Here is a 107,108-nt window from a genome sequence, read left to right on the forward strand (position 1 = left end):
AAGCCGCCGCCCACCCCCGTTCTGCGGATGGAAGCAGATGATGTGCGGCATAAGATGCGGCGGCGGGTAAAAGCAACAGTGAAACATATCGAACCTTGCCATTCGTCGGGACAATGTTCTTTTGCCGCCGGTCTATCAATGAACATGAAGAATAAAACGGAGTTGGGCCATGCAAGCCAGCCTCATCGATATCCTGAAATTTGAGCCGCAACACCTCGACGCCGCCGTCGAGCTTTCCCGCCAGGCCGGTTGGCCACACCGCCGGGAAGACTGGGCGCTCGTCCTTTCACTGAGCAAGGGTTTCGTCGCTATCGAAAACGGTCGCGTCGTCGGAACCGCAATGGCCACGCTTCTCGGAGACACCTGCGCCACCGTCAACATGGTGATCGTGGACGAGGCCATGCGCGGCCGTGGTCTCGGACGCAAGCTGATGCAGGCGGTCGTCGATGCTGCGGAAAATCGCGAGTGCCGTCTGACCGCCACCGCTGAAGGCCTCCCCCTCTATGAGAAGATGGGGTTCGTGGCATGCGGCGAGGTGCGTCAGCACCAGGGAATTCCTACGGCCGCCGATAAGCCCGCCAATGTGGCATGGGCAGAAACGATTGTACCGGCCGAGCTTGCCGCACTCGACGCGCAGGCATTCGGTGCGGATCGTACGGCACTCTTTACCGAGCTTGCGGATAGGGCACGGTTTGCGGTGGTTCAACAGCATGGCGCCATCATGGGCTTTGCAGGCCTTCGCGCCTTTGGCCGTGGTGAAGTCATCGGCCCGATTGTGGCGGAAACTGCTGAAATCGCAAAGGATTTGATTGCCTTCGTAGTTTCCGAGCGCCCCGGCGCATTCCTGCGCGTAGACACCACCACCGAGACGGGCCTCGGTCCCTGGCTTGCCGAATACGGTCTTGCCCATGTCGGTGGCGGCATCGCCATGCGCCGGCCGAAGGCGGAAACCTCTGCCGACAAAAAACTGAAAACATTCGCGTTGACCAGCCAGGCGCTGGGCTGAATCCGGAGAGACCCATGTTAAGCAATTCACTGATCGAGCTCGACCGCGCCCATCTGGTGCACCCTGTCTCTTCCTTCCGCGGCCATGAAAAGCTTGGCGTTCGCGTGCTGAAATCGGCAAAGGGTGCCACGATTACCGACATGACCGGCCACCAGCTGATCGACGGTTTTGCCGGCCTCTGGTGCGTCAATGCAGGCTATGGCCATGACAGCATCGTGGAAGCGGCGGCAAAGCAGATGCGTGAACTGCCCTATGCCACTGCCTATTTCGACATTGGCAGCGAACCCGCCATTCGCCTGGCCTCCGAACTCGCCGACCGCGCGCCAGGCGATCTCAACCACGTCTATTTCACGCTTGGCGGATCCGACGCGGTGGACAGCACCATCCGCTTCATCCGCTATTACTGGCACGCCAAAGGCCAGCCGCAGCGCGACCAGTTCATTTCCATCGAACAGGGTTATCACGGCTCCACCACCGCCGGTTCAGGCCTGACTGCGCTGCCCGCCTTCCATGCAGGTTTCGGCGTGCCTTACGACTGGCAGCACAAAATTCCGTCTCACTATGCCTATCGCAATCCGGTCGGCAGCGACCCCGCCGCCATCATCGCCTCTTCCCTGCAAATCCTGAAGGACAAGATCGAGGCTATCGGCCCGGAGCGGGTCGCCGCCTTTTATGCAGAGCCCATTCAGGGCTCCGGTGGCGTTCTGGTGCCGCCGCCTGGCTGGATCAAGGCCATGCGGGAACTCTGCCGTTCGTATGGCATTCTCTTCGTTGCCGACGAAGTTATTACCGGCTTCGGCCGCACGGGACCACTGTTTGCCTGTGCCGACGAAGATATCGTGCCGGACTTCATCACAGCCGCCAAGGGTCTGACTTCGGGCTATGTGCCGATGGGCGCCGTCTTCATGGCCGACCATGTTTATGATACAATAGCCGACTTCGCCGGCGATGCCGCGGTCGGGCACGGTTATACCTATTCCGCCCATCCCGTCAGTGCCGCCGTTGGTCTCGAAGTGCTGAAACTTTACGAGGGCGGGCTGCTGGAAAACGGCCGGCGCGCCGGTCAGCGGCTGATGGCCGGGCTGGAAGGATTGAGAAGCCATCCGCTGGTTGGCGATGTACGTGGCCGGGGCATGCTTGCCGCTATCGAACTCGTGACCGACAAAGAGAAGAAAACTCCGCTGCCGGCTGCAGCGGCCCCTGCACGCAAGGTTTTTGACCGCGCCTGGGAAAACGGCCTCATCGTGCGCGCCTTCGCCAACGGCATCCTCGGCTACGCGCCGCCGCTGTGTTGCACCGATGACGAGATCGACGCCATTATAGAGCGGACGCGGAAAACCCTCGACCAGACGCTCGAGGACCCGGCAGTGCGGGCCGCCATGGCGTGAGGCGAACAGTGGATGGCGTTGCGGCACCTTCTCGAAATGTCGCAACGCCGCACATATTCGCAATATTCTGCCGAAGACCCGATCCTTTTCGGAGAATCCGGCGCGCTGGAACTGCCAAACTATCAACAGAAAAAGCACTAAACGCCATAAAAAAGGGCGTCAGCAAGAATGGGAACGGGACAAGGATCCCGTCCGGGAACAGAATAAAATGCCGCAGCCTTCCCAAGGGCTCTGCGCGGCAAAGCGGAGACCGACATTGCCCAAGAAACTGAGCGACTTCAAATATATGAGCTTCGACGTGGTGGGAACTCTCATCGATTTCGAAGGTGGCTTGAAATCGACCCTGACCCAGATCGGCGCTGAAAACGGCGTTGAGGTCGACGGTGAAAAGGCGCTTAGCCTTTACCGCGCGGCGCGTTACTCCGACGCCACCGATCTGTTTCCGGACGATCTCGTCCGCGTCTACCTGATCATCGCTCCGGAACTCGGTTTGCCGGCGGAGCGCGCTCTGGGTGAGCGCCTGCGCGACGCAGCAAAAAACTGGAAAGGCTTTGAAGACAGTCGCGCCGCGATGGCCGAGCTTGCAAAGACGCATCGTCTCATTGCCATGACCAACGCCCAGCGCTGGGCCTTCGAGTATTTCTCGAAGGAACTCGGTAGTCCCTTTTACGCCGCTTTCACAGCGGATGATACCGCCACGGAAAAGCCGGATCCCGCATTCTTCGAGAAGGTTTTCGCCTTCGTTGAAAGCGAAGGCGCATCGAAGGACGACATTCTGCACGTTGCGCAGAGCCAGTACCACGATATCGGCATTTCACGGAAACTCGGGATGACCAATTGCTGGATAGAGCGCCGCCACGCCCAGAAGGGATATGGCGGCACCATCGAGCCGGAGAACTTTACCGAACCGGACTACCACTTCACCTCGATGGCCGGCCTTGCCGAGGCCACGAGACACTCGGGCCGCTGAAGCGCCTGTGGCATGACGCGCACTGGGGCGTGGATGCCGAAAATTACTGCAGATGCCATTTCAACAAATCATACAAAAGGGGAAGACCATGAGTGACAGGATTACAAATTGGACCCGCTCTGACGATGCCGCCGTTGAACAGGCTATCCGTCGCGGCGCGACGCGGCGAGAGCTGCTTCACATGCTGCTGGCCGGCGGCGTAGCAATTTCCGCCGGTTCGGCCATTCTCGGCCGCGCCTCGCAGGCTCTGGCGGCCACTCCCGTTTCCGGCGGCACGCTGAAGGCGGCCGGCTGGTCCTCCTCCACGGCCGACACGCTCGACCCCGCAAAAGCCTCGCTTTCGACGGATTACGTTCGTTGCTGCGCGCTCTATAACCGGCTGAGCTTCCTCGATGTTTCCGGCACGCCCCAGATGGAGCTGGCCGAATCCATCGAAACGAAGGACGCCAAGACCTGGACCGTGAAGCTGCGTTCCGGCGTCACCTTCCATGACGGCAAGGCACTGACCGCCGATGACGTGGTCTATTCGCTGAAGCGTCACCTTGACCCGGCCGTCGGTTCGAAGGTCGCCAAGATCGCCGCCCAGATGACCGGCTTCAAGGCGATCGACAAGAGCACCGTCGAGATCACGCTGGCAAACGCGAACGCAGACCTGCCGGCCATCCTGGCATTGCATCACTTCATGATCGTTGCCGATGGCGCGACCGATTTCTCCAAGGGGAACGGCACCGGTGCCTTCAAGCTGGAGAAATTCGAACCCGGCGTCCGCTCGATCATGTCGAAAAACACCAATTACTGGAAACAGGGTGGTCCGCACGTCGATAGCTTCGAATTCTTCGCGATTGCCGAAGACAATGCCCGCGTTAACGCCCTCATTTCGGGCGATATCCACCTCGCAGCGGCTATCAATCCGCGTTCGCTGCGCCTTCTCGACAAACAGGAAGGCATCGTTCTGTCCAAGGGAACGTCCGGCAACTACACCAACCTCAATATGCGGCTGGACCAGACGCCCGGCAACAATGCCGATTTCATCGCGGGCATGAAGTCGATCGTCAACCGCGAGCAGGTCGTCAAGGCGGCTCTGCGTGGCCTCGGTGAAGTCGGTAACGACCAGCCCGTGCCGCCCATGAGTCCCTACCACAATCCGGACCTCAAGCCGAAGGCCTTCGATCCTGATAAGGCGAAGTTCCACTTTGAAAAAGCGGGTCTTATCGGTCAGTCCATCCCCGTCATCACCTCGGATGCTGCAAACTCTGCCGTGGACATGGCGATGATCATCCAGGCGTCGGCCGCAGAAATCGGTGTGAAGCTGGATGTGCAGCGCGTTCCCTCGGACGGTTACTGGAGCAATTACTGGCTCAAGGCGCCTATTCACTTCGGCAATATCAACCCGCGCCCGACCCCGGATATTCTGTTCTCGCTGCTTTACGCCTCCGACGCGCCGTGGAACGAAAGCCAGTACAAGTCGCCGAAGTTCGACAAGATGATGCTCGAAGCACGTGGCATGCTGGACATGGACAAGCGCAAGCAGATCTACTTCGAAATGGAAAAGATGATCGCCGACGAAGCCGGCACCATCATTCCCGCCTATATCACCAATGTCGACGCCATCACCTCCAAGCTGAAGGGTCTGGAAGCCAATCCGCTCGGCGGCATGATGGGTTACGCGTTTGCTGAATACGTCTGGCTCGAAGCCTGATAGACCAAGGGGCCGGGCGCCGATGCGCCCGGCAACCTTTCCGCCGGTGCGGGAAGCCTCCACAGCTGGAGCGACACTTTGAAAAACAAGCGGTTTTCGCCTGATATCTCGCTCCAGCCATATAATTTGGATCATGATGATTTCAGGTCGATCGGGCCTGAAATCATCATGATCCAGGCAGGTCGCAGGAGCATGTAAATGAACAGCCGGATACTCTCCCTTATCGCCAGGCGGCTGGTCGTCATGCTGACGACGCTGCTTATCGTATCGTTTATCGTCTTTTCCGCCACCAGCCTGCTGCCCGGCGACACGGCAACGATCCTTCTTGGCCAGTCGGCAACGCCGGAGGCCGTGGCTGGTCTGCGCACCGCCATGCATCTCGACGACCCGGCCCTTCTGCGTTTTGTCCGCTGGCTTTTTGGCCTGCTACACGGCGAACTCGGCACGTCCTACGCCAACAATATGGCGATCGCCGACCTCATAGGCCCACGTTTCGTCAACTCCATGAAGCTTGCCGGCATCACCACTGTTATCGCCGTGCCGCTGGCCCTGACGCTCGGCATCAGCTCCGCCATGCTGCGTGGAACGCTTTATGATCGCGCCGTCACCATCCTGACCATCGGTGTCATTTCCGTGCCGGAATTCATGATCGCGACGCTCGCGGTTCTGCTGTTCGCCGTATACCTGAAGTGGCTGCCGGCCCTGTCGCTGGTCAGCGAGGTGCATACCGTGTTCGATGTGCTGCGGGTTTACGCCATGCCGGTCATCACGCTCACCTTCGTCGTGTCGGCACAGATGATCCGCATGAGCCGCGCCGCCGTCATCGAGACGCTCGATACGCCCTATGTGGAAATGGCGCTCCTGAAGGGCGCTCCGCGCATGCGCATCGTCCTGCGCCACGCACTTCCCAATGCGCTTGGTCCCATCGTCAATGCGGTTGCTTTGTCGCTTTCCTATCTCGTCGGCGGCGTCATCATCGTCGAGACTATCTTCAATTATCCAGGCATCGCCAAGCTGATGGTTGATGGCGTCGCGACCCGTGATCTGCCACTGATCCAGAGCTGCGCAATGATTTTCTGCGTCGGTTATCTCCTCCTCATCACAACCGCCGATATCATCGCCATCATGTCCAATCCGAGGCTGCGCTGATGACCGACAATATCAAAACAACTTCGGGGACCTCGCGCTTGGGTTACAAAATCAATGTCGTCGGCGTTTTCGGCTTTCTCGTCATTTTTCTCTGGGCCATGGTTGCGATCTTTGCGCCCTATCTCATCCCGCATCCCGTCGGTGAAATCGTCGATCTGGATTATTTCGGTCCGATGACCTCCGATCTCTGGCTCGGCTCCGACTATCTCGGCCGCGACGTGTTTTCCCGCATTCTCATGGGCGCGCGTTTCACGGTCGGCATCTCGCTTGCCGCCGTAACGATCGCCTGCGTGTCGGGCGTCGTTCTCGGCATGAGCGCTGCCGTGGTCGGCGGCTGGTTCGATGCGGCCCTCAGCCGTTTTCTCGATGCGGTGAACTCCATTCCAAGCAAGCTTTTCGGACTTGTGGTTGTCGCTGCCGTTGGCTCCTCCATTCCTGTGCTGATCGTCACCCTGTCGGTTATCTATACGCCCGGCGCCTATCGCTTTGCCCGGGCGCTCGCCGTCAATGTCAATACCATGGATTTCGTCACCGTCGCCCGCGTGCGCGGCGAGAGCCTCTTGCACCTTATCAGCTCCGAAATCCTGCCCAACATCATCCGTCCCGTGCTGGCCGATCTCGGCGTGCGCTTTGTGTTCATCGTGCTGCTTCTGTCGGGCCTTTCCTTTCTCGGTCTTGGCCTGCAGCCGCCGAATGCAGACTGGGGTGCGCTGGTGCGTGAAAACATCGGCGGTCTGCCCTTTGCCGCGCCAGCCGTGATCTTTCCGTCGTTGGCGATTGCCAGCCTGTCGATCAGCGTCAATCTGCTGATCGACAATCTGCCGCAGAAAATCCGCGACAGGAGCGAATAATGACAAATCTTGTTGAAATCCGTGGACTTAAAGTCGAGGCGACCACCGATTCCGGCCGCCGCATCCAAATCATCAGGGGTGTAGACATCGATATCGCCGATGGCGAGATCGTCGCATTGATCGGCGAAAGCGGCTCCGGCAAGACCACCATTGCACTGACATTGATGGGATATGCCCGCCCAGGCTGCCGTATTTCCGGCGGCAGCGTCACGGTGGCAGGCCGCGATATGGTACAGCTTTCCGAAATGGAACGGGCGAAGATCCGCGGTACGAAAATCTCCTACGTCCCTCAAAGCGCCGCAGCCGCCTTCAATCCGGCGCAAAAGATCATCGACCAGGTCATAGAGGTCACCCGCATCCACGATCTGATGCCGCCGCAGGAGGCGCGCCAAAGAGCGGTGGAACTGTTCAAGGCATTGTCGCTGCCCAATCCCGAAACCATCGGCGACCGTTATCCGCACCAGGTTTCCGGCGGCCAGCTTCAGCGTCTCTCCGCCGCCATGGCGCTGATCGGCAACCCGGAACTGGTCATTTTCGACGAACCGACTACGGCACTCGACGTAACGACACAGATCGAGGTTCTCCGCGCCTTCAAATCAGCGATGCGCAAGGGCGGCATCGGCGGCGTTTATGTTTCGCACGATCTCGCAGTCGTCGCCCAGATTGCCGACCGGATCGTGGTGCTGAAAGGCGGCGAGATACAGGAAACCGGCACGACCACGGATATTCTCGAGAATGCACAGCATCCTTATACGCGGGAGTTGCTCACCGCTTTTAACGATAAGGTACGCACCGTAGCGCCGCTAAAACAAAGTGACGCGAAGCCGCTGCTGGATATCGAGAAGCTGATCGCCGGATATGGAACGAAAGGCGAAGACCATATGCCGCTGGTGCGTGCGGTCGATTCCGTCAGCCTTGCAGTCTATCCCGGACGCAATCTCGGCATCATCGGCGAATCCGGTTGCGGAAAATCGACGCTGGCGCGCGCCATTGCCGGCATTCTGCCCGCCGCCAGCGGGCATGTCATCTTCGAAGGTCGGCAGCTGGATGCCGATGCCCGCCAACGCACCAGCGATCAATTGCGCCGCATGCAGATCGTCTTCCAATATGCCGATACGGCGCTAAACCCGGCCAAATCCATCGAGGATATTCTCGGCCGGCCGCTGACCTTTTATCACGGCATGAGAGGCAAGGCGCGCGACACCCGGATCGACCAGTTGCTGGATATGGTGAAGCTGCCGCGCTCGGTTCGCCACCGCCATCCTTCCGGCCTGTCGGGCGGACAGAAGCAACGCGTCAACTTCGCCCGCGCGCTCGCAGCAGAACCATCGCTCATCATTTGCGATGAAATTACCTCGGCGCTTGATACGGTCGTCGCAGCCGCGATCATCGACCTGCTCGGCGAACTCCAGCGAGAGCTGAACCTCTCCTACATCTTCATCAGCCACGATCTCTCTGTGGTGGAAACCATCTGCGACGAAATCGTCGTGATGTATGGCGGGCAGAAAGTGGAGCATCTGGCAACGGAAGCGATCAAATCGCCGACCCATCCCTATTCGAAGCTCCTGTTCTCCTCGGTACCGAAGCTCGACCCGAAATGGCTCGACAATCTTCAGCAGGATGCAGAGTTGGTGCGGGCGTTTTCCAAGAGGTGACAACATCAGTTTCGTCATCCTCGGGCTCGTCCCCAGGATGACGTTGAGTACGAAGCGACGCGTCTCGACATTCTGGCGCCCCTGCAAAGGGACGTCTTCCACCTCAAAGCGGAAACAGGCTGGTCAGCGGCATATGCGATTTGATGATCGGAGATTTCAGCACAACGAAGCTGAAATATTTGTCGATACCGACATCCATGTCCGTCAGCCGCTCCATGATCGACTGATATTCGACGATGCCGGAGGTGACGAATTTCAGGAGGTAATCGTAACCGCCTGAAACGAGGTGGCATTCCACTACCTGATCGATCTTTTCTATAACGCCGAGAAAACGGGCGAAGTCGATCTGGCGGTGGTTCTTGAGCGTGATCTCGGTGAATACCGTCAGCGTCTGGCCGAGCTTGTTGATGTTGATCTGCGCCGAATAACCTTCGATATAGCCCTCGGCCTGAAGCTTCTTGACGCGCATCAGGCAGGGGCTTGGCGAGAGATTGACAAGCTCCGCCAGCTCGACATTGGTGATGCGACCATTTTTCTGGAGTTCGTAAAGGATCTTGATATCGATCCGGTCAAGTTTCATCACGTGCGGAACCCCTTTTATATTTTTTCGTGCACGCGGCATAAAATTCTGACGCGGCCATGGAAATCTTATCACATGAGCGTGCCCTGTCGACGCGGGGATGTTTTTTTCATCCAGCATAAAGAGTTGCAGACATGGCTACGAACAGCAGGAGATTCCGGCAATCGGCGCAGTCTGGCAGCGTTTACCCGGCGACCAAGGTAAATTAAGACGAATACAAGGAGCCCCACCATGCCTGCGCCGCTGCAACAGATCACGACATCACCGGAACTGCCGAAATCGGCGGACGCCGTCATTATCGGCGGCGGCATCGTCGGCGTGTTCGCAGCCTATTACCTCGCCCGGCGTGGCCTGAAAGTGGCTCTTGTCGAAAAAGGTCTTGTTGGCGCGGAGCAATCCAGCCGCAACTGGGGTTGGTGCCGGCAGCAGAACCGCGACGCCCGCGAATTGCCGATTTCAACGCAGAGCCTGGCGCTCTGGGAACGGTTTGCCGCAGAAAGCGGCGAAGACACCGGTTTCCGCCGCTGCGGATTGTTCTACCTGAGCGACAACGAAGCTGAAATTGCCGGCTGGGCGCGCTGGCGCGACTTTGCCATCACCGCAGGCGTGACGACGCATATGTTGAGCGCGGATGAGGCGAGCAACCGCGGACGCGCGACTGGGAAACGCTGGAAGGGTGGCGTCTTTTCGCCAACGGACGGCACCGCCGATCCCTCGATGGCGGCGCCGGCCGTCGCGCGTGCCCTCATGAAACTGGGCGGAACGGTGCACCAGAATTGCGCCGCGCGCGGTCTGGAGACGGAAGGTGGTCGCGTTAGCGCCGTCGTTACCGAAAAAGGCACGATCCGCACCAAAACCGCCATCATGTCCGGCGGCGCCTGGGCCTCGTCCTTCTGCCGCCAACTCGGAATTCGTTTTCCGCAAGCCGCTGTCCGCTCCTCAATCCTGTCCGTCACAGCAGGTGCGGAAGGACTGCCGGATGCGCTGCATACAAAAGCCGTTTCTGTAACACGCCGGAGCAACGGCGGTTACACGCTCGCCATCAGCGGCCTCGGTCGCATCGACCCGACCGCGCAGCAAATGCGGTTTGCACGCGAATTCGTTCCGATGTTCCTCAAGCGCTGGCGCAGCCTGCGACCGGGTGGATTGGAAGGGATTCGCGGTGGGCACGAAACGCTGAAACACTGGCGGCTCGATGCGCCGACGCCGATGGAACGGGTTCGTATTCTCGATCCGAAACCGAATGCCGCCGCCATACGTGAGACCCACAAAAGGGCGCTGGAACTTTTGCCCGCACTCCGCAAAACCCAGATATCCGCTGCCTGGGCCGGCTTCATCGACAGCACGCCGGATGGTGTGCCCGCCATCGGCGAGACCAGCGAATTGCCCGGCTTCATTCTCGCCGCCGGTTTCAGCGGCCACGGTTTCGGCATCGGCCCCGGCGCTGGCCACCTGATCGCCGATATCGTGACGGGTTCAACCCCGATCGTTGACCCCGCCCCGTATCATCCCAGCCGTTTCCTTGACTCGTCATGGGGCAAGGTCGCGGATTTCTGATTGTTCTGCGCAGGCCAACAGACGAATCAAAACAGCACCCGCAGGCATGACCTGCGGGTGCTGCCGTCCACCGCATTTATTCGACCGGTCAGCTTTTCGGCAGGCCGGGTGGGTTGGTTCTCGATTCCGGCAAGGCCTCTTCCGAAAGCTGCCAGCGTTCCAGTATCTTCGCGTAAGCGCCGCTCTTGATCAGATCGTTGGTGGCGAGCGTCAGCGCATCGGCCAGTCCCGAACCCTTGCGGGTGGTGATGGCGACATCCGAACGTTCCGGCCAGCCGGCGGAGAGTGTTCCGACACGCTTGATGGTCTTGTCACGCGCGGCGATGAAGACCAGCTGCGCATGCGGCTGGACGATCACATCCGCCCGCCCGGCAGAAAGCGCGACAAGCCGGGTGGCCTCGTCGTCATAATATTGCAGCTCGAGCGGTTTTAAACCGGCGGCTACATTCTCGTCATTCCATTTCAGCAGAATACGCTCCTGATTGGTGCCAGCGCCGACGATGATCTTCAGGCCCGCCGCATCCTTCGGCTCATTTATGGCGGTGATGCCGCTGTCGGACTTCACGAAAAAGCCGTGCAGGCCCTGACGATAGGTGGAGAAGTCGAACTTCTCCTTGCGCTGCTCGGTCACCCCGACATTGGAGATGACAGCATCGTATTTGCCGGAGGCAAGCCCCAGCGGCCAGTCGGCCCAGGCGACAGCAACCAGCTCAAGCTCAAGGCCGAGACTATCAGCCACCGCAAGCGCATAGTCCGGATCGGCACCCACCACGGTCTTGGCGTCCGTCGCATAGGTCGCGAGCGGTGGTCCGCCAGGTGCAACCGCGACCGTGAGTTTGCCCGGGGTGATGAACTTGAAATCTTTCGGGATGGCGGCAATCGCTGCGGGGTCTTTTTCTACCCTGATCCGGCCAGGCTGGTCTGGCGAAAGATCGAAGACATCAGTTGCGAAAGCCGACCCGAAAGCGGCGACAGAGAGAAAAACGCCGAACGTGACTGTGGCAAGACGAGAGGTGAGTGCCATTCTGGCTCCCCGATAAAATGAATTGCGGGACGGAGGTAGCGCGGACGGGAGGAGGCCCGCGCTACCGGCTGAGTGATGTCCCACCTTCAACTCAGCTTTGTGGAAACTCAGCTTTCTGGCAGCAAACCAGCACTCAGCTCTTGGGCAGACCGGGCGGATTGGTGCGGGATTCGGTGATGGCTTCCGAACCGAGGTTCCAGCGCGCGAGAGCCTTGCCGTAATTGCCGTTCTTGATCTGGGCGTTCAGTGCCGCCGTGATGGCTGCGGCAATTCCGGCATCCTTTTTGGAGGCAACGGCGATTTCCGCCGCTTCCGGCCAGCCGCCGGAGAAGGTACCAACGAGCTTGGTCTTCTTCTGGCTTGCTGCCTGGAAGGCTGACGTCGCGTTGGGGCCGAGATAGGCGTCCGCGCGGCCGGATTGCAGGGCGACATCGAGCACGGCCTGATCGTCGTAATATTGCACATCGGTGTCTGCCAGACCCTTGGCCTTGTTGTCCTTGATCCATTTCAGCAGGATCTGCTCCTGATTGGTGGCAGCGCCGACGATGACCTTCAACCCGGCAACATCCTCGGGCTTGCTGATGCTCGTCACCTTGCTGTTGCTGCCGACGTAAAAGCCGAGCAGGTCGTTGCGGTAGCTGGAGAAGTCGAACTTTTCCTTGCGGGCTTCAGTGACCGTGATGTTGGAGGTGACGGCATCATATTTGCCGGAGGTGAGACCCAGCGGCCAATCGGCCCAGGCGATGGGAACTAGCTGAAGTTCAAGGCCAAGACTGTCAGCAACCAGCTGCGCGATATCCGGCTCCACGCCAATAGGCGTTTTCGTATCGCTGGCATAATCGACCAGCGGCAGCCGGAAAGGCACGGTCGCGACCGTCAACTTTCCATCCGCGACGAACTTGTGGCCAGCGGGCAGAAGCTTGATCGCTTCTTCCACCTTCTCGGCGCGCACTCGCCCCTTCTGCTCCGGCGACAGGTCGATTTCCTGCGCATGCGCAGCCGGTATCAGCGCGGTGGTAGCGGTGAAAAGACCGCCTGCAAGGAACGACAATAATTTCGATGAAAAAGCCATGCGAGTGTTTCCTTTGTTGTTTTGATTAGAGAACTTTTGCGAGGAATTCGGCGGTGCGGGGATGTTCAGGGCTGTTGAACACCTGGTCCGGCGTGCCTGTTTCGATAATGCGGCCCTGTTCCATGAAGACGACCCTGTCGGAGACTTCACGGGCAAAACCGATTTCATGGGTAACGATGATGAGCGTGACGCCGGAGCGGGAAAGCTCCTTGATGACATCAAGCACTTCGTTGACGAGTTCAGGATCGAGCGCGGATGTCGGCTCATCGAACAGCAACACCTTCGGCCGCAACGCCAGCGCCCGGGCGATCGCCACGCGTTGCTGCTGACCGCCGGAGAGCTGACGGGGATAAGCGCCAGCTTTTTCGGCAAGGCCGACGCGAGCCAGAAGATCGCGCGCCTCGGTCTGCGCCTGCTCTTTCGATATGCCACGAACGGCGATGGGTGCTTCGATGATGTTTTCAAGCGCGGTCAGATGCGGGAACAGGTTGAAGCTCTGAAACACCATGCCCACTTCGGCGCGGCGCTTGAGGATTTCCCGTTCCTTCAGCTCATAAAGCGTATCGCCCTTTTGACGATAACCGACCAATTCACCGTCTATGGCGATAAAACCGTCATCGACACGCTCGAGATGGTTGATGGAGCGCAGCAATGTGGACTTGCCGGAGCCGGATTGGCCGAGAATGGTGGTGACACTGCCCGCCGGAATGGAAAGGCTGATATCATCAAGCACCTTCAGCGACCCGAAGGATTTCGAAACGCCATGAATATTGACCGACCCGCCACGATTTCCGAGCTGAAAGCTCACGGCACGGGCAGGCACCGAACGCTCGGGACTTGCGGCTGTCGTGGCCACCGTTTCCACGGCTTCAGGCAAGGGTTTGCGCGGCAGGAAGGTGCGGTAAATCGTGGCGAACAGTGACGGCGGCGGATTGCGCAGTGCACCGCGTGAAAAATGCCGCTCGATATGGTGCTGCACGATCGAAAGCGCCGTCAGTATCACTAGATACCAGACGGTCGCGACCATCAGCAGCGGGATCACTTCCAGATTGCGGCGATAGATGATCTGGATCGTGTAGAACAGCTCCGGCAGGGCAAGGATATAGACCTGCGAAGTCCCCTTGGCGAGGCCGATGATGTCGTTGAAGGCGGTGGGCAAGATGGAGCGCATCGCCTGCGGCAGAACGATGCGGGACGCCTGCCGCCGCCGGGGAAGGCCGAGTGCTGCGGCAGCCTCAAGCTGCCCCTGATCAACCGAGAGAATGCCGCCACGGACGATTTCGGATGCGAAGGCGGCCTGATTGAGCGTCAGCCCCAGAACGGCGGCCGCAAACGGCGTCATCAGCTGCGTGGTATTCCAGCTGAAGAAGTTGATGCCGGTATAGGGCACACCGATCGTCACGGTCTCATAGAGATAACCGAGGTTGTTGAGGATCAGCAAAAGCACGATCAGCGGAATGGATCGAAAAATCCAGATATAGGTCCAGGATACGGCAACCAGCAGCGGCGAGCGTGAAACGCGGGCAAGCGCCAGCAGCGTTCCCAGCGCGAAGCCGAGCACCGCACCGAGCGCGGTCAGCAGCAGCGTCCGTCCTAAGCCGATCAACACCGGTTCAGCGAAAAACCATTCCGCAAAGACATCCCAGCCCCAGCGCGGATTGCCGAAAACGGAATGCAGAACGGCCGCAATGATGAGTACGGAGAAGACTGTTCCCACGGTCCGCAAGGGGTAGCGGGCCGGCACGATGCGGAAATGGGAATACCCACCCTTGATCGGTTCACCCTTCTGCTCGCTCAATGCAACATGCGGAAAATCAGAGGCTATCGTCATCTGAAAAAGCCTTTCACGGGTGGGCCGGGGAAGAATGCGGCCGGGCCGCCGGTATCGACGCGCCTTCCGCAACGGAGGCGGAGGCGCTATCGGCAAGCCATTTTTCGAAAGGCAGCGACCTGATCGTTTCAGGATCGGCCGACGTATCGAACAACGCGCGATAACCGTTGGTGAGATATAGGCCGACCGCTTCCGGCTGGCGGAAGCCCGTGGTCAGATAGACACGGGCGTAACCCTGCCGGATCGCCTGCCGCTCCAGCTCCTGAAGCACTATTTTGGCAAGCCCCTGCCGACGGTGGGCCGAATGGGTCCAGACCCGCTTGAACTCGGCGGTTTCCTCGTCGTAGCGCATGAAGGCACCGCCGGCGATCGCCTTGCCGCCACGCAAGAGCAGCAGGAAATTGCCCGACGGCGGGCTGAAAGCCTCCGGCGGATATTTGTTAAGTTCCGCCTTGGCGCCTTCTGCGTTGAAATATGTGCCGTAGCGGCTGTCATATTCGAACAGCAACTCCTCCAGAAGCGGAGTTGCGAGCGGATCCTTGACCGATGTGTAGAGAAAACTGTCGCTCATCTCATTGTCCTAAACTCGTTGCATCAGGAGAGGTATGCTTCGGCCAGGCGCACCCAGAAGCGTGCCGCAGGCGCAATGATCGCATCGTTGAAATCGTAGTGAGGGCTGTGCAGCGGCGCGCTGTCGCCATTGCCGACGAAGAGATAGGAGCCCGGCCGCTCCAGAAGCATGAAGGCGAAATCCTCGCTCGCCGTACGCGGCTGAAAGCCTTCTGCAACCTGTTCGGCTGGAAAATGCCGTTTGGCGACGTCGCGGGCAAAAGCTGTCTGCCTGATGTGATTGATGACGGGGGGGAAGCCACTCGAGTAGGTGACATCGGCGCTTGCGCCGAAGCTTTCCGCCTGTGCTTTGGCAAGGGCGGGAAGCCGCTCCTCCAGTCTGTCGCGCACGGCGGGCGAAAAGGCCCGCGCGGTAATCTGCAGTTCGACACTCTCGGGAATGACGTTGGAAGCAGTTCCGCCATGGATGGAGCCTACCGTCAGCACCGCCATGTCTCGCGGGTCGACATTGCGCGAGACGATGCTCTGCAAGGCGGTGACGAAGCTTGCCGAGGCAAGAACCGGATCAACCGTTTCATGCGGCGCCGCCCCGTGCCCGCCCTTGCCGATGATCCGAACCTTCGCCTTGTCGACGGAGGCCATGGCAGGCCCTTCGACAAAGCCGAATTGTCCGGTTTCGACACCCGGCCAGTTGTGCAGCCCGAACACGGCATCGACGGGAAACCGCTCGAAAAGCCTGTCCTTTATCATCGCTCTAGCACCCGCACCGATTTCCTCGGCGGGTTGGAAAATCAGCGTCAGCGTGCCGGAAAAACTCGATGTTTCAGCTAGATAACGGGCAGCGGCGAGCAGGATAGTCGTGTGACCGTCATGACCGCAGGCATGCATCACACCCTGTGTCTGGCTGGCATAGGCAAGACCGGTTTCCTCGACGATGGGCAGGGCGTCGATATCGGCGCGGATACCCAGACGCTTGTCACCATGACCACGTTTCAAGGTGGCGACGACGCCATGGCCCCCGACACCCTCGGTCACCTCATATCCGAAGGAGAGGAGATAACGGGCAACGAGCGCCGCCGTGCGCTTTTCCCCAAGCGAAAGCTCCGGATGTCGGTGAAGATCGTGCCGGATGGCGATGCTTTCCTCGATGAAGGCAAGGATTCCCCGTTCGGCGTCGTCCTGCGGACGCGCGCCGTCAATGCGGATATTCATGGTTCTGGTCTCCTGCGCTGCGCTTTACCCGCACAGCACCTTGAAATTCTCTCCGGGCGGCAATGGCTGCCGCCCGACCCCGCTTTTATGCGATCGCCTTGCTGGAACCGCTTTCAGCGTGGGAATAGATGCTCTCCTTGAAAGGCAGGCCGAGATGCTCACGCAGCGTTCTGCCTTCCAGATGCGGTTCGAAATATCCGCGCCGTTGCAGCACCGGTATGACGAGGCGGATGAAATCATCCAGCCCTTCGGCAATCACCGGGAAGCCCAGAATGAAACCGTCGGCCGCATCGTGCTCAACCCAGCGGATGATCTCGTCCGCCACCTTGTCCGGAGTTCCGATGAAACCTTCGCGCGGGGTCGCCGCCTCCAGCGCCGCTTCGCGCAACGTCTGGCTCTTTTCCTTCGCACGGCGCTTGATGCGGTCGGTCGTCGAACGGAAGCTATTCTTGCCGATCTCGCCAAGTTCGGGGAAAGGCTCATCCAGCGGATAGACACTGAAGTCGTGGTGGTCGAAGAAACGGCCGAGATAGGCGAGCGCATCCTCGATGGTGATGAGGTTGCGGATGATGTTGTATTTCGCTTCCGCCTCCTCCTGCGTCTCGCCCACAATCGGCCCGATGCCAGGGAAAATCTTCACGTCGGCAGCGGACCTGCCCTGCGCGACAGCACTCTGCTTCACGCGCTTGAGGAATGTCTGGTTTTCCTCGAGCGATGCAGAATTAGTAAAAACGGCGTCGGCATGTTTGCCCGCAAGCCCGATACCGGCATCCGAAGAACCCGCCTGGAAAATCACCGGCTGTCCCTGCGGCGAACGCTGGATGTTCAGCGGACCTTCCACCTGGAAGAAGCGACCCTTGTGGCCGAGCGTGTGGAGTTTTTGCCTGTCGAAGAACTGTCCCGTCTCGCGGTTACGCACGAAGGCATCGTCGTCCCAGCTGTCCCACAGGCCCTTGATCACCTCCAGATATTCATCGGCGATCTCGTAGCGCAGCGCATGTTCGGGATGGTTGCGGCTGTAGTTTTTCGCCGTACCTTCGAGTGGCGTCGTCACTGCATTCCAGCCGGCCCTGCCACCGCTCAGAAGATCGAGCGAGGCGAACTGGCGCGCGATGGTGAAGGGGTCGCTGTAGGAGGTCGAAACCGTGCCGGCAAGACCGATCTTCGAGGTGACGGAGGCCAGCGCCGAAAGGATGGTCAAAGGCTCGAACCGGTTGAGGAAATGCGGAATGGACTTGTCGTTGATGTAAAGCCCGTCGGCAACGAAGGCGAAGGCGATGCCGGCGGCTTCTGCCTTCAGCGCGTTCTTCCTGAAGAAATCGAAGTTGACGCTGGCATCAACAGGGCTTTTCGGGTGCCGCCAGGCGTTCATGTGCCCGCCGGGGCCCTGGAGCATGATGCCGAAACGGATTGTCTTTTTCGTCATGTCATTTCCTCCTGAGGACAAGTTCACGCGGCCCTGGAAAGGCGGTGTGTGGCCAGCAATTCGATCGAGGCGAGCCTCTGATCGGCCCCCACATGCGGCGGCTCCACGATGAATTCCTCGATACCGTGCTCATCGGAAAGCGCGCGCAGCGCCTTGTGAATATCGTCCGGCCCGCCATGCAGGACGTTGGGCTTACGCTCCTCGATGCGATAATCGGTATCGCCGGACTGGCGGGCGAATTCTTCCGCCTGTTCACGGCGGCCAAGGTTGAACGCCTTGCCGTCGCTGAGGAACACCCGGTAGATGCGCTGACCTTCCACCTGCCGCGCCGCATGGTCGGGATCACTGGCGGCAAAGACGGAGAGGGCAAGGATCGGCGCCCTGCCGCCGCTCTCCTCACGGAAAGCCGACAGGCTGCTGCGAAGAACCTCCGGATCACCATTGAGGTGGCCGGCAAAGACGAAATTCCATCCTCTGGAAGCTGCAAGCCTTGCGCTTTCCGGGCTGGCACCGAGCAGAAACCGTTCCACCGCAACCGGCGGCACCGGTGTTGCCTGCAACCCGGCCTGCGCATGCCCCTGCGGCGCGGCACCGGAGAGAAACGTGGTAAGTTCACCAAAAGCCGTTTCGAAATCCGGCTTGCGGGCGGGATCATAGGCCTGCTGTAGGGCAGACGTCGCAAGCGGCAGCCCGCCCGGTGTCTTGCCGACGCCGAGATCGACCCGACCGGGGGCGAGCGACGACAACACGTTGAAAACCTCGGCGACCTTGTAGGGGCTGTAATGCTGCAGCATCACGCCGCCCGAGCCGACGCGGATACGAGAGGTCTTCGCCAGAATCCATGCAACCAGCGCTTCCGGCGCGGAACCGGCAAGCTCCGGCGAATTGTGATGTTCTGCCACCCAGAATCGGCGATAGCCCAGTTCTTCGGCGCGTTTGGCGAGATTGATCGTGTCGCGGAACGCGCTTGCCGCGTTCTCACCCGTTGGAACAGGGCTCTTGTCCAGCAAACTGAGAGTATACATCATCACCTCGCACGTCTTTTGATGCATACTTTGTCTACTGATTTTATATAGTAATAAAGGACGTTCGTTCCACGTTGCGACGCGATCAGAGAAAATATTGTTTCCCGCTATGGTTTCGGCAGGCGTCTTTGGCAAAGCAATCCGAAACGATGAGGAAACAGGGCGAAAAACGATGGTGTAAAGCCGCTTTGTGCATCGAGCCGGGACGAAACGGACTTGCGCGGGAATTCGGTAAAAACTACTTAGTAAGTTGAGAACACCATAACCCGGCACTCAGAAGGTGCTGGCCCTCTTTGCGGATCATGCGATGTTGACCAAAAAAGGCAAATACGGACTGAAGGCTCTTGTCGATCTGGCGCGGTTGCCCCAGGGCGAGACCGCCTTTGTGACCGAGATTGCAACCCGCAACAATATTCCGAAAAAATTTCTGGATACTATTCTTCTGGAACTGCGCAACAGCGGCATTCTGCGTTCCAAGAAGGGACCGAATGGCGGTTATTCGTTGTCGAAAATGCCATCGGAAATCATGATCGGGCAGGTCATCCGCACGCTGGACGGGCCCTTGGCCCCCATCCGCTGTGCCAGCCGCACCGCTTTTGAAGCCTGCGACGACTGCGACGATCCCGAGACCTGTCAGGTCAGGGTTTCGATGACGGACGTGCGGGACGCCATTGCAACAATCCTGGACAATATGACGCTCGCACAATTCGTGGCAAAAGGCGGACAAGACGCGCAATTTATTCCGGCAGGCGAATAAGCGCCGTTTACTGCCGGCGCAGATCGTCTCCCAGGGTCGCAATCAGCCCGGATTCGCTTGCACCATCGATAAGGCCGAGACGGGCCATTAGAATTTCCAGCGTGATGGCATTGTTGCGGACAGAGCGAAAGGTCACGCTTTCCGCCCCCACCTGCGCCGCATCGATATTGGCCGCGAGGCGGGAAATCTGTGCCTTCAGCAATTCGATTGCGAGAAATATTTCGCCGATAAGGGGGCGCGCATCACCTTCCTCGGCCAATCTGTCAATCAGCAACGCTGAAAGCTCACGCTGTTTCTCACCCAGAGCCACGGCGGCCTTCAGAAGGGTGAAAACGGAGGCTGCCAGATTTCCAGCGCCCTGGGCAAGAAACGCGACCTGATCGGCGCGCAGCAGGCCGTCCCATGATGTATCCGGGCGATTGCGAAGAACAACGAGCACGGCCTGCCCTGCCGTGTTGACTGCCGGGACAACGATCCAGTCTGCATCTGAGGTAACAGATCGGGCAATGTCATCGGGCAGCCGCAAGCCATAGTCGTCGCCAGTCAACAGAACCGCCTGATCCACGCCGGCGTCAGATGAGGCAAGCGCAAAAGTCTCGCCAAGATCGAGGCGGGCGAAGAGGGTCTTGCGCTGCTCTTCGCTACCGGCGTTCCTGATGAATTCAAGCGCCGTGAAGTGTTCGGCAAGCGCATGCGCCGCCTCCGCATCCGCCGCGGAAATAATCGAGAGAGCTTGCGAGAGAACGTCGTTTGTGATGTCCGCCCCGCCCAGATCGTTTGGAACGGAGAGGGCGAGAAGGCCGGAACGGGCAATCCGCGCGTGGATTTGTGCGGCACTTTCCACCGCGCATTTTTCGGCAATCGTCCGGGCAACGGTCAGTACATCCCCATCCGCGCCGAGACGCGGGGACACGAAACGAATTCTTTCGCCGAGCGGCGTGACAGATCCCATGCTCAACTCCCTCAAAGAATGACCCAGTGAAAGCGCCGGAAAGGCCGGAGCTCAGTCCAGCGAATGATAACGGCCGTTTTGATAGACCAGCGAGTGACCCGACCCGATGCGGATCGCCTCCACCTTGCCGATGATGATGACGTGGCTGTGGCGCTCGATCGCCTCCTCGATGGTGCAATCGATCGCGGCGACGGCGTCCTCGAGGATGGGCGCGCCGCTCGCCAGACGGGTCCATTCCGCGCCGCGATAACGGTCCACACCTTTCAGACCGCCAACACCGGCAAACTGGTTGGCGATGAACTGATGGTTCGGGCCGATAATATTCACCGCCAGATGGCCGAAGCGCTGCACCACAGGCCATGTGGAGGAGGAGCGGTTGAGCGCAACCAGAATTCTTGGCGGATCGACCGACAGGGCTGTGGCGGATGTTACCGTAGCACCCGTGCGCGCATCACCCTCGCCCGCCGTAATGACGCTGACACCGCCGCCCAGCGTCCTGAGCGCCGCCTTAAGGCTATCGGCATCCGGCGCCTTGCCAGAGACGGGATCGCGGAGATTGATGAATTGTTGATCCTTGGCCGCATATTGCAATGTCATCGATCGCTCCTGAAAACAGCTTGTTGCTCAATAGTTAGCAGCGGCGGCGGGGCGTGAAATAGACATCGTTTTCCATAATACTTATATTCTATGGAAATAATGTTTTATATGCCGCTCTCCCGTGAACGCTCCGCCGAATGACGCCCATCGGAAAGGCTAACCGGAAGACAGGGCCGCCTGCCTTCCGGCGATTGATCACGAGCCGGATACCAGCTTGACGTTACCGCCGTGGCCGCCGCCGCCGAAAACCTGTTTCGTGCCGAAAGACGAACGGATCTGATTACGTGGCCCATCAAGCCCGATTTCCGGAAACAGCAATTCGGATAGACGGTAGGCTTCCTCCAGATGCGGATAGCCCGATGCGATGACGGTATCGATGCCCAGCGCCTGATACTCCCGCAGCCGCGCCGCAACTGTCTTCGGCGAACCCACCAGCGCGGTGCCGGCGCCGGAGCGGACAAGACCAATTCCCGCCCACAAGTTCGGAGAGACTTCAAGCTGGTCACGCCGGCCATTATGCAGCGCCCGCATCCTTGCCTGACCGACCGAATCCGACGCCTTTAAGAAGGCCTCCTGAGCGGAAGCGATGGTTTCGTCGGAAAGCTTGGAAATCAGTTTGTCCGCATCGGCCCAGGCCTCCTCATCGGTTTCGCGCACGATGAAATGCAGGCGAATGCCGAATGTCACTTCTCGCCCCTTTTTCGCTGCGGCGGCGCGAACCTTGGCGATTTTTTCCGCCACCTGTGCCGGCGGCTCACCCCAGGTCAGATATTTGTCGGTGATACCGGCCGAGAACTCGATCCCGGCATCGGAGGAGCCGCCGAAATAAAGCGGCGGACGCGGTTCCTGCACCGGTGGCAGGCCGAGCCTGGCACCCTGCGCCTTGATATATTTGCCGTCGAGATCTCCTTTGCCAGTTTCGATCAACGAATTGAACACCTGGAAGAACTCGTCAGCGTGGTCGTAACGCTCGTCGTGCGGCAGGAAGATGCCATCACCAGCCAGCTCCTGCGCGCTGCCGCCAACGACGATGTTGAGAAGCAGCCGACCATGGGAAACACGGTCCAGCGTGGAGGCCAGCCGCGCATAATAGGCCGGCGAGGCAACGCCCGGACGGATGGCGACGAGGAATTTCAGTTTCTCGGTATAGGCGGCGAGATTGGCCGCGAGGATGAAGGATTCCTCGCAGGCGACGCCGGTGGGAATAAGCACCCCGGAATAACCGAGCCGATCCGCAGCCTGCGCTATTTCCCGGAAATAGCCGGGATCGGCGGGACGCGACAGATCGTCGGAGCCAAGATAGCTGCCGTCGCCTGAGGTGGGTATGAACCACAGAAAATCGAGTGGTTTGTCAGCTGTGCTCATCGACAGGTCCTTTGCAATCCGCCCATCGGGCAATTCGGCTGGGTACTAAAAGGGTAGCCAATTCCCCGCAGCGTTTAAGAAATTTTGTTCCAATTTCCGTGCCGCAAGGAGAGTTTATCTCCGCTGGGAAATGGGTCTGGGAAGCGAAAACAAACCTTTCGCCTCCCTGTGTCAGAGGACCGGATAAAGTCCGAGCATCGCGAAATTCATTTCGTAAATCTCTTCCCGCTCAAGGTCGAGATCGCTCTTTTCCCGCTTGATACGACCGGAATGATCCAGCGGCTGGAGCCTGCCCTGATCATCCCCTCGCGGCCTACGCCTGGCCAGACCGAACAGATCGACAGTAAACGCATGAAGTCCCTGCGGCATGTGCGCCTCCTTTGGTCAATTCGCTCTATCCTCCGGCGAGCGCCCAGATTGGTCAATATTTTCCATAAAATTACTATTCTATAATTGGCGGATTGCCGGCAAACGTGGACTAAGGTTGCGGCAGCGGGAAAAATTCCGTTTCGAACCGCCAATAAAGGGGGCATCGCAATGGCACCGACACGACGGCCGCTCAAAGCACGGACTTGGGACGAAAAGACTATAGAGCGCCGGCATCACCCTGCAGCAGCGCACCGTGCAGAACGGGTGATCCGCGCTTCCTCGATCTGCTGGCCTTGATTTCGGACGCCGCTTTCAGGCGTGCGAAAAGAGCATAGCCCTCGGACCACCGGCCGAAACCGGCGGCAATATTGATGTGTCCAACGGAGCCGAGATTGACGATATCGCTTCCCCAGTCAGCAGCGGTGCGGGCTAACTCGTCCGGATTCATATAGGGGTCGTTCATGCTACCTACGACGAGACTGGGGAAGGTGAGCGGCGACCGAGGAAATGCGCCAAAGCGGACGATGCATGGATGCATTGCCTCCACTCTGTCGAGATGGGCGGGCGCCACCAGAAGCGCACCCCTGATTTTGCTGGCCACGGGTCGTGTCGCCATATTGGCGACAAGCAGGCAACCCAGGCTGTGGGCGACAATATAGGCGCTTTCGGTTGCGGCGAGCGCCGCTTCCAGACGCTCAAGCCAGTCTTCAAGAACCGGGCATTCCCAATTCTGCTGATCGACCAGCTGCGCCTCCGAATCTTCCAGCAGCCAGTGCCGCTGCCAATGCCCCTCATCCGAACCGTTGAGGCCGGGGACAATCAAGGTGGTACACATGCCTACTCCGTGGTTTGCGGGCGGGGTGTGCCAAGAATGGTGAATTTCGCAATTTTAGTCGACTATTGCCTTGCTCAGCTTTTCCGAACTCGAGAAAAATCGATCCATGCAATTCCGTTCTGGCAAAAAATACGTCCTCGGCAGCGGGCCTCAAAACTGCGCATGTGGAATCATTGCCTAAAATATTTTCCATAGAAAATATGTTCTAATCGAGCAAACCGCGCGGAAAGCTTTTCCTCTGCCGCATTCCAAAAGAAACGCCGCTGCTTGGCCGTGCCGCCGCCGGTTTGTCATTCTCGCACTATCGGAGACCTAAACCTCCCGAACCTCAAAATGGCAAATGCCGAGCCTCGGCAGGGCCATTCCACCGCGACATAAAGTGAAAATTCAGGCGGATAATGTGAGCAGCACGAGCGAATTTCTCTGGTACATCCCCAATGACGTCAAACCCGGACATCGGGGCGACGCCGTCAGCGAAAACCACAACAGCCTCGATACTTTAACTACCCATGCCAAGGCGCTGGAAAACCATGGCTGGAAGGGCGCGTTGATCGGCACCGGCTGGGGGCGTCCGGATACCTTTACGGTTGCGGCGTCGCTTACCGCGCGTACCACCACTTTCGAGCCACTGATCGCTATCCGCCCCGGCTACTGGAAGCCGGCCAATCTCGCATCGGCCGCCGCCACGCTCGATCAGCTTTCTGGTGGCCGGGTACGAATCAATGTCGTTTCCGGCCGGGACGAGCTTGCGGCCTATGGCGACGAAGAAGGCGATCAGGCGCAGCGTTATGCGCGCACGAAGGAGTTCATGCGGCTGGTGCGGCGGCTCTGGACTGAGGAAAACGTCACTTTCAATGGCGACCATTTCCGGGTCAAGAACTCCACCGTCTCGCCGCGTATCAGCGAGAGTGCCGGCCGGCCACATCCCAAACTTTATTTCGGCGGCGCGTCCGAGGCCGCCGAACAGGTTGCCGCAACTGAAGCCGATGTCCAGCTCTTCTGGGGCGAACCGCTCGCCGGCGTGCGCGAAAGGATCGAACGTCTCAGACATTTCAGTGAGACCCTCGGCCGTGACCTGCCGCCGCTGCAATTCGGTCTGCGGATCACCACGCTGGTGCGCGAAACCACGGCTGAGGCTTGGCGCGATGCGGAAGCAAAGGTGGCGGAGATGGCTGCGAACAATGGCGTGCGCTGGAACGATCATCTGCAAGGTGTCGCAGTCGGCCAGCGCCGCCTGCTGGATCTGCACACGCAGAGCGATGTGCTGGACGACAATCTTTATACCGCACCCGGCAAATTTGGCGGAGGCGGTGCCGCAACGACATGGCTCGTCGGTTCGGCGGAAGACGTCGCCGCGTCGCTGCGCAAATACCGCGCGCTTGGCATCACCCATTTCGTGCTTTCCGACACGCCCTATCTTCAGGAAATTGAACGGCAGGGCGACAAGCTGTTACCGCTACTGCGGGACTGATGCGGGCGGCGTTAACATGGGCGGCCTGCCGAACAAAGCCGCCCATGTCTTCTACGGTCAGCCGCCAACAGCCTTGATGCTCTGACGGCCGAGGATAGTTCGGATCATGTGGCTTTGCGGCGCATGCGCCCTTGCCGTTATGGCGTCGCGGTGATGCCGCTCGAGATTATAGTCCCGGCGAAGGCCGCGATTGCCGCCGAGCTCCAGCGCCAGATCCGTCACTGCTACCGCATTGTCGATCACCACATGACGAACGGCGAGCGCATCCGTGCCTACCCTCTCACCCGCATCGATATCACGCGCGACGGAGCGGAGCAGACGCCTGTTGGCCGCAAGAAGTACCTCGATCTCGCCCAGACCTTCCTGAATACGGGGAATGGATGACAGCGGCGCGCCGAGGCTTGCCGGAACATGGCCTGTCAGATGGCGCAAGAGGGCGTCACGCGCCGAAAGCGCGACACCATGATAGACGGAGGCCAGCAGCACGAAGAAATTGTAACCGTCCGCCTCATCCCGCCGCAACGGCTCGTCCGCCGGCTGTTCGGCAACGATATCGGCGAGCGGCACCCTCACATTCTCAAGCAGGAGATCATCGCTGGCGGTGGCATACATTCCGGTCGCTTCCCATGCCTTTTCCCGGCCGATGCCCGGCGCATCGAGCGGGACCAGAAGCTGGATCAGGCGCGGCACCTCTTCCGTCGTGACGGCAAGTACAATCGCCCATTTCAGACCCGGCAAGCCGGTGACGAAGCTCTTGCGGCCATTGACCACCCAGAAATCGCCCTCGATCCGCGCCGTCGTTTCCGGCAGTCCGCCATGGGCCGGGGAACCGATCCCCGGCTCTGCCTGCGCATTGTTCAGAAGCGCCCGCTCCCTGTTATTGGCTGCCAGCACTTTTGCCGCGAGATCTGCCGGCCACCTGCCGCGCCGGATGGCAGCATGAACGCTGTAATGCATGGCAAGGATGAGGGCGGTTGACGGATCACCCTTGGCAATGGCGGCGATGACGGCATGCGCGGTTTCCATGCCCTCCCCCCAGCCACCGTCCTTTTCAGCCGTCACGAGACCAAGCAGGCCAGACTTGAAAAGCGCCTCGAAATTACCGGCGGCGAATTCGCCGCTTTTGTCATACTCCGCCGCGGTCAGGCTGAAATCTTCGGCGAGCGCGGTTGCGATGGCGACGGGATTCAAGTGCTGCTCCGGGCTTGGAACGGCGGATAAAGCGCCGCTCATGCCACCGCCCTTTCACTGGCCGTGACAAAACGGTCATCGATCCACGCAGCGAGATCGAAGTCGTTTTCAAGGAAACCCCATTGATGCAGGAAATCCTTGTAATGGCCGACGGCGGCGACGAGGTCTGCATCGAGGCCAAGACCTAGATGGCGGTGGACATCCGGGCCGTTGGCGGCCAGAACCTGCTCTTCGGTCGCACCCGCCTCGCGCGCGATAAAACGGCGGGTCTCTTCCGGATGCTGCTCTGCCCAGAGCGAGGCTTTGGCAATGGCGGCAACCAGCCGCTCCACCAGATCGGGGCGCTCATCGGCAAGCCGACCGTCGACGGTCAGCACGCGGGGAGAGCCGGAGTTGATACGTATCTTCGGGTCGGGGTGAAAACCGAATTCCGCCACCTGCACGGCGCCGATCAGGTTCGCGGCGGCGATACCGGCAGTACCCTTGACGAAAATCGCATCGACCTCACCCCGCAACAGCGCGATGATCTCCTCACCGAAGGATTGTCGCCGCTTCAGGCCGAAAAGGGATGGTCCCTCCTGTGTCGCCAGCACGGAATCCTCGATCACGATATCCTTCAGCTCGATATCCTCGACCTTAAGGCCCTCCAGCGAAAGCGCCGAAACGATGCCCTTCAATGCTGTCGCTCGCATGAAATCGACAATCCCATCAGGTCTGCGCGGCACACCGAAACGGCGGCCGACGAGATCGGCAAGCGAGCGGATACCGGTTTCCGGAAGGGTGATGATCGCCTGGAACTCATCGGTCCAGGTAATGCCGATAAGACGCGTATTGCGCCCTTCCGAGCGGGCGCGGATAGGGGGCACATTACCGCCGTGGCGGAAGGACCATTCCAGCGTGTGGTTGAAGTGGCTCTGCCGCACAGAACGATCCGGTGAATCGATGATGGATTTCAGCGATATCCCCACATCCTCAAAGGTCTGCGCGAGATAACCGAGCTGCGCCGCAAGCCCCACGGGCGTGGGCACCGGGCAACGTGTGTACCAGATTTCAGAAAGTGTCGTGCTCATGGCTTTGGCCTCGATGAAAACGATGACACCAGAAAGCGATGCTGCGGTGCCCGTCGACGAAAGGGAGATGTCCCTGCCCGCCGCAAACGGCGGGCAGGGTCTGGCGAGACGATCAGGATGCCGCGATATGCGCGAAGGCCAGGCTGCCCGCGACGCCTTCTGCACCGATCGTGTGATCGGCAATGCGCTTGTTGAAGATGGTGATTTCAGGTGCCGCAACGATGTCGATGGCAGGAACGTCATCGACGAGGATCTGCTGTATTTCCTTCCATTGCGCGACGCGCTTGTCCGGATCGATCTCGACAGCGGCAGCTTCGAGCAGCGCATCCACCTTGGGGTTGCTGTAGGCGGCGCCATTGGAGAAGGGCACACCCCTCTTGAAGTTCTTGGACCAGTAGAGCCGCTGCACACCGACTGTCGGGTCGAAGAGATTGCTCATGCCCTCGTAGGCAAAGTCGAAATCACGATCCGTGTAGATGCGCTTCGTGTAGGTGGCGAAATCCTGCGTCCGCACCGTCACATCCACGCCGACCTTTGCCAGTGCCTGGCGAATGTAATCTGCGCCGCGCGGATAGGCTTCGGTGCTCGGCACATAGTCCAGATTGAGCTTGAAACGGATGCCATCCGCGCCGCGCTTGTATCCCGCCTCGTCCAGCAGCGCTTCGGCCGCCTTCAGATCGATCGGATAGGTCTTCAGATCCTCGACAAACCATTTCGTCAGCTTCGGATTGATCGGGCCGGTGATTGTCGCGCCATAGCCATAATTGACCGTGTTGAAAATGACTTTGCGGTCGATCACATGCGCGAAGGCACGGCGGACGCGGACGTCCTTGAACACGTCCTTCTCGAGGTTGAACTCCACGCGGCTGATAGAATTCGAATATTGATATCCATTCGTCTCGAAGCCGAGGCTCGGTAGCTCCTTCAGGCGGTCGAGATCGCTATAGGCGACAGGGGTGCTCGGTGCGAGATCGATCTCACCGGTTTCGATTGCGATGGCACGGGCCGACGCATCTGGAATGAAGCGAACAATCAGCTTGTCGAGATAGGGGCGCGGCGCATCCCAATAATCGGCATTACGCTCGAAAACGATATGACTGCCCCGCACCCACTCCTTGAACTTGAACGGACCGGTGCCGATGGGTGCGAGATTGACCGGATTTTCGGTCACTTTCGTACCCTCATAAAGATGTTTCGGCACGATGGGCGTTTCGGCGGCGGCAAGCGCCGTAATCAGATAGGGCGCAGGTTTGGAAAGAACCAGAACCGCCGTCAGCTCGTCCGGCGTCTCGACAGCAGTGAGGTTCAGGAAGGTATTGCGCCCGCGCGGATGCACTTCCTTGATGGTGTTGATGGAGAACGCCACATCGGCAGATGTGAAAGGCTTGCCGTCATGCCATTTTACACCGGGTCTCAGATTGAAGGTGTAACGCAGGCCATCGCCGCTGACATCCCATGATTTGGCCAGGAGCGGCTTGGGATTGAGGTCGAAATCATAGGTCAGCAGCCCTTCTGTGACCTTGGGCGATATATAGACGGAATTATAGGCTGTGTGTGCGATCGTCGTCAGCACCGGCGGCTCCGATGAGATGAGTAGGGTGGCTGTGCCACCGCTTGCCGGCTCCGCCGCGTTGAGCTTCAGCCCCGGCAACGACACCACGCCAAGAGCCACCGACGCCAGCAGAAGTCCGCGGCGCGTCGTCTGGTTGAAAACAGTCATGCGATACCTCTCCTTAATTGAACCGGCGAAAAACCGGCAAAACTGAACGGCCGCGCTTGGGAAGAAGTTTGTTCCGCAGACGAGAGTGAGATTGGCATGAAGCACCAACCATTCTCATAAATAGGAATTATCTTTTCTTTATGGCGCATTTTTCCGTAAATTTCAGAAAATAATTCTATTACTCTTTGACAAATTCCATAAAATTAGTCAACTAATACCAACGCCTTTACGGGCCGATTTCATGTTTTCAAGCGAATGGACTGGAGCCGATGTCGAATTCGAAACGGATTTTATCGCAGGCAAGGCGGGTGGCCATTCAGGCCGTCCCGACGGTTCTCGGTATCGTCATCCTGAACTTCTTCCTGCTGCAGCTGGCGCCTGGTGATGCGGCTGACGTGCTGGCCGCGGAAGCGGGTTCGGCGACCGTCGAGACCATGGCCGAAATTCGCTCACGCTTCGGGCTCGACCTGCCGGTCGTCCATCAGCTCGTGAACTATCTCGGCAATCTGGCCCAGTTCAGCCTTGGCTTTTCACCCCGCTACGGCATGCCGGTCGCCGATCTTATCGGCCAGCGATTGCCCGGCACGCTGGCGCTGATGGGAGCAGCACTTGGCATTGCGATTTTCGTCGGCGTTTTCCTCGGCTCCATCATGGCGCTCTTTTCCGGCAAGCTGCCGGACCGGATCATTTCGATTGGCTCGCTAATCTTTTATTCCGTGCCGGGATTCTGGATCGGCCTGATGCTTATCCTCACCTTCTCGGTCAAGCTCGGCTGGCTTCCGTCTGGCGGCGACAGCACCATCGGCAGCAGCCTCACCGGCCTCGACGCCCTTCTGGACAGGCTGCGCTACATCGTTCTCCCCGCCCTTTCGCTGGCGCTTTATTTTCTGGCGATTTATGCCCGCCTCACCCGCGCGGCGATGCTGGAAGTCAAATCCCAGGACTATGTGCGCACGGCACGGGCAAAAGGCGTTTCGCCTTTCCGGCTCACCACACGCCATATTCTGCGCAACGCGCTCATCCCGATCACCACCATGGCCGGCATGCATATTGGTGGCCTGCTGGGCGGTGCGGTCGTGGTCGAGACCGTCTTCAGCTGGCCAGGCCTTGGCCGTCTTGCTTTCGAGGCCGTCATGGCCCGCGATTTCAGCGTGCTGCTCGGCATTCTGCTTCTCTCTTCCCTTGTCGTCATCATTGTCAATGCCGCCGTGGACCTGTTGCAGGCATGGCTCGACCCCCGCATCGGAGAAAGCCGATGAATTCCTCCCAGACATCAGCAGTTCTCGACGCGGCCGAACTCAGTGCCGAAGAGAGCAATCCCAAACCTAAAAAACCTGAAGAAAAAGTCTGGCCCTATATCCATGCGCCGGACGCGCTTTCAGCCCGCTCCGTCTCCGTGCCGCGGCGCGGCTTGCGGCGGGAACTGAAGATTTTCCTGACCAATCCCAACGCCATCGTTGGGCTGCTGTTTCTTGCCACCGTCCTCATCGCCGCTGTCACGGCCCCGCTGATCTATCCGGGCGATCCGCTGGAAATGGTTGCCCGCCCCTTCCTCTGGCCCGGCCAGAATCCAGCCTATCCGCTCGGCACCGATTCCATGGGTCGTGATGTGCTGGCAGGCATCGTGCATGGCGCACGCATCTCGCTCACCGTCGGTGTCGTCGCCACCCTGATCGGGCTGACGATCGGCATAACAATAGGTGCTTTCGCCGGTTATTTCGGTGGCGTCATCGACGATATTCTCGTGAAGATCATCGAAATCTTCCAGACATTGCCGAACTTCGTGCTGCTGGTGGTGCTCGTCGCCATTGCCCAGCCTTCGGTCACCACGGTAACCTCGGCAATCGGCATCATTACCTGGCCACTTGTTGCGCGCCTGACCCGCGCCGAATTCCGCGCCATCCGCGAGAAGGACTATGTGCTTGCCGCACGAAGCCTCGGTTATGGCCATGCGCGTATCGTGTTTCAGGAAATTCTGCCCAACGCCCTGCCGCCGATCATCGTCACCTCCTCCGTCATGGTGGCGGGTGCGATCCTCATGGAAGCAGCCCTTTCCTTCATGGGACTTGGCGACCCCAACCGTGTTTCCTGGGGTTCGATGATCGGGTCGGGACGCGACGTCATTCGCACCGCCTGGTATCTGACCGCCCTTCCCGGCCTCGCCATCGTCTTCACCGTCATTTCGCTGAACCTCATCAGCGACGGTCTCAACGATGCGCTCAACCCCCGTTTTTCGGAGGAACGCCGATGAGCAAACTTATCGAAGTCCACGATCTTTCCGTCAGCTTCGGCTCAGCCCAACCGGTCAAGGGCGTCAGCTTCGATGTGGAGTCCGGCGAAATGCTTGCAATCGTCGGCGAAAGCGGCTCGGGAAAATCGCTGACTGCGCTCGGCCTGATCGGCCTGTTGCCGTCGCATGCAAAAACCGGCGGGCGTGTTCTGCTCGAAGGCCGCGATCTGCTGCCGCTTTCCGAGCGGCAGTGGCGCGGCATTCGCGGCCGCGATATCGGCATGATCTTTCAGGAACCGATGACATCGCTGAACCCGGTCCTGACGGTGGGCGAACAGATCGTCGAGGTGCTGCGCATCCATGAAAGGATCGACAGGCACCAGGCGCGCAAACGCGCCATCGAGCTTCTGGACCTCGTCAATATTCCCGACGCCCAGCGCCGCGTGGACGATTATCCGCACCAGCTTTCCGGCGGCATGCGCCAGCGCGTCATGATCGCCATCGGCGTTGCCTGCAATCCCAAACTACTGATCGCCGACGAGGCGACGACCGCGCTCGACGTGACGATACAGGCGCAGATCCTGCAGCTGCTCGACAATCTGCGCCGCGATCTCAACATGGCCGTCATCCTCATCACCCACGATCTTGGCATCGTGGCGCAATGGGCCGATCGGGTCATGGTCATGTATGCCGGCCGCAAGGTGGAAGAAGGATTACCTGAACCGGTTTTCTCCAATCCTTACCACCCCTATACGCGCGGCCTGCTGGCTGCCTCTCCGCGCGCCGAAGACGGCCAGCATTATCGCGACGGGCCACTCATCGAAATTCCGGGTTCAATCGTTTCCGCCACGGGGGAGCGCGGCTGCGCCTTCCGGCCACGCTGTCCGAGCGCCCGCGGTTTCTGCGGGCAGTTCGTACCGCCGCTGAGGCTCGTCTCGGAAGGCCGCTACGCCGCCTGCCCCTTCGTATCCCCCACATCCCAAGAGGTATCCGATGACGCTCTTGTCAGTGCATAGTCTTTCCACCCACTATTCGGGAGGACGCGGAACAGTCCGCGCCGTCGACGATGTGTCGCTCGACATCGAGGCGGGCGAGACCGTGGCGCTGGTGGGTGAATCAGGCTGCGGCAAATCCTCGCTCGGCAAGTCGCTGATGCGGCTGGTGGAGCCCACTTCCGGCAGGATCACCTTCAAGGGCGCCGATGTCACGGCGATGTCGTCGTCGCAGCTGCGCGGCATCCGCCGCCGCATCCAGATGATCTTTCAGGACCCATTCGCGTCGCTCAATCCGCGCCAGACGGTGCGAACCATCCTTACCGGGCCGTTGAAGGTGCACGGCATTGGCGACAGGGCGCAACAGCGGGAGATCGTCGAGGCGATCGTCGCGCAGGTGGGTCTGCCGCCTGATGCACTCGACCGCTATCCGCACGAGTTTTCCGGCGGCCAGCGCCAGCGCATCGGCATTGCCCGGGCGCTCGTTCTCGAGCCGGAACTGGTCGTCTGCGACGAGCCTGTCTCGGCGCTCGATCTTTCCATCCAGGCGCAGATCCTCAACCTTCTGGTGGAGATGAAGAAACGGCTTTCGTTGTCCTATCTCTTCGTATCCCACGACCTTTCGGTCGTACGCTATTTTTCCGATCGCGTTCTCGTCATGTATCTCGGCAAGATCGTGGAAAGCGCGCCGACCGCGGAGCTTTGGGCCTCGCCGAAACACCCCTATACCCGTGCGCTTCTCGCAGCCGTTCCCGATCCCGCGCGCCGCAAGCAGGCAGCGCCCATTTCCGGCGACCTGCCGAGCCCCCACAACCCGCCATCCGGCTGCCGGTTTCACACCCGCTGCCCGCTCGCCACCGATCTCTGTCGCGAAAAAGCGCCGGATTACACCCTTTTCGGCAAGAACCACGCCGTGGCTTGCCACCATGCCCAATAAACTGAAGGAGCAACCATAATGGTCGACTATCGCTATCTCGGACGCAGCGCGCTGAAAGTTTCACCGCTGAGCCTCGGCACGATGATGTTCGGAGGCCCGACGCCGGATGACGTGGCCTTCCGCATCATCGACAAGGCACGCGAGCAGGGCATCAACTTCATCGACACTGCCGATGTCTATCACGACGGCAAGTCGGAAGAAGTCGTTGGTCGCGGTATCAAGGCCAGTCGCGATCACTGGGTTCTGGCAACGAAATTCGTCAATTCCCACACCAAGGGTCCGAACCTTGGCGGCCATTCGCGCAAATGGGTGATCGAGACCGTCGAGAATTCGCTTCGCCGTCTCAACACCGACTACATCGATATCCTCTATTTCCACCGCGCCGTCTTCGACGCGCCGCTGGAAGAACCGGTACGCGCCATTGCCGATCTGATCCGTGCCGGCAAGCTGCGCTATTTCGGCGTTTCCAACTTCCGGGGCTGGCGCATTGCGGAAATTTCGCATTTGGCCGATCAGCTCGGCATCGACCGGCCTATCGCCAGCCAGCCGCTTTACAACATCGTCAACCGCACAGCCGAAGCCGAGCAGCTGCCCGCGGCACATAATTACGGGCTGGGCGTCGTTTCCTATTCGCCGCTGGCACGTGGCGTGCTGACCGGCAAATATCAGCCGGGTGAGCAGCCGGGCGCAGATACCCGTGTCGGCCGTGGCGACAAGCGGGTTCTGGAAACCGAATGGCGCCCCGAGTCGGTCGAAATCGCCCAGAAGGTTGCGGCGCACGCCGCATCAAAGGGTGTTTCGGCAGCGGATTTTGCGCTCGCCTGGGTGCTGAACAACAAGTTCGTCACCGCCGCGATCACCGGCCCGCGCACTGAAGACCATTGGGACGGTTACGTCCGCGCCCTCGATGTGAAGATCGATGCGGAAGACGAGGCGCTGGTCGACAGCCTTGTGACGACAGGCCATCCCTCGACACCCGGCTTCAACGATCCGAGCCATCCCGTCGAAGGCCGCGTGCCGCGCAATATCGAACCGGCTCCCCGCCCGGTCGTCAAGCCGCGCGCGGTCGCCTGATCGTCCAGAAGAAAATGCCTGCGGCGCGACCGTGCCGCAGGTCATCACATCCGCTCAGGGAAAATCCGCAATGTCCAATCCTAAAATACAGACCGCAACCACCGATAATTCCGGCGTGCCGAGCCGAGACGACATTCTGGCCCGCGCCAGGGACATTGCGGCTGTTGCCGCCAAGGATGCCGCTCGCCGTGAGCGTCAGCGGGAACTTCCCTTCGAAATCTTCGGCCTGATCAAAGAAGCCAGGATCGGCACGCTGCGCATCCCCGAGGCCAAAGGCGGGCCGGGAGGCTCGATTGCGGACTATATAGAAGTGCTGATGATCCTCGGGGAAGCCGACAGCAATATTCCGCACGCACTCCGCAGCCATTTCAATTTCACCGAAAACCTCGCTCTCACACCGATCGAGCTTGAGGATCGGCGGCACCTCGAAAATGTCCTCACCGGCAAGCTCTTTGCGGGCGCCAGCACGGAACAGGGGACCAAACGCCCCGGTGAAATCACCACGCGCCTCAGCGCCGATGGCGACCGTTATCGTCTGAACGGCCGCAAATGGTATGCGACCGGCACCGCCTTCGCAGATTTCGGCACCTTTAGCGCTGTCGGCGACGACGAACAGCCGATCGGCGTCCTCATTCCGCTTGATCGGCCCGGGATCACCATTCTCGACGACTGGGACAGCATGGGCCAGCGCATGACGGCAAGCGGCGGCGTTTTGCTTGAAAATGTCGAGGTGCTCCCGCATGAACTGACGACCCGCAAGCTCGGCAGCCAGATCGGGCGCCACAGCTCGGCCATGCGACAATTGCACCTCGCTGCCTCTGCCGCCGGTGCCGTTCAGGGTGCACTCAACGATGGCATCGCCTATGTTCTGCGCCAGGCGCGCACGACGCTCCACAGCAGCGCCGAAACCGCCAATCAGGACCCCTTTGTGCAAAAGATGCTCGGCGAGATCAGCGCCGGTGCCTTCGCCGTCAAGACGCTGATCCGCGAGGCGGCAAGAACGCTCGACAGGACCGCCGCCGCCTTTTCCAGCGGCGACGAAGAGGCGATAGAAGCGGCTTTGCTGGAAGGTTCTCTCGCCACCGCCCGTACCCAGATCATCGCATCGCAGCTTTCGCTGACGGTCGCCACCAACCTTTACGAACTCGGCGGCGGATCGGCGACGTCCAGCGAGCGGAATTTCGACCGCCACTGGCGCAACATCCGCACGGTCTACAACCACAATCCGCTTGCCCACAAGGCGCGTGTCATCGGCGACTACTATCTCAACGGCACCACGACGCACCTCAGGGAAGGCCGGGTGTTCTAGCGATGAAGGGAAAACGGCCATGAGAACGGAATTCATCCCTCCTTCGGTCGCAAGAGCGGCTTTCCGGTTGCCGACGCTTTCCCGGCTGCCGCCGCTGACGGCCCTGCGCGCATTTGTCGTGGCCGCGCGTCACGCCAGCTTCTCGCGGGCGGCGGAAGAACTGCATGTCTCGACTGCCGCAATCGGCCAGCAGGTGCGCATTCTGGAAACCCATCTCGGGCAAACACTCTTCAGCCGCCAGCGCGGCGAACTGGTGCTGACCGAGGCCGGCAGCACGCTTTACCCCGGCCTTGCGGACGCTTTCGAGACTATGATCGGCAGTCTTTCCGATCTCATGGCCTCCGGCGGCCGGCGGCAGATGAAGGTTCTGGCGGAAGGCTGTTTTGCGGCCCGATGGCTGGCACCACGGTTGGGAACCATCGTTCCAGCCCTTGGAGACGTAGAAATCTCGATTGAATCTCTCGAGGGCGATACCATCGACCTCACGCATTTCGATGCCGATTGCGCGATTGTCGCCACCCACGGACAAATCCCCGGTTTCATCCACGAACCGCTTTTTGCCGACGCCGTCAGTGCCGTCTGCACCCCGGATTTTGCCACCCGCCACCAGCTTGGTGGTGAACCCGAGCGGCTTCGGGATATCTCTTTTGCGATGTTACGCGGCAACGGCGCCGATGCTGCCTTCGAATGGGCAAATTGGCTGCGCGCCTGCCGCATTACGCCTCGGCTTTCAGCAACCGGACCGCGCTTTTCGCGTCAGACCGCGCTGATAGAGGCACTCTTGTCCAGCCACGGCATCGGCCTTGCGCGCCACTCGCTCATTTCCGAAGAGCTTCGAACCGGCCGTCTGATCGCACCTTTCGGCGCACCTCAGCCGACCGCCAGCCGGTATCATCTTCTGACCAGTCCTGACAGGCGGCGGCTGCCGGAAATCGCATCTCTACTCGCCTTGTTGCGCGAGGATACACGCTCACTCGAAGCCGCCGCCTGAACACGCCCGTCCCACATCAGGCGCGTTCCCTTTGCAACTCCCTGGTCGTATGGATGTTTTCCGGCCGGGGCAGGCCGTAATGATCACGCAGCGTGTCGCCCTCGTAGTCCTCGCGGAACAGCCCGCGCTGTTTGAGGATAGGCACGACCTCGTCGACGAAAATATCGAACCCGCCATTCAGCCATGGCGGCATGATGTTGAAGCCGTCGGCAGCACCTTCACGGAACCAGGTCTCTATCCAGTCTGCCACCTGTTCCGGCGTTCCCGAAATCACCTTGTGGCCGCGCCCGCCGGCAAGCCGGTGCAACAATTGCCGGATCGTCGGATTTTCCCGGTCGATGACATCGAGAACCAATTGATGCCGGCTGCTATCCGCCTGCGCGCGCGTCGCTTCCACCGCCTCCTTCGGCAACGGCTGATCGAGATCGGCCGATGAGAGATCAATGCCTGTAATGCGCTGCAACTGCCCAAGCGAAAAGGCCGGCTGGATGAGATCGTTGAAACTCGCCTCTAGCTTTCGCGCCTCCTCTTCGGTGGAGGCGATGAAGGGGCTGATCCCCGGCAGGATTTTCACATGGGCGGGATTGCGCCCCGTGGCCGCCACGCGCCTCTTTATGTCGGAATAAAAAGACCGCGCACTCTCCAGAGTTTGATGCGCGGTAAAGATTGCCTCGGCATAACGGGCAGCAAAGCCACGACCGTCCTCCGAAGAGCCGGCCTGCACATAGACCGGCCTGCCCTGCGGCGAGCGTGGCAGGTTAAGCGCGCCCCGCACCCGGTAGAACTCGCCCTCGTGATTGGCAGGATGGATGCGGTCGGTATCGGCGAAAAGACCGCTCTCCTTGTCGGCGACGATGGCATCGTCTTCCCAGCTGTCCCAGAGCTTCGTCACCACATCGACGAACTCAGTCGCCTGCCGGTAACGGTCGGCATGCGGCGGATGCTGCTGGAGATTGAAGTTTCCGGCCGCCGCATCGGCCGAGGTCGTCACGATGTTCCAGCCGACCCGGCCGCCGCTGATATGATCGACCGAGGCGAACAGCCGCGCTAGATTGTAAGGCTCGTAATAGGTGGTGGAGGCCGTCGCAATGAAGCCGATCTTTTCGGTGACGGCCGCCAAGGCCGCCAGCATGGTGATCGGTTCCAGCCGGTGCCGGGCGGCATAGCGGATATTGGCGTCCAGCACCGGCGCATCGGCAAAGAAAATGGCATCCAGCTTTGCCGCCTCGGCCTTGCGGGCGATATCCTGGTAGAGCCTTATATCCGTGACGCGCAGTGGCTCCGACTCGGGGTGGCGCCAGGCTGCTTCATGGTGCCCACCCGGATAGATGAACGCATTGAGGACCAGCTTCTCGGATTTTCTGCTCATGGCGATGAACCCTTTTCAACTTTGACGCGGCTTTAAACGAGAGGTGAGGATGCGCTTACGCCTCCTTCGTCACCCACGCTTTGGCGAGATTGCCGCTGAGCCCCTCCGCCCCTGTCGCGTAATCCTTGATGCGGACGCTGCCGACGACCGGCTGGATTGGCGAAACGAGATTGATGACGGGAAGATCCTTGGCGACGACGGCCTGAAACTCCTTGAAGAAGGCTGCGCGCTTTTCGATATCCGGCTCCACCGCGGCCGCTTCCAGCAGCCGGTCCACTTCCGGATTGGCGTAGTGGCTGGCGTTTGAGAACGGCAGGCCGATCTTGAAGTTCTTGCTCCAGTAGACACGCTGCACGCCGGCCGTCGGATCGAAGGTATTGGAGAGGGATTCGACTGAAAGGTCCCAGGCGCGATCGGTATAAACGACCTTCACATAGGTGCCGAAATCGAATTTCTGGATATCCGCCTCAATGCCGATCTTGGAAAGCGCCTGCGCTATGAAATCCGAATAGGTCTGCGGGTTGAACGGGTTGGTGGTGACCCTGAGCTTGAAGCGCTTGCCGCCATCCTTGCGCGGAAAGCCCGCCTCATCCAGCAGCTTTTCCGCCAGCGCGACGTCGAATTTGGCAAAACCGATATCCGGATTGTGGAACTTCGCAAGGCCGGGGCTGATCGGCGTGGGCGATGGCACGGCGTAACCGTAAAGCACGGTATCGATCAGCGCCGGAACGTCGATCGCGTGGGCAATAGCCTGCCTCACCTTCAATTCCTTGAGATATTCGTTCTCAAGATTAATGACGAGCTGGTTCTGCTGGCCGGCATAGGCGTAGATGCGGTCATCCACCTTCAGCGTCGGGATGGATTTCAGTCGTTCCAGATCGGCAAGCGCCACCGGGTTCGGGCCAATGTCGCCCTCTCCGGTTTCCAGCGCCGCCGCGCGAGCGCCCGCATCGTTGATGAGGCGGATGATGACACGCTCCAGATAGGGGCGCGGCGCATCCCAGTAGTCGGCATTTTTCTCCAGCAGGATATGGCTGCCGGGCACCCATTCCTTCAGGACGAAGGGACCGCTGCCGATGATCTGGGCGGGTTTTGGATTGTCAGTCGGCTTGAAGGTCTCGAAGATGTGCTTTGGCACAACAGGCGATTCCGACGAGGCGAGCGCGGTTATCAATCCCGGCGCCGGCTTGGAAAGCTTCACCTTCGCGACCAGCGGATCGGAAGTATCGACGCTTTCAACATGCGAGAAAGTCGCCCGGCCGCGCGGGTGGGCTTCCTTAAGCCGCAGGATCGAGAACTCCACATCTGCCGATGTCACCGGCTTGCCGTCATGGAACTTCGCATTCGGCTGCAGATGAAAGACATATTCCAGCCCGTCGGCGGAAACGCTCCATTCTTTGGCAAGGCTCGGCTTGGGCGAAAGTTCGTAATCGTACGTCAAAAGCCCGTCATAAATCTTCGATCCGATGAACTGCGGACCGCCCGCACTGGTATTGATTGCCACGAGCTGCGTAGGCTCGGGAAAATAGACGATCTTGAGCGTACCGCCCGAAACCGGCTCTTCAGCAGCAGCGAAAGAACCACCTGGAAGCGCCACGAAAGCGCCGGCGGCGAGTGCAATTTTATGAAACTGGCGTCTGGAAAAGGTCATGTCTGTCTCCGATAAAAATCCGATGTGCGGGGTGCGGCATCTCAGTGCAGTTGCGGGAACCCGTGACGCTCGGCGAGGATTTGCAAAATGCGTTTCGTGTCCTGAATGAAGTGCGTATCGCCTTTAGTCGTCGCATCGGCTGGTGCATCGCCGGTAAAGACGAAAAGCGGCAACGACTGGTTTTCCTCACCCACGACGGCGATGACCGCTTCGCGCGGACGTTGAAAACCGACCCGGTGGATATCGATCCCGGCGGCAAGGTCCGGAAAGGCGGCAAGCAGGCCTTCGATCTGGTTACAATGCGGGCAGACGAACCGGACACCGGGGTGCTTGGGGTCTTCAAAACCGGGGGCGATCAAAAAAAGCGTATCCTTGGCCATGGCATCCATCGTGTGCGGGTGAGATTTCATGGACACAGTGCAGGCAGAGAAATCAGAGGTCCAGAAAGCTATTCTTCCCGCAAAACGAAGAATTCCTTCGCCCTAAATTATTGAAGAAATTGATTTTTTTAGAGTTCCGATAATTGGCATCACCGTTCCTGCCGGCCTGTTCCAAAGGCAACGTTTTTCCCGAAAACGCCGTTATCCCGCGATAGTGAAAAAAGGCCGGAGGGCCGTTTTCAGCAATAAAAAACCCGGCAAAATTGCTGGGTTTTTTATTGCCATATGCAAAACGCTCACTCGTTCTTCCAGGCCGTCGACAGATCGCCATAGGCAATGTCGATGGTCGTCACGAGAGACTGCAGGCTGGTGTTGCGCAGAATGACGGTCGGCAGGGCGACGATAGAGAAATTCGGCAATTCGTCACCGGTGATTTTCTGGATATCGTGGAACTGCCCCGCCCGTTTCGTTTCATCCACTTCAATCGCAGCGGCGCGGAAAAGATCATCCACCCTCGGATTGTTGTAGTGGGCGGCATTGACGTATGGCGCGGGTTTCTTGATGCCATCGGACCAGTAGAGCCGCTGCACGCCCGCTGTCGGATCAAACAACCGGCTGATGCCGTTCACCGTCAGGTCAAAACCGCGCTCGGTATAGACGCGCTTGATGAAGGTGGCGAGATCGCCTTCGACGATATCTACCTTCACGCCGAGCTTGCCGAAGGACGAGCGTAGATATTCGGAGGTTTTGCGGAAAACGTCGGAGGGCAGGAAGGCCAGCCGCAGCGAAAAACGCGTACCATCCGCACCCCTCGGATACCCCGCCTTGTCCAGCAGTTCATTCGCTTTGGCCAGATCGAAGGGATAGGTAAAGGGCTTCTCGTCATTATAGGCGGTGAATACCGCCGGAATGTTCGAACCGGCGGGTTTCGCCGTGCCGAAAAAGATCGCGTCGTTGATGAAATTGCGGTCGATGGCATGTGCCAGCGCGTGCCGCACCTCCTTTTTCGCGAGGATCGGATTCTCCAGATTGAACTCGAATATGGCGGCGTTATTGAGATAGGAGTCGGTATAGACCTCCACCGAAAGCTTGGGATTTTGCCGCAAACGCTCCAGATCGCTGTAGGAGACATCGGCGGTATAATCCGCCTCGCCCGTTTCCACCGAGATGGTGGTGGAGGCCGCGTCAGCGACGAACCGCGCCACGAAGCCATCGAGATAGGGAAGATCGGCCTGCCAGTAGTTCGGGTTCTTCCTGAGCTTCACATAGCTGCCGCGTTTCCATTCCTCAAACACAAAGGGGCCAGTGCCAACGGGCGCGTTGCCGTTCGGACTCTCATTGTAGTTTTCCGAAGCATAGGCATGGGCCGGCAAAATGGGCGTTTCGCCACCGGTCAGCGCCCGCAGAAGATAAGGCGCAGGTTTGGAAAGCACCACTACCGCCGTCAGCGGATCGGGCGTTTCGATATCGGCAACATTGGCGAAAGTGATACGGCCGCGTGGGCCCACCTTCTTGAAGGCAAGCAGGGAAAATTTCACATCCTGTGCAGTGAAATCCTTGCCATCATGCCATTTGACGCCCTTGCGCAGCTTGAAGGTGTAGCGCAGCCCGTCGGCGGAGGTTTCCCAGCTTTCGGCGAGAACCGGATGCGGCTTGAACTCGCTGTCGAAGCGCACCAACCCTTCCAGGATCTTGGTGGAAATCGCGCGCGTGCGCGTATTGGAATCGGAAAGCGGCACAAGCGTCGTCGGCTCACCGAGACCCGCAAGGGTAACAATACCGCCCTTTTTCGGCGTCTCCGCCGCCAGCACCGGCACGGATGGCAGCAGCATGGCCGCACCTAGCGCAGCACTCAAAAGCAATGTCTTACGTCTTGTAATATCCATGGATGTTTCCTCTTGCAGGCTTGTTTTCAAATTTCAGGCAGGCTTCAGCCGGGTTTCGACCAGTCTGGCAAACAAGGTGGCGCCGACCGGCAGGATTGCATCGTCGACAATGAAACCGGGATTATGGGCTGGCACGGTGCCGGAATGACCGAGGGTGAAAAACGCACCGGGCGCATGTTTCAGGAGATCAGCGAAATCCTCGCTGCCCATGAAGCGGCTGGGCTCGGTGGAAACGCGCTCGTCTCCGAGAACTTCGCGCGCCACCCCGGCCACAATCTCCACCGACGCGTCGTCATTGGTCAGAACCGAGAATATGTCGCGAATATCCACCTCGGCGGTGAGCCCATAAGCGGCGGCAATGTGATCGGAAATCGTGCGGATTCGGCCCCTTATGGTCTCGCGCACGCTGTCGGAGAAGGCCCGCACCGTGCCTGCAATCGAGGCCGTTTCGGGGATGACGTTATAGGCAGATCCCGCCTCGATACGGGTGATCGACAAGACGGCCGGATCGGTCGGCGGCACATTGCGGCTGACGATGGTCTGCAAGGCCTGGATGAGTTCACCCGTCGCCGGCACCGGATCACGCGAGACATCCGGGTGAGCCGCATGCGCGCCCCTGCCCTTCAGTCGGATATCGAAGAAATCGGCGCCTGCCAGAATGGTGCCGGGCGAAACCTTCAGATGGTTGGGTGCTGCATGGGAGGAATTGTGCAACCCGTAAATTTCATCAACGGGGAAATCCTTGAACAACCCATCGGCGATCATGGCGCGTGCGCCACCCAGTCCTTCCTCGGCGGGCTGAAAAATGAAAATCACCGTGCCGGCAAAATCACGGGTTTCCGCCAGATAACGGGCGGTGCCAAGCAATATGGTGGTGTGCACATCATGCCCGCAGCCGTGGAACTTACCGGGATAGACCGATGCATAAGGCAGCCCTGTTTCTTCCGGCATCGGCAGGGCATCCATATCCGCCCTCAACCCGATTGAACTGTTGCCAGCATGACGGCCACGCAGCACGCCGACCACGCCGGTCTTGCCATAACCGCGATGCACCTCGATGCCCCAGGAGGTGAGCTTCTCGGCGACGATGCCGGAGGTGCGCACCTCTTCGAAACCGATTTCCGGATGCTGGTGCAGATCGTGGCGGATGGAGACGAGTTCGGGAACATAGGTCCCGATCCGGTCTATGACTTTCGGCGCGGGCGTTTTGACGGGATCGACGGCAATATTCACGGTATCTCCTCAGGGCAAAAAAGATCGTTCTCGCAATCTCTGTGATTGCGAAGTGCTAAGCTTCAGAACTGGAAATCTGAGGCGGGAGAGGCGTCAGAGCCTCAGGCCAGCCTCCTTCATCAAGGGCAGAATGCGCTCAGCGAAATATTCGAGATCTTCGCGGAAATCGTAGAAATTTAGCTGCACGCCATCGATGCCAGCCTTTTTCAAGCCGACAAGCTGCTCGACCACCTGCTCCGGCGAGCCGATGATTTCGATATTGCCGCCGAGATTGCGCCCCTGCTTGTGGCGTGCATCGCCGCGACCCCGCCAGGCATGGGCGTCGCTGTCGTAATTGTTGGTCGCAAAGGCACGGGTGCCGGGCTGCGGTTTTCCCGCCTCGATGGCGTCGGCATAGGCGATCGCTTGCCTCTCCGTATCGCGGCTGACGATGATCGGATTGATGAGCGTCTTCACCTGACGGCCATAGGCCTTGGCGCGGTTCTTGATGGTGGCGATATGATCGGGAAGCGTTTCCAGCGCGCTGTCGATATGCGCGCCGCCGGGCGAGGTAACGAAAACCAGATCGGAATGGCGGGCGGCGAAATCGATACCGGCCGGCGAGCCGGTCGCCGTCACCAGCGGCGGGCGGCCAAAGGCGGGCTTCGGCGTTATCCAGCCGTTGTTGATGGCCCAGGGGTTAAGCTTACCCTCATAGGAGAAGTTTTCGGTTTCTCCCCACAGGCGATGAAGCACATCGAACAACTCCCCCGCCATGTCGTAGCGCTTGTCATGGTCGATCCGCTGCCAGCCGAACATTTCATGCTCTATGGCGCGATGGCCGGTGACGATGTTGATGCCCCATCGTCCCCTGGCGATATGATCCAGCGTTGCGCCATATTTGGCGAGATGAAGTGGATGCAGGGGACCGTAAAGCACATGAATAGTGGAGATCAGAAGAATGCTCTTGGTGACCGCCGCCATGGCGCCCAGCGCAATGAAACTGTCGAGCGAGGATTCGCCGTCATAACCGCCTTTGGGCAGCCATTGCGTGCGGCTGAAGGCGATTTCGAAACCAAGCTCCTCCGCGCGCTTCACCAGCTCCGCATTGTAGTCGAAGGTCCAGCTATTACTGGTTGGCAGGCTGGAGAAGTTGATGTCCTGCAGATTGAGGAACAGCCCCAGCATCAGTGGCTGCTTCACCGCGCGGCTGAGCGGGCTGTCTTCGAAATCAGTGGGGCTTTTCAGTTCGGGACCTTCAGGCAGTGAAACAGTCAGCGCCATGTCTTTTCTCCCTCGGAATGATTACCCTGCGGGGTGGTCGCTGCCAGCCGGGCGCGCAAATAGGCCTCCACGCTGCGGGGCTGACGACCGGTAATCCGCTCGATGTTGTCGTTGACGGGGGCCGCGAGGCCCTCGCGGATAAGTTGGCCGAATTCACCAATCGCCTTCTGTTCGAAAGCTCCGATATGCGGCGGAAAAACGGAAGCGGAATGATACGATATCCCCACGGGGCGATGCAGGATACGGGCCGCGATGCGGGCGATTTCCAGTGCCGTCAAGGCTTCACCGCCGGTTAGCACCAAGGTGCCGGAAACAGACGTGCTCGCAGTCAAGGCGTGAACCGCCACATCGGCTATATCGTCGGCATCAATGAAGGAAACGGCCGCATCGCCGAAACGGGTGGGCACATCCTCCCCCTGGCGTAGTGCTGCGACGACGGGTTCCAGCGCCACCTGCATCCAGGCATTCGGCCGCAGCACCGTATGCGCAATGCCGCTCCCGGCTAGATATCTTTCGACCTCGGCATGAGCGGCACCCGAAATGGAGCGTGCGGCATTGGCGATGGTCCAGTCGGAACCGGATATTTTCACGATCCGCGATACGCTGGCGGAGAGAGCGGCATCGATGACCGCTTTCTGGTCCGCCGCCAGCGTTTCACCGATTGGGGAAAGGAGGAACACCGTGTCTGTTGCGCGTGAGACCTCTTTCAGGCTGGCGGGATCGGAGAAATTACCCTCCGAAATATCCACCCTGTCGCCCCAAAGCTTGAGCGCGTCCTCACCCCGGCGGGTCAGCACCCTAACCTTCGCCTCTTTCTGCAAAAGGCGGCTGACGACGCGTTGGCCGAGCTTGCCGGTCGCACCCGTTACAAGAATGGTTACTGTCATGACGCCCTCACTTCGCCGCAGCCTGTTGCAGTAAAGAAAGGGCGCGCGGATCGGCCCAGTCGTTCACATCGAAATCGTCAGGGATGAATTTCCATTCCAGCAGGAAATCCTTGAAGTGGCTGAGCGCATCCAGCTCCGCCGGATCGAGGTCGAGCCTCAGGTTACGGTACACATCCGCCCCGTTGGCGGCGATAACCGCTTCCTCGCTGACACCGATCTCGCGGGCGATGAAACGCACCGCTTCCGCCGGATTGTCATTCGCCCAGCCGGCAACCCGCTGTACCGTGGCCACGAGGTCGGCGACGAGATCGGGCCTTTCATCGGCAAAGGTGGCATCCACGGTCAAAGGACGTGGCGTGCCGTTATTGATGCGGATTTTCGGATCGGGGTGAAACCCGGTCGACACGACGACGTGCGCGCCAATGAGATTGGCGACGGTGACGCCCTCCGCTCCTTTGACAAAAAACGCATCGATCTTTCCGCGATGCAATGCCGCAATCTCCTCCCCATAGGGCAGCCGTCGGCGCAGGCCATGGAATCTGTCGTCAGCCGGTCCGAGCAGCACCGGCTCGGTTGCGGTGAGATCGACCAGCTCGACCTCCGCCACGGAAAGGCCGGAGACGGTCAGTGCCGACACGATGCCCTTGAGCGATGTGGCGCGCTGGAAGTCGATGGTTTCGTTCGGTCGTTTCGGCAGCCCGATGCGCCGGCCCTTCAGCTCGCCGCCCTTTGTTATACCACTGGCTGGCAGCGCTATGACCGCCTGAAACTCGTCGGTCCTGGTCAACCCCACCAGACGCGTCTGGCGTCCGCCGGATTTTGCCCAGATAGGCGGAATATTACCGCCCTGACGGAATGACCAGTCCAGACGGTGATCGAAATGGCTCTGGCGAATGGCCGGATCCGCCGCATCGCGAATGGAGGAAACAGTAATGCCGTGGCCGGCGAAACTCTCCTCGATCCAGCCAAGCTGCACCGCGATGGAAAGCGGCGTCGGCGCCGGGCAGCGCGTGTACCAGACGGTTTCAGGGTGGGTTATCTGGCGAAGGGCCGCATCAGCCATGGCGTTCGTCCTCTCAATTGCGATCTCTACGATACGCTACACGCCATAAAATATTTTCTATAGATAAAGTGTACTATTTGAGAGGCCATTGAGGAAATTCGTTTCCATATCAGCATGGCTTCGTGCTTCCGGTAAAATATCCTTTCGGAAACGGCGTCATTCTCGCTCGATACTTCGGCGGAGAGCGGCACTTGATGTGAGCCTCTCCTTGGGAGCGCCGGCCACGTCTCAGAAGTTTTTCTTCTCCTGACAGCAAGGATTTTTAACTCGCGACCGGAACCCCGGCTGTTACGCTTCCCCGCAATTGCGCCGGACCCGCACGCCGGCAATCCAACAGACCTGAAAGAAAAAGTGGCAGCATGAGCACGAACAAACGCCGGCTCAATCTCAATGTCGGCATCAATACCACCGGATACCTCGCCAATGCCTGGAAATACAGGAGCGGAGACCGGCACGATATCAACGATATCGGCTATTACCGGCGACTGACGGAACTGGCTCACAAAGGCCGGTTCGACGCCGTTTTCCTTTCGGATCACCCGGCATTGCTGACCGACCCGACAAGCCGGCCATTTCACACCATCGATCCGCTCATCCTTTCCACATCGCTTGCCGCACAGGTGCCGGACATCGGGTTCGTGGCGACCGTGTCCTCCACCTATAACTCGCCCTATAATTTTGCGAGACGAACGCAATCCATCGATATCGTCACGGGCGGCCGGCTGATCGTCAACATCGTCTCCTCCTTCAATCCGAACGTCGCCGCCAATTTCGGCAACGACCCGCTGCCGCCGCGCAATGAGCGATATGCCAAGGCCACGGAATTTCTCGATGTCGCGAAAAAGCTCTGGTCGAGCTGGGATCCGCGCCGCGAAGGCGAGATACCGGAAGACCGCTTCTGGGATGCGGCGACGGCTGAGACGATCAATCACGAGGGGCAATATTTCCATGTCAAAGGCCCGCTCAACGTCCCTCGTGGACCGCAGGGGCACCCCGTCATCGCCCAGGCGGGCGCTTCCGAGGGCGGCATCGATCTGGCGGCACGTCATGGCGAGATCATCTATTGCAACATATTGTCCCGTCCCGCCGGCCAGGCCTTTGGCAAAAAGGTCCGTGACCGCGCAGTGTCTTTCGGCCGCGATCCCTCCGGCATCCGCATCGTTCCCGGCCTCGTCGTCATTCTCGGCGAGACGCGCGAGGAAGCGCTGCGCAAACACGAACTCTACAGCGGAACCGGCTCGGAAGACGGTCTTCTGGCACGCTTCGCCAAGGAAAACGGTATCGATCCCCGCGATTTCGATCCCGATGCGAAACTGGATGGCGAGCGCTTCATTCCCGACCAGAACCGACAATGGGCTGTCGGCATGGGGCTTGGCCTTTCCGAACTGCTGACCCATGAAAAGCTCACCGCCCGCGAGGCCGTGCGGCGCTCGGAGGGGCATCACCGACTACTGCTCGGCACAGCGGAAGAGGTGGCGGACGGTATCATCGATCTCTGGCAGGACGGAACGGTTGACGGCTACACATTGCAGCCGCCTCGTGCCCCTGACGATATCGCCGAATTCGTCGAACAAGTCGTGCCGGTGCTGCAAGACCGCGGCGTTTATCCGCGCGAATACGAAGGCACGACCATACGCGAGAGATACGGCCTGCCTCAACCGGACTGACGCTGTTCGCCTCGTTCGCCATTCACACGCTCGGCGCAGGAATGGCGGCGTTGTGAACGCACTATTGAGCTGTTGCCACTTTCAAAACCGGCCTTTCGCCGGAAAGCTGCAGCAGCACAGAGGCGAAATCCGTCACGATCTGGCGATAATCTTCCGGCTGGAATTCATAGGGAAGTTCGAGGCGGAATTCCGAGACAAACGGCAGAACGGGGTCGCGCGACAGCTTCTCCAGAATTTCATCCGTCGTCCCGACAATATCAGGCAGAAAAAGCGTGCGGCGCGCACCATGCGGCGTATGCGTGCGCTTGTCGCGCTCGGCCGCAAACTCCGCATAACGGCGGCGTGTCGCCGGGCTGGCACTGTCCGTCGGTAAAATCACGCGGCCAAGGGCGACGCGCGGCTGGCGCTCATGCGCCCATTCCTGCCGGAACCGGGCAACGAGGGCGGCCTGCGCCGTCAGAAAATCATCGGTATTTTCACCGCTGACGATATTGCCGGTCAGCAGATTGAATCCCGCCTTCCCCGCCCAGCGAGCGGAATTCTGCGATCCGCCGCCATACCACAGCCGGTCGGTCAACCCCTTGGCGAAGGGCCGAAGGCGCGGCACCTGCGCGCCCGCTGCATTGCCCGCCTCCGTTTCGCTGGACAGCGGTTCTGATCTCAAGGCCCTGGCGAGCTTCTCGGCGCGGGCATGGCTGTAATCCGCATCGGGCGCCGTATCGACATAATCCGAAATCAGATGGGCGAAGGGCGGCACGCCGACAGAGACGCCGACATTCAACCGTCCGTGTGACAGCACATCCACGGTGGCGAGATCTTCCGCCAGCCTGAAGGGGTTTTCATAACCCAGTTGAATGACGGCGGTGCCGAGGCCAATCCGCTTGGTGCGCTGCGACGCCGCCGCGAGAAAGGTGGTGGCCGAGGAAACGCCGCGTTCCAGATGGCGCTGGCGGACCCAGGCGCTATCATAACCCAGCGCCTCGCCGGCTTCGAAAAGCTGCAGAGTTTCCTCCAGCCCCTGCGCAGGATCATCATCGTGATAGTTGCCGGGAACCAGAAAAGCAAAATGCGAGATATGGGAAATAGGCATGGTGTGCATCCGGGAATGTTTGTTGAGGCATGATGAAGCTCAGACAGCGCAGGTGCGGCCATCATCCTGTACCGCGCATACCCAAGCAGAATGCACGATGACCGGCATTGCTGGCGCGGCATGGTCTTTTATAGTCCCGGCGATTTTTGAAAGATCGTTGCGCGATTCAATAGTCTACTAAAATTATAGATTAATCCTCAAGGAGCGGTCGCTTTGTCCCCCCTCCATCCTTTTAAATACGCCGGCGTATCGAGCGCCGCGCGAATGCCCTTGATTTTCCTCCCCAACATGTAATACAGATTATCATACATGTTGACAAATAATGCATACATGTATGACATTGCAGCCACCACGAACGCTGCGATACCTGCATGAGGGAGGAATTATGATCATCACCGACGTCGAGGTCCGTGTTTTCCGCACGACGACCCGTCGGCACTCGGACAGTGCCGGTCACGCACATCCGGGTCCGGCGCATCAGGTTGAACAGGCCATGCTGACCATCCGCACGGAAGACGGGCAAGAAGGCCATTCCTTCACAGCGCCGGAAATCGTTCGCCCGCATGTCATCGAAAAATTCGTCAAGAAGGTGCTGATCGGCGAGGATTATCGCGACCGGGAACGCCTTTGGCAGGACCTTGCTCACTGGCAACGCGGCTCGGCGGCGCAGCTGACGGACCGCACGCTGGCGGTGGTGGACTGCGCGCTCTGGGACCTTGCCGGTCGCAGCCTCGGACAACCTGTATACAAGTTGATTGGTGGTTATCGCGACAAGGTGCTCGCCTATGGCTCGATCATGTGTGGGGACGAGCTGGAAGGAGGCCTTGCAACACCTGAAGACTACGGCCGGTTTGCCGAAACGCTGGTGAAGCGCGGGTACAAGGGCATCAAGCTTCACACCTGGATGCCGCCCGTCAGCTGGGCGCCGGATGTGAAGATGGACCTCAAGGCCTGCGCGGCTGTGCGCGAAGCGGTCGGGCCCGATATCCGCCTGATGATCGACGCCTTTCACTGGTATTCCCGCACCGATGCGCTGGCATTGGGACGTGGCCTTGAAAAGCTCGGCTTCGACTGGATCGAAGAGCCGATGGATGAGCAGTCGCTCTCCTCCTACAAGTGGCTCGCCGACAATCTCGATATTCCCGTCGTCGGCCCGGAAAGTGCTGCTGGCAAGCACTGGCACCGCGCAGAATGGATCAAGGCCGGCGCCTGCGATATTCTTCGCACCGGCGTCAACGATGTCGGCGGCATCACGCCGGCGCTCAAGACCATGCACCTGGCCGAAGCCTTCGGTATGGAATGCGAGGTGCATGGCAATACGGCCATGAACCTGCATGTGGTCGCCGCCACCAAGAATTGCCGCTGGTACGAGCGCGGCCTCCTGCATCCCTTCCTCGAATATGATGACGGCCACGACTATCTGAAGTCTTTGTCCGACCCGATGGACCGCGATGGGTTCGTTCACGTTCCCGACCGGCCGGGCCTTGGCGAGGATATCGATTTCGATTTCATCGACAACAACCGGGTGAGATAAGGCTATGAAAACCGTGCTCGCCTTTGGAGACAGCCTCACCTGGGGCGCAGACCCGGCAACGGGTCTCCGCCACCGACCTGAGCATCGCTGGCCGGAGGTGCTGGAGGCAGAGCTTTCCGGAATGGCGAAGGTTCATGCCGAAGGGCTAGGCGGACGCACCACCTGTTATGACGACCATGCCGGCCCGGCCTGCCGCAATGGCGCGCGAGCGCTTGAAGTCGCGCTTTCGTGCCACATGCCGCTTGATCTCGTCATCGTCATGCTCGGCACCAACGACATCAAGCCGGTGCATGGCGGTCGCGCGGAAGCCGCCGTTTCGGGCATGCGGCGGCTGGCGCAAATCGTCGAGACTTTCATCTACAAGCCGCGAGATGCAGTGCCTAAGCTTCTGATCGTCGCGCCGCCGCCCTGCGTCGCCGGCCCGGGTGGAGAGCCCGCAGGCGGTCGCGATATCGGACAATCACTACGGCTTGCGCCGCTCTATCACAAACTCGCCGCCGAACTTGGGCATCACTTCTTTGATGCCGGATCGGTCGCCAGCGCCTCGCCAGTGGATGGCGTGCATCTGGAAGCGCTGGCAACGGCCGCAATCGGCCGGGCGCTCGCCGCTCCGGTCAGAGACATTCTTGGCTGATCACACGAAGCCTGTGGAGGAACAGGCGCGCGGATCGAAACGTGGAAGGCCGTATGAACCGGCCGTATGGGAGGAAAAATGAGACATTTTCTTGCAACCGCAGCCCTCGGTGCACTGCTGATCGGCGCCGTGCCGCTCAGCGTCTTTGCCGAAACGCCGAAGGACCAGCTCATCGTCGCCACGACCATGAGCAATATCCTGACCCTTGATCCAGCCGCCATTACCGGCCGCGAGACGGTGCAGGTTCTGAATAATATCTACGACACGCTGGTCGTGCTTTCGCCCAAAGATCGCAGCGTCCAGCCCCGCCTTGCCGAACGTTGGGAAATCGGCGAGGACCGGAAATCGATCCGCTTCCACCTGCGGGCCGACGCCAAGTTCGCGTCCGGCAACGCCGTGACCGCAAAGGACGTGGCTTGGAGCCTGAAACGTCTGCTCGCCCGCAATCTGGCGCAATCGTCTTTCCTCAAAACGCGCGGTTTCAAGCTGGAGGATGCCGACAAGCTTTTCGTCGCCGAAAACGACCAGACCTTCGTGCTTAATATTCCAAAGCCTGATGATCCCAATCTGCTGCTGATGATCCTTGCACAGAATGGGCCCGGCTCGATCATCGACAGCCAGACGGCGCTTGCCAACGAAAAGGACGGCGATCTCGGTGGCGCGTGGCTGACGCTCAATTCGGCGGGCTCCGGCCCGTTCAAGCTGACCCAGTGGAAATCCAACGAATATATCATTCTCACCCGCAACGACGATTACTGGGGTGAAAAAGCCAAGATGAAGCGCGTCCTGATGCGCCATCTGCCGGAATCGCAATCGCAGCGGCTGATGCTGGAAAAGGGCGATATCGATGTCGCCTATTCCCTGCAGGCGCCGGACCTGAAGTCGCTCGAAGCCGACAAGACCATCGCCATCGAATCCACGCCCGGCTCCGGTTTTTATTACCTCAGCGTTTCGATGAAGGACGAGCGCTTCGCGAACAAGAAAGTGCGCGAAGCCCTGCGTTACCTGATCGACTACGACGGCCTCGACAAGGCGGTCATGCCCTATTACGGCAAGCTGCATCAGCGCTCTCTCAGCACCGGTGTGATGGGCGCGCTGCCGGATCAGGGCTACAAGCTCGATATCGCAAAAGCCAAGGCGCTTCTGGCTGAAGCCGGTTATCCAAACGGTTTCAAGACCACGTTGCGCGTGCTCTCGGAAGACCCCTTCATGAAAGCGGCAACGGCCATCCAGAACACACTGGCCCAGGCCGGCATCCAGGCAGAGTTGATCAGCGGTTCCGGCGACCAGATTTACGGCGCCATGCGCGAGCGCAACTTCGAACTGCTTCTTGGCCGCGGCGGCGGTGGCCAGCAGCCGCATCCGGACAACAACCTGCGCTCCATCGCCTATAATCCGAACAATGCGGACGACGCCAAGCTCACCAACTATCAGAGCTGGCGCACGAGCTTCTTCGATGAAAAGCTGAACAAGATGATCGAGGAAGCCCTTGTCGAGCGCGACGTGGCGAAACAGACGAAGCTCTACGAGGACCTTCAGGCCTATATGGACGAGATCGTCATGTCCATTCAGCCATTCTCCGAAGTCGTCGACACCGCCGCTTTCCGCAGCGACATCAAGGGTATGATCGTCAGCCCCTGGCTCTCGCGCTTTGAAGAGGTGAGCAAGGAGCGGTAATCGGCTGCCATATCTGCGAGTAGGAGAAGGCGCGGCTAACCCCGCGCCTTTTTGCTGTAATAAAGCTCCATGCACCCAATGTGTTAGGCGCAAGCGAAGCCTCCGCACTCCGTAACGCCGGACGAGATCCGGGGTCTTGTGTGAGCAGCCTAAGCGCAGTTGGCGGCCCGCCATCCCGCCGTAGCCATCCAAAAAATTGCCCGGCACTGAAGGCCGGGCAAGGAAGGAGGATTTTATTATTCGTGATGCCCCGGAGGAGGACGATCACGCTTTGGGAAGTGTCATGCGCCTTCATATTCCAGCGAGGCGCCGATCAGTTCGCGCGCATAGGGATGTGTCGCACCATTGCCGGCGATGGCCTCACGCGGCAGGATTTCGGTGATTTCGCCGCGCAGCATCACGGCGAAGCGGTCGCACATGTGGTCGACCACGGCGAGATCGTGCGTCACCATGATATAGGTGAAGCCGCGCTCTTCGCGCAGGCGCTGCAACAGGTTCAGGATTTCGGCCTGCACCGAAACATCGAGCGCCGAGGTCGGCTCGTCGAGCAGAAGCAGCGACGGTTCAAGTATCAGCGCACGCGCAATCGCCACGCGCTGCCGCTGGCCGCCGGAAAGCTGATGCGGGAAGCGGTCCAGGAACGACACGGGCAGACCGACATCCGTAATTACCTTGCGCATGCGCTCTTCACGATCGCCCAGTTTATGGATGGCAAGCGATTCTCCGAGAACGGTGCGCACCGACTGGCGCGGATGCAGCGAACCATAGGGATCCTGAAACACCATCTGCAACGTGCGGCATCGCTCGATCAGCGGCATGTCGCGAACCGACTTTCCATTGATGAGGATTTCGCCGCTCCAGAAATCATTCAGCATCGACACGCAGCGCAACACTGTTGATTTGCCCGAACCGCTTTCACCGACCAGACCGAAACACTCGCCCGGCTCGACGCGAAAGGACACCGAAGGCAGCACTTTCAGCGCCGTGTGGCCGCTGCCGAAGGTGATGGAGAGATCGCGGGTTTCAACGGAAACGGCCATTATACTTTCTCCTCCAGCCATTCGGGGCGGCGATCCAGCACCGCAAGTGGCGCACGCGTACCGCCAATCCGCGGCTGCGCCGCGAGCAGGCCGCGCGTGTAGGGGTGCTGCGCTTGATCGAGGTCGCGCGCGGCAAGCGTTTCCACCACCCGGCCGGCATACATGATGAGTACCCGGTCGCAGAAATTGCGCACGAGATTGAGGTCGTGGCTAATCATGATGAGACCGATGCCTCTATCCCGAACGAGGCCATCGAGAATATTCAGAACCTGCAGCCGCACCGTCACATCCAGCGCAGAGGTCGGCTCGTCGGCAATGACCAGATCAGGATCGGCAAGCAGCATCATCGCAATCATGACGCGCTGGCCCATGCCACCGGAAATTTCGTGCGGATATTGCTCGTAGACGCGCACGGCGTCGCGGATTTTCACCGCATCGAGCATGGCGAGCGCCTTTTCCCGGGCTTCCGATTTCGACGCCTTGAAATGGCGCAGATAGGTCTCCGTCACCTGATCGCCGACACGGCGGATGGGATTGAGAGAGAATTTTGGATCCTGAAGGATCATCGACATGCGCCGTCCGCGAACCTTCAGCATCTCCTTCTCACTGAGCGACAGAAGATCGACGCCATCAAAATCAAGCTTGTCGGCCGTTATCGTCGCCGATGGCAGGAGGCGCAGCAAAGCCCGGCCGACGGTGGACTTGCCCGAGCCGCTTTCGCCGACAATGCCGAGACGCTCCCGGCCAAGGGTGAAGGAGATGCCGCGCACGGCCTCGGTGGGCGAACCGCCATAACGGATGCGAAGATTTTCGACGTCGAGGATTGGTTTTTCCATGGCCCTATTTCCGGTTCATCTGCTTCGGATCGAGCGCATCCCGCAGGCCGTCACCCAGAAGGTTGAAGGCGAGGCTGACGGAAAGGATCGCAACGCCGGGGAAAGTGACGAGCCACCAGCTGTCGAGCATGTAACGGCGTCCGGTCGCGATCATCGCGCCCCATTCCGGCAGGGGCGGCTGCGCGCCAAGGCCTAGGAAGCCGAGGCCTGCGGCGGTCAGAATGACGGTCGCCATATTCAGCGTCAGACGGATCAGGACCGAAGGCAGGCACATGGGCATGATCGATTTTATGATGATACGCAGCGGCGAAGCACCCTGAAGCCTTGCGGCGGCAATGTAGTCCGCCTTGCGGAATGTCATCGCTTCGGCGCGTGCGAGCCGCGCGATCGGCGGCCATGAGGTGAGCGCGATCGCGATGATCGCATTGTTGAGGCTGGGTCCGAGCGCGGCCACGAAGGCGAGCGACAGGATGAGGCTCGGGAACGACAGGAAAATATCCGTGATGCGCATCATCACCGTATCGAACTTGCCGCCGAGATAACCGGAGGCCGTGCCGACCAGCAGACCGACCGGACCGACGATGATCGACACCAGCGAGATGATGGTGAGAGTGATGCGCGCGCCCCACAGAAGGCGACTGTAAATATCGCGTCCAAGCTCGTCCGTGCCGAAGAAATGGCCGTTACCGGGCGGCTGCAGCGTCTTGGCGAGATCCTGCACGTAAGGATCATGCGTCGCAAGCCAGGGCGCGAAAATCGCCGCGATGACGAGAAGCAGCAATATCACCAGGCCGAAGGCCGATGTCGGGCTTTTCAGCAGGAAGACAATGATGTTCTTCAGCGCGTTCAAAGGCACGGGAAGACGCAAGGAAGTTTCTGCACGAGCCGTCATCAGCGGGTCCTCGGATCGAAAAAGCGGTACAGAATGTCGGACAGGAGATTGAGCCCGATGAAGATGACGCCGACGATAAGTACGCAGGTCATCACGGCATTCATGTCGCCGATGATAAGATTGCTGGTGAGATATTGGCCGAAGCCCGGCCAGGCGAAGACGGTCTCGATAAGGACAGCGCCTTCCAGCAGTGAGCCGTAAGCAAGGGCAATGATGGTGACGAGCTGCACGCGGATATTGCCGAAAGCATGCAGCCACACCGTCTGGCGTTGCGACAGGCCTTTGACGCGCGCAGTCGTCACATATTCCTGGCCCAACTGGTCGAGCATGAAGCTGCGCGTCATACGGGTGATATAGGCCGACGATGAATAACCAAGCAGAGCGGCGGGCAGGATGAGGTGATTGATGGCCGACCAGAAGACTTCCATATCGCCCGCCAGCAGGCTGTCGATGAGCAGGAAGCCCGTTCGTTCCTCCACGAGACCGATATAGAACTGGTCCATGCGGCCACCGCCGCCGACAAGCCCGAGATGAGCGTAAAAAACGATCAGCGCAATCATACCGGTCCAGAAAATCGGCATGGAATGGCCGAACAGGCTGAGCACCCGCACCAAATGGTCCTGCCAGCGGTCTTTCTTGACGGCGGCATAAACCCCCATGGGAATCCCGAGGCCGGCACCGATCAGGATCGCGAAGGTCGCAAGCTCCATCGTCGCCGGCATGACGCGTATGATATCCTGGATGACGGGCTGGCCCGTGCGGATCGAGGTTCCGAAATCGCCGGTGAACACATCGCCGAGATAATAGATGAATTGTTGCCAGAGCGGACGGTCGAAACCGAGCGCATGGTAAACCTGCTCATAGGTTTCGCGGGTCGCGTCCTCGCCGACGATGGCCCGCACGGGATCAGCGGGCATCAGGCGGCCGATGAAAAAGGTCAGCAGCAGCAATCCGAGCAGCGTGACCGCAATACTTCCGATCTGGCCGGACAGGCCATACAGCGAAAGGCGTCTTTTTGGCATGGTTCCTCCCTTGCCAGAAGTCGATTGCACAAAATAACAAAGGCGCAATCCTGTCTGACAACTATTCGCAAGTTGTCACAGGTGTGGAGAGCTGTCAAGCATATGCCGATAAAATTGGTCCTGCGCCAGGCTTGGAAGATGACTGAAGCAGGCAAAAACGCTGCCTTTCAAGACCGAGATTTCATCCGAAAACCAGCGGTTCTTTGCTTTGCCGGAGAAAGGAATCACACATATTGCCGCAATGACAAAAGCCTGTATTCTTCGCTTCGAACTGCCTGTGGAGATGCCGGTCCGGCACCGGCATATCTCCTGCTTCAAGGGGGAGGAAGAGATGGCGGAAATGACACTTCTGGCATTTGCGATAGTTGCCTTTATCGGTATTGCCACACCTGGCCCGACGGTTTTGCTGGCGCTTGCGAATGGCTCGCGTTTCGGGGTTCGCCGCGCCTTGACAGGTATGGCTGGTGCGGTGCTGTCAGATTTCGTCCTGATCGGCGCGGTTGCACTGGGATTGGGAGCATTGCTCGCCGCCTCGGAGTTCTGGTTCGGCGTCGTCAAATGGGTCGGCGTTTGTTATCTTGCCTTCCTGGGCGTCATGCTTTTGCGCTCCAGAGGCTCGCTCGATGGCGCTCTTCAATCGGCAGACACTTCCGGGGCCACTTCCGCCCGCTCGATTTTCCTCAAAAGCTTCCTTGTGGCCGTGACCAACCCCAAGGGATATCTGTTCTTTTCGGCTTTCCTGCCGCAATTCATCGATCCGGCAGCACCGCAGATCCAGCAATATGCGGTGCTTGCGCTGGTTTTTGCCGGCATCGATTTCATCGTCATGTTCGGATATGCCCTGCTGGGCTCGCAGGCCGTCAGACTGTTGCGGAAGTCAGGGGCGTTATGGCTCGACCGCATTTGCGGCGGCGCACTTTTGACGCTTGCCGCCTCTCTGGCTTTCTACCGACGGGCGAGCGCTTAACCTGCTGAGAAAGCTGAAATTTCCGAGTTATTCAGCGGCTGTACGGGAGCGCAAAAGCACCTTGTAGCGCTCAAGACTACCGCGCAGATGCGCCGCCATATATTGGCGGGCAGCATCGGCATCGCCTTCGATGATGGCGTCAACGATCTTCGCATGCTCCTCCTGGAGATGAAGATTGTAGTCCTTCGGACGGGAACCGGGCGCCGCCCCCTGTAATTCGCCACGCGGGATGATGCCGGAGCGGATGAGTTGAAGAAACTCGGGGAATCGCCTGTTCTGCGTCGCCTGTGCAATGGCCAGATGGAACTCGAAATCGGCATCCCGCGTCGGCAACCCGGCGGCGAGACAGTCGCCAACGCGCCGATGCGCATCGACAATCGACTCCACCTGCACGGCGGAACGGCGCGATGCCGCAAGCCCGGCGGACTCAACTTCGAAGACGGTGCGCAATTCCAGCAGTTCGATTACCGAGGAGATCCGCCCCACTGCGAGATCATTGAAAGGCACTTCCTTGGCCGGCTTCACCTCAATGGCAAAAACGCCCGCTCCCTTGCGGGCCTCAACGAGACCATCCGCGCGCAGAATGGCGATGGCCTCCCGCACCACGGTGCGGCTGACGGAATATTCGCGTGTCAGCGCGCTCTCACTCGGGAGACGGTCGCCGGGACGGAACACGCCTTCAGACAAATCCCGCCGCAATGCGGAGCTGATTTTCGCCGCGAGCGATATTCCCGGCTTCGTGCTGCTCTCAACGTCCATTCCGGGCCACCTGTTTTAAACTTGTCTGGCATGTTAGCAAACACCCGCCACATTGCAAGGGCCGCGCTTCTCGCACCAACCTCGTTGCGAAGCGGCAATGTCGCAACAGCGGGATTTGCCCTCAGGCGGCCACCATGGCCGAACCGCTGGAAAAGCGGTTTCTGTACTCGCCCGGCGAGAGGCCGAGAATACGGTGAAATACACGACGGAAGGCAGCGGCATCCTCGTATCCCACCGACCAGGCGATCTGGTCTACCGAACGACGGGTGAATTCCAGCAGTTCCCGCGCCTTGCCGACACGAAGATGCTGGACATATTCGATAGGCTTCATACCGGTGGCGGCCTTGAAGCGGCGAAGGAAGGTTCGCTCCTCAAGCCCGGCATGTGCGGCCATATCGGAGACACTGGTCGCCCTCCCCGCGCGCGCCTGCAGCCAGTGCTGAACCTTCAGGATCGGCTCGTCGCCATGCGTCAGCCGCGGCGCAAAACTGCTGTAATGTCGCTGCTCCCGACCGGAGGGGTCGATCAGCAGGAACTTACCGGTCTCGATCATCACCGAAGGCCCAAGCAGCCGGTCAACAATGCGCAGACCAAGATCGGTCCATGCCATCAGCCCACCCGCCGTGATGATATCGCCGTCTTCGATGACGATCTTGTCTATCTCCAGGCGGATATCGGGAAAGCGCTCGCGAAACCGTTCCGCAAACAGCCAGTGGGTAGTGGCCGGCCGGCCGGCCAGAAGACCTGTCGCAGCGATGATGAAGGAACCGCCGCAACTGGCGGCCAGCGTCGCGCCCTGCGCATGCCGGTCCAGCAGCCAGCGGGCATAGGGCGCAGCCTCATCGATTTCGGCTGGCCCGGTCAGCCGGCCGGGTACGACGAAGATATCGGGATGCCCCGGCCTGCCCGGCTCAGTGTCATGACAACGGGAAAACTCACCGCCCTCACCCATGCTCCAGTGGCTGACGCGCAGTTTCGGCCCACCACGATCCTCTGAGAAGACCGACGCGATGGCAAAAAGATCCGTGATGCCGTGCACCATGGCGACCTGACAGTCCCGGTAGAGAACCAGACCGACTTCCAGCGCACTTCCCGCAACACCCGCCATGCCCCACATCCCCGTTTTGTCAGTTTCGGCTCGTTTTCTGTCAGAAGCGCCAATCCAGCCCCGGCTGTCTCCAGAGTATCTCTATTCCCACAGGACGCAAGCAAACCACCCGCAACAGGAGAGAGAGCCATGACAACGATAGTCACCAGAGACGGAACACACATCTTCTACAAGGACTGGGGTTCGAAAGACGGCCAGCCCATCATCTTTTCCCACGGCTGGCCGCTCAGTGCCGATGCATGGGACGCGCAGATGGTATTCTTTGCCAATAACGGTTTCCGCACCATCGCCCATGATCGCCGCAGCCACGGCCGCTCCGACCAGGTCTGGCACAACAACACCATGGATCAATATGCTGACGATCTGGCCGAGCTGATCGAACAGCTCGATCTTCACGACATCATTCTCGTCGGCCATTCCACCGGCGGCGGCGAGGTAACGCGCTATATTGGCCGCCATGGTACGGCCCGCGTCGCCAGGATCGCCCTCATCGGCGCAGTACCGCCACTGATGCTGAAGACGGAAAGCAATGCCATCGGCCTGCCGATCGATGTTTTCGACGGCATCCGCAAGGGTACCTACGACAATCGCAGCCAGTTCTTCAGGGATCTGACCATGCCTTTCTACGGCTACAACCGTGAAGGTGCTGTGATTTCTGAAGGTATTCGCGACGAGTTCTGGCGGCAGGGCATGATGGGCGGCCTCAAGGGCCAGCTAGACAGCATCCGCGCCTTTTCGGAAAGCGATTTCCATCAGGACCTGAAGGCTTTCGACAAGCCAACGCTCGTACTGCACGGCGACGACGACCAGATCGTGCCGATCGGCGCTTCGGCGCTCTCCACGGTCAAGATCGTCAAACATGCGACCCTCAAGGTGTATGAGGGCGCCGACCATGGACTGACACAGACCCATCAGGACCGGTTCAACGCCGACCTTCTTGCTTTCATCAACGCCTGAAACCACCAGACAAAGGAAACACGGGACATGACACAGAATACGTTTCTCATCACCGGCGCGTCCGATGGCATTGGCGCTGTTTATGCCGAGCGCCTCGCAAAACGCGGCCACGATCTTATCCTCGTGGCGCGACGCGCCGAAAAGCTGAAGGCGCTGGCCGAGCGGCTGGAAAAGGATCACCAGATCGCTGTCGAGGTTCTGGCAGCAGACCTTTCACGGGCGGAAGACCTCGAAAGGGTAGAGGCACGGCTGCGCGAGGACCGACGGATCACCGGTCTCGTCAACAATGCCGGTATTGCCGGAGACGGCGCTATCACGGAACTGGACCCGGCCCATGTCACGACGATGATCAATCTCAATATCCTTGCCGTCACCCGGCTTGCAGCGGCGATCGCACCGCGTCTTGCAGCAGATGGAAAGGGCACGATCATCAATATCACCTCGGTCACTGCCTTGATGCCGGCGGCATTTACCGCCGTTTATCCGGCGACCAAAGCCTTTGTGCTTGCCTTCACCGAGGCGCTGCACGCGCAGCTTTCCCCTTCCGGCGTTCGGGTTCAAGGTGTCCTGCCGGGCATCACCCGCACGGCCATCTGGGAAGAGGAACGTCTCGACGCCATTCCCGCCGCCATGGTCATGGATGCTCACGAGATGGTGGATGCAGCCCTGGCCGGTCTTGATCTGGGCGAGACGCTGACCATTCCTTCCCTGCCGGATACGGCAGACCTTGAAAATTTCCTTGCGGCCCGCGCTGCATTGAGGCCCAATCTATCGCATGCACATGCCGCCAGTCGGTATGGTGCAACCCAAACTGAATAGAGGGAGACGCATCATGATCCTCGGACTGACCATTCCCCAATTCACGACATTGCACGTTGCCTTGAGCCTCATAGGCATCGTAACCGGATTGATCGCCCTGCCCGCTTATGCGGCAGGGCGATGGATGCCGCGCATGATGGCGCTGTTTCTCGTCACCACGCTCGCCACAACGCTCACCGGCTTCCTGTTTCCAATCGGCAACTTCACACCGGCACTCGGCGTCGGCATCATCTCGACCATCATTCTGGCGGTCGCGCTGGTCGCGCTTTACGGATACGGTCTCAATGGCAGGGCGCGAACTGTTTATTCGATCACCGCCACGATGGGCCTTTATCTGAATATGTTCGTGCTGATCGTTCAGTCCTTTCTCAAGGTCGAGGCACTGAACGCACTGGCTCCGAACGGCAACGAACCACCATTCCTTGTCGCCCAACTCGCCCTGCTTGTTGCGGCAATCTGTCTTGGCTGGAAAGCGACGCGCCGCAAGCTTTTAGCCTGAAGCCAGCCCCCGCCCACACTCACCTGCGGGCTTCCCGGAAAAGCACACTTGCTCGATCCCCTTCGGGCAAGCTTGTGATTTCGTCGCGAACACAGGAAATCGCCACCTCTGAAATTTTCTCTTCCGTCTGTTGCCGCCGAACAATATACATTATATGATAACGTATATTAATTTAGAACAACAGGAGAAACCGATGAGTGCCGTGAGGATCAACGAACGTCTGACGGTCGCAGGCCAGCCGGATATCTCCGACTTTTCATCGCTTTCCGATCAGGGCTACAAAAGCATCATCAATGCCCGGCCGGATGGCGAAGAGCCCGGCCAGCCGGGCAATGAACATGAAAAAAGCGCCGCCAATGCTGCGGGTCTTGCCTACAGTTTCATTCCGGTCAATGGCCCGACTATTACCGAAGCCGATATTCGTGCCTTTCAGCAGACGATGACCGAGGCAAAAGGCCCCGTATTTGCCCATTGCAAGGGTGGAGCGCGAGCACTGACCCTCTATGTGCTTGGCGAAGCGCTGGACGGGCGCATGAAACAAAGCGAGATCGCGACTTTCGGCCAACAGCATGGTTTCGATCTTTCCGGCGCCGTCCGCTGGCTGGAGCGGCAGGCTGCGGCAAAGCCGCACGTCAAGGCTTTCTTCGATCCGAGCACATCGAGCGTGCAATATGTCGTTTCCGACCCCGCAACCCGGCGCTGCGCCATCATCGATCCGGTCTACGATTTCGACGAGAAATCGGGGGCGACCGGCACGGTGAATGCCGATGCCATTCTGGCCCATGTCAAGGAGCAACGCCTGGCGGTGGAATGGGTTCTAGACACGCATCCGCATGCCGACCATTTTTCCGCCGCCCACTATCTCAGCCAAAGAACCGGCGCGAAAACGGCAATCGGCGCCAAGGTCACCGGTGTGCAGCGGCTGTGGCAGGAGAAATATAACTGGCCCGATCTTGAAACAGACGGCTCGCAATGGGACAGGCTGTTTGAAGCGGGAGACCGGTTCAACATCGGCTCGCTGGAAGTTCGCGTGCTGTTTTCACCCGGACATACGCTCGCCTCCGTAACCTACGTGGTGGGCGACGCCGCATTCGTGCATGACACTCTTTTCATGCCTGATTCCGGCACGGCGCGCGCCGATTTTCCAGGCGGCAGCGCCAGAGAACTCTGGGCATCCATTCAGGACATCCTCGCCCTTCCCGACGAAACGCGGCTTTTCACCGGACACGACTATCAACCCGGTGGCCGCGCGCCCAAATGGGAAAGCACTGTTGGAGAACAGAAAAGCGGCAATCCGCATCTGGCTGGCATGACAGAGGAAGGCTTCATCCAGCTGCGCGAGGCGCGGGATCGCACCTTGCCGATGCCGAAGCTCATTCTGCACGCCTTGCAGGTGAATATCCGTGGCGGCCGCCTGCCGGAGCCGGGGGCCAATGGCAAACGTTATCTGAAGTTCCCGCTTGACGTGCTGGGGAGCAGCACATGGTAAAGGAAAACATGCGGAAACAGATACCTGATATCACCGAAATCCCGCTTGCCGAGATGGAGGAACGCGCAGTCGAGGTCGCCATACTCTTGAAGACACTTGCCCATCCCGCGCGGCTGATGCTCGCCTGCACGCTGGCGCAGGGGGAGTTTTCCGTTGGCGAGCTGGAAGCCAAGCTGGATATCCGCCAGCCCACACTTTCCCAGCAACTTGGGGTTTTGCGTGAGGCGGGCGTTGTTGAAACGCGGCGCGAGGCCAAACAGATCTTCTACCGGTTAACTGAGGAAAAAGCGGCGCAGCTGATCGAGGCTCTCTATACCATCTTCTGTGCGCCGGAGGAAAACCCGTGACAGCCTATTGGCCCTCTCTGTTCGGCGGTATGCTGCTCGGCCTCGCGAGTATTCTTCTGTTTCTCTTTAACGGCCGCATCGCCGGTATCAGCGGCATCCTGGGCAATGTGCTCGGCAAGGAACGGCGCTTGACGGATGTGGCCTTCGTCGCAGGTTTGCTGACAGGCCCCTATCTTTACGCCGCCGCATTCGGCCGCTTTCCCGCGCTCACCATATCTGCACCCTGGCCGCTGATCGTCATTGCTGGGCTGCTGGTGGGGTTCGGTACGCGCATGGGATCCGGCTGCACATCCGGCCATGGCATCATGGGTCTTGCGCGATTTTCCCGGCGCTCCATCACCGCCACTGCCATCTTCCTGATCACCGGTATCCTTGCCGCGACGATAACCGGAGCGCTGTCATGAAAAATCAGGTCATGGCGCGTTTCGTGGTGGCACTTGCGGCCGGGGCACTGTTCGGATTTGGCCTCTCCCTGTCCGGCATGATCGATCCTGCCCGCGTTTCAGGCTTTCTCGACGTGGCAAGCGGCCATTGGGATCCGAGCCTGATGTTCGTTCTCGGCGGTGCGGTTTTGGTCGCCGTGCCGGGCGTTCTGTTGTGCCGTTTCCTTGCCAAACCAGTTCTCAGTGCGGAATTTCACCTTGCCGCCAAAACTCGGGTCGACGCGCCGTTGGTTGTGGGCTCGGCTATTTTCGGCGCAGGCTGGGGGTTTGCCGGTTTCTGCCCCGGCCCGGCAATATCGGCGCTTGCTCTCGGCCTAATACCGGTCATTCTCTTCGTTTGCGCCATGATCGCCGGCATGCTCGTTCACGACCGAATCTACGCCAAACGGTAGGCATTTCCGCCTGGCCTGGACATGCGCGAGAGCAGCATGCTCTCGCGCATCGTCGCCGGATTACAGGTCGATCAGGCTTTTGCCCGTCATTTCCGCAGGCAGCGGCACATTCATCAATTGCAGCAGCGTGGGAGCGACATCGGCAAGGATACCGTCATGCAGCTTCGCGCCTTCAGGTCCGCCGAACAGGATCACCGGCACCGGATTGGTGGTGTGCGCGGTGTGCGGGCCACCGGTTACCGGGTCGACCATGGTTTCACAATTACCGTGGTCGGCAATCACCAGCATGGCGCCGCCAACCTTTTCCAGAGCGGCAACGACTGAGGCGAGCCCCCGGTCCACGGCTTCGCAAGCCTTGATCGCGGCTTGCAGATCGCCGGTATGGCCCACCATGTCGGGATTGGCGTAATTGGTGACGATGAGATTGTAACCCTTGCCGATCGCCTCGACGAATTTCTCCGTCACCTCAGGCGCGCTCATTTCCGGCTGCAGATCGTAGGTCGCAACCTTGGGAGACTTCGGCATGAAGCGGTCTTCGCCCACTTCAGGTTCTTCCTTGCCACCATTCAGGAAGAAAGTGACATGCGGATATTTTTCCGTCTCGGCCAGACGAAACTGCCGCAGACCCTGCTTGGCAACCCAGGCACCCAACGTATTTTCGATATCGCGCTTAGGGTAAGCCGTCGTCATGAAGGTCGCAAGTTTGGTGGAATATTCCACCATTCCAAGCAGCGCCGAAAGCACTGGCTTTTCACGCACGAACCCGTCGAAATCGTCCGCACCGATGGCAAGCAGGATTTCACGAGCGCGGTCGGCACGGAAATTCAGGCAGAAGAGACCGTCGCCGGATTTGAAGCCTTCGTAACCACCGATGACCGTTGGCAGGATGAATTCGTCCGTAACATCATTTTTGTAGCTTGCGGCAACGGCGCTCACCGCGTCCGGCGCATGTTCGCCCCGGCCGAGAACCATGGCGTCATAGGCCTTTTCAACACGCTCCCAGCGATTATCGCGGTCCATCGCATAATAACGGCCGATCACCGTGCCGATGCTGGCGCCTTGCGGCAGGCTTGCCGCAAATGCGGCGACGAAGCCCTCTGCGGACTGCGGCGCGACATCGCGACCATCGGTGATGGCGTGCACGACGACCTTCAAACCCAGATCGGTCAGCAGCTTCACCGCCGCCCGACCGTGGACGATGTGGCCGTGAACGCCGCCATCGGAAACGACGCACATCACATGCGCCACGCCGCCCGCAGCCTTCACCTTGGCGGCGAAATCGAGCATCGCAGCATTCCTGAAAAAGCTGCCGTCTTCGATAGCCAGATCGATCTGGCCAAGATCCATGGCGACGATGCGACCGGCGCCGATATTGGTGTGTCCAACTTCCGAATTGCCCATTTGCCCGGTGGGCAGGCCGACATTCGGGCCGAAGGTGGTCAGCCGCGCATTCGGGCAGGTGGCGAAAAGCCGATCCATGGTGGGCGTGTTTGCCAGTACTGGCGCATTGCTGGACGTGTCCTCGCTCAGTCCCCAGCCATCGAGAATAGTCAGGACAACGGGTTTGGGAGTGCTCATGAAAGGACCTTCTTCTTCATTCGGTTGCCGACGAACAGCGAAGCGCTGGGCACCGGAGCGCCCCCGTCCGCCACTATGATCATGATGAGAAAACACGCTTCTCGTTCTTTCTCTTCTATACTCGAAGATGGCGAACGCAAGCCTATACCGACACCGAAACAGTTCCGTGAAGCTGAAGTGCTTCACGGAAGAAAATCCTTTTCGAACGAAGCTCAGCCGTCGATGAAGATCAGCGCCGGCTTTTCCAGCAGCGCCTTGATAGCCTGAATGAAGACGGCGGCATCCCAGCCGTCGACGACCCGGTGATCGAAACTGGAGGAGAGGTTCATCATCTTGCGCGGCACGAAACCGCTGCCATCCCAGACCGGTCGCGTCACGATCTTGTTCACGCCGATGATCGCCACCTCCGGGTGATTGATGATGGGCGTCGAAACGATACCGCCAAGGGGGCCAAGCGAGCTGATGGTGATGGTGGACCCCGTCAACTCGTCCCGTTGCGCGGCGCCGGTGCGCGCCGCCTCGGCCACGCGCACAACTTCAGCAGCACACTCCCAAAGGCCGAGCGCTTCCGTGTGGCGAACGACCGGGACCATCAGCCCCGTAGATGTCTGCGTGGCTATGCCGATATGCACCGCTTCGTAGTGACTGACGACCCCTTTTTCGTCATCGAAGGTGGCATTCATGCCGGAATGATCGGCGACCGTTTTCACAAGTGCGCGCATCAGGAACGGCAGGATCGTCAGTTTCGGCTGTCCTGACCGGCGGTTGCCATTCATGGTCGTGCGCAAATCCTCCAGATCGGTCACGTCGATTTCCTCGACGTAGGTGATGTGGGGAATGCGGGAGACGGAAAGCGTCATCTTCTCGGCGATCTTGCGCCTAAGCCCTGTCACCTTCACCTCTTCGACAGCGCTATCGCGGGAAGCTATCGGCGCAGCGGGCCGCTCAGATTGCGACCGTGCGGTCAGAAATGTATCGAGATCGGCGTGGGTGATATGCCCGTCCGGCCCTGTTCCCCTCACTTGTCCGAGATCGATATCGAGATCGTCGGCGCGCTGGCGAACGGCTGGCGACGCCAGAGGTTTATGGTGTTCCACCTCAGGGGAAGGCGGCGCATCCTGTATTTCGCGGGCGGGCTGGATTTCAGCCGCTGGCGGCTCTTCCGTCATGTCGGATGGCGCTTCCGGCTCGGTCACATCCGCGGGGGCAGCAGCAACAGCGGAGGCATTGGTTTCGATGCGCACCAGCGGTGCCTTAACCGCCACCGTATCACCCACCTCCGCTGCCAACCATGTGACGATGCCCGCAACCGGCGAGGGGATTTCAACCGTCGCCTTGTCGGTCATCACAGCGGCCAGCACCATATCCTCGTGCACGGAATCGCCGGGTTTGACGTTCCATTCCACCAGTTCGGCTTCCGCCACACCTTCGCCGACATCGGGCATAGTGATAACAAATTCCGCCATCTTCAGGCCTCCATGACTTCGACGAGGGCGCGCCCGACGCGGGCCGGCCCCGGAAAATAATCCCACTCCTGCGCGTGGGGATAAGGCGTATCCCAACCAGCCACACGGACGACCGGTGCTTCCAGATGATAGAAGCAGTGTTCCTGTACCAGCGAAACGACCTCCGCACCGAAGCCTGACGTGAGCGTCGCCTCATGCACCATGACGCAGCGACCGGTCTTGGCAACGGACTTCACGATGGTGTCCAGGTCGAGTGGCAAAAGGCTGCGCAGATCGATGATCTCGGCATCCACGCCCGTTTCTTCCGCTGCGGCGAGCGCAACATGCACCATGGTGCCGTAAGCGATGACAGTGACATCCTGCCCGGCGCGGCGGATTTCGGCCTTGCCGATCGGAATGGTGTAATGCCCTTCCGGCACCTCGCCCATTTCGTGCTTCGACCATGGCGTTACCGGCCGGTCGTGATGGCCGTCGAAGGGACCGTTATAGAGCCGCTTCGGCTCCAGAAACATCACCGGATCCGGGTCTTCGATCGAGGCGATAAGCAACCCCTTGGCGTCGTAAGGATTGGAGGGAACCACCACCTTTAGCCCGCAGACATGGGTAAAAAGCGCCTCCGGGCTCTGACTATGCGTCTGCCCGCCAAAAATGCCGCCGCCGGTCGGCATGCGCAAGACTATGGGGCAGGTGAAATCGCCATTGGAGCGATAACGAATGCGCGCCGCTTCCTGGGTGATCTGGTCATAAGCCGGGTACATGTAATCCGCGAACTGGATTTCGACACAGGGGCGCAGGCCATAAGCGGCCATGCCGATGGCCGTGCCGACAATGCCGGATTCGCTGATCGGCGCGTCGAAACAGCGGGTCTTGCCATATTTGCTCTGCAAGCCCTGCGTCGCACGAAACACGCCGCCGAAATAGCCCACATCCTCGCCGAATACCACCACATCGTCACTGCGCTCCATGGACACATCCATGGCGCTGCGGACGGCTTCGATCATCGTCATTCTTGTCATGTCTCACCACCCTGCCTTCTGGCGCTGGCGGGCGAGATGCGGCGGCATCTCGGCGTAAACGCCCTCGAAAATATCCTTCTTTGGCGGCTTGCGGCCCTCATGCAGCGTACCGTGGCTTTCCGCCTCACGCTGCGCCTCAAGCACCTCGTCGGCAATTTCCGCTTCCGCCTGCCGGTGCCGCTCCTCCGACCAGACGCCGCGCAGGATGAGATGTTTCTTCAACCGCAGAACCGGGTCACCCAGTGGCCATGCCTCGGACTCGGTCTTGGGGCGATAGGCGCTCGGATCGTCGGAAGTGGAATGCGCGCCGACACGGTAGGTCACATATTCGATCAGCGTCGGTCCGAGATTGCGCCGCGCCCGCTCCACCGCCCAGCGTGCCACGGCATAAACGGCGAGATAATCGTTGCCGTCGACCCGGAGCGCCGGAATGCCGAAGCCCAAACCCCGCGCGGCAAAAGTGCCGGAGCCACCACGCGCGATGCCCTGAAAGGTGGAAATGGCCCATTGGTTGTTGACGATGTTGAGGATGACCGGCGCCTTGTAGGTGGAGGCGAAGACGAGCGCCGAGTGGAAATCCGATTCCGCCGTTGAGCCGTCACCGATCCATGCTGCCGCGATCTTCGTATCGCCCTTGATGGCAGATGCCATCGCCCAGCCGACCGCCTGCACATATTGCGTGGCAAGATTGCCCGACACGGTGAAGAAGCCATGCTCCTTCGAGGAGTAAAGAACCGGCAATTGCCGCCCATGCAGCGGGTCCAGTTCGTTGGAATAGATCTGGTTCATCATGGTGACGAGCGGGTAATCGTCGGCGATCAGCAGACCCGCCTGCCGGTAGGTCGGGAAATTCATGTCGCCTTTGGAGAGCGCCTTGCGGAAGGCGCAACTGACCGCTTCCTCACCCAGATGCTGCATGTAAAAGGAGGTCTTGCCCTGCCGCTGTGCCATCAGCATGCGGGCATCGAAAGCCCGCAGCCGCATCATGTTCTTCAGGCCGACGAGCAAATCCTCATCCGAAAGCAGCCCGGCCCACGGGCCGACAGCCTCACCCTGATGATTGAGGACGCGGATGATGGAATAGGCCAGATCGCGCATGTCTTCAGGTGCTGCGTCCACCTCCGGGCGTGGCACGGAGCCGGCCTTGGGTATCTTCACATTGGAGAAATCCGGCTGGTCGCCTGGCCGCACCGCTGGTTCGGGAACATGCAGGCTGAGATGCGTGGTTTCGGTAATATCCATTCTACTCCTCCCATCGCCATCTCCTCCAGACGACGAAACAATTTTCAGAGGTTTCGCGCGATGACCATGCGCTGGACATCGCTGGTTCCCTCGTAAATCTGGCAGATGCGTACATCGCGATAGATCCGCTCCACCGGATAATCCGCCATGTAGCCGTAACCGCCGTGAATCTGGATGGCGTCCGAGCAGACACGCTCCGCCATTTCCGAGGCAAAGAGCTTTGCCATCGAGGCCTCCGAAAGGCAGGGCTCGCCCGCTTCCTTCAGCGCCGCCGCATGCAGCACCAGTTGCCGCGCCGCCGTTATGCGCGTTGCCATATCCGCAAGCCTGAACGCCACGGCCTGATGCTCGATGATGGCTTGCCCGAAGGCCTTGCGCTCGCGGGCATAATCCCGCGCCGCCTCGAAAGCCGCCTGCGCCATGCCAACCGCCTGTGCGGCAATGCCGATACGACCGCCTTCCAGATTGGCGAGCGCGATGCGATACCCCTGCCCCTCTTCACCGAGCCGCAATTCGGCTGGGACCGCCATGTCGGTAAAGGCAATCTGGCAGGTATCCGAAGAATGCAGACCGAGTTTTTCCTCGACCCTGATTACCTCGTAACCGGGCGTATCTGTCGGCACGATGAAGGCCGTGATACCTTTTTTGCCAGCAGCAGGATCGGTGACGGCGAAGACGATGACGACATCGCCATTCTTGCCCGACGTGATGAACTGTTTTGCGCCGTCGATGATATAGCGGTCGCCATCGCGCCGCGCTTTTGTCTTCAGATTGGAGGCGTCGGAGCCGGCCTGCGGTTCGGTCAGCGCAAAACCGCCGATCCATTCGCCGGAGGCGAGTTTGGGGAGGAAACGCTGCTTCTGCTCTTCCGTGCCGAATTTCAGGATCGGCACGCAGCCAACCGAATTGTGGACGCTCATGATGGTGGAACAGGCGCCGTCACCGGCAGCGATTTCCTCCAGCGCCAGGGCGTAGGCGACAGCACCGGTTTCCGACCCGCCATAGTCCTCCGAGACCAGCATGCCGAGAAAGCCGAGTTCACCCATTTCTTTCAGCTCGTCTTTCGGGAACCGGCTTTCCCGGTCGCGCGCGGAAGCGCCGGGGGCGAGCCGCTCGCGGGCGAAATCGCGGGCCATGTCCCTGATCTGTTGCTGAGCTTCGTTCAGGATCATCTCCGCCTCCCTTCAGTGCCGCTCGACCGCAAGCGCAGTCGCCTCGCCGCCGCCGATGCAGACGGCGGCAACGCCGCGTTTCAGTCCGTGACGCTGCAAAGCGGCCAGCAACGTGACGACGATGCGTGCACCGGAAGCCCCGATGGGATGGCCGAGCGCGCAGGCGCCGCCATGCACATTCACCTTCTCATGTGGCAGATCGAGATCACGCATGGCCGCCATCACCACAACCGCGAAACTCTCGTTGATTTCGAACAGATCGACATCCTTCGCCGACCAGCCGGTTTTTTCGAACAACTTTGTCATCGCGCCGATGGGAGCCGTCGGATATCTGGCGGGTGCATCCGCATGGGATGCCTGACCGATAATGGTCGCCAGCGGTGAAAGGCCTCGTCTTTCCGCTTCGGAACGGCGCGTGAGAACGAGAGCGGCTGCACCATCCGAGATAGAACTGGAATTCGCCGCCGTCACCGTTCCGCCGTCGCGAAAGGCGGGCTTCAGCTGCGGTATCTTTTCCGGCTTTGCCTTCCCCGGCAACTCGTCCACGCCATCATCGCCAACAGGCGCGATTTCCGCTTCGAACGCACCTTCCTCTATGGCGCGTCGTGCCCGTTCCAGTGAGGCGAGCGCAAAATCATCCTGCATCGCGCGAGTGAATTGGTAGGCTTCAGCGCAATCTTCAGCGAAAGCCCCCATCAATCTGCCCTTATCATAGGCGTCTTCGAGACCGTCGAGAAACATGTGGTCGGTGAGCTTTCCGTGGCCAAGACGATAGCCGTTGCGGGCGCGGTCCAGCAGATAGGGGGCGTTGCTCATGCTTTCCATGCCACCTGCAAGCACGATGGAAGAGCTTCCCGCCGCAAGCTGGTCATGTGCCAGCATGATCGCTTTCATGCCCGAGCCACACATCTTGTTGATCGTTGTTGCGCCAACCGAGTTGGGAATGGCGGCGGCTATCGCTGCCTGTCTGGCAGGAGCCTGTCCCTGCCCGGCTGAGAGCACGCAGCCCATCAGCACATCGTCAATGTCAGCGGAAGAAATTGCAGCCCGTTCGACGGCCGCGCGGATCGCCGCCGCCCCGAGATCGGACGCCGCCACCGATTTGAATTCGCCCTGGAACCCACCCATAGCAGTACGGGCGGCCCCGACGATAACGACAGGGTCATGCACAGCCAAATTCACCTCCCTTGGTCATCCTCCCACCGAGAGAACGACCGTCATCGCAATCTCCTCCAGACCGCGACTGACGTGAACGCTATCACTATCTCGAATTCATTTCAAAGCTATTTTGATTGACAGTTTTTTGATTGGCGATATCTTTGATCCAACAATTAGTCATATCATAGAGCAAATGATCCATGATTGAGCTCGACAGTTTCGACCAGAAGATTCTCCATGTGCTTGGCGATGACGGGCGTGTGAGCTGGCGCGATCTGGCGGCCCGGATCGGGCTTTCCTTCACGCCGACACTGCGCCGCGTGCGCAAGCTGGAAGAAGAAGGCATCATTCGCGGTTATACCGCCGTGTTCGATGAGAACCGGTTGCTCGGCAATATGGGCGTCTTCATTTCCGTCACGCTGGAACGGCAGATCAAGGAAGCGCTGACGACGTTCGAGCACCATGTCGCCTCCATTCCGGAAGTGGTGGGCGGCTACCAGACGAGCGGCAGTTCCGACTATCTCATTCATGCCATGGTGCGGGATCTACCGCATTATCAGCAGCTTCTGGATTTCCTGACCACGGTTCCCGGTGTGTCGCGCATCCAGTCCAATTTCGCCATCAAGACATTCGTGCGCCGTTCCGCCGCCTTCACCGGAGGTGACGCGCCATAAATGAGAGTTGCCAGCACGGAGGAGGTGCTGGCCGCTGACGAGAGGGACGGAGATAAAAGGCCGTCCGGAGGAGGAGACGCGATGAGTTTGAACCTCGCCGCCATTTTCGATGCCGATCTCGGCCCGGAAATCGCAGCATTGCGCGACAGCGCAAGAGCATTCGCCGACGATGAAATAGCGCCGCTCGCCGCAGAAATCGATCGCAACGATCAGTTTCCGCGCCAGCTCTGGCCGCGGATGGGTGAACTCGGTCTGCACGGCATTACCGTTTCGGAGGAATTCGGCGGTGCTGACATGGGCTATCTCGCTCATTGCGTGGCGATGGAGGAGATAAGCCGCGCTTCCGCGTCCATCGGCCTGTCCTTTGGCGCCCATTCCAACCTCTGCATCAACCAGATTCATCGCTGGGGAACGGAAGAGCAGAAGCGGCGATATCTGCCGAAGCTGGTGTCGGGCGAGCATGTCGGTTCGCTTGCAATGAGCGAGACGGAGGCCGGCTCGGATGTCGTCTCGATGCGGCTGAAGGCGGAACGTAAGGGCGATGTCTATGTGCTGAACGGCACAAAGATGTGGATCACCAACGGTCACGAGGCAGACACGCTGGTTGTCTATGCCAAGACGGACATGTCCGCCGGTGCGCGTGGCATCACGGCCTTTCTGATCGAGAAAAGCTTCAAGGGTTTTCGCCCCGCACAAAAACTCGACAAGCTTGGCATGCGCGGCTCACCCACCTCCGAACTGGTGTTTACGGATTGCGAGGTACCGGAGGAAAACATCCTCGGGCGTTTGAACGACGGCGTGACGGTATTGATGAGCGGGCTTGATTACGAACGCGCCGTTCTGGCTGCCGGCCCTGTTGGTATCATGCAGGCGGCTATCGATCTGGTGCTGCCCTATGCGCGCGAGCGCAAGCAATTCGGCAAGCCGATCGGCGAATTCCAGCTGGTGCAGGGAAAGCTTGCCGATATCTATTCGGCCATGAACGCCTCCCGCGCTTATGTCTATGCCGTGGCGCGCGCCTGCGACAATGGCCGCATCACAAGGCAGGATGCGGCAGGTGCGATCCTGTTTGCCGCCGAGCGGGCGACGCGAGTTGCACTGGATGCGATCCAGCTTCTCGGCGGTTCCGGCTATGTCAATGAAAGTCCGGCCGGGCGGCTGCTTCGGGACGCCAAGCTTTATGAAATCGGCGCGGGCACCAGCGAAATCCGCCGGATGCTGATCGGCCGCGAACTGGTCAAAGGCAACGGGTGAGGAATGCGATGAAGCTTACATCCAGTCTGAACCGCGATCCCACCTTTTCCGCCAACGTCACCTTCATGTCGGGCCTGGTGGATGACCTGCGGCAGCATGTCGAAAAAATCTCCAAGGGCGGCGGCGACAAGGCGCGCGAACGGCATCTGTCACGCGGCAAATTGCTTGCGCGCGACCGGATAGAGGCACTGCTCGATCCCGGCAGTCCGTTTCTCGAATTCTCGCAATTCGCAGCATACGAGGTCTACGACGAACCCGTTCCGGCCGCCGGCATCGTCACCGGCATCGGTCGGGTCGCAGGCCGTGAATGCGTCATCGTGGCCAATGACGCGACGGTGAAAGGCGGCACCTATTATCCGCTGACGGTCAAGAAACATCTGCGCGCGCAAGAGATCGCTGCCGACAACCACCTGCCCTGCATTTATCTGGTCGATTCCGGCGGTGCGAACCTTCCCAATCAGGACGAGGTTTTTCCGGACCGCGATCATTTCGGCCGCATATTCTACAATCAGGCCAATATGTCGGCGGCAGGCATCGCCCAGATCGCCGTGGTGATGGGAAGCTGTACGGCTGGCGGGGCCTATGTGCCTGCTATGAGCGACCAGTCCGTGATCGTCAAAAATCAGGGCACGATCTTCCTCGGCGGCCCGCCGCTGGTGAAGGCCGCAACGGGCGAAGTGGTGAGTGCGGAAGAACTGGGTGGCGCGGATGTGCATTCGCGGCAATCCGGCGTGACCGATCACTATGCCCACGATGACCGCCACGCGCTTTCGCTGACACGAAGGATCGTCTCCACCCTCAACCGCCGCAAACGGGTGGAGCCGGATATTCGCGAACCCGCAGAACCGCTTTATCCATCGGAGGAGCTTTACGGCATCGTGCCCACCGATACGCGCAAGCCTTTCGAGGTGCGCGAGATCATCGCGCGTCTGGTGGATGGTTCCGAATTCGACGAGTTCAAGGCGCTTTATGGCACGACGCTTGTGTGCGGTTTCGCCCATATCCACGGTTATCCCGTCGGCATCGTCGCCAATAACGGCATTCTGTTTTCGGAATCGGCGCTGAAGGGCGCGCATTTCATCGAACTCTGCTGCCAGCGTGGCATTCCCCTGGTTTTCCTGCAGAACATCACCGGCTTCATGGTCGGCAAGGCCTATGAGGCTGATGGTATCGCGAAGGATGGCGCCAAGCTCGTTACGGCCGTTGCATCGGCTAAAGTGCCGAAATTCACCGTCATTATCGGCGGCTCCTTCGGTGCGGGCAATTACGGCATGTGCGGGCGCGCCTATTCGCCGCGCTTTTTGTGGATGTGGCCTAATGCCCGCATTTCCGTCATGGGCGGCGAGCAGGCAGCATCCGTTATGGCGCAAATCCGGCGCGACGGCATCGAGGCGGATGGCCGCCACTGGTCCAAGGAGGGCGAGGAGGCGTTCAAACAGCCGATCCGGGAAAAATACGAGCGGGAAGGTCACCCCTATTATGCCAGTGCAAGGCTGTGGGACGATGGCATCATCGACCCGAAGGACACCCGCCTCGTGCTCGGCCTTGGCCTGTCGGCCGCGCTGAACGCGCCGATTGAACCCACCCGTTTCGGCATATTCAGGATGTGAGGCGACAATGTTCTCAAAAATACTGATCGCCAACCGCGGCGAAATCGCCTGCCGGATCATCCGCACCGCCCGCAAGATGGGCATCCGCACCGTCGCGGTCTATTCGGATGCCGACCGCGACGCCATGCATGTGGCGCTGGCCGACGAGGCCATTGCGATCGGTCCTGCACCTGCCCGCTCGTCGTATCTCGATGCTGAAAAGATCATCGCCGCCGCACAGGCAAGCGGCGCGCAAGCCATTCATCCCGGTTACGGTTTTCTCTCGGAGAATGCCGGTTTCGCCGAAGCCTGCGCCTCTGCCGGCATCATTTTCATCGGCCCGACACCCGATGCCATCCGCGCCATGGGCGGAAAAAGCGAGGCGAAGGCGCTTATGGCGAAGGCGGGCGTTCCCGTGGTGCCCGGCTATCACGGCGAGGATCAGGCCGACGAAAAGCTTGCCGGCGAGGCAGAAGCCATCGGCTATCCGGTTTTACTCAAGGCTTCAGCTGGCGGCGGTGGCAAGGGCATGCGCGTTGTCCGTGAAAAGCGTGAATTTGCGGCAGAACTCGCCGGCGCAAAACGCGAAGCGCTCGCCGCCTTCGGCAATGACCGTATGCTGATCGAGAAATATCTGGAACGGCCGCGACATGTGGAGGTGCAGGTCTTTGCCGATGGCCATGGCAATTGTCTTTCGCTTTTCGAGCGCGATTGCTCGATCCAGCGCCGGCACCAGAAAGTCATAGAGGAGGCCCCTGCCCCCGGCCTGCCCGATACGCTCAGGCAACGCATGTACGACGCGGCGGTCGCCGCCGCCCGCGCCATCGACTATCGCGGGGCTGGAACGGTGGAGTTCCTGCTCGACCCGTCCGGCGCGTTCTATTTCATGGAAATGAACACGAGGCTTCAGGTCGAGCATCCGGTCACGGAATATATTACCGGGCTCGATCTGGTAGAATGGCAGATCCGTGTTGCGAATGGAGAGGCGCTGCCGGACGACTGGGGCAATCTGCGCATCAACGGCCATGCCATCGAGGCACGGATTTACGCCGAAGACCCGGCGCATGATTTTCTGCCGTCAATCGGCACGGTCAGCCACCTCGCCTTTCCGGAAGAAGGACCTCACCTTAGGATAGATAGCGGCATACGCACCGGCGACGCCATCAGCGTGCACTATGATCCGATGATCGCCAAGCTGATCGTCTGGGACTACGACCGTCCGTCTGCCGTGCGGCGTCTGCGTCTTGCACTCGAAAAACTGGCGATTTGCGGCGTCACCAGCAATGCCGCCTTTCTGACACGGCTTGCGGGGCTGGATGCTTTCGCCGCCGCCGAACTCGATACCGGCTTCATAGCCCGCAACGAAGCGGTGCTTTTTGCCCCCGGAGCCACGAGCGAGAACGAAATAGCTTTGGCCACGCTCGGCCTGCTTCTCTCACGCCGGAACGGGGCCAAGCCGCAGGCCGATCCTTATAGCCCTTGGAACAATACGAACTCTTTCCGCCTCAATGCGCCAGCGAGGGAAACCCTGCGTTTCGTCCTGGATCAACAGCCGGTCGATGTCGCCGTTACACATGAGCCAGATGGTTTTTCACTGGAGATCGGCACGCGGGCTATCCGCGCTCATGGCAGCATTTCACAAGACGGCACACTGCGGGCGACCGTCGATGGCAGGCAAAGGCAATGCCGTTTCTTTGCCAGCGATAACGGCCACGCGCTTTTTCTGGATGGCGAGCACTATCGCATCAGCCAGCCCGACCCCGTCGATGTAGCGGATACCTCCACCCATACCGGCGGTCTGGAAGCCCCGATGCCCGGCGTCATCCGCGCCATTCTAAGCAAGCAGGGCGCAGCGGTTGAGGCCGGTGACGCGCTTGTGGTTATGGAAGCGATGAAAATGGAGCACACTATCCGTGCGCCAGCAAAAGGCACCGTCACCGCCATCAACTGCGCCGAAGGTAATATGGTCGAAGCCGGCGCCATGCTGGTGGATTTCGAACCGGAGGGCGCATGAGATGGCCTTGCCCAAAACCGTCAAGATCGTCGAGGTCGGTGCACGTGATGGCCTGCAAAACGAAACTGCTGAGGTTCCCACCGCCATCAAGATCAGGTTGATCGAGCGGCTGGCTGCGGCCGGATTGGCGGCGGTGGAGGCAGGAGCCTTCGTTTCGCCAAAAAAAGTTCCGCAAATGGCAGGGTCGAAGGAGGTGCTTCTAGGCCTCAAACGACATCCCAATACCGGCTATCCGGCGCTCGTTCCGAATATCAAGGGTTTCGAGGCCGCCGTTGAAGCCGGTGTGACGGAGATAGCCGTTTTCGTGTCCGCATCCGAAGGCTTCAGCCAGCACAATATCGCCTGTTCGCGCGCCGAAAGCCTCGAGCGCCTGCGCGATGTTTCGGAGGCAGCGGCCAGCCGTAACATCCGCATGCGCGGCTATGTCTCCTGCATCGCGGGTTGCCCCTATGACGGCGCGGTCGCACCCGAAGATGTGGCGGCGATGGCCGAAGCGCTTGTCGCCATGGGATGCTACGAAATCTCGCTCGGCGATACGATTGGTGTCGGCACGGCCGGGCAAATCCGCAAGCTCATCCAACATGTATCGACCCGCATCCCGTGCGAAAAACTCGCCATGCATTTCCACGACACCTATGGGCAGGGCGTCGCCAATGTGCTGGCTTCGCTTGAGGAAGGTATTTGTGTGTTCGACAGTTCCGTGGCCGGGCTCGGCGGTTGCCCCTTTGCGCCGGGCGCAAGCGGCAATGTCGCCACCGAAGACGTTGTTTATCTCCTGCACGGGCTTGGCATCAAAACCGGCATAGACCTGATGGCGGTGGCGAGAACGGGAGACTGGATAAGTCGCCATCTCGGCAGGGTGAATGCGGCACGCGCAGGTAAAGCACTGCTTGCCGTAAAGATGGAGGATAATGCACATGGTGGGTGAGCTGTTGAGCGAGAAGCGCAAGGACGTTCTGTGGCTGACGCTTAACCGGCCGGACGTCCACAACGCCATGAACGCCGCGATGACGGACGCCTTGATGCATGCGATCCGGACGGCCTCCAGCGACGGCGACCTGCGTGCGGTTGTGATAACGGCGGCGGGCGACCGTAGCTTCTGCTCAGGGGCCGATCTGAAGGAAAGCGCTGGTGGCATGTTCCTCTCGCGAGACGGAACGAACCCCATCGCCAATGTGATGCGCGCTATCGAGACCTGCAACAAAATCGTCATCGCCCGCGTCAATGGCCGGGTGCTGGCGGGTGGGCTAGGCCTTATCGCGGCCTGCGATCTCGCTTATGCCGCCGATCATGCTGAGTTCGGCCTGCCGGAAGTTCGCGTCGGGCTTTTCCCGGCCATGGTGGCGGCGAAACTTCTGGCCAAAATACCGCTGAGCCGCCTCCACGAAATGGCCTATCTGGGGCAACCGGTCACCGCCGCAGAGGCCGAAGGCTTCGGCCTCATCAACCGCACGGCGCCACGTGCCGAACTCGATGGCGTGATCGAGGGAGTACTCGCCCGCTTGCGGCAGAACGCGCCGGGCGCAGTCGCCGCCGGAAAGGCAGCGCTGCTGACGATGCGCGACATGCCGGCCAGTGAACGGCTCGCCTTTGCCGAAAGCGTCATCGCGAAGATCAGCAGCAGCGAGGAGGCGCGCGAAGGCAGAGACGCCTTCGCTGGAAAACGCCCGCCGCTCTGGACTGGCGGGTCCTGAACCACCGCTCAAGGTCTTAATCGATATAATGCCCACAGCCGCGTTGACCCCGTTCGGCAAATCGAGTTCTATCCACCACCTTTCGCCGGAGGGCGATCGGGGAGCCGGAGGAGAACCTATGCGCCTTGTAAAAACCGTCGCCGAGTTGCGCGGTCTGACCGCCACGTTTCGTCGCGATGGCAAGACCGTCGGCTTCGTGCCGACCATGGGTTTTTTGCATATCGGCCATCTGACGCTGGTTGCCAGGGCGAAAGCGGAGAACGACGTGACGGTGGTCTCGATCTTCGTCAATCCGCTGCAATTTGGAGCCAATGAGGATCTTGCCCGTTACCCCCGCGATCTCGCCCGCGATAGCGCGCTGCTGGAAGAGGCAGGTGTCGACATTCTTTTCGCACCCGAGGTTACGGAGATGTATCCGCGCCCGATGCAGACCGTGGTGGATGTGCCGGAACTGGGAAGCCAGTTGGAAGGTGCGGTACGGCCGGGGCATTTTGCCGGGGTTACGACTGTTGTCACCAAGCTTTTTAATCTCGTGCAGCCGGATGCCGCCTATTTCGGTGAAAAGGACTACCAGCAGGTAACGCTGATCCGGCGCATGGTGGACGATCTCGCCCAGCCAGTCCGCATCGTTCCCGTCGCCACCGTACGTGAGGAGGATGGGCTCGCCTGCTCCTCACGCAATGTCTACCTGAGCCTTGAAGAGCGTGCCGCCGCCGTAATTGTGCCGCGCGCGCTTGATGAGGCCGAGCGGCTGTACGATGAGGGCTGCGACGACCCGGCCACTTTAGAAGCGGCGATAGAAAAATTCATCGCCAAGGAGAAGCTGGCGTTGCCCGAAGTCGTGGCGGTGCGTGATCCCGACACGCTGGCCCCCGTGGCTTCGCTGCAGGCGCGGCCTGTGCTGGTGGCACTGTTCGTGCGGGTCGGCAGCACCCGCCTTCTCGACAACCGCGTCATCGGACGTGATAAAACCGGCAAACAGGAGGCTGCACGATGAGCACGCACGCGAAACAGAAGCGGCTGACGACAGCCTCCATCAAGCAAATGAAAGGCGGTGCGCGCATCGTCTGCCTCACCGCCTATACGACGCCGATTGCCCGCCTGCTCGATCCGCATTGCGACCTGCTGCTGGTTGGCGATTCAGTCGGCATGGTACTTTATGGCATGGACACGACGGTCGGCGTCACCCTGGATATGATGATCGCCCACGGCCGCGCCGTGATGCGTGGTGTGGAACACGCCTGCGTCATCGTCGATCTCCCCTTCGGGACCTATCAGGAATCAAAGGAACAGGCGTTCCGCAACGCCGTGCGGCTGATGCAGGAAACCGGCTGTGATGGCGTGAAGCTGGAAGGTGGTGAGGAAATGGCCGAAACCATCGCCTTTCTCGTGGCGCGCGGCATTCCGGTGTTCGGCCATGTCGGGCTGATGCCGCAGCTGGTCCACACCGCCGGAGGTTTCCGCTCTCTTGGACATTCAGATGCGGAAACGCAGAAAATCTGGCGCGATGCGATTGCGGTCGATCAGGCCGGTGCTTTCGCCATTGTCGTGGAAGGTACCGTCGAGCCGCTTGCGCGCGAATTGACCGAAAAACTCTCCGTCCCGACTGTCGGCATCGGCGCATCACCGGCCTGCGATGGGCAGGTGCTGGTTTCCGACGACATGCTCGGTCTCTTCACCGATTTCAAACCGAAATTCGTCAAACGTTTCGCCGATCTGGGTGCGACCGTTTCACAGGCAGCGGCAGGTTATGCCGAAGAGGTGCGCTCCGGTGCGTTTCCGGGGCCGGAGCACACGTTTCAGGTCCGCAGGCAATCGCCTTCGGCGGAGTGAGGGAACGGCGCAGAGGAGTTGGTGAGGTGGTGACGGACACCTTCACCTTCGTCATGCTCGGGCTTGTCCCGAGCATCTGCTACCTATCTATTTTGTGAAATGTCGGCAGATCCTCGGCACAAGGCCGAGGATGACGTCGCGTTTGAGGCAAGGTTTGTAAGCAGGCTCGGATTCTCCGCCTGTCGCCTCAAACCCCAACCCCTAAACAATCCCGCCGCTGCCACCGACCGAAGCCGGGCGTTCCGCCGCAACCCGTTTGCGATAACCACTCGCTCGGTAGGTGGCAACAGGATCGATCGCGCCGCCCGCCAACTGCCTTGCTTTAGCGAGAACCGGCTCGACATCGGTGCGATAGGCCCGTTTCAGCGTATCGGAGGCCATCAACGCATCGTTGTCTTGCTGGTAGCCATCCAAAGCCGCGCGATCCACCAGCAGCGCCTGCGCATAGGCGCGGCGGATTTCGTTGGCACTGGAAATCAGGCTTTCGATTGGGTCGGTCACATTGTGCGACTGGTCGATCATATGGGCGGGATGGAAGCCCTTCACGCCACGATGTTCGGCATCTACCAGCTCGTTGAAGACGAGGAACAGGCGGTAAGGCTCGATGGAGCCGGCATCCAGATCGTCATCGCCATATTTCGAATCGTTGAAGTGGAAACCACCGAGCTTGCCGAACTGGATGAGCCGGGAGACGATCATCTCGATATTGGTGTTCGGCGCATGGTGACCGAGATCAACGAGGCAGAACGCCTTTTCACCGAGCGTATTGGCGATGAGGTAATTGGTGCCCCAATCCTGCACGACGGTGGAATAGAAGGCCGGCTCGAACATCTTGTGTTCGGAAAAGATGCGCCAGTCATCCGGCAGCGCCTTGTAGATATCGGCCATGGCCGCGAGATAGCGCTCGAAACTTCTGGTGAAATTGCTCTGGCCGGGGAAGTTGGAACCATCGCCCACCCACACCGTCAGCGCCTTGGAACCGATGGCTTTACCGATCTCGATACATTCGATGTTGTGCTCCACGGCTTGGCCCCGCGTTGCGGCATCGGTGTGGCTGAGCGAACCGTATTTGTAGGAATGGCTCTGATCCGGTGCATCCGAGAAGGTATTGGAATTCATGGCGTCGAAGCCGAGACCCAGCGTGTCGGCATGGTCCTTCAAACGCTTCGGGTCCTGCTTGTCCCACGGAATATGCAGGGAGACATTCGGGGTCGCCCGTGTCAGCTGGTTGATGACGGCGCAATCATCCAGCTTGTCAAAAATGCCGCGGGGCTCACCTTCGCCCGGAAAGCGGGCGAAACGGGTGCCGCCGGTGCCCACGCCCCAGGATGGAACAGCGACGAAGAATTCCGCGACCTTGGCGGTGACAGCATCGATATCGATGTTGCGGCGCGCAAGCTGGTTGCCCAGCGCATCGTAGTCGTCCTTCAGCGCGGCGGCGCGCTTGTCGTTTTCGGCCGCGATCACATCGGCGGCGATTTTGGTGTCGGTCATCTCTTCCTCCCCGGAATCGGTCCAGTGCATGCTCGATCATTGCCCCCTCCGTCATTCCGGCATTCAGCCGGGATGACGGATGTGAGACGTGCCGAAATTCCTACCGCGTAAAGCTCTGCGCATTGCCGGCATCGACATTGATGATATTGCCGGTTGATTTGGCCGACGCGTCGGACGCCAGGAAGTAGATCGCTTCGGCGATGTCTTCCGGGAATACATTGAGCTTCAGCATCGAGCGCTTGCGGTAATGTTCCTCCAGATCGGTCACCTCGATCTTGGACGAGGCCGCGCGCTGCTCGCGCCACTCGCCGTTCCAGATCTTCGAACCGCGCAGAACGGCATCGGGATTGACGGTGTTGACGCGAATGCCGGCTTCCGCCCCTTCCAGAGCAAGGCAACGGGCAAGATGGATTTCAGCCGCCTTGGCCGTGCAATAGGCAGAAGCATTGGGCGAAGAGGCAAGACCGTTCTTCGAGGCGACGAACACCACGTTGCCGCCGAGATTTTGACGCCTGAGTAGCCGGAATGCTTCTCGCGACACAAGGAAATAACCCGTCGCGAGAATATCGATATTCTTGTTCCACATGGCAAGCGTCGTGTCTTCCACCGGTGCAGACGAGGCGATGCCGGCATTGGAGACGAGAATATCCAAGCCGCCAAATTCCACGCTCGCTTCCGCAAAGGCGGAAATGACCGCGTCTTCCTGCGTTACATCCAGCCTGACGCTGCGCACCGCATCAGCACTGTAGCGCTTCGCGAAATCGCCCTTGGCCGCTTCCAGCGCCGCCTCGTCAATATCGGCGAGAACAACGCAGGCGCCCTCCGCTGCCAGCCTTTCCGCCGTCGCCCGGCCGATGCCGCCAGCGCCACCGGTGACAAAGGCCACGCGTCCGGCAAGGCTTTTCGGCTTCGGCATGCGCTGGAGCTTTGCCTCTTCCAGCAGCCAATATTCGATATCGAAGGCTTCCTGTTCGGGTAGGCCCTGATATTCGGACACGGTGGAAGCGCCGCGCATGACGTTGATGGCGTTGACGTAAAATTCACCGGCGATACGGGCGGTTGCCTTGTCCTTGGCGAAGGACAGCATGCCGACACCGGGGATCAGGAAAATCACGGGGTTCGGGTCGCGTATATCAGGCGAATTATCATGGCGGCACGCCTCATAATATCTGACGTAGTCGGCGCGGTATGCCTCTAGCGCCTTGTCGAGACCGGCTGTCAGCGCATCCACATCGGGATTTGCCGTATCGAGATCGAGGATCAGCGGGCGGATTTTCGTGCGCAGGAAATGATCCGGGCAGGAGGTGCCGAGATTTCCGAGCGGCTTCAGATCCTTCGAATTGACGAACTCCAGAACCGCGTCCTGATCATCGAAATGGCCGAGCTTGCGCTCCTCGCGGCCGATCCGACCACGGATTTCCGGCATCAACCGTGCTGCAATCGCGCGGCGTTCGGCAAGTGGCAGGCTCCTGGCAACGGCACCGCCGAAAATCGTCCTGCCTTCGGTCTTGGCCGCAAACCATTCGATCGCCTTGTTGATGATGGCGAGCGTCAGTTCGTAACATGTCTTGGCGTCGTTATCCCAGGTGAACAGACCGTGGCTTTCCAGCACAACGCCCTTGGCCTCGGGGTTAGCTTTTACAAAAGCCTCGAGATCGAGACCCAGTTGGAAACCGGGACGGCGCCAGGGAAGCCAGCCGATGTCATCGCCAAAGATCTGCTGCGTCAGTTCTTTCGAATTTTTGGAGGCGGCAATCGCGATGATCGCATCCGGATGCATGTGATCGACATGATCAAAAGGCACGAAACCGTGCAGCGGCGTATCGATGGAGGCGGCGCGTGGGTTGAGGTTGAAGGTGCAATGCGGCAGGAAGCCGACCATGCGGTCCTCATCCTCGACACCCTTGTAAATGCCCTTTAGCGCTTCCAGCTTGTCGAGATAAAGCGTCGCAAAGCCATCGAGCTTGATGGTACCGACATCGCCGCCTGACCCTTTAACCCACATAACGCGGACTTTCTCGCCCGTCAGCGGATCGGTTTCGAGCACCTTCGCGGATGTGTTTCCGCCGCCGTAATTGGTGATGCGCTTGTCGGCGCCAAGCAGATTGGAGCGATAAAGCAGCTTGCCAGGCTCATCGAGCGTTTTGGCATAGGCATCGTCCCAACGGCTTTCGAGAAGGCGGGATTTTCCCGTCATGTCTTCCTCCCAAGTCAAGTCTGCATTCGCGGTGCCGATATCGGCCCGCCTCCGTTGACGGCAGATATCGCGCATACAAAAGCATAATGTCAATCAAAAACGATCATAAATTTTCATGTTGCAGCGCGATATTGATTAATTTGATCGTTCTTGATTGACAACGTAAAGAGATTGCGAATAATCACAATCAGGAGGATCACATGCACGAACGCGAACGCCATCGCATCATCTTGAGCGCCACACAGGAAAAAGCTGTCGTGACGGTGCAGGATATTGCCGAACTGACGGATGCGTCGGAAGCAACGATCCGCCGGGATATCGCGTCCCTGCATGTTCAGGGAAAGTTACGACGCGTGCGTGGCGGTGCCGAAGCGGTGCATCCACCGCAGTTGGGCAATCTGGCCGCGCGACCGTTCCGCGTGTCCGAATCGGTCAACATCGACAAGAAACGCGCAATTGCGCGCAAGGCGGTTGATCTCTGTAATGACGGTGATGCGATCATCCTGAATGGTGGGACGACCACATTCCAGATGGTGCACTACATGGCGGCGCGACGGTTGCAGGTAATGACCAATTCCTTCGCGATTGCGGAGCATCTGGTCAAACATTCCAAATGCAATGTCAGCGTGCCTGGTGGCGCGATCTATCGCGATCAAAGCCTCATCCTGTCGCCCTTCGAAAACGATGCCATCCGCAATTTTTACGCAAGACGAATTTTTCTCGGCGCGCAGGGCATCGGCGCACTCGGCATCATGGAATCGGACGCGTTGGTGATCCAGAGCGAGCAGAAGCTGATGCGGCAGGCGGAAGAGCTGATCGTGATGGTCGATTCCTCGAAATTCAAAAAACGATCCAGCCTGATTTTATGCCCACTCGAAAACGTCTCGACCATCATCACCGATGACGGGATTTCGGATGAGGCGGCGCGGATGGTTGAAAATGCCGGCGTCGAATTGCTGATCGCCGGCGCAGCGGGGGATGGCAAGATAGCCAACCCGCCTGATGAGGAGGATTCCTCTTCGGTCGCTTGAGGAAGCACCGAAGAGAGGAACAGGTTCAAAAACGGGAGGAAAAGGAACATGAAACTTACACGCAGAACATTGACGAGCGTCCTGGCACTTAGCGCGGCGCTCTCCGTCGCGGGTCTTGGCGGCGTTGCCCAGGCAGCCGATGTGAAGATCGCGCTGGTGGTCAAATCACTTGGCAACGGCTTTTTCGAAGCCGCCAACAAGGGCGCGCAGGAGGCAGCAAAAGACCTCGGTGGCGTCGAGATCATCTATACGGGCCCGACCAGCACCACCGCGGAAGGCCAGATCGAGGTCATCAATTCGCTGATCGCGCAGGGCGTGGATGCCATCGCCATTTCCGCCAATGACCCGGACGCCGTAGTTCCGGCGCTGAAAAAGGCGGCGCAGCGCGGCATCAAGGTCATCTCCTGGGATTCCGGCGTGGCACCTGAAGGCCGCATTCTGCAGCTCAACCCCTCGTCCAACGCGCTGATCGGCAAGATGTGCCTGCAGCTTGCCGCATCGCACCTGGAAGGCGGCAAGGGCGATTTCGCCATCCTTTCTGCCACCACCACCTCCACGAACCAGAATATCTGGATCGATGAGATGAAGAAGCAGTTGAAGGACTTCCCCGGCCTCAACCTCGTTACCACCGTGTATGGTGACGACCTTGCCGACAAGAGCTACCGCGAAGCACAGGGCCTGCTTTCCTCCCATCCTGATGTAAAGGTCATCGTCGCACCGACGACGGTTGGCGTTCTTGCGGCCTCTCAGGCCGTGAAGGATGCGGGCAAGATCGGCAAGGTCTTTGTGACGGGCCTTGGCCTGCCCTCGGAGATGGCTGGCGCCATCAAATCAGGCGCAACCAAGGAATTCGCCATCTGGAACCCGATCGACCTCGGTTATTCCGCCACCCAGATTGCCTACCGCCTTGTGAAGGGTGAAGCAGACGGCAAGCCGGGCTCGGAAATCGAAGCCGGCCGCATGGGCAAGATCAAGGTTGGCGAAAATAGCGAAGCGGCCATGGCCGATCCCTTCATTTATGACGCCAAGAACATCGATCAGTTCTCGAAGATTTTCTGATCTGAATAATTTCCGGCAGTGCGAAGGCTAACCCCCTTTGTCCTGCCGGACATCTCCCCCTGAAGGGGGAGATCGATATGCCGCACCCGCTCGTTCCATAGGCAGGGTGTATCCGCTTGCCGATCTCCCCCCTTGTGGGGGGAGATGCCCGGCAGGGCAGAGGGGGGTGCCTCTCGCCGCTTCACTCAAAACCAACCGGTAAGACGGAATGATGCGTGCTGAAACCAAAATCTTAGACGTTACCGAGACTTCCAGCGCGACGCCCATTCTGGAAATGTGCGGCATCAGCCAGATATTCCCCGGCGTGAAGGCGCTGGATGGCGTCGATATCGCGCTTTATCCCGGCAAGGTCACGGCGCTGATCGGCGAGAACGGTGCTGGAAAATCCACGCTCGTCAAAATTCTCACTGGAATCTACCGCCCGAATGAAGGGGAAATCCTTCTCGATGGCCGGCCTGTCACCTTTCACGGCGCACAGGATGCCATCGATGCCGGCGTGACCGCCATTCATCAGGAAACCGTGCTGTTCGACGAGCTTTCCGTGGGCGAAAACATCTTCCTCGGTCATGCGCCCAAAGGCCGTTTCGGCCTCATTGACTGGAAGACCATCGATGCGCGCGCCGGGGTCCTGCTTGAACAGCTCGAAAGCACCATCGATCCGTCCATTCGGCTGAAGGACCTTTCCATCGCGCAGCGCCACCTCGTGGCAATCGCCAGAGCGCTTTCCGTCGAGGCACGTATCGTCATCATGGACGAACCGACAGCCGCCCTTTCCCGCAAGGAAATCGATGATCTCTTCCGCATCGTTGAAAACCTGAAGCGGCAGGGCAAGGCCATCCTGTTCATCAGCCACAAGTTCGATGAAGTATATGAAATCGCTGAAAATTACGCCGTATTCCGGGACGGAAAGATGGTCGGCGCGGGTAATCTCGCCGCCACCCCGCAGGACGAGATCGTGCGCCTGATGGTTGGCCGCGACGTGACCAACGCCTTTCCCAAGCAGGCGGTCACACTCGGCCCGACGGTTCTTTCGGTCCAAAATTATTCACACCAGACGGAATTTCGCGATATTTCTCTCGATCTGCGCAAAGGCGAAATTCTTGGCCTTTATGGGCTGATCGGCGCCGGGCGGTCGGAACTGTGCCAGTCGCTTTTCGGCATCACGCGCCCAGCCTCAGGACAGATTACCCTCAACGGCGAACCGCTCGTCATCCGTTCGCCGGAGGATGCGATCCGCGCCGGTATCGTTTATGTGCCGGAAGAGCGTGGACGGCATGGGCTGGCGCTGGACATGCCGATCTACCAGAACATGTCGCTGCCCTCTCTTGCCCGCACCTCTCGCAAGGGCTTTCTCGCCGCCGCAAACGAATTTGCTCTGGCGCGCAAATATGCCTCACGCCTCGACCTGCGCGCCGCCGCCCTGTCCGTGCCCGTCGGCACGCTTTCCGGCGGCAACCAGCAGAAGGTGGTGATTGGCAAATGGCTCGCCACGCAGCCGAAAGTCATTATTCTCGATGAACCCACCAAGGGCATCGATATCGGCTCCAAGGCCGCCGTGCACGGCTTTATTAGCGAGCTTGCAGCCGAAGGTCTCTCCATCATCATGATTTCATCTGAACTTCCCGAAATTCTCGGCATGTCCGACCGCGCCATCGTCATGCGCGAAGGCCTGATGGCAGGTCTGTTCGAACGCGCCGATTTTTCTCCGGAAAAGCTGGTGCGCGCTGCCACCGGCAACGCCTGAGAGGGGCAAAACCATGCAACGTTTTCTCAAAAATCGCGAATGGCTGCTGGCGGGCATCATCGTCATCATGATCGCAGGCTTTGCGCTGCGCGCGCCCGGTTTCGGTAAGCCGGCCAATCTCGTCAATATCTTCAACGACACCTCCATCCTCATCATCCTGGCGCTTGGCCAGATGGCGGTCATTCTCACCAAATCCATCGATCTTTCGGTTGCCGCCAACCTCGCCTTCACCGGCATGGCAGTGGCGATGACCAATGCCGCCTTCCCGGGAATTCCACTGCCGCTTCTCATCGCCATGGCGGTCGGCATCGGCGCGTTTCTGGGATCGATCAACGGCATTCTCGTCTGGTGGCTCGGCATTCCGCCCATCGTCGTCACGCTCGGCACGCTCACCATCTATCGCGGCTTGGCCTTCGTGCTGTCGGGCGGCGGCTGGGTGAATGCGCACCAGCTTTCGCCGACCTTCCTCAACGTGCCGCGCACCATGATCCTCGGCATGCCGGTTTTATCCTGGGTCGCCATCCTCATCATCGCCGGTGCCTGGCTGGTGCTCAGCCGGACCTCTTTTGGCCGCTCCGCCTACGCTTCCGGCGGTAATCCGGGCGCTGCGGTCTATGCCGGCATCGATGTCGGCCGCACGCGCTTTCTGGCTTTCGTTCTGTCGGGTGCACTGGCAGGACTTGCAAGCTATCTCTGGGTGTCGCGTTATGCCGTTGCCTATGTGGATATCGCCGCCGGTTTCGAACTCGATAGCGTGGCGGCAAATGTGATTGGCGGCATCTCCATTGCCGGCGGCATTGGCTCGGTGGCAGGCGCTGTGCTCGGCGCACTGTTTCTCGGCGTCATTAAGAACGCCCTGCCCGTCATCGGCATTTCTCCCTTCGCGCAAATGGCGATTTCCGGCGTGGTTATCGTGCTCGCCGTCGTCTTCAACGCCCGCGCCGAAGCTCGAAAAGGGCGCATCATCCTGCGCGACCGGGCGGCAAGCGATCAGGCCAAGGAGGCCGCAGCATGAGTACGAATTCTCAACCGGCGCAGAAGCCACGTATCATTCCAGACAAGCTCGGCACGCCGTTGCGCCGTCTCCTGGCAAGCTGGGAAGTGCTGCTACTCGGCGTCGCGATCCTCATCTTCATCGCCAATTCGTTTGCCTCGCCCTATTTCCTCAATGCCTGGAACCTGTCAGACGCGACCTTTAACTTCACCGAAAAGGCGATCATCGCCTTTGCGATGGCGCTTCTGATCATCGCTGGCGAGATTGATCTCTCAGTCGCCGCCATCATCGCTCTCGCCTCCACCGCAATGGGTGCGGCGGTGCAGATGGGTGTCGGCACGCCGGGGCTCGTCGCCATCGGCATCGGAACCGGGCTACTCTGCGGGGCGTTCAACGGCTTTCTCGTTGCTGGCCTCAAACTGCCATCCATCGTCGTCACCATCGGTACGATGAGCCTGTTTCGCGGTATTTCCTATATGGTGCTGGGTGATCAGGCCTATGGCAAATATCCGGCGGATTTCGCCTATTTCGGTCAGGGTTACGTGTACTCGGTCATCTCCTTCGAATTCGTGCTGTTCCTCGCCATGGCCGTCATCTTCGCCATTCTGCTGCACGCCACCAATTTCGGCCGGCAGGTCTACGTGATCGGCAACAATCCGTTTGCCGCCCGTTTTTCCGGTATTCCCGTCGAGCGGGTGAAATTCATCCTCTTCCTTTTGACCGGCCTGATGAGCGGCATCGCCGCCGTCTGCCTCACCTCGCGGCTCGGTTCCACCCGCCCCTCGATTGCTCAAGGCTGGGAGCTTGAAGTCGTGACCATGGTGGTGCTCGGCGGCGTGTCCATTCTCGGCGGCTCCGGCACCATTGCAGGTGTCGTCATCGCTGCCTTCGTCATGGGCCTCGTCACCTTCGGCCTCGGTCTTCTGAACGTGCCTGGCATCGTCATGTCGATCTTCGTCGGCCTGCTTTTGATCATCACCATCGCCATACCCATCGTTGTGCGCCGCCTTCGCGCCATCAGAGGCTAAGCCATGCCGGAATTAGAAAAACACGCTTTCAAGATGAAACTCTTCGCCGGCAAGCAAGCCGAATATAGACGGCGCCATGACGAGATATGGCCGGAACTGGTTGCTCTACTGCACGAAGCGGGTGTGAGCGACTATTCAATCCACCTCGACCCGGAAACCGACATCCTGTTCGGCGTGCTGACCCGCCCGAAGAACCACGGCATGGCAGCATTGCCCGAGCATCCCGTGATGAAGAAATGGTGGGCGCATATGGCTGACATCATGGAAAGCAACCCCGATAATTCGCCTGTCGCGACTGACCTTGTGACAGTGTTCCACCTGCCATGAATGACATGACAAAGCCACGCCGCGTCGCGGTCATCGATATAGGCAAGACCAATGCCAAGGTCGTTGTCATTGACACCCGAAGCGGCGAAGAGATAACCGGTGACAGGCGTTCCAACCCTGTCCTTCGTGACGGCATCTATCCGCATTACGATGTGGAGATGCTCTGGAGCTTCATTCTCACCTCTCTGCGGCGGTTCGCGGAAGAGCCGGGTTTCGATGCGATTTCCATCACGACCCATGGCGCGTCTGCCGCACTTCTTGACGAAAACGGCGATCTTGCCATGCCTGTGCTGGATTACGAGCACAGCTACCCCGCAAGCGTTGCGGAAGCCTATCTCCGCATCCGGCCGGATTTTGCTGAAACCGGCTCGCCCTCGCTTCCAGCCGGATTGAACCTTGGCGCGCAAATTCATTTTCAGAAAACTGCCTTTCCGCAGGAATTCGCTGAGGTGCGCAGCATCGTCACCTACGCGCAATATTGGGCGGGGCGGCTGACCGGCGTTCAGGCCACCGAGACGACCTCGCTCGGTTGCCATACGGATTTGTGGAATCCGCGGCTGAAGGCGTTTTCATCGCTGGTCGAGCGCTTGGGCATTGCGCACTTGATGGCGCCGGTGCGCTCCGCCTTCGATGTACTCGGGCCAGTCCGCGAATCGGTGGCGCTGGAAACCGGGCTTTCGGCGGATATATCGGTCTATTGCGGCATCCATGATTCCAACGCCTCGCTGCTGCCGCATCTGCTGCGGCGGCAGGGTGATTTTTCGGTCGTCTCCACCGGCACCTGGGTGGTGAATTTCGCCATCGGCGGTACGGCGGAGACGCTGGATCCCGCCCGTGATACGCTTTTGAATGTCGATGCCCTCGGGCGTCCCGTTCCCTCCTCCCGCTTCATGGGCGGCAGGGAATATGAAACGCTGACGCAACAATTCGGGCCTGCTCCGGACGAAGAAACCGAAGCCGCTCTCGGCGGCGTGCTCACAAGAGGCATGATGCTGTTGCCCAGCGTCGTCAGCGGTTCCGGCCCCTTCCCCGGCAAAACAGCGCGCTGGATTGCCGACGACAATGCCACGGTTGCGGAACGGCACGCGGCAGCGGCGGTTTATCTCGCCCTGATGACGGAGTTCAGTCTATCGCTCATCGGGCGGAAAGGCCCGATACTGGTCGAAGGGCCATTCGCCAGCAATGCGCTTTATCTCAAGGCGCTGGCAGGTTTTGCCGAAACTGAGGTCATCGCCGTCAGCGGCTCCACAGGCACCAGTGCCGGGGCAGCACTCCTCACCGGTATCAAACCACTTGCCGGTCGCGAGCGCCATTTCGCTCCCGATGCCATTGCAGGGCTTCCCGCCTATCGCAGCGAATGGCAGGCCCGTCTGGCTTGACGCAGGACGACAAAATGCGGCCGGGTATCCAGCCGCATTCCGTTTTGCAAAAGGATCAAGCCTTGATGAAGGCCAAGAGATCGGCGTTGAGCACGTCTGCATTGATGGTCAGCATGCCGTGCGAGAAGCCGGGATAGGTCTTCAGCGTACCGTTTTTCAGGAGCTTCACCGATTTCAGCGCAGAGTCCGCAATCGGCACGATCTGGTCATCTTCACCGTGCAGCACGAGTGTAAGCACGCTGATGGCCTTCAGGTCTTCGGTCTGGTCGGTTTCCGAGAATGCCTTGATGCCATCGTAATGCGCCTTGGCACTGCCCATCATACCCTGCCGCCACCAGTTCTGGATCACGCCTTCCTGAACGGTCGCTCCATCGCGGTTGAAGCCGTAGAACGGGCCGGAGGGCACATCGCGGAAGAACTGCGCGCGGTTTGCGGCAAGTGCTGAACGGAAGCCGTCAAAAACCTCCATCGGCAGGCCCTCGGGGTTGGCCTCGGTCTTGAGCATCAGCGGCGGCACGGCGGAAACCAGAACGGCCTTCGCGACGCGGCCTGCGGGTTCACCGTGTCTGGCAACATAACGCGCCACTTCGCCACCGCCGGTAGAATGGCCGATATGCACGGCATTTTTCAGGTCCAGCGCTTCTGCAACCGCAAAGGCGTCTGCGGCATAATGGTCCATATCGTGACCTTCGGAAACCTGCGCGGAGCGGCCGTGACCACGGCGATCATGGGCGACGACACGATATCCTTTCGAGAGGAAAAACAGCATCTGTCCATCCCAGTCGTCGGAGCTGAGTGGCCAGCCGTGGTGAAACACGATGGGCTGAGCATCCTTCGGGCCCCAGTCCTTGTAGAAGATGTCTGTTCCATCTGTCGTCTTAACAAAGCCCATGATCGTTTCTCCTTCGGTTGCGTTGGCATCTTCCGGTGCGATCTATGTTGTGCGCCGGTTTGATGGAGGGATGATGACGCAGGAAAACATCCGCAACAATTGCAACAATAATTCCGAATGAATTGCTGATCTGGCAATAATAGCCGTGCCGCCCGCTGTCTTACGCCCCGGTACCGGCGCTAACGGCACCGCGACCGAAAAGTTGCGACAGAAGACGCAAACGGATTGAAATAACCAACCGGGTAAGTTGCGTTTTAAATTGTGATCAACGGCGCACGGGCGCGGTCGCGACTGCACACCGCCGGAAACGAAACTCGCTAAGTTGTTCGAACTCTCAATCCACGTCGGGATCGTATTCCCTCGGGCTGTCGTCCTTGGAAAACAACACGCAAGGGCCGCGTGAACCGCGTGGATCATAGGCGTATCCCTTGGCGGTCAGTGCCTGCATGATGTCGCGAACACCTTCGAGGCCATAAAGGTGATCGTGCAGCTCGACGAATATCCGCTCCACGCCAGCAAGCTCGGCATTGCCGAGCAGATCGCGTTCCGCGCCCTCGATATCCATCACGAGCGCCGTGATGCCCCGGCTGGCGACAAACGCATCGATATTCTCGGACGAGATTTCGATGCGCCTTTCATAAGGACCCTGATTTTCGTCCATGGACGACATCCAGAGATCCTTGCGGACATAGAAGGGATAGGTACGCGGCTCGTCGGCCGTGAGAAGTCCTTGGGAAAACACGACATTGCCACGGCAATTTGCCTTGATCACCCGTTCCGCCAGTGCCGCTGTGGACGGATTGGCCTCGAATGCCCAAACGGAAACATCCTGAATACCGGCAATGATCGAGGTTATGATGCCGATGCCGGACCCCAGTTCCAATACGCGGTCGCCGGGCTTGATGGCTTTCAGGACGCTGCGGGCCTCTTTCGCCTCATAGCTGCCGTCGGTCAGCGCCTGCCATATGACGGGCGATACCTCATCGGAAGAAAGAGGCAGGGCTACTCCATGCACATCCAGAATTTCCATATTTCCCTAGCCCTTTCTCAAAACCCGGTCTCGTCAACAGAACGATCCCGCATAGACCGCGAATGCTCTACAGTATCGGTGCGACAACCGGTATTGGTTTTCGCCGTCGACGATGTATCCCACTGAATTTAACATGGCTTGCCCTGTTCGAAAGCAAACCCGTTCAAACGGAACTCCAGGCCACCAGCTCCTTGGCCGGCAACGGCCGGCTGATCAGATAGCCCTGTACCAGATCGCATCCCAGACGTTTGACCAGCTCATATTGCTCCTCCGTCTCGATGCCTTCGGCGATGGTGGTCATTCGAAGGCTGCGCCCGACGCCGACCACGAATTCGACGATCGCCAGCGCGTCGCGGTCGCTGGTGATATCGCGCAGGAATGACCGGTCGATCTTGATCTTGTCGAACGGCACGCCGCGCAAATTCGCAAGCGAGGAGTAACCGGTGCCGAAATCGTCCATGGCGATCTGGATGCCGACGGCCTTCAGCCGCGTCAGCGTGTTGATCGTCTGGTCGCTCTTGTTCAGCAGGATCGATTCGGTGATCTCAAGCTCGAGCCGGCTCGGCTCCAGCCCGCTTTTATCAAGGGCACCCATCACGTTCTGAATGAGGTTGGTACTGTGGAACTGAACCGGCGAGAGATTGACCGCCACCTTCATGTCCTCATCCCATCGCATCGCCTCGCGGCAGGCAGTCTCCATCACCCATTTTCCGAGCGAATGGATAAGGCCGGTTCGTTCCGCAACGGGAATGAACACGCTGGGCGGAACATCGCCGCGCACTGGATGTTTCCAGCGCAAAAGTGCCTCGAAGCCACAAAGCTTGCGGGTTTGCGTCGCCACCTGCGGCTGGTAATAGACCTCCATCTCGTCGTTCTGCAGCGCAGTCTGCAGATCAGCCTCGAAGGATTTCTTTTCGGTCAGCTGCTTTTGCATGCGGACTTTGAAAACACTCGCCCGGCCAGGGCCGATGGCCTTGGCTTCATAAAGCGCCAGATCCGCGCGCTTGAACAATTCATCCGCATCGACGGTACCATGCGATATGGCGATGCCGATGCAGGTGCCGATTTTCACCTCCTGCTCGCCGAGCTGGTAGGCCCGGCTGATCTGCTCGATAAGCTTGGAGGCGAGACGGCGCGCCGTGTCCTCATTAAGATCATCGGATACGACAGCGAATTCATCGCCGCCAAGGCGGCAAACCATGTCGTAATCACCGCCGATCCCCGAAAGGCGCTGTGCCACGGCCTGAAGCAAGGCGTCGCCCGAATCGTGGCCAAGCGTGTCGTTGACGTCCTTGAACCCATCAAGATCAAGCAGAAGAATGGCCGTCGTTCCATTGCCGCCGAAGGAGCGGCGCAACCGCTCGATCAGTTCCTGCCGGAACAGCGAGCGGTTCGGAAGGCCCGTCAGCGCATCATGATAGGCATCATGCTCCAGCCGGACATTCTTGGCCTGCAATTCAAGCGTGGCGGCGCGCAGATCATCGGTCAGCCCGCGCATGCTTTTCTGCGCACGGTTCAACAGATCGTTCTGGCGAAGCAGCAATATCACCAGCGCGATGCCGCACAGGATCAATCCGCCCGCAAGCGCGGTGTAGACGATATGCAGCTTGCGCACGTCCTCATGGGCCGTATCGATCAGATTGACGTCATAGGCGACCGACGACGAAGCCAGTGTCGTCATCGGCGCATCGAGCGAGCTCATCTCGGAGAGCAGATCCGGAACATCCCTTGGCTCCAGGGTGTTCATCTGCTGTTCCAGGCGGGCCAGAACCGCGTCAAGGCGGGTTACGAGATCCCGCCATTGCTGCTTTTCATTGATGAAAGCGCCGAGGTTACCCTGCTTCAAGAGCTCCAGGCGGCTTAGCATGATGTCCATGCGCAGCTGCAATTCGTCCCGGTCTATGACACCGGGACTGAGCGCAAAAACGGCCAATTTGTTCTGAAGGCGGAGATACTCCGCCACGGTCTGACTGACCGCCCACGAATCGTTATAGCGGGCAAATTTCTGCAGAGCGGTCTGACGCTCGGCAATGACGAAAGCGATATAGCCCGTTGCCAGGACGAAGCAACAGATGATCACCGCCACAAGTTTTCGCAAACGGCACCTTTATTCCACTATCAATTTGGCAACTTGCCATGCGGACCGCGAATAATAGGTCTGCTTCTGCAATTCCGGGTCGCTATCATAGGGATAGATGACAAACAGCGGACCCTTTTCGCGAACTGTCATGTAGTTGCCATCCAGCTTGATCGCGAGGATAACGTTAAATTTCTTAAAATCCTCAACCGGTATGGTGCTCACATAATCGTTGAGTGCAACTGCCGTTACGCTGGTGCCTTTTGCGCCGACGAGATCCATCAACTTTGCCAGTGACACGCCGTCAAAACGAACGCGGCCATCGTGCCAGGGCGTCGTGGTCTCCACCGTCACCATGCCCAATCCCTCCAGCATGTCGCGATCGAATACCGCAGCGCCATCGGCATTGGTGTTGGTGATGTTTCCGGAGATGGTCAATATCGGCTTGCCTTGCGGCTTGGCGATCGTCCCGGCCTCGGCACAGGAAAGCCACATGAGCGACAGAAACGCACTGAGAAGTACCCGGGCGAAACTCATACTCTTTCTCCATCTAGCGTTCAGGTCGAGGGGTTTTCGCCAACCTCTGAGGGTCAAGGGAACCGACGCTCGCAATATATATCAGGAATGAATGTTATATCCTTAGTGAGATTTTATCCGTATTTTCTCTAGGTTTTGAGTAAACCGTTTGGATAATTTTTCCGTCTTATTGTACTTTTTTACACTTCACGCCCTGTTATGACGCAAGCAACACTACAAGTTACGTCTTCGTATCAATCCGTCTGGTGCGACAAAGGCCAAATTGCGGCATATGCGTGATTGCTTAACAACAGCAACACATGATTCGCGCGTATCGGACAAGACCAATGCGCGTTCGGCATCCGCCTGCCTGTCAGGCAGGAAAGCCGAGAGACAAGTTTCGCATCACAGAAAAATCATGGCGATTGCCAGAGCGAACGGTTGAAACATACCGTACGCAACTTAATATAAGAGCTGTCATTTCCGTTTCCGGCATTTTCAGCTTCCTCTTGCCGGAAATGCCCAGACGCCCGTTCCGCGCAGCGCAAGCGGCGATACCGGATATATTCCGGTCAGGAAAATTCTGTTCACGTCTCCGGGCTGGACGGCACCCTGCCGTATCGGCCGCATCATGAAGGTAGTCCCTATGCACACCTATCCCGACATCAAACTTCTCATTGATGGCGAATGGCGAGACGCCGTTTCCGGCAAGACGATCGCCGTATCCGACCCTGCGACCGACGAAATCATCGGCGCGATCGCCCATGCCGAAAAGGCGGACCTCGATCTGGCGCTTGCCGCCGCCGAACGTGGCTTCAAGGTCTGGCGCGACACCTCGCCCTTCGAGCGTTCCAAGATCATGCGCAGGGCAGCCGACATCCTGCGCGAGCGCAAGGACAAGATCGCCTATATAATGACCCGCGAGCAGGGCAAGCCGCTGTCGCAATCGGCAACCGAAATCATGGGCGCCGCCGATACCATCGACTGGTTCGCCGAAGAAGCACGTCGCACCTACGGCCAGGTCATCCCGGCGCGCGCAACCGGCGTTTCCCAGCTTGCCATCAAGCTGCCGGTTGGTCCCGTCGCGGCGTTTACGCCATGGAACTTCCCGATCAACCAGATCGTCCGCAAGCTTTCGGCTGCCCTTGCCACTGGCTGCTCCATCATCGTCAAGGCCCCGGAGGAAACACCGGCATCGCCGGCGGAACTGATCCGAGCGTTTGTGGATGCGGGCGTGCCGGCGGGTGTCATCGGTCTCGTTTACGGCGTGCCATCCGAGATTTCGGAATATCTGATCCCGCATCCGGTCATCCGCAAGATTTCCTTCACGGGCTCCACGCCGATCGGCAAACATCTGGCAGCGCTTGCCGGCAAGCACATGAAGCGCGCCACGATGGAACTCGGCGGTCATGCGCCAGTGATGATCTTTGACGATGCCGATATCGAAAAAGCGATCGAGGTGACCTCGCTTGCCAAGTTCCGCAATGCCGGTCAGGTCTGCGTCGCTCCCACCCGCTTCCTCGTGCAGGACGGTGTGGCGGATCGCTTCCTTGAAGGTTTCGTGGAAGCCACGAAGGCGATCAAGGTCGGCAACGGCCTGGAAGAAGGTGTCGTCATGGGGCCGCTCGCCAATGAGCGCCGCATCCCAGCGCTGGAAGGCCTGATCAACGACGCCGTTTCTCATGGCGCGGAACTGAAGACCGGTGGCCGCCGAATCGGCAACAAGGGCAATTTCTTCGAGCCCACGGTGCTCGCCAACGTGCCCGTGACAGCCAAGATCATGAACGACGAGCCCTTCGGTCCCGTCGCCATCATCAACCGCTTCTCGACATTCGATGATGCCATCAACGAAGCGAACCGCCTGCCTTTCGGCCTTGCATCCTACGCCTTTACCAGCTCGGTCAAGACAGCGCATGCGCTCGGCCACCAGGTCGAGGCGGGCATGCTGACCATCAACCACAACGGCCTTGCGCTTCCCGAAGTCCCCTTCGGCGGCGTCAAGGATTCCGGTTATGGCACGGAGGGCGGTTCGGAGGCGGTTCAGGCCTATCTGGAGACGAAATTCGTCAGCCAGATGAGCTGAAGCTTTGGATGCAAGCTCAGGGCGGATGACAATATCCGCCCTGAACCTGAATTTGGCGAACCCGGAATCTCCACGCGTCGTCACCCCGGACTAGATCCGGGGTCCAGCGCGATCAAGTCATTGACCAAAAAAGACTACTCACCGCGCAGGCGCCCAGTGGCCGGATGCAGGATGCCGGATCAAGCCCGGAATGACGGAGTGAAAGACCTTCGTCAATCTGTGAAGAAGCAAGATCTGCTATGTCTTTTCTTCGGTAGTACCGCCTCCCTTGCCTCCGTCCTCATCATGCCCTACAAGAACAAAAAGTGAACTTAGAGAGGCACTATGAGCGAGACAGCGGCACCCGCGTTGAAGGAAATCTTCAACCACGAAAAACTGCGACACATCGCCGATCAGACCAAAGCCGTTCATGCGCCTTTCGATGTTCCCGCCTTCATGGCGCTTGCCACGACAAATCTCGAAGCGCTGGGCATCATGCAGCGCATGCGGCAAGTGGCGACCAGCCTGCACGCCACGCTTCCCGGCGACTATGCCCGCAACATCGAAATTTTGACAGCCGCAGCACCCGGGATAGGCAACGGTTTCGCGTCCATTTCGCTGCCAGAATATGTGGCGCTTTACGGTCTCGACGATTTCGATCTTTCCATGCAGGCGCTGCAATATTTCACCCGTTTCGGCTCCTCGGAATTTGCGATCCGCCATTTCCTGCAAAGGGATCTGGCCCGAACACTTGCCGTGATGGAAACATGGTCACGACATGACAACGAGCATGTGCGAAGGCTGGCGAGCGAAGGCTGCCGGCCGCGCCTGCCTTGGTCGTTCCAGCTCAAAGCCCTGATCGATGATCCCTCACCGGTAACCGCGATCCTTGATGCCATGAAAGCTGACGAGGCGCTTTACGTGCGCAAATCCGTCGCCAATCATCTGAACGACATCACCAAGGACAATCCCGCTTTCGTGCTGGCGCTCATCGGCACATGGCCGAAGGAAAACCCGCATACACGCTGGATCGTGCGGCAGGCCTTGCGTACTCTGGTCAAGAAAGGTGACGCTGCCGCGCTCGCCCATTTCGGTGCCCATAAGGAGGCTCAGATCGCACTTTCGGCGTTTCAGGTTTCTCCTGAAAAGGTCGCTCTTGGTAATCCGGTGCGGATTTCAGCTTCTTTCACCTCGACGGCAGAAAGCCCGCAGAAGCTGGTGATCGATTATGCCGTGCATTACGTGAAAAAGAGCGGTGACGCCTCCGCGAAAGTCTTCAAGTGGAAAGAAATCGAGTTGCAGCCGGGCGAAACATGCGCGCTCTCGATAAGCCGCGCCATGCGTGATTTCACCACCCGCAAGCACTATGCGGGTGTTCACAAGGTTGACCTGATGGTCAATGGCAGGCTGGCGGCCGAGGCCTCTTTCGAACTGCTGATATGAGGCTGGCGAGAGCGTCCCTCAAGCCGCCGGGAAAATCTTCGCACGGCGGATGATGACGGAACCGCGATCGCCTGCCGCGACATCATTTTCCGGCGGCACGTCGAATTCGAGGAGATCGCCGCCATCTGTGCTGGCAATCACCCGCCGCTCGCCTGCCCGGTCGAGAACCCGCGAAACCGAGGCTGGAATGCCCTCGTGCAGATCTTCCCATTCCAGGTCGGAGGGACGGGCATAGATCTCGACGGCGCCATCCGCCTGACCGTAGGAGAAAGGCAGTTCGTTGTCACCGACATAGACCTTGCCGCCGCGCGCCACGCCGGACACACGGTTGGCATCGCCGAGAAAGCGCATGACGAAGGCGCTGTTCGGCTGGCGGCAGACTTCCTTCGGCGTGCCCTGTTGCACGATCTCGCCCTGATTGAGGATGACGACGCGGTCAGCGAGATCCAGTGCCTCTTCCTGATCATGCGTCACGAAAATCGTGGTAATGCCCAGCGCGCCGTGAATTTCACGCAGCCAGCGGCGCAGGTCGCGGCGCACATTGGCATCCAGCGCGCCGAAGGGCTCATCCAGTAGAAGCACTTTGGGATCGACCGAAAGCGCACGGGCCAGCGCCACACGCTGCCGCTGCCCACCGGAAATCTGCGCCGGGAACCGGTCGCCCAGACCGTCAAGCTTGACCAGGTTCAACAGTTCCCTGACCCGCGCATCGATCGCGGCTTTGTCGCGCTTCACCTTCGACACCTTCATACCGAACGCGATGTTTTCATGCAGCGTCATATGCGGAAAAAGTGCGTAGTGCTGGAACACGAAACCGACGCCGCGATCGCGCACCGGAATATTGGTGGCGTCCTCGTCTCCAAAAAAGATGCGGCCGCCATCGCTATATTCGAGACCCGCGACCATGCGCAAAATCGTGGTTTTGCCAGAGCCGGAAGGGCCGAGCAGCGCCAGAAGCTCGCCACTTTCAATATCGAGCGAGACATCGCGCACCGCGCGGAATGTATCGAAGGTCTTCACCACATTTTCGAGGCGGATTTTCATGGGAATCAGGTCTCCGTGGCGATGGCGGCACCGCCGCTGGTCTTCTTGGCCCCGCGCCCCGCACCACGCCCTTCCAGCGCCACCTTGGCGATGATGGTGACGACGGCGAGCAGAGCGAGGATGGAGGCCGACGCAAAGGCGCCGGCCGTCTGGTAATCATGGTAGAGCAGCTCGATATGCAGCGGCAGCGTGTTGGTCTGGCCGCGAATATTGCCTGACACGACCGACACCGCGCCAAATTCACCCATGACGCGGGCGTTGCACAGAACGACGCCGTAGAGCAGTGCCCATTTGATATTCGGTAGCGTCACCGAAAAGAAGGTGCGCCAGCCGGATGCGCCAAGCGAGGTGGCCGCCTCCTCCAGATCGCGGCCCTGCGCCTGCATCAATGGGATCAGCTCGCGCGCCACAAAGGGTGCCGTGACGAACATCGACGCGATGACGATGCCGGGTAGTGCAAAGAGTATCTTGATATTGTGCGCATCGAGGAACGGCCCAAACAGCCCCTGCAGCCCATAAACGAAGAGATAGGCGACACCGGCAACGATCGGCGAGATGGAGAAGGGTATCTCGATCAGCACCAGCAGGAAGCGCCGGCCGGGAAAATCGAATTTGGTGATCGCCCATGCGGCCGCGACGCCGAAGGCCGTGTTGATCGGCACCGCAATCAGCGCCGTCAGCACCGTCAGCATGATGGCGTGGCGGGTATCGGGGTGGGTGATGGTGGCTGAGTAAACCTTCCAGCCCTGCGAAAAAGCCTCGACCCCGATGATGGTCAGAGGAGCGACAACCAGGAACGCGCCGATGACGAGCACAAAAGCGATCAGGCTACGGCGAACCCAGGGCGCGTCACCGACGCGCGGTGGCTTGCGATGCGAGGAAATGGCGCTCATGTCTCAGCTCCTCACCGTATAACGAAGCGCACGCGCCTGCAGGGCGTTGGTCACCGCCAGCATCACGAAGGCCGCGATGAGCAGCACGGAGGCGATGGCGGCGGCGGCCTGATAATCATATTCCTCCAGCCGGATGAAGATCAGCAGCGCCGTAATTTCCGTTGAAAACGGCTGGTTGCCGGCGATGAAGATGATGGCGCCGAACTCACCGAGGCTGCGCGCGAAAGAGAGCGAGAGACCGGCCAGCAGAGCTGGCGTCAGAAGCGGCAGGATGACCTTGCGGAAGATTTCGAGATCGGAACCGCCAAGCGATTGCGCCGCCTCCTCCAATGCCGGATCGAGGTCTTCGAGCACCGGCTGCACGGTGCGCACGATGAAGGGTAGACTGGTAAAGGCCATCGCCACCATGATGCCGAGCGGCGTATAGGCAACCTTGATGCCGAATTGCGCAAGCACCGAGCCGAACCAGCCGTTACCCGCAAACAGCGTCGTCAGCGCAATGCCGGCAACAGCGGTGGGAAGCGCAAAAGGCAGATCGACAATGGCATCGACAAGGCGCCAGCCGGGAAAGCGGTAACGCGTCAGCACCCAGGCAAGTGCCAGTCCGAAAACGACGTTGAACAAGGTCGCGGCCAGCGCGCAGAGCACGGTAACCCGGTAACTTGCGACGGCGCGCGGCGAAGAGATAATGGCCCAGTATTCGGCAGGGCCAAGGCTCGCCGCCTTGAACACCAGCGCCGAGAGCGGCAGAAGCACTATGATGGCGACGTAAGTGAGGGTAACGCCGAGGGACAATTTAAGCCCCGGCAGAACATTCCGCTTCAAACCCCGCCCCCATTTCATCATAAAGCGACCCGGCAGTTTCCCGCCGGGTCTTTTACCTGTTGCATATCGTCGTGATTAACGGCTGCCGTAGAGCGTATCAAGCGTCGCGCCGGACGCAAAATGCTCTTTCTGGATTTTATTCCAGCCGCCGAAGACGTCATTGACGTTGACGAGGCGAATGGCCGGGAACTTGTCCTTGAACTCGCCGACAACCTTTTCGTTGTGAACGCGATGGCCGAATTCGGCAGCAATGCGCTGGCCCTCTTCGGTGTAGAGGAAATCGAGGTAGCTCTTCGCCAGATCGCGCGAGCCGCGCTTGTCGACCACCTTGTCCACCACGGCGACCGGGAATTCGGCGAGCAGGCTGACGGAAGGCACCACGCCCTCAACCTTGTCGGCGCCATATTGCTTGGCAATGCCGCGGGTCTCGGCTTCGAAGGTGATCAGCACGTCGCCGATTTCACGTTCCACGAAGGTGGTGGTGGCGGCGCGGCCTCCGGTGTCGAAAACAGGGGTGTTGTCGAAGATTTTCTTGACGAATTCCTGAACCTTCTTCTCGTCGCCGTTGAACTTCTCCTTGGCATAGGCCGTGGCGGCGAGATAGGTGTAACGGGCGTTACCCGAGGTCTTCGGATTGGGGAAAACCACCTTCACGTCGTCACGTGCAAGATCGTCCCAGTCCTTGATGTGCTTGGGATTACCGGCACGCACGAGGAAGGAAGGGAAGGAATAGAACGGCGAGGCGTCGTTCGCGAAATTCTTCTGCCAGTCGGCGGAAACGAAACCCTGCTTCACCAGAAAATCGACATCCGTTACCTGGTTGAAGGTGACGACATCGGCTTCCAGACCCTCAACGATGGCACGCGCCTGCTTGGAGGTGCCGGCGTGCGACTGATCAACCGTGATACCCGGATGCAGCTTGATGAAAGCCTCGTTCTCGGCTGCGAAAACCTCACGGGCAACATCGTAGGAGGCGTTGAGAATGGTGGTCGGAGACTGCGCCTGCGCCGCACCTGCAAAAAGAGCGGCAATGGCAGTGCCGATGATGAGAAGACGTTTCATGAATACCCCCGGAAAATCGAATGGTCGTCAACATAACGGGGGGCGACAACGCCTGCGAGCAACAGCCGTGCGTTAAGCAGAAGCGTATTAGAAATTTCACCCAAGCAACATCAATTCGAAAGGCGATGATTTCATATATGTCCGCAAGCCGGATTTCTTTTGCGTTGCGCAATCTAAAGGCGGTGCTCGGGAAAGAGATTACCGGAATGTTTGGTAAAATATGGCAGAAGGTCTTCTTCACGCACCTCTTCCAGCTGTGCCGGTCGCCAGCGCGGATTGCGGTCCTTGTCGACCAGGGCCGCACGCACGCCCTCATAAAAATCATGACCCCGCAATATCTCCGTGCCGGCGGCAAATTCCCGTTCGAGGCATTCGATGAGGCTGGCGCTTTCCCGCCCCAGGCGCAGCAGCTTCAGGGTTAGTTTGAGACTGGTAGGGGAGCGTTTTTTGAGAATTTCCAGAGTCTCGCGCGAAAACGTATCGTCACGCTCCGAAAGTGCTGCGAAAATCTCCTCGACCGTGTCGAAACGGAATGCCGCGTCAATGATCTCACGGTGTGCCGACAGGACGCCCTCACCAGCTTCGACGGCATAAGTTCCGATTACAGCCTCGACACCATCAGGATCGAGCGCTTGTGATAGATTCTCCACCAAATCTGTAAGGCGCGCAGAAGGGACGAAATAATCGGCAAAACCGGCGTAGATCGCATCGGCAGCAGTGACCGCATTGCCTGTCAGCCCCAGCCAGGTGCCGCATTCGCCCGGCGCTCTGGGCAAAAGCCAGGAACCGCCGACGTCAGGGAAATAGCCGATACCGGTTTCCGGCATGGCAAGCTTCGTCCGCTCGGTGACTATGCGGTGGCTGGCATGGGCGGAAATGCCGACGCCGCCACCCATGACGATGCCGTCCATCAACGTGACATAAGGTTTACCAAAGCGGGCAATACGATAATTCAGCGGAAACTCTTCGCGCCAGAAATCCAGCACCTGCGGATCGCCCGCTTTGCCGAGATCGTGAATGATGCGAACGTCACCCCCCGCACAGAGCCCCCTGTCGCCTTCCCCTGTCAGCACCACGCAGGAAACGTCAGGGTCATCCTCGAAACGGTGAAGCGCCTGGAGCATGGCACGAACCATCGGCAGCGTCAGGCTGTTGATGGCTTTCGGACGGTTCAGGTGGATGATGCCGGCCCCTCCCCGTCTTCCGATGACGACCTGCGTCTCCGCTTCCGTTGCAACTTCCAAGGTCGCCTCCTCCGCTACCGTTCACCAGCCCATCTTGGAGGTCCGGGCGCGATCACGCAACGTTGATCTTGTCCTTCAGGAACGTCTTTCGCTCAAACCGCTTTCACCCGCGTAAAATGCCTGAAATCCGCTTTCGCAATGCAGCATGTTTGCTTGACGCCCGGAAAATCATGGCATGTAATGGAGTTTGAAATGCCGGCATTGATTCCTGTCGAGCGTGTGCCGGACCAAGCGGAATGTCGCCTTGTCAAAGGCGTTGTCAACAGCAACGGGAGACGAGCATGCAGGTTTCGGAACAAGAGTGGATCAGCAAACGGGCCTATACACTTTGGGAAAAGGAAGGCCATCCACATGGCCGTGACGCGGACCATTGGGAACAGGCAAAGCATGAATTTTCGCTGCTGAAGACATCGGAGGCGACAAAGCCTGCCCAGCGCAAGAAAGCAGCGCCGAAGACCGCTGCTGCGGAGCCGGAGGCAGAAGCCCCCGCAAAACCCAAGGCCCGCGCACGCAAGGCCGCAACCGCGAAATAAAAGTACTCTCGTGATAATCTGAACCGGCAAATGAAAAGCCCGACGAAATCTCGCCGGGCTTTGTCTGTTTATCGCGGATCGCAACCGGGATCACCGACCCGGCAACCGCCCTGAAAGTTTTCCGAGGCGGGCGCGCGGCGTGGATCATCCCACTGGCGGCGCTCCGGACGACGCTGGCCTTCGTCCTGATTTGGCTGGCGATCGCGATTGCGGTCGCGATTTTCTTCCTCGAACCGAGGACGGTCACCATCTCGACGCGGCCTGTCCTGGTTTCCGTCGCCCCGGTTTCTGTCACCCTGGTTCCAGTCGCCGTAACGGCGCTCCCAGCGGCCGTCATTCGGTCCACCGCCCTGACGCGGATCGCGCCATTCATCCCGGCGGCCATCACGCCATTCGTCGCGCGGACGCGGGCGTTCCCAGTCACCGCGCGGCGGCGGAGGCGCAGCATTCCAGTAACCGCCTGATGGCGGCGGACGACGCCAGCGGTCACGCTCGCGGTAGAAGTCACGGTCACGATAATAACGGTCCCAATAACGACCGGCTTCGAAGGTGATCACGGGAACGCCGAGATCGCGGTAATAACGCGGCTCAACGTAGACCCGGTTCTGCCTGAACGTCGTCTGGATGTAACGACCGGCGACCCAACCACGACCGCTGACGAAAGAGACGTCGCACCACGGCGTATCGGACAGGCAGCCATGTACCGTCAATGGTGCGCCGACCGGGATCACGACCACGGCCGGATAGGCTGTGCTCGGACCGGAG

Annotated in this window: 96 protein-coding genes; 47 read left to right on the plus strand and 49 right to left on the minus strand. The window is 59.6% G+C overall.

The features are described 5' to 3' along the window. The first annotated feature begins 169 nt into the window (after positions 1-169). From T18_RS10070 to T18_RS10100, 7 genes are all read left to right on the plus strand, one after another. Positions 170-1,006 (plus strand): GNAT family N-acetyltransferase, encoded by an 837-nt coding sequence (locus tag T18_RS10070; protein WP_003511069.1) that lies wholly within the window; start codon positions 170-172, stop codon positions 1,004-1,006. A gap of 14 nt (positions 1,007-1,020) precedes the next feature. Then, the gene (locus T18_RS10075) at positions 1,021-2,394 is read left to right on the plus strand and encodes an aspartate aminotransferase family protein (protein WP_003511070.1); all 1,374 of its coding nucleotides are present in this window, start codon (positions 1,021-1,023) and stop codon (positions 2,392-2,394) included. 256 nt (positions 2,395-2,650) lie between these two features. After that, a complete protein-coding gene (locus T18_RS10080) occupies positions 2,651-3,364 on the plus strand; it encodes an HAD-IA family hydrolase (RefSeq protein ID WP_003511072.1) in 714 nt (237 codons plus the stop codon). Positions 3,365-3,452: 88 nt separating this feature from the next. Further along, complete coding sequence (locus T18_RS10085) at positions 3,453-5,063, plus strand: ABC transporter substrate-binding protein (RefSeq protein WP_038494132.1); 1,611 nt, start codon at positions 3,453-3,455, stop codon at positions 5,061-5,063. Between the two features lie 198 nt (positions 5,064-5,261). Further along, positions 5,262-6,212, plus strand: a complete 951-nt coding sequence (locus T18_RS10090) for an ABC transporter permease (RefSeq protein WP_003511075.1) — start codon at positions 5,262-5,264, stop codon at positions 6,210-6,212. After that, positions 6,212-7,063, plus strand: a complete 852-nt coding sequence (locus T18_RS10095) for an ABC transporter permease (protein WP_003511076.1) — start codon at positions 6,212-6,214, stop codon at positions 7,061-7,063. The genes T18_RS10090 and T18_RS10095 overlap by 1 nt, the downstream gene beginning before the upstream one ends. Continuing rightward, on the plus strand, positions 7,063-8,718 hold the full coding sequence (locus T18_RS10100; RefSeq protein ID WP_003511077.1) for an ABC transporter ATP-binding protein: 1,656 nt from the start codon (positions 7,063-7,065) through the stop codon (positions 8,716-8,718). The genes T18_RS10095 and T18_RS10100 overlap by 1 nt, the downstream gene beginning before the upstream one ends. 103 nt (positions 8,719-8,821) lie before the next feature. Here T18_RS10100 and T18_RS10105 read toward each other — a convergent pair whose 3' ends face one another. Beyond that, complete coding sequence (locus T18_RS10105) at positions 8,822-9,298, minus strand: Lrp/AsnC family transcriptional regulator (protein ID WP_013761655.1); 477 nt, start codon at positions 9,296-9,298, stop codon at positions 8,822-8,824. A 231-nt stretch (positions 9,299-9,529) separates the two neighbouring features. On the opposite strand from T18_RS10105, the gene T18_RS10110 reads away from it, so the two are divergent. Beyond that, positions 9,530-10,855: an NAD(P)/FAD-dependent oxidoreductase gene (locus T18_RS10110; RefSeq protein WP_003511080.1), complete on the plus strand. Its 1,326-nt coding sequence runs from the start codon at positions 9,530-9,532 to the stop codon at positions 10,853-10,855. An 88-nt stretch (positions 10,856-10,943) separates the two neighbouring features. Here T18_RS10110 and T18_RS10115 read toward each other — a convergent pair whose 3' ends face one another. From T18_RS10115 to T18_RS10145, 7 genes are all read right to left on the minus strand, one after another. Next, positions 10,944-11,879, minus strand: coding sequence for an ABC transporter substrate-binding protein (locus T18_RS10115; RefSeq protein WP_003511082.1), 936 nt, complete (start codon positions 11,877-11,879; stop codon positions 10,944-10,946). Positions 11,880-12,012: 133 nt separating this feature from the next. Then, positions 12,013-12,951, minus strand: coding sequence for an ABC transporter substrate-binding protein (locus tag T18_RS10120; RefSeq protein WP_003511084.1), 939 nt, complete (start codon positions 12,949-12,951; stop codon positions 12,013-12,015). Positions 12,952-12,976: 25 nt separating this feature from the next. Beyond that, positions 12,977-14,782 (minus strand): amino acid ABC transporter permease/ATP-binding protein, encoded by a 1,806-nt coding sequence (locus T18_RS10125; RefSeq protein WP_003511086.1) that lies wholly within the window; start codon positions 14,780-14,782, stop codon positions 12,977-12,979. Between the two features lie 13 nt (positions 14,783-14,795). Further along, on the minus strand, positions 14,796-15,353 hold the full coding sequence (locus T18_RS10130) for a GNAT family N-acetyltransferase (protein WP_003511088.1): 558 nt from the start codon (positions 15,351-15,353) through the stop codon (positions 14,796-14,798). 23 nt (positions 15,354-15,376) lie between these two features. After that, complete coding sequence (locus T18_RS10135) at positions 15,377-16,564, minus strand: M20 aminoacylase family protein (protein WP_003511089.1); 1,188 nt, start codon at positions 16,562-16,564, stop codon at positions 15,377-15,379. An 85-nt stretch (positions 16,565-16,649) separates the two neighbouring features. Then, positions 16,650-17,990, minus strand: coding sequence for an LLM class flavin-dependent oxidoreductase (locus tag T18_RS10140; protein WP_003511091.1), 1,341 nt, complete (start codon positions 17,988-17,990; stop codon positions 16,650-16,652). A 23-nt stretch (positions 17,991-18,013) separates the two neighbouring features. Continuing rightward, the gene (locus tag T18_RS10145; RefSeq protein WP_035251488.1) at positions 18,014-19,018 is read right to left on the minus strand and encodes an LLM class flavin-dependent oxidoreductase; all 1,005 of its coding nucleotides are present in this window, start codon (positions 19,016-19,018) and stop codon (positions 18,014-18,016) included. Positions 19,019-19,322: 304 nt separating this feature from the next. On the opposite strand from T18_RS10145, the gene T18_RS10150 reads away from it, so the two are divergent. Further along, the gene (locus T18_RS10150; protein WP_003511094.1) at positions 19,323-19,772 is read left to right on the plus strand and encodes an RrF2 family transcriptional regulator; all 450 of its coding nucleotides are present in this window, start codon (positions 19,323-19,325) and stop codon (positions 19,770-19,772) included. A gap of 7 nt (positions 19,773-19,779) precedes the next feature. On the opposite strand, the gene T18_RS10155 is transcribed toward T18_RS10150, so the two are convergent. The 5 genes from T18_RS10155 to T18_RS10175 all read right to left on the minus strand — a co-directional run bounded on the left by T18_RS10155 (position 19,780) and on the right by T18_RS10175 (position 23,890). Then, positions 19,780-20,724 (minus strand): acyl-CoA dehydrogenase family protein, encoded by a 945-nt coding sequence (locus T18_RS10155; RefSeq protein WP_035199523.1) that lies wholly within the window; start codon positions 20,722-20,724, stop codon positions 19,780-19,782. 51 nt (positions 20,725-20,775) lie between these two features. Then, positions 20,776-21,321 (minus strand): flavin reductase family protein, encoded by a 546-nt coding sequence (locus tag T18_RS10160; protein WP_003511097.1) that lies wholly within the window; start codon positions 21,319-21,321, stop codon positions 20,776-20,778. Between the two features lie 195 nt (positions 21,322-21,516). Further along, a complete protein-coding gene (gene ssuD, locus T18_RS10165; RefSeq protein WP_003511099.1) occupies positions 21,517-22,686 on the minus strand; it encodes an FMNH2-dependent alkanesulfonate monooxygenase in 1,170 nt (389 codons plus the stop codon). Positions 22,687-22,857: 171 nt separating this feature from the next. Then, positions 22,858-23,055 (minus strand): hypothetical protein, encoded by a 198-nt coding sequence (locus tag T18_RS10170; RefSeq protein ID WP_003511101.1) that lies wholly within the window; start codon positions 23,053-23,055, stop codon positions 22,858-22,860. Between the two features lie 217 nt (positions 23,056-23,272). Beyond that, complete coding sequence (locus T18_RS10175; protein WP_003511103.1) at positions 23,273-23,890, minus strand: alpha/beta hydrolase; 618 nt, start codon at positions 23,888-23,890, stop codon at positions 23,273-23,275. Between the two features lie 400 nt (positions 23,891-24,290). Between T18_RS10175 and T18_RS10180 the strand changes: the two genes are divergently transcribed. Beyond that, a complete protein-coding gene (locus tag T18_RS10180; RefSeq protein ID WP_003511105.1) occupies positions 24,291-25,361 on the plus strand; it encodes an LLM class flavin-dependent oxidoreductase in 1,071 nt (356 codons plus the stop codon). A 57-nt stretch (positions 25,362-25,418) separates the two neighbouring features. Here T18_RS10180 and T18_RS10185 read toward each other — a convergent pair whose 3' ends face one another. The 3 genes from T18_RS10185 to T18_RS10195 all read right to left on the minus strand — a co-directional run bounded on the left by T18_RS10185 (position 25,419) and on the right by T18_RS10195 (position 29,342). Next, positions 25,419-26,594 (minus strand): acyl-CoA dehydrogenase family protein, encoded by a 1,176-nt coding sequence (locus T18_RS10185; protein ID WP_035251490.1) that lies wholly within the window; start codon positions 26,592-26,594, stop codon positions 25,419-25,421. Continuing rightward, positions 26,591-27,622, minus strand: a complete 1,032-nt coding sequence (locus tag T18_RS10190) for an ABC transporter substrate-binding protein (RefSeq protein WP_035251557.1) — start codon at positions 27,620-27,622, stop codon at positions 26,591-26,593. Before T18_RS10190 ends, T18_RS10185 begins: the two co-directional genes overlap by 4 nt. Before the next feature lie 112 nt (positions 27,623-27,734). Continuing rightward, the gene (locus T18_RS10195) at positions 27,735-29,342 is read right to left on the minus strand and encodes an ABC transporter substrate-binding protein (protein WP_003511110.1); all 1,608 of its coding nucleotides are present in this window, start codon (positions 29,340-29,342) and stop codon (positions 27,735-27,737) included. A gap of 269 nt (positions 29,343-29,611) precedes the next feature. On the opposite strand from T18_RS10195, the gene T18_RS10200 reads away from it, so the two are divergent. The 7 genes from T18_RS10200 (at position 29,612) to T18_RS10230 (ending at position 36,875) form a co-directional block, all read left to right on the plus strand. Beyond that, positions 29,612-30,601 carry an ABC transporter permease gene (locus T18_RS10200; protein WP_003511112.1) on the plus strand — a complete coding sequence of 330 codons (990 nt, stop codon included), beginning with the start codon at positions 29,612-29,614 and terminating at the stop codon, positions 30,599-30,601. Further along, positions 30,598-31,593 (plus strand): ABC transporter permease, encoded by a 996-nt coding sequence (locus T18_RS10205; protein WP_003511114.1) that lies wholly within the window; start codon positions 30,598-30,600, stop codon positions 31,591-31,593. The genes T18_RS10200 and T18_RS10205 overlap by 4 nt, the downstream gene beginning before the upstream one ends. After that, positions 31,590-32,588, plus strand: coding sequence for an ABC transporter ATP-binding protein (locus T18_RS10210; protein WP_003511115.1), 999 nt, complete (start codon positions 31,590-31,592; stop codon positions 32,586-32,588). Before T18_RS10205 ends, T18_RS10210 begins: the two co-directional genes overlap by 4 nt. Beyond that, positions 32,566-33,501, plus strand: coding sequence for an ABC transporter ATP-binding protein (locus tag T18_RS10215; protein ID WP_003511116.1), 936 nt, complete (start codon positions 32,566-32,568; stop codon positions 33,499-33,501). Before T18_RS10210 ends, T18_RS10215 begins: the two co-directional genes overlap by 23 nt. A gap of 18 nt (positions 33,502-33,519) precedes the next feature. Next, positions 33,520-34,575, plus strand: coding sequence for an aldo/keto reductase (locus T18_RS10220; protein ID WP_003511118.1), 1,056 nt, complete (start codon positions 33,520-33,522; stop codon positions 34,573-34,575). A 70-nt stretch (positions 34,576-34,645) separates the two neighbouring features. Beyond that, entirely contained in the window at positions 34,646-35,884 is a 1,239-nt protein-coding gene (locus T18_RS10225) for an acyl-CoA dehydrogenase family protein (protein ID WP_003511120.1), read from the plus strand. 19 nt (positions 35,885-35,903) lie between these two features. Further along, the gene (locus T18_RS10230) at positions 35,904-36,875 is read left to right on the plus strand and encodes a LysR substrate-binding domain-containing protein (RefSeq protein WP_003511122.1); all 972 of its coding nucleotides are present in this window, start codon (positions 35,904-35,906) and stop codon (positions 36,873-36,875) included. 16 nt (positions 36,876-36,891) lie between these two features. On the opposite strand, the gene T18_RS10235 is transcribed toward T18_RS10230, so the two are convergent. From T18_RS10235 to T18_RS10270, 8 genes are all read right to left on the minus strand, one after another. After that, a complete protein-coding gene (locus tag T18_RS10235) occupies positions 36,892-38,244 on the minus strand; it encodes an LLM class flavin-dependent oxidoreductase (protein ID WP_003511124.1) in 1,353 nt (450 codons plus the stop codon). Positions 38,245-38,299: 55 nt separating this feature from the next. Beyond that, the gene (locus tag T18_RS10240; RefSeq protein WP_035199536.1) at positions 38,300-39,895 is read right to left on the minus strand and encodes an ABC transporter substrate-binding protein; all 1,596 of its coding nucleotides are present in this window, start codon (positions 39,893-39,895) and stop codon (positions 38,300-38,302) included. 41 nt (positions 39,896-39,936) lie between these two features. Then, positions 39,937-40,275: a DUF3088 domain-containing protein gene (locus T18_RS10245; RefSeq protein WP_026330699.1), complete on the minus strand. Its 339-nt coding sequence runs from the start codon at positions 40,273-40,275 to the stop codon at positions 39,937-39,939. Between the two features lie 296 nt (positions 40,276-40,571). Continuing rightward, positions 40,572-42,161, minus strand: a complete 1,590-nt coding sequence (locus T18_RS10250; protein WP_003511134.1) for an ABC transporter substrate-binding protein — start codon at positions 42,159-42,161, stop codon at positions 40,572-40,574. Positions 42,162-42,194: 33 nt separating this feature from the next. Beyond that, positions 42,195-43,394, minus strand: a complete 1,200-nt coding sequence (locus T18_RS10255; RefSeq protein ID WP_003511136.1) for a M20 aminoacylase family protein — start codon at positions 43,392-43,394, stop codon at positions 42,195-42,197. A 93-nt stretch (positions 43,395-43,487) separates the two neighbouring features. Beyond that, on the minus strand, positions 43,488-44,657 hold the full coding sequence (locus tag T18_RS10260) for an LLM class flavin-dependent oxidoreductase (RefSeq protein WP_003511137.1): 1,170 nt from the start codon (positions 44,655-44,657) through the stop codon (positions 43,488-43,490). Then, a complete protein-coding gene (locus T18_RS10265) occupies positions 44,648-45,544 on the minus strand; it encodes an NmrA family NAD(P)-binding protein (RefSeq protein ID WP_003511139.1) in 897 nt (298 codons plus the stop codon). Before T18_RS10265 ends, T18_RS10260 begins: the two co-directional genes overlap by 10 nt. A gap of 7 nt (positions 45,545-45,551) precedes the next feature. Next, positions 45,552-46,607, minus strand: a complete 1,056-nt coding sequence (locus tag T18_RS10270) for an ABC transporter substrate-binding protein (RefSeq protein WP_003511147.1) — start codon at positions 46,605-46,607, stop codon at positions 45,552-45,554. A 359-nt stretch (positions 46,608-46,966) separates the two neighbouring features. Between T18_RS10270 and T18_RS10275 the strand changes: the two genes are divergently transcribed. Next, entirely contained in the window at positions 46,967-48,274 is a 1,308-nt protein-coding gene (locus T18_RS10275; RefSeq protein WP_003511148.1) for an NtaA/DmoA family FMN-dependent monooxygenase, read from the plus strand. A gap of 61 nt (positions 48,275-48,335) precedes the next feature. Here the strand turns inward: T18_RS10275 and T18_RS10280 are convergent, their stop codons facing one another. Next, positions 48,336-49,364: an LLM class flavin-dependent oxidoreductase gene (locus T18_RS10280; protein WP_003511149.1), complete on the minus strand. Its 1,029-nt coding sequence runs from the start codon at positions 49,362-49,364 to the stop codon at positions 48,336-48,338. Between the two features lie 385 nt (positions 49,365-49,749). Here T18_RS10280 and T18_RS10285 point away from each other — a divergent pair, with 385 nt between their 5' ends. The 3 genes from T18_RS10285 (at position 49,750) to T18_RS10295 (ending at position 53,209) form a co-directional block, all read left to right on the plus strand. Further along, the gene (locus tag T18_RS10285) at positions 49,750-50,898 is read left to right on the plus strand and encodes a mandelate racemase family protein (protein WP_003511150.1); all 1,149 of its coding nucleotides are present in this window, start codon (positions 49,750-49,752) and stop codon (positions 50,896-50,898) included. Positions 50,899-50,902: 4 nt separating this feature from the next. Further along, entirely contained in the window at positions 50,903-51,532 is a 630-nt protein-coding gene (locus T18_RS10290; protein ID WP_003511151.1) for an SGNH/GDSL hydrolase family protein, read from the plus strand. A gap of 78 nt (positions 51,533-51,610) precedes the next feature. Continuing rightward, positions 51,611-53,209 carry an ABC transporter substrate-binding protein gene (locus tag T18_RS10295; RefSeq protein WP_003511152.1) on the plus strand — a complete coding sequence of 533 codons (1,599 nt, stop codon included), beginning with the start codon at positions 51,611-51,613 and terminating at the stop codon, positions 53,207-53,209. Between the two features lie 281 nt (positions 53,210-53,490). On the opposite strand, the gene T18_RS10300 is transcribed toward T18_RS10295, so the two are convergent. The 4 genes from T18_RS10300 to T18_RS10315 are packed head-to-tail and all read right to left on the minus strand — an operon-like array spanning position 53,491 to position 56,999. Further along, positions 53,491-54,249, minus strand: coding sequence for an ABC transporter ATP-binding protein (locus T18_RS10300; protein WP_003511153.1), 759 nt, complete (start codon positions 54,247-54,249; stop codon positions 53,491-53,493). Then, positions 54,249-55,085 carry an ABC transporter ATP-binding protein gene (locus tag T18_RS10305; protein WP_003511154.1) on the minus strand — a complete coding sequence of 279 codons (837 nt, stop codon included), beginning with the start codon at positions 55,083-55,085 and terminating at the stop codon, positions 54,249-54,251. The genes T18_RS10300 and T18_RS10305 overlap by 1 nt, the downstream gene beginning before the upstream one ends. 4 nt (positions 55,086-55,089) lie before the next feature. Beyond that, a complete protein-coding gene (locus T18_RS10310) occupies positions 55,090-55,977 on the minus strand; it encodes an ABC transporter permease (protein WP_003511156.1) in 888 nt (295 codons plus the stop codon). Then, positions 55,977-56,999, minus strand: coding sequence for an ABC transporter permease (locus tag T18_RS10315; RefSeq protein WP_003500347.1), 1,023 nt, complete (start codon positions 56,997-56,999; stop codon positions 55,977-55,979). Before T18_RS10315 ends, T18_RS10310 begins: the two co-directional genes overlap by 1 nt. A gap of 331 nt (positions 57,000-57,330) precedes the next feature. On the opposite strand from T18_RS10315, the gene T18_RS10320 reads away from it, so the two are divergent. Beyond that, entirely contained in the window at positions 57,331-57,966 is a 636-nt protein-coding gene (locus tag T18_RS10320; RefSeq protein WP_035200576.1) for a LysE family translocator, read from the plus strand. Between the two features lie 27 nt (positions 57,967-57,993). Here T18_RS10320 and T18_RS10325 read toward each other — a convergent pair whose 3' ends face one another. Then, on the minus strand, positions 57,994-58,725 hold the full coding sequence (locus tag T18_RS10325; protein WP_003511162.1) for a FadR/GntR family transcriptional regulator: 732 nt from the start codon (positions 58,723-58,725) through the stop codon (positions 57,994-57,996). Positions 58,726-58,846: 121 nt separating this feature from the next. Then, complete coding sequence (locus tag T18_RS10330; RefSeq protein WP_003511164.1) at positions 58,847-59,833, minus strand: GlxA family transcriptional regulator; 987 nt, start codon at positions 59,831-59,833, stop codon at positions 58,847-58,849. Between the two features lie 129 nt (positions 59,834-59,962). Here T18_RS10330 and T18_RS10335 point away from each other — a divergent pair, with 129 nt between their 5' ends. The 7 genes from T18_RS10335 (at position 59,963) to T18_RS10365 (ending at position 64,779) form a co-directional block, all read left to right on the plus strand. Beyond that, positions 59,963-60,790: an alpha/beta fold hydrolase gene (locus T18_RS10335; protein ID WP_003511165.1), complete on the plus strand. Its 828-nt coding sequence runs from the start codon at positions 59,963-59,965 to the stop codon at positions 60,788-60,790. 27 nt (positions 60,791-60,817) lie between these two features. Further along, positions 60,818-61,609: an SDR family NAD(P)-dependent oxidoreductase gene (locus T18_RS10340; RefSeq protein WP_003511167.1), complete on the plus strand. Its 792-nt coding sequence runs from the start codon at positions 60,818-60,820 to the stop codon at positions 61,607-61,609. A gap of 13 nt (positions 61,610-61,622) precedes the next feature. Next, positions 61,623-62,108, plus strand: a complete 486-nt coding sequence (locus T18_RS10345; RefSeq protein ID WP_003511169.1) for a hypothetical protein — start codon at positions 61,623-61,625, stop codon at positions 62,106-62,108. A 193-nt stretch (positions 62,109-62,301) separates the two neighbouring features. Then, positions 62,302-63,597 carry a bifunctional sulfur transferase/dioxygenase Blh gene (gene blh / locus T18_RS10350; protein ID WP_038494144.1) on the plus strand — a complete coding sequence of 432 codons (1,296 nt, stop codon included), beginning with the start codon at positions 62,302-62,304 and terminating at the stop codon, positions 63,595-63,597. After that, entirely contained in the window at positions 63,591-63,944 is a 354-nt protein-coding gene (bigR, locus tag T18_RS10355; RefSeq protein WP_003511171.1) for a sulfite-sensing transcriptional repressor BigR, read from the plus strand. The genes blh and bigR overlap by 7 nt, the downstream gene beginning before the upstream one ends. Next, positions 63,941-64,348, plus strand: coding sequence for a YeeE/YedE family protein (locus T18_RS10360; RefSeq protein ID WP_003511172.1), 408 nt, complete (start codon positions 63,941-63,943; stop codon positions 64,346-64,348). The genes bigR and T18_RS10360 overlap by 4 nt, the downstream gene beginning before the upstream one ends. Next, on the plus strand, positions 64,345-64,779 hold the full coding sequence (locus T18_RS10365; RefSeq protein WP_003511173.1) for a YeeE/YedE family protein: 435 nt from the start codon (positions 64,345-64,347) through the stop codon (positions 64,777-64,779). The genes T18_RS10360 and T18_RS10365 overlap by 4 nt, the downstream gene beginning before the upstream one ends. A gap of 60 nt (positions 64,780-64,839) precedes the next feature. Here the strand turns inward: T18_RS10365 and gpmI are convergent, their stop codons facing one another. The 6 genes from gpmI to T18_RS10395 form a co-directional block, all read right to left on the minus strand. Next, positions 64,840-66,357, minus strand: coding sequence for a 2,3-bisphosphoglycerate-independent phosphoglycerate mutase (gpmI, locus tag T18_RS10370; RefSeq protein ID WP_038494149.1), 1,518 nt, complete (start codon positions 66,355-66,357; stop codon positions 64,840-64,842). Positions 66,358-66,569: 212 nt separating this feature from the next. Beyond that, positions 66,570-67,823, minus strand: coding sequence for a dihydrolipoamide acetyltransferase family protein (locus T18_RS10375; protein WP_003511175.1), 1,254 nt, complete (start codon positions 67,821-67,823; stop codon positions 66,570-66,572). 2 nt (positions 67,824-67,825) lie between these two features. Then, on the minus strand, positions 67,826-68,839 hold the full coding sequence (locus T18_RS10380; protein ID WP_003511176.1) for an alpha-ketoacid dehydrogenase subunit beta: 1,014 nt from the start codon (positions 68,837-68,839) through the stop codon (positions 67,826-67,828). A 3-nt stretch (positions 68,840-68,842) separates the two neighbouring features. Next, positions 68,843-70,081, minus strand: coding sequence for a 3-methyl-2-oxobutanoate dehydrogenase (2-methylpropanoyl-transferring) subunit alpha (locus tag T18_RS10385; protein WP_003511177.1), 1,239 nt, complete (start codon positions 70,079-70,081; stop codon positions 68,843-68,845). A 44-nt stretch (positions 70,082-70,125) separates the two neighbouring features. Next, complete coding sequence (locus tag T18_RS10390; protein WP_003511179.1) at positions 70,126-71,253, minus strand: acyl-CoA dehydrogenase family protein; 1,128 nt, start codon at positions 71,251-71,253, stop codon at positions 70,126-70,128. 12 nt (positions 71,254-71,265) lie between these two features. Next, on the minus strand, positions 71,266-72,381 hold the full coding sequence (locus T18_RS10395; RefSeq protein WP_038494152.1) for an acetyl-CoA C-acyltransferase: 1,116 nt from the start codon (positions 72,379-72,381) through the stop codon (positions 71,266-71,268). A 230-nt stretch (positions 72,382-72,611) separates the two neighbouring features. Between T18_RS10395 and T18_RS10400 the strand changes: the two genes are divergently transcribed. From T18_RS10400 to panB, 8 genes are all read left to right on the plus strand, one after another. Continuing rightward, positions 72,612-73,085: an Lrp/AsnC family transcriptional regulator gene (locus T18_RS10400; RefSeq protein WP_003500312.1), complete on the plus strand. Its 474-nt coding sequence runs from the start codon at positions 72,612-72,614 to the stop codon at positions 73,083-73,085. 81 nt (positions 73,086-73,166) lie between these two features. Beyond that, complete coding sequence (locus T18_RS10405; RefSeq protein ID WP_003511182.1) at positions 73,167-74,339, plus strand: isovaleryl-CoA dehydrogenase; 1,173 nt, start codon at positions 73,167-73,169, stop codon at positions 74,337-74,339. Between the two features lie 8 nt (positions 74,340-74,347). Next, a complete protein-coding gene (locus T18_RS10410; RefSeq protein ID WP_003511184.1) occupies positions 74,348-75,949 on the plus strand; it encodes a carboxyl transferase domain-containing protein in 1,602 nt (533 codons plus the stop codon). 7 nt (positions 75,950-75,956) lie between these two features. Next, complete coding sequence (locus T18_RS10415; RefSeq protein WP_003511185.1) at positions 75,957-77,942, plus strand: acetyl/propionyl/methylcrotonyl-CoA carboxylase subunit alpha; 1,986 nt, start codon at positions 75,957-75,959, stop codon at positions 77,940-77,942. 1 nt (position 77,943) lies between these two features. Then, positions 77,944-78,870, plus strand: a complete 927-nt coding sequence (locus tag T18_RS10420; protein ID WP_003511186.1) for a hydroxymethylglutaryl-CoA lyase — start codon at positions 77,944-77,946, stop codon at positions 78,868-78,870. After that, the gene (locus T18_RS10425) at positions 78,860-79,636 is read left to right on the plus strand and encodes an enoyl-CoA hydratase-related protein (protein WP_003511187.1); all 777 of its coding nucleotides are present in this window, start codon (positions 78,860-78,862) and stop codon (positions 79,634-79,636) included. Before T18_RS10420 ends, T18_RS10425 begins: the two co-directional genes overlap by 11 nt. A 118-nt stretch (positions 79,637-79,754) precedes the next feature. Next, positions 79,755-80,633, plus strand: a complete 879-nt coding sequence (gene panC / locus T18_RS10430; RefSeq protein ID WP_003511190.1) for a pantoate--beta-alanine ligase — start codon at positions 79,755-79,757, stop codon at positions 80,631-80,633. Continuing rightward, on the plus strand, positions 80,630-81,469 hold the full coding sequence (gene panB / locus T18_RS10435) for a 3-methyl-2-oxobutanoate hydroxymethyltransferase (RefSeq protein ID WP_003511192.1): 840 nt from the start codon (positions 80,630-80,632) through the stop codon (positions 81,467-81,469). Before panC ends, panB begins: the two co-directional genes overlap by 4 nt. 201 nt (positions 81,470-81,670) lie before the next feature. Here panB and rhaI read toward each other — a convergent pair whose 3' ends face one another. Together rhaI and T18_RS10445 are read right to left on the minus strand one after the other, a co-directional pair. After that, positions 81,671-82,963, minus strand: a complete 1,293-nt coding sequence (rhaI, locus tag T18_RS10440; RefSeq protein WP_003511194.1) for an L-rhamnose catabolism isomerase — start codon at positions 82,961-82,963, stop codon at positions 81,671-81,673. 100 nt (positions 82,964-83,063) lie between these two features. Then, positions 83,064-85,160, minus strand: coding sequence for a bifunctional rhamnulose-1-phosphate aldolase/short-chain dehydrogenase (locus T18_RS10445; RefSeq protein ID WP_003511196.1), 2,097 nt, complete (start codon positions 85,158-85,160; stop codon positions 83,064-83,066). 200 nt (positions 85,161-85,360) lie between these two features. Here T18_RS10445 and T18_RS10450 point away from each other — a divergent pair, with 200 nt between their 5' ends. The 7 genes from T18_RS10450 to T18_RS10480 all read left to right on the plus strand — a co-directional run bounded on the left by T18_RS10450 (position 85,361) and on the right by T18_RS10480 (position 92,722). Beyond that, positions 85,361-86,191, plus strand: coding sequence for a DeoR/GlpR family DNA-binding transcription regulator (locus T18_RS10450; RefSeq protein ID WP_003511198.1), 831 nt, complete (start codon positions 85,361-85,363; stop codon positions 86,189-86,191). Between the two features lie 48 nt (positions 86,192-86,239). Beyond that, entirely contained in the window at positions 86,240-87,250 is a 1,011-nt protein-coding gene (gene rhaS, locus T18_RS10455; RefSeq protein ID WP_003511200.1) for a rhamnose ABC transporter substrate-binding protein, read from the plus strand. 208 nt (positions 87,251-87,458) lie between these two features. Next, on the plus strand, positions 87,459-88,994 hold the full coding sequence (locus T18_RS10460) for a sugar ABC transporter ATP-binding protein (RefSeq protein WP_046205617.1): 1,536 nt from the start codon (positions 87,459-87,461) through the stop codon (positions 88,992-88,994). Positions 88,995-89,007: 13 nt separating this feature from the next. Next, a complete protein-coding gene (locus T18_RS10465) occupies positions 89,008-90,009 on the plus strand; it encodes an ABC transporter permease (RefSeq protein ID WP_003511204.1) in 1,002 nt (333 codons plus the stop codon). Continuing rightward, complete coding sequence (locus T18_RS10470) at positions 90,006-91,016, plus strand: ABC transporter permease (RefSeq protein WP_003511205.1); 1,011 nt, start codon at positions 90,006-90,008, stop codon at positions 91,014-91,016. Before T18_RS10465 ends, T18_RS10470 begins: the two co-directional genes overlap by 4 nt. A 3-nt stretch (positions 91,017-91,019) precedes the next feature. After that, a complete protein-coding gene (rhaM, locus tag T18_RS10475) occupies positions 91,020-91,343 on the plus strand; it encodes an L-rhamnose mutarotase (protein ID WP_003511206.1) in 324 nt (107 codons plus the stop codon). Beyond that, positions 91,340-92,722: an FGGY-family carbohydrate kinase gene (locus T18_RS10480; protein WP_003511207.1), complete on the plus strand. Its 1,383-nt coding sequence runs from the start codon at positions 91,340-91,342 to the stop codon at positions 92,720-92,722. Before rhaM ends, T18_RS10480 begins: the two co-directional genes overlap by 4 nt. Positions 92,723-92,777: 55 nt before the next feature. Here T18_RS10480 and T18_RS10485 read toward each other — a convergent pair whose 3' ends face one another. The 4 genes from T18_RS10485 to T18_RS10500 all read right to left on the minus strand — a co-directional run bounded on the left by T18_RS10485 (position 92,778) and on the right by T18_RS10500 (position 97,258). Then, positions 92,778-93,614: an alpha/beta fold hydrolase gene (locus T18_RS10485; protein ID WP_003511208.1), complete on the minus strand. Its 837-nt coding sequence runs from the start codon at positions 93,612-93,614 to the stop codon at positions 92,778-92,780. 334 nt (positions 93,615-93,948) lie between these two features. Continuing rightward, entirely contained in the window at positions 93,949-94,644 is a 696-nt protein-coding gene (locus tag T18_RS10490; protein ID WP_003511210.1) for an FkbM family methyltransferase, read from the minus strand. A gap of 163 nt (positions 94,645-94,807) precedes the next feature. Then, complete coding sequence (locus T18_RS10495; RefSeq protein WP_038494157.1) at positions 94,808-96,742, minus strand: putative bifunctional diguanylate cyclase/phosphodiesterase; 1,935 nt, start codon at positions 96,740-96,742, stop codon at positions 94,808-94,810. 9 nt (positions 96,743-96,751) lie between these two features. Next, positions 96,752-97,258: a molybdopterin-dependent oxidoreductase gene (locus T18_RS10500; RefSeq protein ID WP_003511212.1), complete on the minus strand. Its 507-nt coding sequence runs from the start codon at positions 97,256-97,258 to the stop codon at positions 96,752-96,754. Between the two features lie 625 nt (positions 97,259-97,883). Between T18_RS10500 and T18_RS10510 the strand changes: the two genes are divergently transcribed. Together T18_RS10510 and T18_RS10515 are read left to right on the plus strand one after the other, a co-directional pair. Further along, complete coding sequence (locus T18_RS10510) at positions 97,884-99,320, plus strand: NAD-dependent succinate-semialdehyde dehydrogenase (protein ID WP_003511213.1); 1,437 nt, start codon at positions 97,884-97,886, stop codon at positions 99,318-99,320. 324 nt (positions 99,321-99,644) lie between these two features. Next, positions 99,645-100,742: a DNA alkylation repair protein gene (locus T18_RS10515; protein WP_003511214.1), complete on the plus strand. Its 1,098-nt coding sequence runs from the start codon at positions 99,645-99,647 to the stop codon at positions 100,740-100,742. 18 nt (positions 100,743-100,760) lie between these two features. Here T18_RS10515 and T18_RS10520 read toward each other — a convergent pair whose 3' ends face one another. From T18_RS10520 to T18_RS10540, 5 genes are all read right to left on the minus strand, one after another. Next, positions 100,761-101,786: a sulfate/molybdate ABC transporter ATP-binding protein gene (locus T18_RS10520; protein WP_003511215.1), complete on the minus strand. Its 1,026-nt coding sequence runs from the start codon at positions 101,784-101,786 to the stop codon at positions 100,761-100,763. A gap of 5 nt (positions 101,787-101,791) precedes the next feature. Further along, on the minus strand, positions 101,792-102,679 hold the full coding sequence (gene cysW / locus T18_RS10525; protein ID WP_003511217.1) for a sulfate ABC transporter permease subunit CysW: 888 nt from the start codon (positions 102,677-102,679) through the stop codon (positions 101,792-101,794). A 3-nt stretch (positions 102,680-102,682) separates the two neighbouring features. Continuing rightward, on the minus strand, positions 102,683-103,525 hold the full coding sequence (cysT, locus tag T18_RS10530) for a sulfate ABC transporter permease subunit CysT (RefSeq protein WP_003511219.1): 843 nt from the start codon (positions 103,523-103,525) through the stop codon (positions 102,683-102,685). A gap of 54 nt (positions 103,526-103,579) precedes the next feature. Further along, positions 103,580-104,566 (minus strand): thiosulfate ABC transporter substrate-binding protein CysP, encoded by a 987-nt coding sequence (gene cysP, locus T18_RS10535; protein ID WP_003511221.1) that lies wholly within the window; start codon positions 104,564-104,566, stop codon positions 103,580-103,582. A 173-nt stretch (positions 104,567-104,739) separates the two neighbouring features. Continuing rightward, positions 104,740-105,810 carry an enoyl-CoA hydratase/isomerase family protein gene (locus tag T18_RS10540; RefSeq protein WP_003511223.1) on the minus strand — a complete coding sequence of 357 codons (1,071 nt, stop codon included), beginning with the start codon at positions 105,808-105,810 and terminating at the stop codon, positions 104,740-104,742. Between the two features lie 281 nt (positions 105,811-106,091). Here T18_RS10540 and T18_RS10545 point away from each other — a divergent pair, with 281 nt between their 5' ends. After that, a complete protein-coding gene (locus T18_RS10545) occupies positions 106,092-106,343 on the plus strand; it encodes a DUF2934 domain-containing protein (protein WP_003511224.1) in 252 nt (83 codons plus the stop codon). A 68-nt stretch (positions 106,344-106,411) separates the two neighbouring features. Here the strand turns inward: T18_RS10545 and T18_RS10550 are convergent. Next, the coding region (locus T18_RS10550; protein WP_323455217.1) for an SH3 domain-containing protein at positions 106,412-107,108 on the minus strand (697 nt) is incomplete at its 5' end.

Source organism: Rhizobium sp. TBD182 (assembly GCF_001950375.1).
GTDB lineage: Bacteria > Pseudomonadota > Alphaproteobacteria > Rhizobiales > Rhizobiaceae > Agrobacterium > Agrobacterium tumefaciens.

Excerpts from the sequence above, each read along its gene's own strand:
- T18_RS10280 (WP_003511149.1), bottom strand. The coding sequence starts at position 49,364 with ATGCCTATTTCCCATATCTCGCATTTTGCTTTTCTGGTTCCCGGCAAC.
- T18_RS10250 (WP_003511134.1), bottom strand. The coding sequence starts at position 42,161 with ATGGATATTACAAGACGTAAGACATTGCTTTTGAGTGCTGCGCTAGGT.
- T18_RS10220 (WP_003511118.1), top strand. The coding sequence starts at position 33,520 with ATGGTCGACTATCGCTATCTCGGACGCAGCGCGCTGAAAGTTTCACCG.
- T18_RS10200 (WP_003511112.1), top strand. The coding sequence starts at position 29,612 with ATGTCGAATTCGAAACGGATTTTATCGCAGGCAAGGCGGGTGGCCATT.
- T18_RS10515 (WP_003511214.1), top strand. The coding sequence starts at position 99,645 with ATGAGCGAGACAGCGGCACCCGCGTTGAAGGAAATCTTCAACCACGAA.
- T18_RS10090 (WP_003511075.1), top strand. The coding sequence starts at position 5,262 with ATGAACAGCCGGATACTCTCCCTTATCGCCAGGCGGCTGGTCGTCATG.
- T18_RS10290 (WP_003511151.1), top strand. The coding sequence starts at position 50,903 with ATGAAAACCGTGCTCGCCTTTGGAGACAGCCTCACCTGGGGCGCAGAC.
- cysP (WP_003511221.1), bottom strand. The coding sequence starts at position 104,566 with ATGAAACGTCTTCTCATCATCGGCACTGCCATTGCCGCTCTTTTTGCA.
- T18_RS10305 (WP_003511154.1), bottom strand. The coding sequence starts at position 55,085 with ATGGAAAAACCAATCCTCGACGTCGAAAATCTTCGCATCCGTTATGGC.
- T18_RS10145 (WP_035251488.1), bottom strand. The coding sequence starts at position 19,018 with ATGATGTATACTCTCAGTTTGCTGGACAAGAGCCCTGTTCCAACGGGT.
- T18_RS10275 (WP_003511148.1), top strand. The coding sequence starts at position 46,967 with ATGAGCACGAACAAACGCCGGCTCAATCTCAATGTCGGCATCAATACC.
- T18_RS10315 (WP_003500347.1), bottom strand. The coding sequence starts at position 56,999 with ATGCCAAAAAGACGCCTTTCGCTGTATGGCCTGTCCGGCCAGATCGGA.
- T18_RS10425 (WP_003511187.1), top strand. The coding sequence starts at position 78,860 with ATGGTGGGTGAGCTGTTGAGCGAGAAGCGCAAGGACGTTCTGTGGCTG.
- T18_RS10100 (WP_003511077.1), top strand. The coding sequence starts at position 7,063 with ATGACAAATCTTGTTGAAATCCGTGGACTTAAAGTCGAGGCGACCACC.
- panC (WP_003511190.1), top strand. The coding sequence starts at position 79,755 with ATGCGCCTTGTAAAAACCGTCGCCGAGTTGCGCGGTCTGACCGCCACG.
- T18_RS10395 (WP_038494152.1), bottom strand. The coding sequence starts at position 72,381 with ATGGGTGGGTTCCAGGGCGAATTCAAATCGGTGGCGGCGTCCGATCTC.
- T18_RS10380 (WP_003511176.1), bottom strand. The coding sequence starts at position 68,839 with ATGACAAGAATGACGATGATCGAAGCCGTCCGCAGCGCCATGGATGTG.
- T18_RS10120 (WP_003511084.1), bottom strand. The coding sequence starts at position 12,951 with ATGGCTTTTTCATCGAAATTATTGTCGTTCCTTGCAGGCGGTCTTTTC.
- rhaI (WP_003511194.1), bottom strand. The coding sequence starts at position 82,963 with ATGACCGACACCAAAATCGCCGCCGATGTGATCGCGGCCGAAAACGAC.
- T18_RS10235 (WP_003511124.1), bottom strand. The coding sequence starts at position 38,244 with ATGAGCAGAAAATCCGAGAAGCTGGTCCTCAATGCGTTCATCTATCCG.
- T18_RS10415 (WP_003511185.1), top strand. The coding sequence starts at position 75,957 with ATGTTCTCAAAAATACTGATCGCCAACCGCGGCGAAATCGCCTGCCGG.
- T18_RS10500 (WP_003511212.1), bottom strand. The coding sequence starts at position 97,258 with ATGAGTTTCGCCCGGGTACTTCTCAGTGCGTTTCTGTCGCTCATGTGG.
- T18_RS10285 (WP_003511150.1), top strand. The coding sequence starts at position 49,750 with ATGATCATCACCGACGTCGAGGTCCGTGTTTTCCGCACGACGACCCGT.
- T18_RS10070 (WP_003511069.1), top strand. The coding sequence starts at position 170 with ATGCAAGCCAGCCTCATCGATATCCTGAAATTTGAGCCGCAACACCTC.
- T18_RS10240 (WP_035199536.1), bottom strand. The coding sequence starts at position 39,895 with ATGACCTTTTCCAGACGCCAGTTTCATAAAATTGCACTCGCCGCCGGC.
- T18_RS10410 (WP_003511184.1), top strand. The coding sequence starts at position 74,348 with ATGAAGCTTACATCCAGTCTGAACCGCGATCCCACCTTTTCCGCCAAC.
- T18_RS10105 (WP_013761655.1), bottom strand. The coding sequence starts at position 9,298 with ATGAAACTTGACCGGATCGATATCAAGATCCTTTACGAACTCCAGAAA.
- T18_RS10345 (WP_003511169.1), top strand. The coding sequence starts at position 61,623 with ATGATCCTCGGACTGACCATTCCCCAATTCACGACATTGCACGTTGCC.
- T18_RS10470 (WP_003511205.1), top strand. The coding sequence starts at position 90,006 with ATGAGTACGAATTCTCAACCGGCGCAGAAGCCACGTATCATTCCAGAC.
- T18_RS10115 (WP_003511082.1), bottom strand. The coding sequence starts at position 11,879 with ATGGCACTCACCTCTCGTCTTGCCACAGTCACGTTCGGCGTTTTTCTC.
- T18_RS10405 (WP_003511182.1), top strand. The coding sequence starts at position 73,167 with ATGAGTTTGAACCTCGCCGCCATTTTCGATGCCGATCTCGGCCCGGAA.
- T18_RS10545 (WP_003511224.1), top strand. The coding sequence starts at position 106,092 with ATGCAGGTTTCGGAACAAGAGTGGATCAGCAAACGGGCCTATACACTT.
- T18_RS10520 (WP_003511215.1), bottom strand. The coding sequence starts at position 101,786 with ATGAAAATCCGCCTCGAAAATGTGGTGAAGACCTTCGATACATTCCGC.
- T18_RS10310 (WP_003511156.1), bottom strand. The coding sequence starts at position 55,977 with ATGACGGCTCGTGCAGAAACTTCCTTGCGTCTTCCCGTGCCTTTGAAC.
- T18_RS10335 (WP_003511165.1), top strand. The coding sequence starts at position 59,963 with ATGACAACGATAGTCACCAGAGACGGAACACACATCTTCTACAAGGAC.
- T18_RS10460 (WP_046205617.1), top strand. The coding sequence starts at position 87,459 with ATGATGCGTGCTGAAACCAAAATCTTAGACGTTACCGAGACTTCCAGC.
- T18_RS10340 (WP_003511167.1), top strand. The coding sequence starts at position 60,818 with ATGACACAGAATACGTTTCTCATCACCGGCGCGTCCGATGGCATTGGC.
- T18_RS10245 (WP_026330699.1), bottom strand. The coding sequence starts at position 40,275 with ATGGCCAAGGATACGCTTTTTTTGATCGCCCCCGGTTTTGAAGACCCC.
- T18_RS10125 (WP_003511086.1), bottom strand. The coding sequence starts at position 14,782 with ATGACGATAGCCTCTGATTTTCCGCATGTTGCATTGAGCGAGCAGAAG.
- T18_RS10445 (WP_003511196.1), bottom strand. The coding sequence starts at position 85,160 with ATGACGGGAAAATCCCGCCTTCTCGAAAGCCGTTGGGACGATGCCTAT.
- ssuD (WP_003511099.1), bottom strand. The coding sequence starts at position 22,686 with ATGAGCACAGCTGACAAACCACTCGATTTTCTGTGGTTCATACCCACC.
- T18_RS10480 (WP_003511207.1), top strand. The coding sequence starts at position 91,340 with ATGAATGACATGACAAAGCCACGCCGCGTCGCGGTCATCGATATAGGC.
- T18_RS10230 (WP_003511122.1), top strand. The coding sequence starts at position 35,904 with ATGAGAACGGAATTCATCCCTCCTTCGGTCGCAAGAGCGGCTTTCCGG.
- T18_RS10375 (WP_003511175.1), bottom strand. The coding sequence starts at position 67,823 with ATGGCGGAATTTGTTATCACTATGCCCGATGTCGGCGAAGGTGTGGCG.
- T18_RS10260 (WP_003511137.1), bottom strand. The coding sequence starts at position 44,657 with ATGGCGCTGACTGTTTCACTGCCTGAAGGTCCCGAACTGAAAAGCCCC.
- T18_RS10160 (WP_003511097.1), bottom strand. The coding sequence starts at position 21,321 with ATGACATTGCAATATGCGGCCAAGGATCAACAATTCATCAATCTCCGC.
- T18_RS10300 (WP_003511153.1), bottom strand. The coding sequence starts at position 54,249 with ATGGCCGTTTCCGTTGAAACCCGCGATCTCTCCATCACCTTCGGCAGC.
- T18_RS10155 (WP_035199523.1), bottom strand. The coding sequence starts at position 20,724 with ATGGGATCTGTCACGCCGCTCGGCGAAAGAATTCGTTTCGTGTCCCCG.
- T18_RS10485 (WP_003511208.1), bottom strand. The coding sequence starts at position 93,614 with ATGGGCTTTGTTAAGACGACAGATGGAACAGACATCTTCTACAAGGAC.
- T18_RS10215 (WP_003511116.1), top strand. The coding sequence starts at position 32,566 with ATGACGCTCTTGTCAGTGCATAGTCTTTCCACCCACTATTCGGGAGGA.
- cysT (WP_003511219.1), bottom strand. The coding sequence starts at position 103,525 with ATGATGAAATGGGGGCGGGGTTTGAAGCGGAATGTTCTGCCGGGGCTT.
- T18_RS10420 (WP_003511186.1), top strand. The coding sequence starts at position 77,944 with ATGGCCTTGCCCAAAACCGTCAAGATCGTCGAGGTCGGTGCACGTGAT.
- T18_RS10170 (WP_003511101.1), bottom strand. The coding sequence starts at position 23,055 with ATGCCGCAGGGACTTCATGCGTTTACTGTCGATCTGTTCGGTCTGGCC.
- T18_RS10130 (WP_003511088.1), bottom strand. The coding sequence starts at position 15,353 with ATGAGCGACAGTTTTCTCTACACATCGGTCAAGGATCCGCTCGCAACT.
- T18_RS10390 (WP_003511179.1), bottom strand. The coding sequence starts at position 71,253 with ATGATCCTGAACGAAGCTCAGCAACAGATCAGGGACATGGCCCGCGAT.
- T18_RS10075 (WP_003511070.1), top strand. The coding sequence starts at position 1,021 with ATGTTAAGCAATTCACTGATCGAGCTCGACCGCGCCCATCTGGTGCAC.
- T18_RS10140 (WP_003511091.1), bottom strand. The coding sequence starts at position 17,990 with ATGACGAAAAAGACAATCCGTTTCGGCATCATGCTCCAGGGCCCCGGC.
- cysW (WP_003511217.1), bottom strand. The coding sequence starts at position 102,679 with ATGAGCGCCATTTCCTCGCATCGCAAGCCACCGCGCGTCGGTGACGCG.
- T18_RS10195 (WP_003511110.1), bottom strand. The coding sequence starts at position 29,342 with ATGACTGTTTTCAACCAGACGACGCGCCGCGGACTTCTGCTGGCGTCG.
- T18_RS10365 (WP_003511173.1), top strand. The coding sequence starts at position 64,345 with ATGAAAAATCAGGTCATGGCGCGTTTCGTGGTGGCACTTGCGGCCGGG.
- gpmI (WP_038494149.1), bottom strand. The coding sequence starts at position 66,357 with ATGAGCACTCCCAAACCCGTTGTCCTGACTATTCTCGATGGCTGGGGA.
- bigR (WP_003511171.1), top strand. The coding sequence starts at position 63,591 with ATGGTAAAGGAAAACATGCGGAAACAGATACCTGATATCACCGAAATC.
- T18_RS10225 (WP_003511120.1), top strand. The coding sequence starts at position 34,646 with ATGTCCAATCCTAAAATACAGACCGCAACCACCGATAATTCCGGCGTG.
- T18_RS10490 (WP_003511210.1), bottom strand. The coding sequence starts at position 94,644 with ATGGAAATTCTGGATGTGCATGGAGTAGCCCTGCCTCTTTCTTCCGAT.
- T18_RS10330 (WP_003511164.1), bottom strand. The coding sequence starts at position 59,833 with ATGGCGGGTGTTGCGGGAAGTGCGCTGGAAGTCGGTCTGGTTCTCTAC.
- T18_RS10325 (WP_003511162.1), bottom strand. The coding sequence starts at position 58,725 with ATGGACGTTGAGAGCAGCACGAAGCCGGGAATATCGCTCGCGGCGAAA.
- T18_RS10265 (WP_003511139.1), bottom strand. The coding sequence starts at position 45,544 with ATGACAGTAACCATTCTTGTAACGGGTGCGACCGGCAAGCTCGGCCAA.
- T18_RS10465 (WP_003511204.1), top strand. The coding sequence starts at position 89,008 with ATGCAACGTTTTCTCAAAAATCGCGAATGGCTGCTGGCGGGCATCATC.
- T18_RS10385 (WP_003511177.1), bottom strand. The coding sequence starts at position 70,081 with ATGGATATTACCGAAACCACGCATCTCAGCCTGCATGTTCCCGAACCA.
- T18_RS10095 (WP_003511076.1), top strand. The coding sequence starts at position 6,212 with ATGACCGACAATATCAAAACAACTTCGGGGACCTCGCGCTTGGGTTAC.
- T18_RS10270 (WP_003511147.1), bottom strand. The coding sequence starts at position 46,607 with ATGGCTGATGCGGCCCTTCGCCAGATAACCCACCCTGAAACCGTCTGG.
- T18_RS10205 (WP_003511114.1), top strand. The coding sequence starts at position 30,598 with ATGAATTCCTCCCAGACATCAGCAGTTCTCGACGCGGCCGAACTCAGT.
- T18_RS10175 (WP_003511103.1), bottom strand. The coding sequence starts at position 23,890 with ATGTGTACCACCTTGATTGTCCCCGGCCTCAACGGTTCGGATGAGGGG.
- rhaS (WP_003511200.1), top strand. The coding sequence starts at position 86,240 with ATGAAACTTACACGCAGAACATTGACGAGCGTCCTGGCACTTAGCGCG.
- T18_RS10085 (WP_038494132.1), top strand. The coding sequence starts at position 3,453 with ATGAGTGACAGGATTACAAATTGGACCCGCTCTGACGATGCCGCCGTT.
- blh (WP_038494144.1), top strand. The coding sequence starts at position 62,302 with ATGAGTGCCGTGAGGATCAACGAACGTCTGACGGTCGCAGGCCAGCCG.
- T18_RS10510 (WP_003511213.1), top strand. The coding sequence starts at position 97,884 with ATGCACACCTATCCCGACATCAAACTTCTCATTGATGGCGAATGGCGA.
- T18_RS10400 (WP_003500312.1), top strand. The coding sequence starts at position 72,612 with ATGATTGAGCTCGACAGTTTCGACCAGAAGATTCTCCATGTGCTTGGC.
- T18_RS10135 (WP_003511089.1), bottom strand. The coding sequence starts at position 16,564 with ATGAATATCCGCATTGACGGCGCGCGTCCGCAGGACGACGCCGAACGG.
- T18_RS10110 (WP_003511080.1), top strand. The coding sequence starts at position 9,530 with ATGCCTGCGCCGCTGCAACAGATCACGACATCACCGGAACTGCCGAAA.
- panB (WP_003511192.1), top strand. The coding sequence starts at position 80,630 with ATGAGCACGCACGCGAAACAGAAGCGGCTGACGACAGCCTCCATCAAG.
- rhaM (WP_003511206.1), top strand. The coding sequence starts at position 91,020 with ATGCCGGAATTAGAAAAACACGCTTTCAAGATGAAACTCTTCGCCGGC.
- T18_RS10210 (WP_003511115.1), top strand. The coding sequence starts at position 31,590 with ATGAGCAAACTTATCGAAGTCCACGATCTTTCCGTCAGCTTCGGCTCA.
- T18_RS10190 (WP_035251557.1), bottom strand. The coding sequence starts at position 27,622 with ATGAGCACGACACTTTCTGAAATCTGGTACACACGTTGCCCGGTGCCC.
- T18_RS10150 (WP_003511094.1), top strand. The coding sequence starts at position 19,323 with ATGTTGACCAAAAAAGGCAAATACGGACTGAAGGCTCTTGTCGATCTG.
- T18_RS10185 (WP_035251490.1), bottom strand. The coding sequence starts at position 26,594 with ATGAGCGGCGCTTTATCCGCCGTTCCAAGCCCGGAGCAGCACTTGAAT.
- T18_RS10450 (WP_003511198.1), top strand. The coding sequence starts at position 85,361 with ATGCACGAACGCGAACGCCATCGCATCATCTTGAGCGCCACACAGGAA.
- T18_RS10320 (WP_035200576.1), top strand. The coding sequence starts at position 57,331 with ATGGCGGAAATGACACTTCTGGCATTTGCGATAGTTGCCTTTATCGGT.
- T18_RS10295 (WP_003511152.1), top strand. The coding sequence starts at position 51,611 with ATGAGACATTTTCTTGCAACCGCAGCCCTCGGTGCACTGCTGATCGGC.